This window comes from Cyclobacterium sp. 10D3-21 (assembly GCF_055809755.1).
This window is the reverse complement of the sequence record NZ_CM147924.1, coordinates 5,536,458-5,651,800: the sequence shown is the minus strand read 5'-3', so window position 1 is coordinate 5,651,800 and position 115,343 is coordinate 5,536,458. Positions and strand designations below refer to the sequence as shown.

At 38.8% G+C, this 115,343-nt stretch carries 93 protein-coding genes and 1 tRNA gene (1 of these 94 only partly in view); 72 read left to right on the top strand and 22 right to left on the bottom strand.

Annotation, left to right across the window (positions count from 1 at the left end; all coding sequences use genetic code 11):
- Positions 1–48: 48 nt before the first annotated feature.
- Positions 49–420: a hypothetical protein gene (locus AC0L7T_RS21820; RefSeq protein ID WP_473338409.1), complete on the bottom strand. Its 372-nt coding sequence runs from the start codon at positions 418–420 to the stop codon at positions 49–51.
- Positions 421–600: 180 nt separating this feature from the next.
- Here AC0L7T_RS21820 and AC0L7T_RS21815 point away from each other — a divergent pair, with 180 nt between their 5' ends.
- The 6 genes from AC0L7T_RS21815 (at position 601) to AC0L7T_RS21790 (ending at position 7,461) form a co-directional block, all read left to right on the top strand.
- Entirely contained in the window at positions 601–831 is a 231-nt protein-coding gene (locus AC0L7T_RS21815; protein WP_473338408.1) for a helix-turn-helix domain-containing protein, read from the top strand.
- Between the two features lie 70 nt (positions 832–901).
- Positions 902–2,881: a tetratricopeptide repeat protein gene (locus AC0L7T_RS21810; RefSeq protein ID WP_473338407.1), complete on the top strand. Its 1,980-nt coding sequence runs from the start codon at positions 902–904 to the stop codon at positions 2,879–2,881.
- Between the two features lie 4 nt (positions 2,882–2,885).
- Positions 2,886–3,215 (top strand): nucleotide pyrophosphohydrolase, encoded by a 330-nt coding sequence (locus AC0L7T_RS21805; protein WP_473338405.1) that lies wholly within the window; start codon positions 2,886–2,888, stop codon positions 3,213–3,215.
- On the top strand, positions 3,212–5,419 hold the full coding sequence (locus AC0L7T_RS21800; protein ID WP_473338404.1) for a DNA/RNA helicase domain-containing protein: 2,208 nt from the start codon (positions 3,212–3,214) through the stop codon (positions 5,417–5,419). The genes AC0L7T_RS21805 and AC0L7T_RS21800 overlap by 4 nt, the downstream gene beginning before the upstream one ends.
- A gap of 421 nt (positions 5,420–5,840) precedes the next feature.
- Positions 5,841–6,497: a hypothetical protein gene (locus AC0L7T_RS21795; protein WP_473338403.1), complete on the top strand. Its 657-nt coding sequence runs from the start codon at positions 5,841–5,843 to the stop codon at positions 6,495–6,497.
- A 643-nt stretch (positions 6,498–7,140) separates the two neighbouring features.
- Positions 7,141–7,461, top strand: coding sequence for a JAB domain-containing protein (locus tag AC0L7T_RS21790; protein ID WP_473343394.1), 321 nt, complete (start codon positions 7,141–7,143; stop codon positions 7,459–7,461).
- A gap of 38 nt (positions 7,462–7,499) precedes the next feature.
- Here the strand turns inward: AC0L7T_RS21790 and AC0L7T_RS21785 are convergent, their stop codons facing one another.
- From AC0L7T_RS21785 to AC0L7T_RS21770, 4 genes are read right to left on the bottom strand one after another with little or no spacing between them, the layout of a single operon-like run.
- Positions 7,500–7,664: a hypothetical protein gene (locus tag AC0L7T_RS21785; RefSeq protein ID WP_473338402.1), complete on the bottom strand. Its 165-nt coding sequence runs from the start codon at positions 7,662–7,664 to the stop codon at positions 7,500–7,502.
- Positions 7,665–7,667: 3 nt separating this feature from the next.
- Positions 7,668–8,198, bottom strand: a complete 531-nt coding sequence (locus AC0L7T_RS21780; RefSeq protein WP_473338401.1) for a hypothetical protein — start codon at positions 8,196–8,198, stop codon at positions 7,668–7,670.
- Positions 8,185–8,919, bottom strand: a complete 735-nt coding sequence (locus AC0L7T_RS21775; RefSeq protein WP_473338399.1) for an ImmA/IrrE family metallo-endopeptidase — start codon at positions 8,917–8,919, stop codon at positions 8,185–8,187. Before AC0L7T_RS21775 ends, AC0L7T_RS21780 begins: the two co-directional genes overlap by 14 nt.
- Positions 8,900–9,256, bottom strand: coding sequence for a helix-turn-helix domain-containing protein (locus tag AC0L7T_RS21770; RefSeq protein WP_473338397.1), 357 nt, complete (start codon positions 9,254–9,256; stop codon positions 8,900–8,902). Before AC0L7T_RS21770 ends, AC0L7T_RS21775 begins: the two co-directional genes overlap by 20 nt.
- Before the next feature lie 1,231 nt (positions 9,257–10,487).
- On the opposite strand from AC0L7T_RS21770, the gene AC0L7T_RS21765 reads away from it, so the two are divergent.
- Both AC0L7T_RS21765 and AC0L7T_RS21760 read left to right on the top strand, forming a co-directional pair.
- Positions 10,488–10,745 carry a hypothetical protein gene (locus AC0L7T_RS21765; RefSeq protein WP_473338396.1) on the top strand — a complete coding sequence of 86 codons (258 nt, stop codon included), beginning with the start codon at positions 10,488–10,490 and terminating at the stop codon, positions 10,743–10,745.
- A gap of 236 nt (positions 10,746–10,981) precedes the next feature.
- Positions 10,982–11,221 carry a hypothetical protein gene (locus tag AC0L7T_RS21760; RefSeq protein WP_473338394.1) on the top strand — a complete coding sequence of 80 codons (240 nt, stop codon included), beginning with the start codon at positions 10,982–10,984 and terminating at the stop codon, positions 11,219–11,221.
- Positions 11,222–11,308: 87 nt separating this feature from the next.
- Here the strand turns inward: AC0L7T_RS21760 and AC0L7T_RS21755 are convergent, their stop codons facing one another.
- A complete protein-coding gene (locus AC0L7T_RS21755; RefSeq protein ID WP_473338392.1) occupies positions 11,309–11,539 on the bottom strand; it encodes a hypothetical protein in 231 nt (76 codons plus the stop codon).
- Positions 11,540–12,623: 1,084 nt separating this feature from the next.
- On the opposite strand from AC0L7T_RS21755, the gene avs1a reads away from it, so the two are divergent.
- From avs1a to AC0L7T_RS21735, 4 genes are read left to right on the top strand one after another with little or no spacing between them, the layout of a single operon-like run.
- Entirely contained in the window at positions 12,624–13,802 is a 1,179-nt protein-coding gene (gene avs1a, locus AC0L7T_RS21750) for an AVAST type 1 anti-phage system MBL fold metallo-hydrolase Avs1a (protein WP_473338390.1), read from the top strand.
- A complete protein-coding gene (locus tag AC0L7T_RS21745) occupies positions 13,799–19,060 on the top strand; it encodes a S1 family peptidase (RefSeq protein ID WP_473338387.1) in 5,262 nt (1,753 codons plus the stop codon). The genes avs1a and AC0L7T_RS21745 overlap by 4 nt, the downstream gene beginning before the upstream one ends.
- Positions 19,061–19,062: 2 nt before the next feature.
- A complete protein-coding gene (gene avs1c, locus AC0L7T_RS21740) occupies positions 19,063–19,338 on the top strand; it encodes an AVAST type 1 anti-phage system protein Avs1c (protein ID WP_473338385.1) in 276 nt (91 codons plus the stop codon).
- Entirely contained in the window at positions 19,316–19,549 is a 234-nt protein-coding gene (locus AC0L7T_RS21735) for a hypothetical protein (protein WP_473338383.1), read from the top strand. The genes avs1c and AC0L7T_RS21735 overlap by 23 nt, the downstream gene beginning before the upstream one ends.
- Before the next feature lie 838 nt (positions 19,550–20,387).
- Here AC0L7T_RS21735 and AC0L7T_RS21730 read toward each other — a convergent pair.
- The 4 genes from AC0L7T_RS21730 to mltG all read right to left on the bottom strand — a co-directional run bounded on the left by AC0L7T_RS21730 (position 20,388) and on the right by mltG (position 23,057).
- A tRNA-Ser gene (locus AC0L7T_RS21730) sits at positions 20,388–20,472 on the bottom strand.
- A gap of 165 nt (positions 20,473–20,637) precedes the next feature.
- Positions 20,638–21,594, bottom strand: a complete 957-nt coding sequence (locus tag AC0L7T_RS21725) for a YihY/virulence factor BrkB family protein (RefSeq protein ID WP_473338381.1) — start codon at positions 21,592–21,594, stop codon at positions 20,638–20,640.
- Positions 21,591–22,007 carry an acyl-CoA thioesterase gene (locus AC0L7T_RS21720; protein WP_473338379.1) on the bottom strand — a complete coding sequence of 139 codons (417 nt, stop codon included), beginning with the start codon at positions 22,005–22,007 and terminating at the stop codon, positions 21,591–21,593. The genes AC0L7T_RS21725 and AC0L7T_RS21720 overlap by 4 nt, the downstream gene beginning before the upstream one ends.
- The gene (gene mltG / locus AC0L7T_RS21715) at positions 22,008–23,057 is read right to left on the bottom strand and encodes an endolytic transglycosylase MltG (RefSeq protein ID WP_473338377.1); all 1,050 of its coding nucleotides are present in this window, start codon (positions 23,055–23,057) and stop codon (positions 22,008–22,010) included.
- Between the two features lie 219 nt (positions 23,058–23,276).
- Between mltG and AC0L7T_RS21710 the strand changes: the two genes are divergently transcribed.
- From AC0L7T_RS21710 to AC0L7T_RS21685, 6 genes are all read left to right on the top strand, one after another.
- The gene (locus AC0L7T_RS21710) at positions 23,277–23,906 is read left to right on the top strand and encodes an L-threonylcarbamoyladenylate synthase (protein ID WP_473338376.1); all 630 of its coding nucleotides are present in this window, start codon (positions 23,277–23,279) and stop codon (positions 23,904–23,906) included.
- 63 nt (positions 23,907–23,969) lie between these two features.
- Complete coding sequence (locus AC0L7T_RS21705; protein WP_473338373.1) at positions 23,970–24,599, top strand: WbqC family protein; 630 nt, start codon at positions 23,970–23,972, stop codon at positions 24,597–24,599.
- A gap of 91 nt (positions 24,600–24,690) precedes the next feature.
- Positions 24,691–27,216 (top strand): ATP-dependent Clp protease ATP-binding subunit, encoded by a 2,526-nt coding sequence (locus tag AC0L7T_RS21700; protein ID WP_473338372.1) that lies wholly within the window; start codon positions 24,691–24,693, stop codon positions 27,214–27,216.
- 230 nt (positions 27,217–27,446) lie between these two features.
- On the top strand, positions 27,447–28,376 hold the full coding sequence (locus tag AC0L7T_RS21695; protein WP_473338370.1) for a hypothetical protein: 930 nt from the start codon (positions 27,447–27,449) through the stop codon (positions 28,374–28,376).
- A 241-nt stretch (positions 28,377–28,617) separates the two neighbouring features.
- Entirely contained in the window at positions 28,618–29,964 is a 1,347-nt protein-coding gene (locus tag AC0L7T_RS21690; protein ID WP_473338369.1) for a DegT/DnrJ/EryC1/StrS family aminotransferase, read from the top strand.
- A gap of 24 nt (positions 29,965–29,988) precedes the next feature.
- A complete protein-coding gene (locus AC0L7T_RS21685) occupies positions 29,989–31,275 on the top strand; it encodes an NHL repeat-containing protein (RefSeq protein WP_473338367.1) in 1,287 nt (428 codons plus the stop codon).
- Between the two features lie 116 nt (positions 31,276–31,391).
- Here the strand turns inward: AC0L7T_RS21685 and AC0L7T_RS21680 are convergent, their stop codons facing one another.
- The gene (locus AC0L7T_RS21680; RefSeq protein ID WP_473338366.1) at positions 31,392–33,674 is read right to left on the bottom strand and encodes a GH92 family glycosyl hydrolase; all 2,283 of its coding nucleotides are present in this window, start codon (positions 33,672–33,674) and stop codon (positions 31,392–31,394) included.
- Positions 33,675–33,678: 4 nt separating this feature from the next.
- Positions 33,679–34,701 carry a UDP-glucose 4-epimerase GalE gene (gene galE / locus AC0L7T_RS21675; protein WP_473338365.1) on the bottom strand — a complete coding sequence of 341 codons (1,023 nt, stop codon included), beginning with the start codon at positions 34,699–34,701 and terminating at the stop codon, positions 33,679–33,681.
- Between the two features lie 366 nt (positions 34,702–35,067).
- Here galE and rpsU point away from each other — a divergent pair, with 366 nt between their 5' ends.
- The 3 genes from rpsU to AC0L7T_RS21660 are packed head-to-tail and all read left to right on the top strand — an operon-like array spanning position 35,068 to position 36,539.
- On the top strand, positions 35,068–35,262 hold the full coding sequence (gene rpsU, locus AC0L7T_RS21670; RefSeq protein ID WP_040416628.1) for a 30S ribosomal protein S21: 195 nt from the start codon (positions 35,068–35,070) through the stop codon (positions 35,260–35,262).
- A gap of 55 nt (positions 35,263–35,317) precedes the next feature.
- The gene (locus tag AC0L7T_RS21665; protein ID WP_473338364.1) at positions 35,318–36,202 is read left to right on the top strand and encodes a tyrosine-type recombinase/integrase; all 885 of its coding nucleotides are present in this window, start codon (positions 35,318–35,320) and stop codon (positions 36,200–36,202) included.
- 31 nt (positions 36,203–36,233) lie between these two features.
- Positions 36,234–36,539 carry an HPF/RaiA family ribosome-associated protein gene (locus tag AC0L7T_RS21660; protein ID WP_020892964.1) on the top strand — a complete coding sequence of 102 codons (306 nt, stop codon included), beginning with the start codon at positions 36,234–36,236 and terminating at the stop codon, positions 36,537–36,539.
- Positions 36,540–36,593: 54 nt separating this feature from the next.
- Here AC0L7T_RS21660 and AC0L7T_RS21655 read toward each other — a convergent pair whose 3' ends face one another.
- Both AC0L7T_RS21655 and AC0L7T_RS21650 read right to left on the bottom strand, forming a co-directional pair.
- Positions 36,594–38,246 (bottom strand): ArnT family glycosyltransferase, encoded by a 1,653-nt coding sequence (locus tag AC0L7T_RS21655; protein ID WP_473338362.1) that lies wholly within the window; start codon positions 38,244–38,246, stop codon positions 36,594–36,596.
- A 386-nt stretch (positions 38,247–38,632) separates the two neighbouring features.
- Positions 38,633–39,727 carry a Gfo/Idh/MocA family protein gene (locus AC0L7T_RS21650; RefSeq protein ID WP_473338360.1) on the bottom strand — a complete coding sequence of 365 codons (1,095 nt, stop codon included), beginning with the start codon at positions 39,725–39,727 and terminating at the stop codon, positions 38,633–38,635.
- Between the two features lie 375 nt (positions 39,728–40,102).
- Here AC0L7T_RS21650 and AC0L7T_RS21645 point away from each other — a divergent pair, with 375 nt between their 5' ends.
- The 3 genes from AC0L7T_RS21645 to AC0L7T_RS21635 all read left to right on the top strand — a co-directional run bounded on the left by AC0L7T_RS21645 (position 40,103) and on the right by AC0L7T_RS21635 (position 43,745).
- A complete protein-coding gene (locus tag AC0L7T_RS21645; protein WP_473338359.1) occupies positions 40,103–41,056 on the top strand; it encodes a glycosyltransferase family 2 protein in 954 nt (317 codons plus the stop codon).
- Positions 41,037–41,885 carry a lysylphosphatidylglycerol synthase transmembrane domain-containing protein gene (locus AC0L7T_RS21640; RefSeq protein WP_473343393.1) on the top strand — a complete coding sequence of 283 codons (849 nt, stop codon included), beginning with the start codon at positions 41,037–41,039 and terminating at the stop codon, positions 41,883–41,885. Before AC0L7T_RS21645 ends, AC0L7T_RS21640 begins: the two co-directional genes overlap by 20 nt.
- 324 nt (positions 41,886–42,209) lie before the next feature.
- Positions 42,210–43,745, top strand: coding sequence for a hypothetical protein (locus AC0L7T_RS21635; protein ID WP_473338357.1), 1,536 nt, complete (start codon positions 42,210–42,212; stop codon positions 43,743–43,745).
- Between the two features lie 474 nt (positions 43,746–44,219).
- Here AC0L7T_RS21635 and tsf read toward each other — a convergent pair whose 3' ends face one another.
- The 5 genes from tsf to AC0L7T_RS21610 all read right to left on the bottom strand — a co-directional run bounded on the left by tsf (position 44,220) and on the right by AC0L7T_RS21610 (position 47,531).
- A complete protein-coding gene (tsf, locus tag AC0L7T_RS21630; RefSeq protein WP_473338356.1) occupies positions 44,220–45,047 on the bottom strand; it encodes a translation elongation factor Ts in 828 nt (275 codons plus the stop codon).
- 109 nt (positions 45,048–45,156) lie between these two features.
- Positions 45,157–45,918: a 30S ribosomal protein S2 gene (gene rpsB, locus AC0L7T_RS21625; RefSeq protein WP_473338355.1), complete on the bottom strand. Its 762-nt coding sequence runs from the start codon at positions 45,916–45,918 to the stop codon at positions 45,157–45,159.
- Between the two features lie 45 nt (positions 45,919–45,963).
- Positions 45,964–46,350, bottom strand: coding sequence for a 30S ribosomal protein S9 (rpsI, locus tag AC0L7T_RS21620; protein WP_473338353.1), 387 nt, complete (start codon positions 46,348–46,350; stop codon positions 45,964–45,966).
- A gap of 12 nt (positions 46,351–46,362) precedes the next feature.
- A complete protein-coding gene (gene rplM / locus AC0L7T_RS21615; RefSeq protein ID WP_020892974.1) occupies positions 46,363–46,806 on the bottom strand; it encodes a 50S ribosomal protein L13 in 444 nt (147 codons plus the stop codon).
- 326 nt (positions 46,807–47,132) lie between these two features.
- Entirely contained in the window at positions 47,133–47,531 is a 399-nt protein-coding gene (locus tag AC0L7T_RS21610) for a GreA/GreB family elongation factor (RefSeq protein WP_473338352.1), read from the bottom strand.
- A 1,062-nt stretch (positions 47,532–48,593) separates the two neighbouring features.
- Here AC0L7T_RS21610 and AC0L7T_RS21605 point away from each other — a divergent pair.
- The 3 genes from AC0L7T_RS21605 to AC0L7T_RS21595 all read left to right on the top strand — a co-directional run bounded on the left by AC0L7T_RS21605 (position 48,594) and on the right by AC0L7T_RS21595 (position 52,568).
- Entirely contained in the window at positions 48,594–49,886 is a 1,293-nt protein-coding gene (locus AC0L7T_RS21605) for a dienelactone hydrolase family protein (protein ID WP_473338350.1), read from the top strand.
- A gap of 66 nt (positions 49,887–49,952) precedes the next feature.
- Positions 49,953–51,194 carry an Nramp family divalent metal transporter gene (locus AC0L7T_RS21600; protein ID WP_473338349.1) on the top strand — a complete coding sequence of 414 codons (1,242 nt, stop codon included), beginning with the start codon at positions 49,953–49,955 and terminating at the stop codon, positions 51,192–51,194.
- A gap of 147 nt (positions 51,195–51,341) precedes the next feature.
- Positions 51,342–52,568 (top strand): amidohydrolase family protein, encoded by a 1,227-nt coding sequence (locus AC0L7T_RS21595; RefSeq protein WP_473338347.1) that lies wholly within the window; start codon positions 51,342–51,344, stop codon positions 52,566–52,568.
- A 547-nt stretch (positions 52,569–53,115) separates the two neighbouring features.
- Here AC0L7T_RS21595 and AC0L7T_RS21590 read toward each other — a convergent pair.
- Positions 53,116–53,793, bottom strand: coding sequence for a hypothetical protein (locus tag AC0L7T_RS21590; protein ID WP_473338345.1), 678 nt, complete (start codon positions 53,791–53,793; stop codon positions 53,116–53,118).
- A 601-nt stretch (positions 53,794–54,394) separates the two neighbouring features.
- Here AC0L7T_RS21590 and AC0L7T_RS21585 point away from each other — a divergent pair.
- The 7 genes from AC0L7T_RS21585 (at position 54,395) to AC0L7T_RS21555 (ending at position 66,919) form a co-directional block, all read left to right on the top strand.
- Positions 54,395–57,436, top strand: a complete 3,042-nt coding sequence (locus AC0L7T_RS21585; RefSeq protein ID WP_473338343.1) for a SusC/RagA family TonB-linked outer membrane protein — start codon at positions 54,395–54,397, stop codon at positions 57,434–57,436.
- A 30-nt stretch (positions 57,437–57,466) separates the two neighbouring features.
- Positions 57,467–59,158, top strand: a complete 1,692-nt coding sequence (locus AC0L7T_RS21580; RefSeq protein WP_473338341.1) for a RagB/SusD family nutrient uptake outer membrane protein — start codon at positions 57,467–57,469, stop codon at positions 59,156–59,158.
- A 92-nt stretch (positions 59,159–59,250) separates the two neighbouring features.
- Positions 59,251–60,681 carry a Gfo/Idh/MocA family oxidoreductase gene (locus tag AC0L7T_RS21575; protein ID WP_473338339.1) on the top strand — a complete coding sequence of 477 codons (1,431 nt, stop codon included), beginning with the start codon at positions 59,251–59,253 and terminating at the stop codon, positions 60,679–60,681.
- A gap of 39 nt (positions 60,682–60,720) precedes the next feature.
- On the top strand, positions 60,721–62,793 hold the full coding sequence (locus AC0L7T_RS21570; RefSeq protein ID WP_473338337.1) for an alpha/beta hydrolase family protein: 2,073 nt from the start codon (positions 60,721–60,723) through the stop codon (positions 62,791–62,793).
- A 39-nt stretch (positions 62,794–62,832) separates the two neighbouring features.
- The gene (locus tag AC0L7T_RS21565) at positions 62,833–64,176 is read left to right on the top strand and encodes a Gfo/Idh/MocA family protein (RefSeq protein WP_473338335.1); all 1,344 of its coding nucleotides are present in this window, start codon (positions 62,833–62,835) and stop codon (positions 64,174–64,176) included.
- Between the two features lie 72 nt (positions 64,177–64,248).
- A complete protein-coding gene (locus AC0L7T_RS21560) occupies positions 64,249–65,589 on the top strand; it encodes a dipeptidase (RefSeq protein ID WP_473338333.1) in 1,341 nt (446 codons plus the stop codon).
- 583 nt (positions 65,590–66,172) lie between these two features.
- Positions 66,173–66,919, top strand: coding sequence for a glucosamine-6-phosphate deaminase (locus AC0L7T_RS21555; RefSeq protein ID WP_473338331.1), 747 nt, complete (start codon positions 66,173–66,175; stop codon positions 66,917–66,919).
- Positions 66,920–67,067: 148 nt separating this feature from the next.
- On the opposite strand, the gene AC0L7T_RS21550 is transcribed toward AC0L7T_RS21555, so the two are convergent.
- Complete coding sequence (locus AC0L7T_RS21550; protein ID WP_473338329.1) at positions 67,068–68,084, bottom strand: LacI family DNA-binding transcriptional regulator; 1,017 nt, start codon at positions 68,082–68,084, stop codon at positions 67,068–67,070.
- A gap of 995 nt (positions 68,085–69,079) precedes the next feature.
- On the opposite strand from AC0L7T_RS21550, the gene AC0L7T_RS21545 reads away from it, so the two are divergent.
- From AC0L7T_RS21545 to AC0L7T_RS21445, 21 genes are all read left to right on the top strand, one after another.
- Positions 69,080–69,775 (top strand): RNA polymerase sigma factor, encoded by a 696-nt coding sequence (locus tag AC0L7T_RS21545; protein ID WP_473338327.1) that lies wholly within the window; start codon positions 69,080–69,082, stop codon positions 69,773–69,775.
- Between the two features lie 143 nt (positions 69,776–69,918).
- Positions 69,919–70,953: a FecR family protein gene (locus tag AC0L7T_RS21540; RefSeq protein WP_473338325.1), complete on the top strand. Its 1,035-nt coding sequence runs from the start codon at positions 69,919–69,921 to the stop codon at positions 70,951–70,953.
- 276 nt (positions 70,954–71,229) lie between these two features.
- Positions 71,230–74,664, top strand: coding sequence for a SusC/RagA family TonB-linked outer membrane protein (locus AC0L7T_RS21535; RefSeq protein ID WP_473338323.1), 3,435 nt, complete (start codon positions 71,230–71,232; stop codon positions 74,662–74,664).
- 50 nt (positions 74,665–74,714) lie between these two features.
- Positions 74,715–76,292, top strand: coding sequence for a SusD/RagB family nutrient-binding outer membrane lipoprotein (locus AC0L7T_RS21530; protein ID WP_473338321.1), 1,578 nt, complete (start codon positions 74,715–74,717; stop codon positions 76,290–76,292).
- 159 nt (positions 76,293–76,451) lie between these two features.
- Positions 76,452–78,287 carry a CocE/NonD family hydrolase gene (locus tag AC0L7T_RS21525; protein ID WP_473338320.1) on the top strand — a complete coding sequence of 612 codons (1,836 nt, stop codon included), beginning with the start codon at positions 76,452–76,454 and terminating at the stop codon, positions 78,285–78,287.
- A 257-nt stretch (positions 78,288–78,544) separates the two neighbouring features.
- Entirely contained in the window at positions 78,545–79,096 is a 552-nt protein-coding gene (locus AC0L7T_RS21520; protein ID WP_473338318.1) for a RidA family protein, read from the top strand.
- A 157-nt stretch (positions 79,097–79,253) separates the two neighbouring features.
- Positions 79,254–80,291 (top strand): bile acid:sodium symporter family protein, encoded by a 1,038-nt coding sequence (locus AC0L7T_RS21515; RefSeq protein ID WP_473338316.1) that lies wholly within the window; start codon positions 79,254–79,256, stop codon positions 80,289–80,291.
- A gap of 99 nt (positions 80,292–80,390) precedes the next feature.
- On the top strand, positions 80,391–82,184 hold the full coding sequence (ggt, locus tag AC0L7T_RS21510; RefSeq protein WP_473338314.1) for a gamma-glutamyltransferase: 1,794 nt from the start codon (positions 80,391–80,393) through the stop codon (positions 82,182–82,184).
- A 108-nt stretch (positions 82,185–82,292) separates the two neighbouring features.
- On the top strand, positions 82,293–83,654 hold the full coding sequence (locus AC0L7T_RS21505) for a hypothetical protein (protein ID WP_473338312.1): 1,362 nt from the start codon (positions 82,293–82,295) through the stop codon (positions 83,652–83,654).
- A 710-nt stretch (positions 83,655–84,364) separates the two neighbouring features.
- The gene (locus AC0L7T_RS21500; protein ID WP_473338310.1) at positions 84,365–86,062 is read left to right on the top strand and encodes a sulfatase family protein; all 1,698 of its coding nucleotides are present in this window, start codon (positions 84,365–84,367) and stop codon (positions 86,060–86,062) included.
- Positions 86,063–86,531: 469 nt separating this feature from the next.
- On the top strand, positions 86,532–87,047 hold the full coding sequence (gene parS, locus AC0L7T_RS21495; RefSeq protein WP_473338308.1) for a type II RES/Xre toxin-antitoxin system antitoxin: 516 nt from the start codon (positions 86,532–86,534) through the stop codon (positions 87,045–87,047).
- Positions 87,047–87,505 carry an RES family NAD+ phosphorylase gene (locus tag AC0L7T_RS21490; RefSeq protein WP_473338307.1) on the top strand — a complete coding sequence of 153 codons (459 nt, stop codon included), beginning with the start codon at positions 87,047–87,049 and terminating at the stop codon, positions 87,503–87,505. Before parS ends, AC0L7T_RS21490 begins: the two co-directional genes overlap by 1 nt.
- Before the next feature lie 206 nt (positions 87,506–87,711).
- The gene (locus AC0L7T_RS21485) at positions 87,712–88,092 is read left to right on the top strand and encodes a PH domain-containing protein (RefSeq protein WP_473338305.1); all 381 of its coding nucleotides are present in this window, start codon (positions 87,712–87,714) and stop codon (positions 88,090–88,092) included.
- A gap of 87 nt (positions 88,093–88,179) precedes the next feature.
- The gene (locus AC0L7T_RS21480; RefSeq protein WP_473338303.1) at positions 88,180–89,631 is read left to right on the top strand and encodes a sulfatase; all 1,452 of its coding nucleotides are present in this window, start codon (positions 88,180–88,182) and stop codon (positions 89,629–89,631) included.
- A gap of 759 nt (positions 89,632–90,390) precedes the next feature.
- On the top strand, positions 90,391–92,475 hold the full coding sequence (locus AC0L7T_RS21475) for an alpha/beta hydrolase-fold protein (protein ID WP_473338302.1): 2,085 nt from the start codon (positions 90,391–90,393) through the stop codon (positions 92,473–92,475).
- Between the two features lie 327 nt (positions 92,476–92,802).
- Entirely contained in the window at positions 92,803–96,237 is a 3,435-nt protein-coding gene (locus AC0L7T_RS21470) for a hypothetical protein (protein ID WP_473338301.1), read from the top strand.
- Between the two features lie 11 nt (positions 96,238–96,248).
- The gene (locus AC0L7T_RS21465; protein ID WP_473338299.1) at positions 96,249–96,707 is read left to right on the top strand and encodes a hypothetical protein; all 459 of its coding nucleotides are present in this window, start codon (positions 96,249–96,251) and stop codon (positions 96,705–96,707) included.
- Entirely contained in the window at positions 96,704–101,272 is a 4,569-nt protein-coding gene (locus tag AC0L7T_RS21460) for a DUF6443 domain-containing protein (RefSeq protein WP_473338298.1), read from the top strand. The genes AC0L7T_RS21465 and AC0L7T_RS21460 overlap by 4 nt, the downstream gene beginning before the upstream one ends.
- Positions 101,238–101,645, top strand: a complete 408-nt coding sequence (locus tag AC0L7T_RS21455) for a hypothetical protein (RefSeq protein WP_473338296.1) — start codon at positions 101,238–101,240, stop codon at positions 101,643–101,645. Before AC0L7T_RS21460 ends, AC0L7T_RS21455 begins: the two co-directional genes overlap by 35 nt.
- A 107-nt stretch (positions 101,646–101,752) precedes the next feature.
- Entirely contained in the window at positions 101,753–102,004 is a 252-nt protein-coding gene (locus AC0L7T_RS21450; RefSeq protein WP_473338294.1) for a hypothetical protein, read from the top strand.
- A 141-nt stretch (positions 102,005–102,145) separates the two neighbouring features.
- Positions 102,146–103,033, top strand: coding sequence for an IS1595 family transposase (locus tag AC0L7T_RS21445; protein ID WP_473338292.1), 888 nt, complete (start codon positions 102,146–102,148; stop codon positions 103,031–103,033).
- 113 nt (positions 103,034–103,146) lie between these two features.
- Here the strand turns inward: AC0L7T_RS21445 and AC0L7T_RS21440 are convergent, their stop codons facing one another.
- Entirely contained in the window at positions 103,147–103,341 is a 195-nt protein-coding gene (locus tag AC0L7T_RS21440; protein WP_473338290.1) for a hypothetical protein, read from the bottom strand.
- A gap of 755 nt (positions 103,342–104,096) precedes the next feature.
- Here AC0L7T_RS21440 and AC0L7T_RS21435 point away from each other — a divergent pair.
- The 17 genes from AC0L7T_RS21435 to AC0L7T_RS21355 form a co-directional block, all read left to right on the top strand.
- Positions 104,097–104,663: a hypothetical protein gene (locus tag AC0L7T_RS21435; RefSeq protein WP_473338288.1), complete on the top strand. Its 567-nt coding sequence runs from the start codon at positions 104,097–104,099 to the stop codon at positions 104,661–104,663.
- Positions 104,664–104,972: 309 nt separating this feature from the next.
- Positions 104,973–105,245, top strand: a complete 273-nt coding sequence (locus AC0L7T_RS21430; protein WP_473338277.1) for a hypothetical protein — start codon at positions 104,973–104,975, stop codon at positions 105,243–105,245.
- 11 nt (positions 105,246–105,256) lie between these two features.
- Entirely contained in the window at positions 105,257–105,490 is a 234-nt protein-coding gene (locus AC0L7T_RS21425; protein ID WP_473338287.1) for a hypothetical protein, read from the top strand.
- A gap of 139 nt (positions 105,491–105,629) precedes the next feature.
- Complete coding sequence (locus AC0L7T_RS21420) at positions 105,630–106,001, top strand: PH domain-containing protein (RefSeq protein WP_473343392.1); 372 nt, start codon at positions 105,630–105,632, stop codon at positions 105,999–106,001.
- A gap of 321 nt (positions 106,002–106,322) precedes the next feature.
- Entirely contained in the window at positions 106,323–106,709 is a 387-nt protein-coding gene (locus AC0L7T_RS21415) for an RHS repeat domain-containing protein (RefSeq protein ID WP_473338285.1), read from the top strand.
- A gap of 121 nt (positions 106,710–106,830) precedes the next feature.
- Positions 106,831–107,097 carry a hypothetical protein gene (locus tag AC0L7T_RS21410; RefSeq protein ID WP_473338284.1) on the top strand — a complete coding sequence of 89 codons (267 nt, stop codon included), beginning with the start codon at positions 106,831–106,833 and terminating at the stop codon, positions 107,095–107,097.
- Positions 107,069–107,812, top strand: a complete 744-nt coding sequence (locus AC0L7T_RS21405) for a toxin-antitoxin system YwqK family antitoxin (RefSeq protein WP_473338283.1) — start codon at positions 107,069–107,071, stop codon at positions 107,810–107,812. Before AC0L7T_RS21410 ends, AC0L7T_RS21405 begins: the two co-directional genes overlap by 29 nt.
- 189 nt (positions 107,813–108,001) lie before the next feature.
- The gene (locus AC0L7T_RS21400; protein WP_473338281.1) at positions 108,002–108,280 is read left to right on the top strand and encodes a hypothetical protein; all 279 of its coding nucleotides are present in this window, start codon (positions 108,002–108,004) and stop codon (positions 108,278–108,280) included.
- Between the two features lie 74 nt (positions 108,281–108,354).
- Positions 108,355–108,717, top strand: coding sequence for a hypothetical protein (locus AC0L7T_RS21395; protein WP_473338280.1), 363 nt, complete (start codon positions 108,355–108,357; stop codon positions 108,715–108,717).
- Positions 108,718–109,884: 1,167 nt separating this feature from the next.
- Positions 109,885–110,451, top strand: a complete 567-nt coding sequence (locus AC0L7T_RS21390; RefSeq protein WP_473338279.1) for a hypothetical protein — start codon at positions 109,885–109,887, stop codon at positions 110,449–110,451.
- A gap of 310 nt (positions 110,452–110,761) precedes the next feature.
- A complete protein-coding gene (locus AC0L7T_RS21385; protein ID WP_473338277.1) occupies positions 110,762–111,034 on the top strand; it encodes a hypothetical protein in 273 nt (90 codons plus the stop codon).
- Between the two features lie 11 nt (positions 111,035–111,045).
- Positions 111,046–111,279 (top strand): hypothetical protein, encoded by a 234-nt coding sequence (locus AC0L7T_RS21380; RefSeq protein ID WP_473338276.1) that lies wholly within the window; start codon positions 111,046–111,048, stop codon positions 111,277–111,279.
- Positions 111,280–111,284: 5 nt separating this feature from the next.
- A complete protein-coding gene (locus AC0L7T_RS21375) occupies positions 111,285–111,791 on the top strand; it encodes a PH domain-containing protein (protein ID WP_473338274.1) in 507 nt (168 codons plus the stop codon).
- A gap of 252 nt (positions 111,792–112,043) precedes the next feature.
- Positions 112,044–112,919 (top strand): RHS repeat domain-containing protein, encoded by an 876-nt coding sequence (locus tag AC0L7T_RS21370; RefSeq protein WP_473338272.1) that lies wholly within the window; start codon positions 112,044–112,046, stop codon positions 112,917–112,919.
- Positions 112,909–113,319, top strand: coding sequence for a hypothetical protein (locus AC0L7T_RS21365; protein WP_473338271.1), 411 nt, complete (start codon positions 112,909–112,911; stop codon positions 113,317–113,319). Before AC0L7T_RS21370 ends, AC0L7T_RS21365 begins: the two co-directional genes overlap by 11 nt.
- Before the next feature lie 387 nt (positions 113,320–113,706).
- Complete coding sequence (locus AC0L7T_RS21360; protein ID WP_473338269.1) at positions 113,707–114,633, top strand: hypothetical protein; 927 nt, start codon at positions 113,707–113,709, stop codon at positions 114,631–114,633.
- A gap of 503 nt (positions 114,634–115,136) precedes the next feature.
- Positions 115,137–115,343, top strand: the beginning of a protein-coding gene (locus tag AC0L7T_RS21355; protein ID WP_473338268.1) for a hypothetical protein. It continues 246 nt past the right edge of the window; the window shows 207 of its 453 coding nt (coding positions 1–207); the start codon lies at positions 115,137–115,139; its stop codon lies beyond the right edge, outside the window.

Here is a 115,343-nt window from a genome sequence, read left to right as displayed (position 1 = left end):
TATCGTTGCTGATTCCCCATTTACTTTTTCTTTAAACCTAACATAAAATCAATTGTGCATAAGCAGTCTTCCGAACACCACCAATAGGATAGGAGTACAGCTTAATGCAATGGCTATCGAAAACTTTGTATTGAAATAGTGGTAAAGGGATATCAGGACAAATGCGGTGACCGCATGTAAGAAACCTATTAGAAATGCCAAAACTTTATCCTGATGAAGGTAGAAAACGATTTGTTGGGGCAAGGAAAAGGACAAAAGACCGATAATATATCCCCATGTAAAGGATTTGGTCTTTTGTGGTACCACGGATCCACCACAAAGCGGACATTCAAAGACATGATTATTTTTTGCTTTTAGGATCACCCGAAAAGGCATTTTTTTTTCACAATGGGGGCAGGTAAATGATTCTTTTTTCTCCATAACGCTCAAATAGTACCGAATTAAAAGACTAGGATACGGATGTGTATTGCTATTAAATACAATTGTTTCAATTTTCTAAACAAAAGTATAGAAATAGCACCTATTTTCAAAACAGTTATTTAAAGTTTAGCAACAAAAGTATCGACTGTCTAAATTAGTGTATAAATAAACGATACTTTTATGACAGATTTGGGCTTGTATTTGGCCAAAAGGACCGTAAACAAAGCAGAAGTTTCCAGGCGCACAGGTATAAGTAAATCCCGCTTAACTCAGCTAACTTCCAATGACTCCGCCAAACTCCGGGCAGATGAACTTTACCTAATAGCTCTGGCTATCAATGCAGATCCGGGGGATATGTTTAAAGAGTTGTTTGGGGGGATGGGGTTGAAGGGGAAAAAGGAAGGGAAATAACTAAGTTTAGTATTCAATATTTCTTACTTTCACCAATCTAAAAGCTATAAAATCATTCTAAAACGCCATCATGTTGATAACGTTCAATAAATCAAATTTTTTCGACAAACTCTTTCCTGCGATAGATTCAACCAATAACGATGCTGTTAAGCAAAAACTAGCAGAATTTTACCATCCAATAAAAGTAAAAATTCAAGTAGAAGAGGATAAAATAATTGTTGAATTTCAAGATGCATTGAAGGAAAATAAATCCAATGATTTTTATAGGGCAACAGACCTTTGTGTCAAGAAAAGGTATCAGGAAGCCATTCTAATCTTCCTTCACCTTATTGAAGAGAATCCTACAGACTCTGAATACCATAGGAATTTGGCACAGGCATACGAGGAAACTGGTGATTATGAAACAGCCATCAACCATTTAATAGATGCCCTCAAATGGAATCCTTCCAACCTTTGGGCGTTGATTCTGATGGGTAACATTTACATCCGGTATTACAATGATGTAAATACTGCCATGACCTACTTTGACCAAGTGATGGAAAGTGATCCAAATAATTACCTAGTCCTGAATAATATTGGAGGGACATTTCTTCAATTGGGGAAACTGACTTTAGCGGAAAGGTTTCTATCCAAGGCTTATAAAGCCAATCCAAAATTTTCACATGTGACTTTGGGTTTGGGATTGGTTAATTTTCAAAAGAGGGAATTCAGAAACGCCTTTGACTTTGCTATCGATACGTTTAAAAATGAAGAAAACGTAGAAGGACCTGTCTATCAAAAAGCCTTACAACTCGCCTTGGAATCCTCTCAAGCTCTAGTCAAAAAACAGGTAGGGAAAGAAACCCTTGTTGATTATATTCAAGAGATTGAAAACTTAACTGGCAAAGTGGTGCGAATTGAGGAAGATTCATCCATCTCAACAGCTGCTAAGGTAGAGTTTGCGGAAAATTATGGTAGGGATTTCCACTTTGTAAAAACCAACCCCAAATACCCGAATACAGACCATTTAATTGCTCATGAGCTGACTCACCTCAAATTGGCAGAGGAAGCCCGTAAGAGTGGAGTAAACAAATTATTCCTTAGTAAGGATAATAAGTTGGAAGAGTTCAAAAGGACCATTACCGGAACCCTGAAAAAATTGAAGAAAAGAAGGATTCCCCAATCCAGCATTGACAATTATTCAAACAGTTTGTTTCATGGAATCCTAGGTCAAGTATACAATACGCCAATTGACCTTTTCATTGAAGATTATCTTTTTAACCAGTACCCTGAACTGAGATATATTCAATTCATTTCTTTATACCAACTCAACCAAGAGAGCCATAAAGCGGTCAATGACTCAAAAATCACAGACTTATCTCCACCGGATATCCTGACAAAAAGTAGAATTTATAATGTGGTTTCCGCCAGACACTTTGAATCTCTTTTTGGGATCAATATGGAGAAGACGTATACCATACAACCTATCGAAAAAGAACAGATTGATGTTTTCTGGGAGGAGTTCAATGAATACAGGAAAGACAAAGAACCTGGAGAAGAATATGAATTAGTTCAACACTGGGGAGCAGATTTGGAACTGGATCCTTACTTTGAATTGGTAGATGAAAACGCATATAGGTCCAACAATAGATCATCAACTAAATCTCCTATAGATGTTTTAGAACAGATTGAATACGATCCTTTCCAACAAGAAGGACTGGAAAGTGAAGAGCAGGAAGAACTTGAAAAATTCAAGCAGCAACACTCCGGTAAAGATATCAATATGGCGGTAGCCATGTACATGGTCGGTGGCCTTAAATATTTCAAAAACATGGCGCAGGATAAGGTCAAGGATATTGCCTTTGAAATAGCCATGTTGGGCAGAAGCGGAATCAACCCTGAGAAAAAAGGATACAGACTCAACAAAATTCCAAATACAACTTTCTCAGGGTATAAACTCTTGGCCTATTATTATGTCAGTTGGGCGATTGGTATGCCTGAGATGTTGAAGGAGCTTCAGATGCCTTTTGATAAAGAATATGAGTTAGCTAAACAAATGACGAAATTATAAGCGCATGAGTGATATTAAAAAAATAACCGAGAAATTAATTGCCTTTAGAGATGAAAGAGACTGGGCTCAATTTCATAATCCAAAAGATTTGGCTGTCGCATTAAACATTGAGGCAGCCGAACTACTTGAAGCATTTCTTTGGAAAAATGCAGAGGATGCCAATACCGAGAAAGTAAAGGAAGAATTGGCGGATGTCTTTGCTTATGCTTTGTTATTAGCCGATAAATACAAGTTTGATGTTGTCGATATAGTTACAGCGAAAATTAAGGAAAACGGAAAAAAATATCCTGTCAATAAAGCAAAGGGTACTGCAAAGAAATATAATGAGTTATGAATTCTATAACGGACATTGTTATTGATTTAAACAAATACCCTTTTTCAAAAAATGCACTTTCCGAAATAGCAAAGAATAAATGGGTTAAAAGTCAATGGCCGTTGGTGTATCTCATAAAAAACGACATAAGGAAATTGGCATATGTTGGTGAGACCACCAATGCGTTTAATAGAATAAAAAACCACTTTGCTAACGAAGATCGTCTGGTCCTAAATACCATCACATTGATTGGTTCTGATCGTTTTAACAAGTCTGCAACGTTAGACATTGAGTCCCAACTTATCCAATATTTGTCTGCCGAAAACACATATAAACTCCAAAATGGAAATGGAGGACTAACCCATCACAATTACTACGAAAAGCCTTTTTACCGCGACATCTTTAAGGAAATTTGGGCAAGATTGAAGAGTGAAAAGTTAGTCAGCAAATCGATTGAAGAAATCGAAAATTCTGATTTATTCAAATACTCGCCATACAAAGCCCTATCCGAGGACCAAAGAGCCTCAGTTATGGAGATTATTTATACTTTAAATACTCGACAGCATCCAAGCATTTTTGTAGAAGGTAGTGCAGGTACTGGGAAAACCATTCTTGCAACATACTTGATGAAACTTTTGCATTCACCGCTTCCAGCTGCCGATGAAATTGAGGATTTAGAGGGATATCGCTTAGAAGAATATCGATTGCTTGAAACATTTCACCAAAATTTTAGAGATGCCAAAATTGGTTTGGTCGTGCCTATGACTTCACTGCGTAAAAGTCTAAAAACTGTTTTCGGTGCAATTGGTGGGCTTAAAACAAATATGGTTATAGGTCCATCGGATGCTGTTAAAAGAGAATATGATATTCTCATTGTTGATGAAGCTCATCGTTTGGCTCAGCGTAAGAATATTCCCAATTATGGGTCATTTGATGCCACAAACCGCTCATTAGGTTTAGGAAATGAGGGCACACAACTCGATTGGATAATGCGAAGTAGTAAGCACCAGATATTTTTTTATGATGAAGCACAATCAATTAAGCCTTCCGATATCCCTAAGGACAAGTTTCAAGAGGTGAAACGTCAGTCAGCAAAACCAATCAAGCTCACATCTCAAATGCGCGTTTCTGCAGGAAATGACTATATCAACTTTGTTGACCGTTTGTTGAAGTGTCAGCCTCTTGATGATTTGACAATACCTGAGAATTATGACTTCCGTTTGTTTACTTCCTTCCAAGATTTCCACAAAGAGATAATTGTCAAAGAAAAGGAATTGGGGTTGAGTCGACTCATTGCTGGTTATTCTTGGCCTTGGATTTCCAAAAGTGACAAAAGTTTGTACGATATTGAAATAGAGGGGACGAAATTGCAATGGAACAATGTGCATATAGATTGGATAAACTCCGCTGATCCGAAAGTTGAAGTTGGCTGCATCCATACAACCCAAGGATATGATTTAAATTACGCGGGAATTATATTTGGTAAAGAGATAACATACAACAGGCATTTAAATCGGATAGAATTAATTCGAGAAAATTACCATGATAGGAATGGCAGTGCAGGGATAAATGATGATGAGCGTTTAAAAGAATATGTAGTCAATATCTATAAAACCATTATGTATCGTGGTATTAAAGGAACCTTGGTTTATGCTTGTGATCCGGAATTACGAGCCTATTTAGGGTCTCATATTAATAAAGAAACCGGTGAAAATACCCTAGTATTTGAGGAAAAAGCACCAATATTAAGAGTTCTTGATTTTGATAAAGTAGAGCCTTACAAAAATGCTATTCCCTTAGTTGATATACAAGCAGCAGCAGGAGGTTTTAGCGAGAATCAACAGCACTCGGAATTAACATGGGTTGAAGTGCCTGATGGAATTAGAGTCGGTGAAGGATATTTTATCTGCAAAGTTGTTGGTGAGTCTATGAATAAACGCATTCCCAACGGTTCATTGTGTTTGTTCAAGGTTTATACAGGCGGTTCACGAAATGGCAAAATTGTTTTAGTTGAATCGACTAGTATCCAAGACGCAGATTTTGGGTCTGGCTATACCATAAAAGAATACCAAAGCGTAAAAAATGTTTCGGTTAATGAATGGAGCCATAATTCTATTATATTAAAACCGCTATCAACACATGACGAATACTCAAATATTGTTCTAACAAAAGATGAATTAATTGATTTTAGAGTCGTAGGAGTATTTGACAGAGTAATTGAATAGCTATGCAACAGACAGATACATTGCCAAGCTTCTCATGCTAACCACACGAGCCAAAGCTTGTCAAAGAGTGTGTCTTTTTCAACTTAAGGATAACAGAAAAGAGAGTACGATTGCAAAATAGCAGATGTTGGCGGCTATAAGACTGCTGAACACCGCTTACACCACCGTATGTAAAGTTTTCGTATAAGTCGGTTGACAGGCATTGTGCTTTAATGAATTGGGATTCCAAAACTAAAAAGAGAGAACCCAAACCAGTCAGTTTTGACTACGGAATTAGGTAGTCTTCTTTCTATTTTAGCTATTCTAAAATTAATCGACAACACAGCTGGGTATCGTCTTTTGGAACGGACAATTTTTTGACCTAAATTCACAATTCAAAGAACACACTAGTTATTCAATTTTTTGAAATGATTTAGTACTAATGATTACTTTAATTTCCACAGGACATTATGAAAGAGGGTTATGCAGTTCTCAAGAACTGTTAAAATTGATTGAAGCCATTAATCCTGATGTGATATTTGAAGAAGTGCCTCGAAATAAGTTTGATCTTATATATAGTGGATTGCTTTCTGACTCCCTGGAGACACGAACTGTCAAAACCTATTTGAAGAATTCACAAATCACCCATTTCCCTGTCGATCTTGAATTAGATAAATTGAAGGAAGAAATGATTCGAATAAGTGCATCAAGAATGTTGTCTTATTTTAAAACGTTTTACGAAGATTATCGACTTAAATCTGATGAACATGAACGCTTATCAGCTGAATTAGGGTTTCCCTATCTGAATAGTAATAAGTGTAGCGAAATTTTGAACGAAAAAGGGCAGTTAGAGTATAAAATTGTAAATGAGGCGAATGATTTTCAATTAACGCAGGACTACGACGCTTGGCAGGTTTTTCTTGATTCACGGAGAAACACAATGGTTGAGGGTGTATTGCTACATTACAAACAGTTAAAATTTCGAAATGGATTGATTCTGGTTGGTGCGGAGCATAGATCTTCTTTGAAAGAGAAATTGGCACAGGAAGGGCAGGGTTTGGATAAAGGCTTAATTTGGAATTTCAATTATTTTGAATGATTTAAAAACTACATACAGTGAATATTTGGGCATCAGCCATCGGCTCACAATCTCTCCGCACGGGTGGTAGGCTTTTGAAAAGCAGTCCTCTTCAAGCCTAAATGCATTTAGAATGTAGTTTTATCACCTTTTTAAGAAAAAGTTTTACCACGGATTAAAGCTCTCTTCTTTCTCGCAAAGAGAGCTTTTTTTGCTGTAGTGGATACCTAAATTCCGCTGATATCTCTATTTGTAGGCATAAATATCAGACTTAAATATTAAGCCTACCCACAATCATTGACTAAACTAATGTCTAACCAAAGGCATGGGCTTTTCATTCATTTAGCCCTCCAGCTCCAGGAGATTTAAGGTCGGTAAGCACATTATGAAACGTTTTAATCTATTATCTGAACCCACAGAGATGCTTTATAACCAGGGGAAATCTGCCATGACAGACTACCGTGTCATGGCAGCGATAGCCAATATCTAAGTAAACAAAGCTCGGTACATTCTTGCCCAAGCAAATAATAAACTACCTGAATTGGCCAAGTGGGACATTGAAAGATGGCTGAAAATAGAAGGAATTGGATATGCCTAGGCTACGGCTATGGTAACTTCATTTGAATTGGGTAGAAGAAGGATTTATGAATAACCGGATAAAAAAATCAAAATCAATTGTTCTCAGAATGTTTACAATTGTATAAAACCTTTCCTTTTTGACGAGGCGGTTAAACACTTTTACTTCGTATTACTAAATCGAAACAATCAGGTACTCAAACTCTATAAAATCAGTTCAGGAAGTAACAACACTTTCTTGGCGTATCCCAAACTAATTTTCGAAAAAGCACACGACCAACAGATCTCTGGATTAATCCTTGTACACAATCACCCTTCTGAAAACCTTAGACCTTTCGAAGCAGAAAAAAGGTTAACTATTAGGGTAAAACTTCCTTCTAATTGTCTGGACTTAGGCATAAATCCTTAATTATTGTAAGGTGCAAAATAGGAATTTTATGGGCACTATTATATCATCTTAAAGAACACTAAAGCCACCACTATCGGGTTTTTATTATTCTCTAAAAATTGTCCTAAAGCCCATTTTTCGCAACCGGTAAATTTTTCATTTGTTAGGATTATAATTTGACCAATTTTTGGATGTTCGGATTTTATTTCTCTCCAGTTTGGCATAATTTAAAAGTTAATCTCTCTACACGTAAACTCTTTCCAGCTTTTTACAGGCAACTTACTTCCAGAATCAAGCACTTTTTTGATAAAATCATCTGTGTTTTTTTCTGAGATAAGACTGCACTTAACTGCCTTGCATAAAAAATCCATCGTAGTGAGATAGCTGATTTGATGCATTCTGCAGTAACTGGCGATGTCTTTAAGATTACTACTAGCTAAGATATTTTGGGAATACCGGACGACTGCTAAGCAAGCTGCTTCTCCATCTCCTTTAAACATGAGCTTTTTGATATGAAGGTATTCTTTCTTGACTTCAGTGTTTTCTTCGGGAAAGGTAATTTTCTCCATCAATTTGAAATTGAGCAGATTATCTACCTCAGCTTTTCTCCCAGGCATCCTAGAAATTTCTGCATAGACTTTGTCCAAAATCTTTATGGGATAGGGGAAAATTTTGGGGAGTAAAGTGATAAGTCCCCCTGTGATAAAATGGGAGATAACATCTGCATCAATTAGGATGATTTTGTCATTCTTTTTCATCGACGTTGTTTCCTAAAATAGAAAAATCAAGACCTATATCCTCCAAAAGACCATAATAATGGGATTCTGAAATTTGATCATGTTCAAACAATTTTCTCGCTAAATCCCCATAATCACCTAGAACTTCATGCTGCTTATCTTTTTCATATAGTTTTAGTGAGTACCCGTGATTCATGGCGCTGTTTCTTACAGATATGCAATATTCCTCTGCTTGAGTTTTGTCTATCAGCTTCAGTTCTGTCAACCTATTTATTAGGGCTCGCCTAGAACAAGAAAAATAATGTTCAATTTTCAGAACTGTAGCGAGGGTGACTTTTGACTTTGATAATTCTGAATCAGGAATTAGAGAGAGAATTCCTTCTTCGGGGATAAGGAATTTAGATGCGAAAATATCAGCGTTATACTCCTCTTTGCCTCTTTTTTTAAATTTTCCAACTTGGCATACTTGCGAAATGAAATCCTTTTGGAAAAAGAGGTGGTAAAGTTCATGGCAAATGGTAAAGTGCTGATGGCCAAGAGTTCGGTTTGTATTAACAAGCATAAAGCGGTTGCTTTCCCTGACCTTAATTGCCATTCCTGATATATCCATTTCTAGAGGTCTAAAAACTGCTAGAACCCCTAGTTTATGAAGGAGGCTTTTGAGATGGATGCTTTCTTGATTACTGTAACCATTTTCAGCTCGAAATTGAGAGGCATATTTTTCAAGAACTAATGGGCTCATCGGTAAAAAACGTTTTCATTCGTAAATAATTCATTACAATTTTCTTGAATTGGGCTATTTGAGCTAAATCGGCAGGTTTCAAACTTTCCGCCCTAAAGGCAAGAGCTAGGTTGACGCTTGCCAAATCAAAACTCTCTTCATAGAAATCATACTCATCTACTCCATACAAATTAGAGATTTTAGACATGAGTTGGGAGGGCATGCTACGAGTTCCGTTTTCGTAGTAGCTTATTTCCTCGCGATTTATATTAAGGTATTCTGCTACCTGATCTTGAGTGAACCCTAATTTCTTACGAAGTGCTTGTAGGTTTTTACCTATGATTTGATCCTGCTTCATATTTTGGTTTTTCTAAAAAGGCTTGTTACAAAGTTACGCTTTATTTTCCATATTTAAAATTTTGTAACAAATCTCGAGTTCGAATTTCCTTTGGTATTAATAATAATTGCCCACAATAGAGGATGATTTGTATATGTTTTTTGATATTTAACATGTTGGTAAATAGTGTGTTAAATTTTTTTTTGAGGATATTTCTAAAGTTAGTAAGCTTGATGAATGAATTTTCATTGAAGGCTTGACTAACAAAATTGATAACCCTGTCAACAAATCATACCTAGGCAGGTAGAAATTGTCGGATATTTCTATGATTGGGATATTGACCGATTTGTTTTAAGTGAGACCGGATTAATTTTATTCACCAATTGTTGTGGAAGTTGGTGAATAGGAGTTAAGAATATTTTAGAACTTTCCAGACAAGGAGGTGGGTTAAAATCACAAAGAATGCTGACGATGTGTTGAAAAGATGCCAGACTTGAATAAAATCGTAGGGATAAAGCTTACTTTTCAAAATCTTGTAGATCAAACAACTTTAAGATCTAGAAGAGATAGGGTAGCAGCTAAAAACCTAGGGATAAATGAAAGCTTGTCAGAGGTGCCGTGGTCAAAATGTTTAAGCTTAAAGAAGATCAGTCTATTAAAGTGCAGGAAATGAGTTTGGGGCTTCCCTCTACGGGTCGGGCTACCACTTCGTTTCCATTCCAATCTTTTTTCGCCGCACTTCCCTCCCGAAAAAAGGATTTCCATTGCTATCCCTAAGCCAGTATCCATTTAGGAGAATGTAAAAACCCCTTTGCTCTTTTCAGCTTGGTCCTTTCAAAACCCACTATTTAATCAACTAATCTTCATTAGGCAGTTTAGGCCTTGCTAATTGTCACTTCTTCTTCAACAACTTTAAGTAAACATACTATTTTTCCTTCACCATACAACCCATGGTTTACTCTCAGTTTTCATCCCTCTAATACCCCGTACTAGTTTGACCCTTACCGCAATCCCTTTTATATTTCAGTTCTCCCAATGCCAAGTCCAATCCTGTTCCCGGTTGTGAATTATGGTCCATGCAAAGATGGGGGCAGCGGTATACCCGCCAAGGGTACGCTTAGCCCGATCAAAAAAACAGGGCTTTCCAGAGGAAGCCTTCCGCGATTTTTTTGCACGTCTCTTGGCTTGGGTATCCCTGGCTGCCCCATTCTCTTAGGCATAATCAAATTTAAAACCTTAAACAGTAAAAGTCATGTCACAATTTGAAAAAACTTACATCGGAAAAGGAAAACAAGTTAAAGATCTAGACATTATTAGGGTATCCATCTCTAAAGAGACACTGGAAGAAATCCTGAAAGACCAGATGGTCGACTACGATGGCAAAGAATATTTGGTATTTGAAGTCGCCTCTCTTAAAGAACCGGATCAATATGGCAAAACCCACACGGCTTATATCAGTAAAAAAATAGCTGGACCAAAAACTGGGAAGACCAGAAAGATCAAAGCTTAGAAAAGAGCCCTATTGGGCTTTTTTCTTGTTTTATTTTCAAGATGGATAATAAGAATTGGGCTGTGAACCATAGGATTATTTATGCTTTTAAGGTCATAATTTAACACGGCACACTAAAAACAACTTTCCTAAAGAAATTTGCTTTTGAAAAAAAGATTTGAAATATTTTAAAATCGAGACAGGTGTATCAAGTATTTGCTTAAATTATTTACACAAAAATGTTAATTAAATAGACAATGAAAGATATATCGGTGATAGTATTACAATTGAAGAACAGGCAAACTCAAATTGACCGAAAGATCAATCAATTGATAGATCAAAATTTAGATCCTTTTCCCTTTGAAAGGTTGGATAAAGGAAAGAAACTTATCGAATTGATTCAAAAAGCCCTACAATCCATAGAGGCAGAGAAATTGATTGAAGCCGGTATGCATATTAAAGAGTTGGAAATCGAGGGTTTGAAAATAGAACTTTGATTTTCTGAAAGGGTTTTAAGTCCCCGGAAAAATTTCTTGAAATGATAACCCTATTTAAAAGTTCAATTGGCCCAATCAAATGGGAGATCACTGACCTCTTTGTTCCAATTTCCGCAGCAATTCTTCAATTTTTCGCTCCTGCGCTCTGATCTTTCTATCAGTAGCCGTTTCTTTTGGTTTGGAGAGAGAATAAATAAACCAACCCCACACAGCAAAGGCTACAAATAGTCCAGGCCATTGGTTGTCGCTCCCTAAAGCACCAAACATGGCGATCATGCAAATAAAGGAAACCAGAAAAAGTTTGATCAGAAATTTCAAAGCCTATTAAAGTTTAAAATTAAACCTTAAGTTACTTATTTTCAGGATGAAATGAAAAGAATTTTTTAAAGATTTTAGTATAATTTACTTAATATCAGTGGTTTGAATACCTTTTGCTTTATTGGGAATAAAAGCATGAATTTCTAATTGGAATTAATTGATGTAGATGCAAATACCTATCTGCAGGGGAGGGTAGGAGATGATTTTCTAGGTAAAATCATTAGAGCCATGATTTACTTGGATTCAAAAACAATAATTTAATTTGTTCTGATAACCCCCCACATTTTTTATGCTTTCTACATGATTTATAATATACTCTGGGCCATTAGGAAGAGGTTTACAAACAGAAAGGCTTCCTTTGATGCTATTCTTTCTTATGATGCTGTTTTTCCCTGGGCCTAAATGCCGGCAATGTCATTCCTAGAAGTGACCCAATTGACTGAAGTCCTTTTTACCAACGGAGGCTTTATCATCATCACGGTGTTGTTATTAGAAACATAATTGAAGAAAGCAGAAAGGATCTGGAGACGCTTGAACTGATCCAAACGAAAACTGAAAACGAGATTTTTACCCTTAGATGTTCCGAATTCGGTTTAACCCAATGGGAAATTGAAATCTGTGAATTGGTAAGGAAGGGGGCACTTGATCCCTAATTTATGTACGTGTACAGGTATGTCCAAAATCTTTATTATGTCGCTGTTACTTGTTTCTTAACAGCCTATGGTTGGTGCTAAAAAACTTTTTTAATATTTGTATTGTGCACAAATTATGGTGTTATTTCATCTGTCCTAGTAAAGGTATTAGATCTTCCTTGCGGTTTACCAGCCTACTAGGCTCGAATTATTGACTAGAAGATTATGACTTTCCAAGCCTGACCGCCATATCTTGAGGCAAAATATTCGTTTTTGACTTACAGGAACAATATATGGACTATCTTGAGAACTCAAAATTTCGCTCCGTTATGATTTAATACGGTTTCCGGCTTTAATTATTCTGAATCTGTTGACAAAAGATTGGCAGTGATAAATGAGATTTAATTATAAATTTGATAGAACTATCTAAACCGATCAATATACCCGCTGATATGATAGAAATATTTCCCGCAATTAATGGCGATTGCTTCTTAGTTCATGCCGAAGAAGGACTGATTTTGATTGATTGTGGTTATGTGTCAACTTACAGAGACCACCTAAAACCCGTACTGGAGAAACTTCATGGACAGGGTAAATCAATTAAAAGATTTATTATTACTCATATTGACGAAGACCATATACAGGGAGCTATAAGATTCCTGACAGATAATGGTAAAGCCGCAGGTCCTCAGATTATTAAGATTGAGCAAATCTGGCACAATAGCTATCGGCACCTCCATTCTGAACGGGTGGAAGAAAAGATAACAAGCAATGGAGAATCTATCTTGAAGTCTTCTTTCAAAACAATTGAAGAGCAAAGCGAGAAACAAGTTAGTGCCAGACAAGGAAGTTCGCTGGCTGCTTTGATTTTGAAAAATGGCTATGATTGGAATGTTGATTTCGGCGGTGCTGCATTTTCTGCTGATCATTTTCCGAAGGTCCAGCTTAGTGACAAAATCAACTTTGAATTTTTATCTCCCAACGATTCTTCGTTGGCCAAGTTGGAAAAGTATTGGAGGAAAGAGTTGTATAGGCTTGGTTTCCGAGAGAAGATAACCACCCAGGAGATATTTGATGATGCGTTTGAGTTTTTGCTTATGGACGACAAAATTGAACCGGATGAATCATCTTCAGAAACAGTATCTTCTTCAGACTTCGACGTAGAAAAACTTCAGAAAGAGAAATGCACTTTGGATAAATCCCCAAAAAATGGTAGTTCTCTTGCATTCATATTGAACGCCGATGGTAAACGAATGCTTTTTTTAGGTGACGCGATACCGAGCATTGTCAACGATCAATTGGCTAAAAAATTTGCTTCTGAATCAAAGCCTGTTCTTTTTGACATGATCAAACTTTCTCATCATGGATCTTATGCCAGTAACAGTCCCGATCTATTCGAATTAGCAGATGCTGAGAATTATATCATTTCCACCAAAGGGGAATCAAAACCGCATCCAAGTAAGCCAACTCTCGCTTGGGTTATCGGCAGGCCAACAGCAAATACCCGAAAAATCTATTTCAATTATAAAAATATTAGATATGACTTCTTAAATGATCAAAGCCTAAAAACAAAATACAAGTATGAAGTAATACTTGCTGACCAAGCTAATAACCGTCAAATTACAATATGATGCTTTTACACCCTGAACAACTTGTAGATAGTGTAAGTCGTATCTCATGCGGTGATGAGCACGGCACAGGATTTTTTATTTCGCCTACCCATCTTCTGACCGCGAGGCACGTGATTGTTGATCATGTCACAGATACTTGTGAAATAATCATTCAGATATCTAACGCAGATCGAAGTGGGATGCTTAAATTGAAGGGAAAGTTGATTGACGACGATGTGAAGCTGGATGTAGCAATAATCGAACTTATTGGAGAACGACCAATCCCGACCTATATTCCAGTAGCACTTGACTACATTCGTTATAACGAAGAATGGAATACGTTTGGGTATCCTTTTGTCAAACTTGCCGAGGGGCTGACTTTAAATGGTACCATCCTGTCATTGATTCGTAATCTCCCGTATGATATCAGTCTTATATCTGATGATGTTGATGCCAAATTAAGCTATAGTGGTTTGTCTGGCTCACCTTTGATAATGTTCGGGAAAGTGTCCGGCATTATTACCTGGAGCACCATCAGGGGTTTAGGAGCTATTAGTATTAAAAAGATAGTAGGCTTTTTAAGAAAAAATGAGATCGAAATTGAAAGCTCAATCGATGCGTCATGGTCGAATGACTTTTTCGCTGAAATTGATCGTGCTGTTTCAAATGATAAGGTCGTTGAAAAGGTAAAGGAAGTGTTAAATATTGCCGGGCAATATTACTTGCTGCATGGCTCACCTGGTTCTGGAAAAAGCATGATTGCCTCGACTATTAAATTCGATGATGCAAAAAGAAAGGTGATCGGTCGCTATATGATCAGAACGCCGGGAGATCCAACTCCCATTTATGTAAAGGCTTCACGTGAACACTTTATGCAATGGATGGAAGACTTGGTTAGTAAAACATTGACAGGCGAACCTGCTGCCAAGGAAAATCTTACTTGGAATGATCGGGTAAGCCGTTTCTCAGCATGGTTTGGACAGCTCAATAACTATTTTTCTGCAAAAGATGAAACCGCTGTCATCATTGTAGATGGGCTTGATGAAATTTTAGTCAACGGTAATCCGACATCTGAATTCCTAGCTGTACTTCCAGAGGATTTACCCTCGCATCTTATGGTATTGCTGTCCTGTACGAGCTCAGAAATTCTGCCCGCTAATATTATGAGTAAGTTGAAAGAAGAGCAAAAAATCCATGTCACACCACTATCGCAGACAGCAGCATTGGCATTTGTTCACAAGGAAAACCAGAGATTAGAGTTGGGACTGACGATTACACAGAAAACTTTGGTGGCGCAAAAGTCTGAGGGACACCCGCTTTATCTACGTTATCTTATTGAAACTTTAAAAATTGAATTGCCGAGTGATAAAGACAATTGGATTGCACTGCTGCCCAAGATTGACGGCGATATAAAAAACTACTATGAACTGCTATGGTCATCTCAAATCATGCCTGATGAAGACAAATATTGGCTGACGCTTATCGGCTCACAGTTGAGGGAGCCTGCGACCACGGAGGAATTTACGGGGATGTTACCTGCTTCAGTTCGTCAGCAATTCCATATTAAATTTAAAGCAATCAGGCATCTTTTTAAAGCCGATCTCAAGCTAAGTATCTACCACAACTCTTTTGAAAACTTTATTGCGCAAAAAGCTCAGGCAGATCTTAAATTGGCTAATCAACACATATCAGATTTTAATCTCTCTGCAAGCCAATCTGTGTATGCTTTAAAAAACCTGTTGCATCATTTACTTTTATCTGCTGATCCTTTACCAGCTATTACCTACTGCAATCAAAAGTGGGCTGATGATTGCGCATGGGTGCATATGGAGCCCGATAGTATTATTGAAGACATCAGGTGCGTTGAATCGCTCTGCATAGACGAGGGTGCTGCCGCCGAACTTATTCGAGTTAAATTATTGCTGCAACGACTAAGGTTCCGTTATAACAAAGTTTTGGCGAAGCATGCTTTCGAGATTACGGATACCTTGATCCAAATGGGTAATTCTGGTAACGCCTTAAAATATATCCTAAGAGGCGATTTGCTATTGGTGTCACTCGATGATTCGATTTATTTTTTACAGAAACTTTATGAAACTGGGGCCTATAAAGAGGCGGCACTACTATATGAAGCTATCGATATTCGATTCAATGCAATGCTGGAAAAAGCGAATAAAGGCGAAGGCATGAACTTAAAGGGGTTTGTATATAATCTCCAGGCAATAACTTTAAGCATCAGCGCGAATCCGTTTGATGAGGTTATGCAAAAGTTCATGAGAGGGATGCAATTGCTAAAGAATTTGGAAGATCATGCCAAGACGCCTAAAGAACAAAAGCAGTACATTCATCAAATCCGCGAGTACATTTCCTCATGGAACATGGCCTATTTTATTTATCGATTTGGTAAATATCCCGGTATTGAAAAGATGGCAGAGATATCAGTTGAGATTTATAGTAATAGCTCTGCGCAACACCTTGCTCAAGCAGCTATCACTTGTCACCATTTCAAAGAAATCGGATTTCAGGGTGAACAAGATAACGATGGTTATAATCGCCTGATAGCTGATATCGAAAAATTAATCACTGAGTATGGCTACCGTGAGCAGGATATTGAGCTTTTGATTAAGACCCTTATTGAAGAAAGTAAAAATCCGACAATAATAGAGGGCTTAATTACCAAGCAACTGGCTAATAAAGTCGATTTTAATTTTAGAAAAGCGAATGGTGTTGATGCCGATACGGATGCTTTTGTAGCATTATTCAACGAAAACATATACTCCGGGTACATCGATACGGTTCAGGCATTTCCTGCAATCGCCAATAAAACTGCAAAGGCGTGGGAAAATTTCTTTAAGTCGGCCTTTGAGCTAGTCGGTTTTATTACAGGAAAAATATATCGACTGAAAGCAGAAGGTCGCATGGAAGAGATTGCCCCTTTAGAAGCCAAAAGCAGGGCTTTGATTGTTAAACTTAACTTTTCTTTGTCTGAGCGTGTTCAGTTTGATCGATCTTATTTGTTGATCGAAGAGATCATGCCACTTCTATATCATCGACTCACTGGGCTGTATTTGGAATTTAAAACACCAGCGCTAAATTGGTTCATAGAACACATTATTAATCCGGCCAACAATCAATTAGGGCAATACACCGAAGGTTATCGGAGAACTTTATCGCAAATGGCGAGGCTATTGGCTGAGAATCCGGCTCAAAAACTGTTTACTTTTAAAGTGACAAAAGTATTGGAGCAGCATGTTTATTTAGCTGTACAAAACCGTTGGCAACGAACACCTGAACTCATTCGAGTCATCGACTTATATGCTAAGATTGGTTCCAAATCTAAAGCAAAACACGTATATCAACAGATGTTGGATACATCAATGGGGCCGAGCTGGTATAAAGAGGATCAGTTTGTTCTCATTAATTCTGTCCTAAGAAAAATGAACACCCCCACTGCAAAAGAGCACTTTGTTAATTTCGCAGCGGGTCTGGAATTTGCTTCGGGTGAGATGACATTTCAACGTTATGTACAATCTGAGATGCATGGTTTTATCGGGACTCTGGTAAAATCAGGGCACCTTTCTAAAGCTGTTGACTATTTTAAATTTCAATTGCTACCGCCACCAAATGTTATTTTGGCGAATGCAGAAGCAAGTATAATTGATGCACCTGCAAAGGGTGATGGGTATGTACTGGGTGCTAGGGCAGTTATCGAGGAGAGTGCAATGTTGCAACTTTTGGAGGCTGTTGACCCTGCCCCACATGTGACGATTGCACTAAGCGAAGTGTTTTTAACTGGTACCGATACGGAAAGATATATGGATGGATTTGTCGACATTCAATATGCAGCATATCTAAAAGCCAAATCAATATCTAACGCAGATTCTGAGCAAATTTTGCAGCGAATAGCTAATATTACCTTATCATCGCGCCTGGCGGATGACAAGTCAAAATATGTGTATCAACTAGCTAAAGCCTTTGATGCCGATTTTGAGGAGCTATCGAAAGTTCTTATTTCGGCTGGTGTTAACCCCGCTGAAATTCCTGAAACGAAAAAGGATGAACCTGAAAAAAAGGAGCGTGAGTATTCTGAAGAGGAGGACTCTAAAATGGCGGAGTACGGGTTACCATTGCTCGGAGTTGGTAAGATGAGTAATTTTCCAAAGATTACGGTTGCGATTCAAGCAGCACAAAATGAATTCGACATAGAAAACAATGACGGCGGTAGGCAAATATTAATTGATTGTTTAAAGCTGCTAACTGAAGGCCAGGCTGATATCTGGCAGGGTAAGCACCTGACTTCAGAATTAGGTGTATTATTTGACAGCTTAAAAAATCATAGCTCCGCTGTAGAGCTTATTCATGATTTAAAAGACCTCATCCTGGATCATCTGACAGATGATTGGCGGGTAGCAAACTTTCTTATGGGTTTGCTGAGTGCTAAAATTTCTGACGATGAGAAAGAAAAAGTCATTTTGATTGTAAAGGAACATATTGAGATTCTAATTCGCTCCAATGGCATTCACACCGATAAGTACAAATGGCTAACAACACGAAATGAACCCGCAGAGAGTAAAGATTCCCAACTGGTAAACTTTCTGATTTGGCTGCTCAATCATCCTTATGATTCAATTCAATCGACGGTTCTTGAAAGTCTTGAGTGGTTAGCACTTGTTCGATCTGAGATTGTTATTCCCGCTTTAGTAGAATATTCATTAAGAACAGATGTTGAAAAGGCGAGGGAACTAAGTACATATTTGTTAAAGATTATCGCGGCTTCCCGGCCGGCATCTGTGTGGGCTGCAATAAAAGAACATCCGAACCAAGATCAAATTCTTGCGATTGATCAAATGATGGCAAGAATTTATTGGAAAGACATATTAACGTCATGTAGTTCACTGGATGCAAATGCAAGGGCATTACACCAACGTCTGATTTCGGATTTTCCTGACGATAATGTTACGGGATCAGATGTTTATCTTGAGGATCATTCGCTAATACCTATTGAAGACCTGCTTGACGACCTGAACAGTATGGGAATACTAAATCGTGCCTTTTGCGAAGGCATAATGAGAAATATAAGCGAATTGTCAAAGCCTCACAGTATCATCGACCAGCTTCGTGTAGAAAGATATATTCGAAGAAGTTTTTATGAAGAGGATATCGAGATAGGCCACTATACCTACCTGCTACGGTCGGCAGTTAATAAATTACTTTTGGGACGTGTAGGAAAATCACAAATTGATGAGGTGAGTACAATTCTGGAATTACCTAATTTATGAGTATGGAAAGAATGAAAAGCATTCCTCGAACCAGGAAAGAATTTGAAAGTAATATGTACGTCCTTGTAGAAACAATAAGAAACAGGCAACACTTTTTTACCGAGAGCTCTGGACAGGGTGAGAGCTTATTAAAAGTAAGAGAGCTGCCCAATAAAAGGATTAACTTTCTTACAGTAAACGAAATGGCCAGGTTGCAGGCCAATCATATTGCCAGTATGATGGATATGGATTTTGAAAATTTAATACCAAAGGAAGATGAGCATCAAGACCCCAAATGATAGAGAGGAATTTGAACACAATATTCATCTCATGGAACAACGTGCATTGAGAATAATGAATTCTAATAGTGAGGGCGCAATTCAAAATTTTGCTTGGGCAACTTGGCCACACTTGAAAAAAGTTAAGCGTTTGCCAAATGGCAGAATAAACTTTTTGACTATTAATGAAATGATTAGGCTACAGGCGAATATGGAAAATAGCGAGATTTAACATAGATAGGTGAGTCTAAAAATGGTTCTCCATACTATGAAAATTATTTTTCATACTCGTGTGATAATTTACTAGTAAATCACTGGCCCTCAAGACGGGCTTAGCTGATGGATATTATGGTGATGCTGACTCCTCAATCCGGACTGATGTCTCCATCATAAAAACAGAATTGCTAAAGGTACTGGCGTCATTAGCGGCTGAACAGGGCAGGGTCAACAACAACATCAACCAATTGGCCAAGCATGCCAGCCACAATTCCATGGAAGGTGTAATTAACCTAAAGATATTCCTGCAGTTCAATGTGCTTTGAATACCAGGATAAAATGAACAAGACCTTTAAAAAGATCTACAAAACCATAAGCTTATGACGGTAAAAATCCTTTCATCTACCAGCTACTTCAAAAATAGCTCTTTTAGAAAGTGTTTTTCAAATAATTGTATTGGTATTCTTCGTAAAGGATTTGGCGCAATCCTTGAAAAATGTGCTGGAACTTTTAGTTAAATCCAGATGTCAGTAATCTTTTGGTCGTTTATTGAACTCTAATTAAACCACCTCAATCAAGAACACAAGACTTAAGCAATACTATTCCCTACATTTTATTACTGTGTGGGCATAATATAAGGGCGCAACTCAATTTTACCATTTAAGTACTGAAAACCTTGCTAGTGAAAAAGAAACGTCCTCTATATTATTAGAGCATGTCTAGCGATTTTGGCGCTATGCAATTAAAAGATGCAATCTTAAATAAAAATTATCTTTTTAGCCCCACAAATAGCCCCCTATTTAAAAATAAAAACCCTAACTCATTATATTTCAAATGGTTAGGGTTTTGTTCAGCAGAGGAGGAGGGATTCGAACCCCCGGTACCTCGCGGTACAACGGTTTTCAAGACCGCCGCATTCGACCACTCTGCCACTCCTCTAGTTGGGTCTGATGCTTTAAGAAAACTTGCTAATTCAATGAATTTTTGCAAGCCTTTAATTCTTTATTTGTTGACCACTTCTCTTTTGATGTGAATCGGAAGGCAAAGGTAGTCTTAATTCTAATGAATGCAAATCCAAAAGGGTGAAAATTTTTGTGCAAAGTGCTAATTTTTTGAAAGTGAAGGACTTGTTTTTTTAGGATGCTTTTTGTTCAGCGCTTTTTGTAGGCTAACATTGATTTCATAACCTATCAAAACGATAATTGAAGTGATCCAAAGCCATAACATCAATGCCAACATCGTGCCTATAGAACCATACAATTTATTGTAACTGGCAAAATTGGTCAGGTAGTAGGAGAAAATGAAAAATCCCAGCGTAATCAATAAACCTGATACCACAGATCCAGTAGAAAAAAACTTCCACTTTTTACTTACCGCAGGAGCAAATCTAAAGATATAAGCAGTGGTAATGGTAAAGAGCATCAGCAAAACAAAAAACCTGAAAAAAGCCAGAAGATAGTAACTGATATTGTTGGAGATAAACTCAAACTCTGAAATTTTGTAAAGCAATTCGCTTCCTAGAACCATGACAAGTACGGCTCCGCAGACACTGAGGATCAAAACCATGACAATGCTCACTGATATCAGGCGCGTTTGAAAAAAGCCTCTGTTTTCTCTTGTGCGATAAACGGCATTAAAGGCATTCATCATTGAGATAACGCCATTGGTGGACAGGTACAAGGCAAAGACGAAGCCCAGAGAGAGCATGCCCTGCCTTGGCTTGCTTATGATGTCCAGTATGGTAGGAGCAGCCTCGTTGTAAATGCTTTCGGGCAATATGTCACTTACAAAAATAAGTATGTTCGCAGTAGTAACATCATGTAAAAAAAACTGAATAAAGGGAATCATATTCAGTAGAAAGAGCAACATGGGAAACAGTGCAACAGTGAAACTGAATGCCATAGCACTTGCTCTTTCAAAGACATCATCCTTCTGAATATGGTGTAGAAAAATTTTCCCTACATCATATAAATTTTGCTCAGGATTGCCAAAGTGAATAGGTTTAAGAAGTTGCGCCTTATTCCTTAACCTTTCTAAAAGTATGTTGAGTCTAGTTTTCACTCTACTGTTTGGAAATAGGGTTGCAATAGCTCCATAAATCTTGAAGGAGGCCGGCAGGGTCTGTGCGTGGTCGTTTTTAGAAAGGTTAGCAAAGTCTCACCTTGGTGGATCAACACCTGGCTCTCATTGAATATCTCATAATGAAAGCGTATCCTCACACCCGGCATTTCCTTTATGCTGGTTATTATGGTCAAATGTTCATCGTACCTACCAGGCAAAAGAAACTTGCTGTGGTTTTCTAACACAGGCATCATTACGCCACTTTCTTCCATTTCACGATAGGAGTAGCCAACACTACGAAGGGCTTCAACCCTTCCTACTTCGTAATAGGTCGCATAGTTTCCATAATAAACATAACCCATTTGGTCAGTTTCCGCATACCTTACTCTAATCTGATGTTCTTTTGTAAACATTTATTTGAAAATTTTTGCTGCGTTTAAAGCGTTTTGGTAACGTCTGGCATTGACCATATGGGCCCTAAGATTGGTGGCAAAGGAATGATAGCCTGAAAAATCCTCCTTTGCACAGAAATACAAATAATTGTGCGTTTGGTAATTCAAAACGGCGTTCAATGAACTTATTTCCGGAAGGGTGATTGGGCCCGGAGGCAAACCTGCATATTTGTAGGTGTTGTAGGGGCTTTCTATTTCTTTGTGTACGTTAAGTACTCTTTTGATGGTGAAGTCCTTTAAAGCAAATAACAGGGTTGGATCAGCTTGCAAAGGGATGCCTCTCTTTAATCTATTTATATAAACTCCGGCAACTATAGGACGTTCGTCTGCTTTATTGGTTTCTGATTGGACGATGGACGCCAGGGTTGCCACTTCAAGTGGGGTCATCTCAATGGCTTTTGCTTTGGCCAGTCGTTCGTCTGTCCAATACCTTTCATATTCTTTGTACATGCGTTCAAACAACTCAGGCGGGCTTATGGTCCAGTATACCTCATAGGTATTGGGGAGAAACATGGCCATTATGGTTTGGCTGTCAAAACCGTATTTCGCTATAAGGGAATCATCCTCAATCAAGGCCAGAAATGAAGCTTTATCCATTTCCAGGTTGCTGGTGATTTTTTCTGCCAATTCTTCCTTTAGCCTGATATTGTTAAAGGTGATGTTGACAGGGGTTTGTCTGCCTGAGCGCAATAAAACGACCAATTGCCTGTTGGTAAGTTTAGGTTGGATGATGTAATGGCCTGGTTTTACCCCACCATCAGAGTAGTTCATCACTTTGGCGACGAAACTGAAGGTAACCACCTCGTTGATGAGGTCTTGGTCAAGCAATTTGTCACGCACTTGAGAGAAAGTGCTGCCTTTAGGTATGTTCAATACGACTGGCTCTTCACTGTAGATCAGTATATTGGGAGAGAAGAAAGCCTGATAAAAATAAAAACTAAGAGAAGTCAGCAGCACCGAGAAAGCTACGACCCCTACCAAAATGTATTTCTTTTTTTTGTCTGTAAGCATTGTGATTATTGACTATCGGACCATAATAGGCCATAAAGTGACCTGGTTTGAGGTTTATTTAAAGGTACAAATATACTATTAAATCAGCCACTTGTTTTTTATGGAAAATAAAATAAGCTTAAAAATGATACTTGGCTTTTATTTTGCATTATAATTACCTTAATTTAACCGTAATTATAAACAGTGTGTTGGCCTGTCCAAAGCTAAATTGAAGTAAATATGGCGGCTATATTCATAAAGTTGTATCCTGAAAACCCTGATCCTAGAAAAATTAGTCAGGTAATAGAAGTCCTGCGCAAAGGTGGCGTAATCATATACCCTACAGATACTGTGTATGGTATGGGCTGTGATATATTTAACCAAAAGGCCATAGAAAGAATAGGTTTGATCAAGGGAGTTAAACCCCAGAAGGAACATTTCTCGTTTATATGTTATGACCTCAGTAATATTTCTGAGTATACCAGGTCCTTGAGTACACCAGTATTTAAATTGATGAAAAAGGCCCTTCCCGGACCTTTTACCTTTATTTTAGCTGCCAATAATAAGGTGCCTAAATTACTCAATAGTAAGAAAAAAACAGTAGGGATAAGAGTGCCTGATCACAGTATCCCAAGGTTACTTGTAAAAGAACTTGGTCAGCCCATTCTTACGACTTCTATCCGGGATGAGGATGATGTAATTGAGTACAGTACAGATCCTGAACTTATTTATGAGAAATACAAAGACCTCGTAGATGTAGTCATAGATGGCGGTTATGGAAAAAATGTAGCCTCTACCGTTATCGATTGTTCAGGTGATCAAATTGAAGTTTTAAGGGAAGGATTAGGAGAGATTTCTGAAATAATCTGATAATTTCCCTGTTTCCTTTGTCTGTCGCATTTCTTGGCACTAACTTTCGAAAAACAAAGAAAGATGACCAAGGAAAGTAAGGTATTGACAACCGATTTGCTGTATTTGCCACCTTTGGCATACTTTGTCGCAGTAAATGGTGCCGATAAAATCCAAATATATGCCGACGCTAAACTTAGCCGGCATTCCTATGTAAATAAGACTGAAGTGCTTCTGGCAAACAAAAGGGAAACCTTAATTGTGCCTGTGCATGGATTGAGGAAAAACCATGCAATCAAAGAGGTGAAAATAGATTATCATCAAAAATGGTTGAATGTTCACCTTAGAGGAATAAAGAGTGCTTATGGGAAATCCCCATTTTTTGAGTATTTTTATGATGACTTAGAGCAAATCTATTTGCGCAGGCCTCAGTTTTTAATCGATTTAAATTTGGATTTACTGACACTTTGTCTTAAATTTTTACGATGGGATGTCAGTTTGGTAGTAAAGGAAAGGGAAGAGGATGGAGACCAAAATAGTGACTTAAGAGGTTTTTTTCAGCCTAAGTCATTGATAAGCAGTAATATGGTTTATAAACCGTATCCTTACATGCAAATTTTTGGCCCAGACTTTGTTTCTAACTTGTCTATCGTGGATTTGTTGTTTTGTGAAGGTCCAGCAGCTAATGAAGTTTTGAACCTTTCCCGAAAGTAATTGAACAATTAGTGAAAAAGTTGTGTTTAAAAACAAATTCATTTGTATTAAATTGAGATTTGAAATATCACCATAAGAAAGGATAAATATAATGGAAGCAAAATTTTCAAACAGAGTAAAAGAGGTGATCTCTCTTAGCCGCGAAGAAGCTTTGCGCTTGGGTCATGATTACATCGGTACAGAACACCTCTTGTTAGGAATGATTCGTGAGGGTGAAGGTGTTGCTGTTTCCATTCTAAAGAAGTTGGGTGTTCCTTTGGACGAGTTAAGAAATGCGGTAGAACGAGCGGTTAAAGGTACAGCCAATCATAATGTTAAAAATCTTGCCAATATTCCCTTGACCAGGCAATCAGAAAAAGTGCTAAAAATCACTTATTTGGAAGCGAAAATTTTCAAAAGCCAACTTATAGGAACAGAGCATTTATTGCTATCAATTTTGAGGGATGAGGACAATATAGCGACTCAAATTCTTCAGAAATTTGACGCAACTTACGATACCGTTAAGGAAATGTTGGAATTTCAAACGGACCAAACACCAAGGTCAGGTACTGAGGCAGATGATCCCGACGAAGAAGGATCAAAATTATTTGGTGCATCAGGTAGCTCTTCAGGAAGCGCCAAAGGAACCACAGAAAAATCCCGAACACCAGTTTTGGATAATTTTGGCAGGGACCTTACCCGTATGGCTGAAGAGGATAAGCTTGACCCAATCATAGGTAGAGAAAAGGAAATAGAAAGGGTGGCTCAAATTCTTTCCAGAAGAAAGAAAAACAATCCCATTCTAATAGGAGAACCAGGTGTAGGTAAAACAGCTATTGCTGAAGGTTTAGCTCTTCGAATTATCCAGAAGAAAGTTTCTCGGGTATTGTTCAATAAAAGAGTTGTAACACTTGATCTTGCCTCTCTGGTTGCAGGTACCAAATACAGGGGACAATTTGAGGAACGAATGAAAGCCGTGATGAACGAGCTTGAAAAATCCCCAAGTGTCATCTTGTTTATTGATGAGTTGCATACTATCGTAGGAGCTGGTGGAGCAAGTGGTTCATTGGATGCATCTAACATGTTCAAGCCTGCGCTTGCAAGAGGGGAGATTCAATGTATTGGTGCTACCACCTTAGATGAATACAGACAATATATTGAAAAAGATGGCGCTTTGGCCAGAAGGTTCCAGATGGTAATGGTAGATGCTACCTCTACTGAAGAAACCATTCAGATTCTTGAGAATATCAAGGACAAATACGAAGACCATCACAATGTTACGTATACACCAGAGGCCATAAATGCTTGCGTTCATCTTTCGGATAGGTACATTTCTGATCGTTTTCTTCCAGATAAAGCCATCGATATTTTAGATGAAGCAGGAGCCAGGGTGCACATTAAGAACATCCACGTTCCTGAAAACATTCTACAACTCGAAGACGAGGTAGAGAAAATCAAGGTCGAGAAAAATAGGGTAGTCAAAAGCCAAAAATACGAAGAAGCTGCCCAGCTTAGAGACAAAGAGAAAAAACTTCTTGAGCAATTGGAAAATGCAAAAGCCAAGTGGGAAGAAGAAAGTAAGACCAAGCGCTATGCTGTTGAGGAAGACAATGTAGCGGAGGTTATTGCGATGATGACAGGTATTCCTGCCAGAAGAATCGCCCAGAATGAAGGAGCCAAGCTGCTGAATATGGGAGAAGAGCTGAAAGGAAAAGTGGTTGGTCAGGATGAAGCAATCAAAAAGCTTACCAAGGCCATTCAAAGGACAAGGGTAGGATTGAAAGATCCTAAAAAGCCTATTGGTTCATTTGTTTTCCTTGGGCCTACAGGAGTTGGGAAAACAGAACTTGCCAAAATGTTGGCTACCTACCTGTTCGACAAGGACGATGCGCTAGTAAGAATTGACATGTCTGAATACATGGAGAAATTTAGTGTTTCTCGTTTGGTAGGAGCGCCTCCAGGCTATGTAGGATATGAAGAAGGTGGACAATTGACAGAAAAAGTCAGGAGAAAGCCTTATTCCGTTGTATTATTAGATGAAATCGAAAAAGCACATCCAGATGTATTCAATATCCTTTTGCAGGTGCTTGATGATGGTGTGTTAACTGATGGTCTAGGAAGAAGGGTGGATTTTAGAAATACCATTATCATCATGACATCTAATATAGGTGTACGAGACCTTAAAGATTTCGGTGCTGGAATAGGTTTCGCTTCCAAAGCTAAGGAAGAGAACATGGACGAAGTAATGAAGTCTACCATTCAAAATGCCCTTAAAAAAGCATTTAGCCCTGAGTTTTTAAACAGGTTGGATGATGTGGTTATTTTCAATTCTTTGAATAAGGAGCATATCCATAAAATCATAGACATCAGTTTAACGAAGTTGTTTGCCAGAATTACTGATTTGGGTTATTCCATTGAACTTTCTGAGAAAGCAAAAGATTTCTTATCTGAAAAAGGCTATGACAGGCAGTATGGAGCAAGGCCTTTGAACAGAGCAATTCAGAAATATCTTGAAGATGCTTTGGCAGAGGAAATCCTTAAAGGCGAATTGTCTGAAGGGGATGTTATTCTTGCAGATTATTCTGGAGAAGGAGACGAGTTGGAGATAAAGGTGAATAAAAAAGAGAAAGCTGATTAAGGTCAGTTTTGAAATAGAATAATTAATTAAAGGACAGTGATACTCACTGTCCTTTTTTACGTTTATGGTTTTGGGAATAAATATGCCAGTTGGCTGAACCTGAACCTTTTTATTGAGGCTGGGGTTACCATTTATTACTGTCTCTGTTCAATCGGTAGTCATCACAAATGCCGTAAACAGAATGAAAATGACAAAATCGGTTTGTGTAATGTGTATAAAAAAATGCCAGCATGAGTTTTTTTATTGAAATGCTTTTAAAGCTGTTTTTTCTATTGTCTATCATACCCTTTTTGGTTTCTGAAAAGCTTCAGAAAAAATATGATATGAAAATCAATTCCCAGATAGAATACACACTATTCACGGGGCCTAAAAAAATAGCGTTGATTGGTGAAAAATTTATTGAAGAAACCAGTGGAATGGCTGTTTCCAGAAAGAATTCCTCATGGATTTATGTTCACAATGATAGTGGTGGAGCACCTGAGATTTATATCCTGGATACCTTGGGTGCATTTTTGGGGACCCTAAGGTTGGAGGGCGTGGAGAATCGAGATTGGGAAGATTTGGCAATGGGTCCCGGGCCTATCGAGGACCAAAGCTATTTGTATATTGGAGATATCGGTGACAATTTCAGTAATGCTGAGGAGTTGATCATTTATAGAATTCCTGAACCCGATAGTCTCGAAAATACAATGACTGCAACCCCTGAGGTTATTAAACTTACCTATCCGGATGGGCCTAAAGATGCAGAGACTTTATTGGTAGACCCCATCAGTGGTGATCTTTTTGTGTTGACTAAAAGAGAAGCCAAAAATACGCTTTACAAAGCCTCAAAAGATTTATTGACAGATGGAAGCAATATTACTTTGGAAAAAGTAATGCAATTGCCCATAACACTTTCTGTGGGTGGGGATATAGCTGCCGATGGCTCTCAGGTCCTGATAAAAAATTATTGGGTGATTTACTATTGGTCGAGAATTGAAGGGGAATCACTGGAAGAGACCTTGTCCCGGAAAGCTGTTTTACTTCCCTATGAGCCAGAGCCACAAGGAGAAGCAATTGCCTTTGAGCCTCAAGGAAATTCTTATTTCACCTTAAGCGAGAAAAAATTACGCATTAAGCCTGTTTTGTACCGCTATGACAGAGCTACAAGCGAAAACTGATAAGAGATTTAATTTTTGTTTCTATTACCCCCCTTATTTTTAAACTCAGGTGTCCCTACTAATTTAAAAAACTGGGGACTAATTTTTTAATATCAGGGATTTGTTCAGGTTGTCTTTGATTTAAACTGTTCAGGAAGCTTTGAAGAAGATAGGATTACCATGTTTTTTTCTAACCTTTACCAATTCCGATCAGGTTTTCTCCATGATTTTGTATAATTTTCACTTATAAAGCCATCTAGTAATGAAATATACAAGAAGAGATTTTGTGAAAACCAATGCCATTATAGGTACAGGAGCAGTAATGGGATTTAATTTTCTGTCTCCTGAAGTAAAACCAGCACTTATGGGAGGTAATCCTGTTAGAACTTCTTCCTGGCCTACATGGCCTCGGTGGAACCCGGAAACTGATGAATCCAGGGTGTTGGAAGTCTTGAGGAGCGGAGTTTGGTCCAGGTCTGAAGTAGTGAAAGAGTTTGAAAATAAATGGGCAAATACCATAGGATCTAAAAGGTGTCTTACCGTCGTTAACGGTACCAATGCATTAATTGCCGCATTAGTACAGGCAGATATTGGTGGAGGGGATGAAGTTTTGGTTTCCTCCTATACCTTTATTGCCAGTGTTGCAGCCATTTTACAGACGGGAGCGATGCCGGTATTTGTGGATGCTGATCCGGAAACTTTTCAGATTGATCCAGAAGAAATAAAAAAGAAAATAACCAGTAGAACCAGAGCCATCCTGCCAGTTCATATTTTGGGTTTACCCGCAGATATGGAAAGCATTATGGTGATAGCCAAAGCAAATGACCTTGTGGTTATCGAGGATGCTTGCCAGGGTTGGTTGGCAGAGATAAACAATAAGAAAGTAGGGACATTTGGACTTGCGGGTTGCTTTAGTTTTCAAAACTCCAAAAACCTGCCAATGGGTGAAGGGGGAGCCATCGTCAGTGATGATGATGATTTTATGGACAAGTGCTATTCCTACCACAATTATGGTTATGCCTATGGTTCATTGGTTGGTGCGGTCAATCAAGGAGCTGTTATGGCTGGAACAAAGATTCGACTTACAGAATACCAGGCAGCCATAGGTTTAAGTCAATTGGAACGGCTCGATGCGGAAACGCAATTGCGAGAAACCAATGCAGCTTACCTCAAACAGAAATTAGAAGGAATTCCTGGGCTTAGCACTTATGTCTTGTACCCGAATGTTACTCGGGCCGTCTTTCATCTTTTCCCGTTTAGATTTCATAGTGATGGTTTTAAGGGCTTATCCAGGGAAGTTTTCCTCAAAGCTTTGCGCGCTGAAGGAATACCTTGTTCCAGTGGATACATACCACTAAATGATAAATTGTACCTGAAAGATGCTTTTACCTCTAAAAATTACAAGAGGATGTACCAGCCCGATGAATTGGATTTTGATACATTTGTAGCCAATAATCAGTTTCCTGTAACAGATAAATTATGCAATGAAGAGGCTATTTGGCTCTCTCAGAGCATGCTTTTAGGGAACCAGTCAGATATGGATGATATCGCAAATGCCATTTATAAAATCCATGAAAATGCAGAAGAATTACTTAACTATAAAGGATAATTTAAACCGACTAAAAAATTGAAATTGGAAAATAAAAACAAAGGGCTACTGGCCCAGCCTTATTATTCAGGCTTCGAAATAGCCCATGATACCTACCAGGCATTAAGCAGTGCCTCTGATGGGAAAATTTATTACGTTTTGTCTTCTGAGTCGCTTACAAAGGCTGGTCAACTTTATAGTATTGATCCGGAGACCGAAAAAATTGAATGGTTGGCAGATCTTTCAGAGGCCTGTGGTGAAATAGATAGCAATACCATTCCACAAGGAAAAAGCCATGTTCCCTTTTTTGAAAAGGATGGCAAATTGTATTTCGGGACCCACATTGGGGTATATGAAATGATCGATGACATGGAGAGACTTCCTGTCAACCCTATGGAAGGTGTGGAAAATTACCTAGGAGGTCATTTTCTGAGCTGGGACATAAAAAATAAGGTGATGGACGATCTTGCTATCGTACCTGATGGTGAAGGAGTACTGACCATGACCATGGATACCCAACGAAATCAAATTTATGCCCTCACCTGGCCTAGTGGTAATTTCTTGCACCTGGATTTGAATACCAGTGAATTAAAGGACTTTGGTCCTATCTCTGAAAAGGGTGAAGCAGGAGTAGTTGGTGAAGACTATAGGGTCTTGTGCAGGTCATTATTGGTTAGCCCTGAAAACGGCAATGTTTACTACACGACTTCTGATGGGAATATCTTTTGTTACAGCCCGGATAACGGAGAAGGGCCTGCTAAATTACAAGACGTTAACATGAGAAGGGATTTTTTCGGAGACTATGATCCCAAAGTGCCTGGGAATATGGGCTATAACTGGAGAAGAATTTTCTGGCATGCTGAAGACAATGTGGCTTATGGTATTCATGGGAACTCCAATTACCTTTTTAAATTTGATCCGAAAAATGCGAAAATTGAGCTTCTAGAAAGGTTGTCATCGCTTCCTTCCAAACGAAGTGGCATGTATGACCAATTCAGCTATGGCTACTTGGGCTTTGATTTAGGGCCAGACAAAGAGACTTTGTTTTACCTTACAGGCGGGCCTGTGTCTGATAGGCCTCCAGTAGATGGAACCAAAAAAATCGCCAAAGGAGCTGCCAAAAATCTAGAGAATTTACATTTGGTAACCTATCACTTGCCTACTGGAACTTATACCGACCATGGTCCGGCATTTTATGCCGATGGCAGTATTCCGACCTATGTGAATGCCATTGCCATAGACAAAGATGCAAATGTCTTTACCATGGCAAGGATGCAAAAACCTTGGGGAGAAATTCAGGATTTGGTGAAAATTCACTATCCTAAAAAATGAATCCGAATTAGGCAATAGCACTTCTTTCCCTTGGAAACCACATGAGTGGAGAGTCAGTAAAGCGCAATTGCATTATCCGGTAATAAAAAAAGGGGGCTAAATTTAGCCCCCTTTTTTTATTTGGATTTTGAACTCATTTGAAGCCTCAAAATACCTCCTTTGGTCAAGTCCCCATGGCGAATGCCAATGCCTTTTATAGGTTTTCCATTAAAGCTTTTTCGGGAGATGTAATAGTTTTCAGGGCCATTGTTCTGGGCCTGAATAGTTATAGATTTACCAGTATAGTAATCTGGATGGAGGTGTATTATGGCTTTATTGAAAATTGGACTACCTAATTCGTAGATTGGATTTTCTTCCGTTCCAGCATTCATCTGGAACAGCCCTAGTTTCATTAACACAGCCAATGAGCCCATAAGCCCTTGGTCCTCATCGCCATTAAATCCGCTTTCTGGAGATAAACCTGAAAAAGCTGCAGCCAATACTTTTCTAGACCAATATTGGGTAAGGTCAGGGCGGTCTAGATAATTGAAGATGAAAGCCGTTTGCATGGAAGGTTGATTGCCATAATTAATAGGAATCCTTCTGTACTCAGGATGTGTTTCAAGTGAATGAGAGGTACCGGAAGTAAATCCAAGTTTCTCCGCTTCTTCAAATTGTTTGTTCAAACGTTCAGCCGCTTTTTCTTTACCACCCATAAGTGTGGCCAAGCCTGCAATGTCATGTGGTACAAACCAAGTGAATTGAGCGCCATTGGCTTCGACATAGCCTTTGGCGTAGTCATAAGGATCAAATGGACTGAACCATTCCCCATTTACATCCTTAGGCCTTATCCAGCCAGTTTGTTGGTCGTAGAGATTTTTGTAATTATTTGAACGGGCTAAAAAATTGGTAGCATCTTCCTTTTTGCCCAAGGCAAGCGCAAGTTGTGCCAGTGTCCAATCCTGATAGCTATACTCCAAAGTTTGTCCAGCCCCTTGCTCATGCCCACCAAAGCGACCTCTGGGATTGGGATAGGGAACATATCCCATACTAATATAGTCTTCTACATTGCCGCCCAGAGCGGTTTTGTGCTCATAGCCTGATCTGCTCATCATTCCTCCGGAAAGGTGGTTTTTCCGAAGGCCTTCATAGGCCAGCGCTATATCAAAGCCACGGATTCCTTTTTGATACAATCCAACAAAAAACGGCGTACTGGATGCTCCGGTCATCACATAGGTGTAATTTCCTCCAGAAGGACCTCGAGGGACCAAACCACCATCTTTGTAATACTGAAGCAAACTATTGGCAAATTCTTCTGCGATCTCAGGATAAACCAAGCCCCACAATACACTTATGGTCCACTGTGCACCCCAAAAGGAATCTGAATTGTATTGTTTGAAAAGGGGCTTTCCCTGATCGTCAAGTGGCAATTGACCAATCTTGAAGGTGTCGCCGGTATTGTCAGGATAAGCACCATTTACATCGCTTATGGTCCTTCTTCCCTGAAGTGATTTCCATAAATCGGTATAAAATCGCCTTTGCTGGGTTTCGGTATTTCCTTCTACTTCTATTCTGCCAAGAAGTTCATTCCAAACATCTTCTGTCTCCTTTACCACTTTATCAAAGTCCCAGTGAGGAAGCTCTTCCGCCATATTTAGCGCAGCATTTTCAGGCTTTGTATAAGAAAGCGCCACCTTCATGTGCAGGGGCGTTCCTTTGCTTTCAGCAAAAGCCACTATCTGATGGGGTGATTGATTGCTGTCAATCAATTTTTCAATGGGTTGATCAAACTCAACCCTGAAATGTACTGTCAAAGTATTGGGTCTTCTTGAGGTAGGCGAATTGGTGATTTGTCCTTCCAGAATATAGGGAGAAACTTGTTTCAAACTACCGTCTTGCATTTTACTTGGACCCAAAACTCCACCAAGGTGGAAAAGGACTGCCTGTTTCTTTCCAGCCGGGAAGTTGTACTTGTGCAATCCTACACGGTGAGTGGCGGTTAATTCTGCAGTTATACCATATCGATCTAAAAACACCTTATGATAGCCAGGTTTAATTGATTCTTTATCCCTGTCATAAGTGGAGTAATAATCCTCCAATAAATCTTCAGGATCACTGGTATAACTAACAGGCATTACCGAAACTCCAGACATTTGCCAGGCATGGATATGACTGAAGCCTTTTACGGTGTCTTCATTGTATCGATAGCCGCTATTCCAGGCACCTTCTATGACATGGTCAGGGCTTAGGTTGACCATGCCGAAGGGGCGCGTCGCAGCACTAAAATAAAACCACCTCGAGTTTGCAGCATCCAGAAGCGGATAGACTTGGTCTACAGGTTTCGGATCCGGTTTTGCTTGAAACCCCATGGCTGGGAGTACCAACAGAAATGCAAATAGTCTGAATATAAATTTTACCATAGTATTAGCTTTTGTTTTCGGAAAGGGCCAATTGCCAGTTCCAACTATCTCTTAATGCTTCCTCTAAATTGAAGCGGGCTTTCCAATTCAATTCTTGGTTGATTTTTGAGGTGTCTGCCCAGACTTTTACAACATCACCAGGTCTTCTAGGCCCTACTTTATAATTTAGTGCTTTGCCACTTACTTTTTCAAAAGCTTTTATTACATCCATTACAGTATTGCCATTGCCAGTACCAACATTAAAAATGTCATAAAATGGCGCCTCTTTTCCTTTCAGATGTGAGATAGCCTTTACATGGGCTTCGGCCAAGTCCATTACATGGATGTAATCCCGAACACAGGTGCCATCAGGGGTGTCATAATCATCACCAAAAACAGTTAATTCTTTTCTTATTCCCACACCTGTTTGGGTCACAAAAGGAACGAGGTTGGAAGGTACACCCAAGGGTAACTCACCGATTAGTGAGGAGGTATGTGCACCAATTGGATTGAAGTAACGGAGGGCTATTGCAGATAAAGCCACCTTACTGTTTACTTGATCCACCAAGATGTCTTCGCAAATCTTTTTTGTATTCCCGTACGGGCTTTCCGCTTTTTTTCTAGGGGTAGATTCCTTCACAGGAAGTTTATCTGGTTGACCATACACTGTACATGAAGAAGAGAAAACCAAATTCTCCACATTGTGTTTGTTCATAGTGGCCAAAAGCACCAATAGCGAACTGATATTATTGGTGTAATATTTTAAAGGAAGCATTGAGCTCTCACCAACAGCCTTAAAAGCTGCAAAATGAATGACCCCGGAAAGCTTGTTTTCCGTGAAAATACGGTCCATTAATTCAGCATCATTACAATCACCTTCATAACAAGGGATGTCTTGACCAGTAATTTTCTTAAGACCTAACAGAGCGCTTTTTTCGGAATTTGAAAAATCATCGATGATGATGGGCTGGTAGCCGGCTTCCAAAAGAGCCACCGCCGTATGGGAACCAATATATCCGGCCCCACCAGTTATTAAAATTTTTTCCATTGTCAAATATAAAATTTTATCCTATCCTTAGAAAGAAATAAAACTTAATATGTACTTGAATTTTCAAACTTAGAATCAGAGTTGTTTCTATTTGGGGTGCTTGCTAAAAGGAAAACTGCATGTGAATCAGGGTGCATGGTTTTTGGCTTAAGGCAAAAGGAGTTTTAAACTTAGATTAGGTAGTAGTGTGTGCTGGTGATTCTGTGGAAGAAATCCCAGTACCAAATAGATGGCCTATTTCAGGTTAAACCACAAATACAATTGGTTATTTAGCTTCTGTGTTAGATCAGTTCAATAGGAATGGTGTTTATTTTGGGGTTATCAATAAGATTCTTTACCTTTGCGCACTGAAAGGAGGTGTATATTATGATCGTAGTTAACGTAAAAGAGAACGAATCTATCGAGAAAGCGTTAAAGCGTTTCAAGAAGAAGTTTGATAAAACAGGAGTCATTCGTGAATTGAGAAGCAGACAGGCTTTCGAAAAACCTTCTATTTCTAGAAGAACCGAAGTGATTAAAGCAGCTTACAAGCAACGCATGCAAGAAGCGGAAGGTAAATAAGAAATCCTTTCATTTTCGAAAAAAATTAAGCATATTGATGTTCTAAAACATCGATATGCTTTTTTCATTTATTAGCTACCTTGAACATGAGAAAAGGGTAAGTCCACACACGGTCTTGGCTTATAAAAAAGACCTTGACCAGTTTATCCTTTTTATAAATACTGCCTTTGGCATGGTTAATCCTGAGGAGGCGGGCCATGCAGAGATAAGGGCATGGATGGTCGATCTTATTGAAGAGGGGCTAGAGGTGACCACGGTCAATAGAAAAATGGCCACATTGCGGTCTTTCTATAAATTTTTATTACGCTCCCAAATCATCAGTAAAGACCCAACTTTTAAAATAAGGTCATTAAAAAAAGGGCGAAACCTGCCCGCATTCATTCAGGAAAAAGAAATTTATACCTTACTAGAATCGACAAATTTTGATGCTGATTTTGAAGGACAGCGAGACCGAATGGTCATGCAAACGCTTTATCTCACAGGGATTAGATTGTCCGAATTGATTGGATTAAAGTGGTCTGCGGTGGACCTTAGTCAGTTACAGATAAAAGTACTGGGTAAAGGTAAAAAATACAGAATAATCCCTATTTCAAGTGAACTAAGAGTAGCCATACTTCACTACAAAAAAGTTTTTGAAGAATGTTTTTCTATTCAAAACGAAAATGATTTTTTCATCGTTAGATTAAATAGAGAGGTAGCTTATCCCATGATGATTTATCGAATTGTTAAGAAATATTTAAATCTTTTTGTCCGAAACACCCAAAGCAATCCTCACCTTATGAGACATACCTTTGCAACCCATCTTCTAAATAAAGGAGCAGACTTAAACGCTGTCAAAGATCTTCTGGGGCATGCGAGCCTTGCCGCGACTCAGGTATATACTCATAATTCTATTGAGAAACTTAAGGCTGTGTATGAACAGGCACATCCGAAAGCTTAAATTGAAGTTTAACTTTTAAACGTTTATTATTATGAAATTACAAATGCATTCAATTCATTTCGTAGCCGATCAGAAATTGATCAATTTTATTCAAAAAAAGTCGGATAAACTTGATACTTATTATGATCAAATCATTGACGGGGAGGTTTTTATGAGGTTGGATAAAAATGATAAAAGTGAAAATAAAATCGTGGAAATCAAACTGAATGTACCGGGTAAACAATTTTTTGCAAAAAGTCAAAATGATTCTTTTGAAGCAGCAGCTGATGACTCAATAGAGGCGCTTCGAAGGCAAATCAAAAAGCACAAAGAAAAATTAGTTTTGGCTAAGCAATAGTCTTGGGCAATTACAAAAGAAAAAAGGCTTGCCATTTGGTAAGCCTTTTTTTGCTTATTCAAGAGACCGGTCAATCCAGTAGTACTTTTTCCCCCATTTCATTTTTTCTTCAGAAGTATTCCCGTTTATTATGGCCATTATCATTTCATTGATAAACTTAGGGTCCCAATTTAAACTGACGACTTCCGTAATTGGGAGTATTTCCTCAAGATTCTTTTTGTTGGGTTCATCGCATATGATATACGAATAACTATCAGGTATTTCGCCTAAAGAGGCAAATGTTTTCATAGGGTATTCTGGCCCCAGCCCTATTCTTATTTTGCTGGCATAATGAAGGTTTCCTAGAAAAGCAATTTTGCTGTTTTCTGGTATATTATGACCCGAAATGTACGCTTGCACCTGCCTTCCCTGATTGGGGATAGACAAAGGATGGGTAACCAGCGCAATGGAGAAAAACAATAAGAGAATAGAAAGGCCCATTACCTGCAACTGATAGGCTGGCTGGCTGATTTTTTTCCAAAGCAACACGCTTAAACCAAATCCAATGATCCATTGGCCAAATATCCAAATAGGACTTCCTAATCCTACATGAGCAAATAGGGCGACGGACAATACCAGCCAATTGATCCCTATAAATATTTTGGTCCAGACTTTCATTGCCTTGGATGGGATAACATAGGTTTTCAATAATACTCCAGCCAGGAAAATGGAAGCAATAGGTGTAACAGGAAGCAGGTAGCGCTCATAAAATGTGGATACCATTGCCGTCATACCTATGATGGAAAGCACCCAGACCATTGCAAATCCCATGAAAGCCTTGTTTTGACTAAAAACAGTTTTTATTCCTGGTAACAGCTTCTTTATCTTTAAACTGACCCAAGGGACAAAGAGACCGACCATTAAGAGCACAGCAAAAACAAAATGTTTAGCAATCATCAATAGCCTGTTCCCTACACGCATGCCCACCTGATCTTCTATAAACGAATCCAAATACACAGGGCCAAATTTTAAATACATGGCCATAAACCAGAACAAGCCAATAAACAAGGCAATAATTATTGCAGGCAAATACAAAAGTTTGATAAGTTTAATGCGCTTCCAAGGATTAAAGAGCATATACGCTATGGCCACAAGACCCAAGGCTGCTGCAGGAAGTCCTTTCGATTCGAAGGCAAAAGCCAATCCCAAATAAAAAAACCAAAGGTATTTCTTGGGACTGTTATTTCCATACTTTAATAAACCTGTCACGCCTACCGCTGCCAAAGTCATAAAAAATGCCAGCAAAATATCTGGGATAGAGCGGGTGCTGCTAAATATGACAATGGGATGCGTGGCAATAATCCATGCAGACCATACAGGGAGTTTTTTACTTCGCCCTACCATTTTTGCTATATGATAGACCATTGGAATTATTCCTGCACCAAAGAGTAGGAATAAAATTCGGGAAGAGTAGGCGGCCACACCAAGCGTTTTGAAACCTGCAAGTACGAACCAATAGGTCAATATGGGTTTTTTGAATCGCAATTCACCACTCCCTAGATAGGTGGTCAGGTAATCACCATTCTGCATCATTCGGATTGCTGCATCAGTATAATACATCTCGTCCGGGTAGTGGAGGTGAAAATCAAGCGCGAATGGTCCTATCAGAACCAAAAAGGCGACCATAGGAAAGCCGTAAGAGTTAATCCACCCTGGTGTTTTGTTCATTGTTGAAAAGAATTAGGGGTAAAATTAAAAAAATAAAAGGCTTGAGCGGTGTTTTCTTTCTAAAAGAACTTTGAATATATTTTTAAACCGGATGAAATGATGCAGGAAATTTATTTTTGACAACCAAATTTATCCTGCTTTAATTATTACCATCTGTTTGCACTCGTGGATTTCAATATTTAAGTGCTTGTTTTTTTAACCTCGATTAAGGACTTAGGCGTTTATACTATTTATACGCTCATAATCCTCCCTGCCTCAAATAACCTGAGACACAGGCTTTTTAGGGAGGTTATTTCATTAAAATACCACCAAAGGACAATGAGAATGAATTGTTTCCCTTTGGTGGTTTACGATTTGGAAAGATTTAAGACGTTTTGTTAATCTCGTTAAATCTTTACGCTTTCACCTTTTTCGGCAGATTTGAGAATGGCTTCTACTATTCTTATGTCGCGAAGCCCTTCTTCTCCAGGTACCAAAGGTGCTTTGTTTCCTATGATGGCAAGTGCATCGTCATCCATTTGATTGGCTTGTTGCCAAGGTACTTCGTAAGAGTGGTTGATCAGTCCTAATGGGCTTTCTCCTTTGGCTCCCCCATAGCTTGAAAAAGGTTTCAAGGCGATATCGCCTTTTTCACATTCCACTGTTAGGTAATTAGTTCCTTCAGCAAATGAGGTTCTGATGTCTGCAAATACGCCTCCTGGGAATTCCAATTTTGCCGTCACTTCATCGGCCAGACCATCTTTATAGATTTCTGGACGAGTAGAAATTGCTTTGGCCGAGTGTACGGCTATGGGCTCCATATTTGTTCCCAATCTTGCCCCTTGAATGGCATAAACACCCATGTCATAAATGACACCGCCACCCATCTCTTTTTTCTGTTTCCAATGATCGGTTCTGTTTTCCCTGTAGCCTGCTTCGCAGTTTACATATTTCACCTTACCCAACTTATTGTTTTGGATGATCGACCGGTATTCTTTTGTGTTTGGTTCATGCTGTAATCTGTAGCCAATGGTAAGTTGCACATTGTTCTTTTTACAGGCTTTGATCATGTTCTTGCATTCTTTGCTGGTAACTGCCATCGGTTTCTCACACCAAACATGTTTGGCGGCATTGCTGGCCCGTACCACATATTCCTCATGCATTGATGGAGGCAATACCACATAAACGACATCAATGTCAGGATTGTCTGCTATTGAATCAAAATTTTCGTAATTGTAGATATTCTTTTCAGGAATTTGGTATTTTTCTTTCCAGGCGACTGCTTTAGCAGGAGTGCCTGTAACGATGCCTGCAAGGTAGCAATGTTCTGTCTGCTGTAAAGCCGGAGCCAGTAAATCCGTGCTGTAATAGCCTAGGCCGACAAGCGCGACCCCGATTTTTCGTTTCTTTTTTGCTGCCAATAATTCATAAGGACTGACCAGGGCCAGACTACTGCCTAAGGCAATTGATTTAAGCGCATTTCTTCTGGATTGGGTATTCATTGGATTAGGTTTATGTTTTGATAAAATGCTACAAAAGGTATTTCTGTTTTATTCTTTAAATAGTACTTGGTAGCAGAAATTGAGATTAAATATTTTGTTCCCTCAATTTCACTATCCTCCGATGGTTGCTTTAAGTGTAAATGAAAACCTGGTTATATATGAATGAAATAATTTTAGCAGGAAAGGTTTATATTTGGACCAGGTTTTTACTGCTCTTTTATTGCCCATTTGGGATTAAATATAAGCAAAATTGCTATCTGGTCAAATAGACTGAAGCGTAGTGTTTTCCAAAATGCTGTTCTTTTAAGAGTAGGTTTTAGCCCATCAATTTGCCACAGCTTTTAAAAAGCTTTAATTTCGTCCAAATTTTGAATCATGGCCCAACCAGAAATTTCCGTTGTCATTACCATTTTTAATGAAGAAGGTAATATTGAACCTTTGCTTGAAGCAGTGTACAGTGCCTTGTCGGCAATAGATTATGAGCTGCTATTGGTGGACGACGGTTCAACCGATCGCTCGGTGGAAAAAATGAAGCTTTTAGCAAATGAAAGAACCCGGGTTTTGGTGTTTAATAAAAATTACGGTCAAACAACAGCATTGGCAGGAGGGATCGACCATTCCAATGGAAAGTATATTGTGACCATGGATGGTGACCTTCAAAATGACCCCAGTGATATCCCCATGCTTCTGGAAATGGTAAGAAATGAGGATTGGGATGTGGTGGCTGGACGAAGGGCCAATAGACAAGATGGCTTTGTCCTTCGGAAATTACCCAGTAAAATGGCCAATTGGCTGATTAGAACTACTACCAAGGTGTATATGTCAGATTATGGTTGTAGTTTGAGGATATATAAAGCACATATCGCCCAGAATATGGGGTTGTATGGAGAACTACATCGGTTTATTCCTGTTTTAGCAATGCAGGAAGGTGCTAGGATGACAGAGGTAGATGTAAAACATCATCCAAGGATACATGGAGAGTCCAAATATGGTCTAAGCAGGACTTTTAAAGTGATTGCTGACCTGATTTTAATGCTCTTCTTTCAGAAGTATTTTCAGCGACCCATTCATATTTTTGGAACTTTGGGGCTCTTCGCCTTTTCAGGAGGGATCCTAATCAATATTTACCTGCTTATTCTGAAAATCATGGGAGAGGATATTTGGGGCCGTCCCATACTTTTAGTAGGGTTTATATTGCTACTTGGAGGGGTACAGCTAATCACTACTGGAATTGTGGCCGAAATAATCGTAAGAACTTATTACGAATCGCAGGATAAAAAGACTTATACAGTGAAAGCAATTGTTCAAGGTGGTAAAAAAGAGGCTTAAACTTTTTCTGAAAATTCTTCTTACTGGAGCAGCACTGTACCTGGTTTTTAATAAAATAGATACCAAAACCACCTGGGAAGTGATTCAAACGGCCAATCCCGGTTGGCTTTTTCTGGCATGGGTGTTCTTCGTGATCTCTAAATTTTTTAGTGCCATAAGGTTAAATATATATTTTAAGGATATAGGCTTACATCTTCCTGAAATAAAAAATTTAAAATTGTATGCAATAGGAATGTTTTACAATTTATTTCTTCCCGGTGGAATAGGGGGAGATGGCTATAAAGTTTACTTGCTCAATAAAATTCATAAAATCCCTATCAAACAATTGCTCAGCGCCGTATTGCTTGATAGGGGCAATGGACTGGCTGTTTTGCTTTGGCTGATGTTTTGCCTGATGCTGGTATTGAACCTGCCATGGGACTTCCCAGTGTCTATGTTTTGGTTAGGTATCTTAGGAATAGCGACCATTCCCCTCGGCTTTTACCTGGTGATGCTGCTATTTTTCAAGCAATTTATGGGTACCATCCCTTCAAGTACAGGCTTCTCTTTTCTAAACCAAGGTCTTCAATTGTTTAGTGCCTATTTTATTTTGGTGAGCTTAGGCGTTCAACAGCAGGTTATTCCCTATCTTTTTGTATTTCTCGTGTCTAGCACCGTCTCGGTGTTGCCGCTGACGATTGGTGGAGTAGGGGCTAGAGAATTGGTTTTTGTCCTTGCCCATGAGTACGTTGGTATTGATCAGAACGTGGCTGTAGCCTTTAGCCTTTTGTTTTTCCTAATTTCAATGCTTACCTCTCTTTCTGGTATTTTTGTCAAATACAAAGAGTAAACTCTTGCCTATATAAAATTCTATCCCTCAAATTCTTCCTCCATTCCTGGTAATCGTACGCAAGATATTCGCTACAATTGCTGTCTTAATTTGCTTTGAAAATTCTTGCTTTACACGATGGGGCAATGATTTTTTTAACCTTTGCTTAGAGAGAATTGGCCAAACCGATCTTGTTATTCTTGCCTGATAATTTCCTGTTCTTTGCTTACTTATAATTCAATAAGGAAATTTCAAGAAATAAAATTATAGATTTAAGTATATAAGGATACGAATATTTAAAATTTATATTTGGGTATATTTCCTGATCGGCCAAATAACTAAAACATGGAGAAATTAAGAATGGGTTTAGCACATTCAGAAGTGAAACGAATCTTTCTGAAGCAATTACTTTTTTCATTACTATTTACACTTATGCTTAGCTCACCAGCCTTGGCTCAAATAAAAGCGGGAGTGGCCAAAGTGGACATTACTGACAAAGAGTCAGGAAAGGTAAACGATCCTCTTTTTGTCAAAGCCATGGTCTTGGATGATGGAACCACTAAGATGGTTATTATTACCCTTGATGTTGTGGCCTTGGAAGGGATAGGCCCCATTAGCGAAGGATACATGGAGACCGTCCGTACGAAAATCCAAAATGAACTGGGCATCCCTCCCTCCAATGTGCTGATCAATGCCAGCCATTGCCATGGAATCGTTCGAAAGGATGTGGACCAACTGACAATAGATGCTGTCCTTGCTGCAAGTAAAAATATGGCAAAGGTTAAAATTGGGACAGGAACTGGCTTTGAAAATAGGGTCATGGAAAATAGGAGGGTGTATTTGAAAAATGGGGATCAGGCAGACATGCGAAGGGCCTATCCATTTCCTCCAGATGAAGAGATTGCCAAAATTGGGCCCATTGATCCCGAAATTGGAATTCTAAGGTTGGATAAATTTAATGGCGAAAACTTAGCGGTGATCTATAATTTCGCTGTTCACCCCATTCAAGGCGTGCCTAACGGGGGCAATACAGCGGACATGATTGGTTTTGCATCTAAGGTAATAGAGGATCAGATGGAGGGAACCATGGCGTTTTTCTTGCAAGGATGTGGAGGAGACATCAACCCTGTCTCCTATAAAGGGGTAGAGACGCCTCCGAATGCAGAACCATTGGGAAACATGCTAGGTCTCAGTGTACTTAATGCCCTAAAAGGCATCACCAGTAAAAAAGTTGATAAAATCCATCTCATCAATGAAACCATGGAGCTCCCCATGGCTGATTTCCAAAGTCGTATCAAGGCGTTGGAGGAAAAACAAATGAAATTGGTCAACGCTCTTCGTGGCACCAATGTCAATTTGAAAACTTATTTAGGCTTGTTAAATGAACACAATTATTCAGTGTCTAACCCTTCAGCCTATGCTTACAGGTACATGCATGAAGAGATGATAGAGGCCTGTGGATTGCGTACTTGGGATGAGGTCAATAAAAATGACATGGCAAATTATCAAAATAATATTTACACCATGGAGGAACTAGTGCGCGTAAATACCAACCTGGCATTGGTAAAAATGCACAATGAATTGGCCCAGGGAGAACCTATGATCTCAGTTGAGATTTTAGCAGTGAACATTGGTGATTTTTATCTGGTTACCTTTCCCGGAGAATTGACTGTTGAAATAGGCTTAAATATAAAGGAGCGATCCAAATACGCTTCCACATTTGTTGCGGGTTATACCAATGGGTACATCTATTATGCGCCAACCGCTGAACAGCTTCGAAACAAAGGAGCTGCGCAAGAAGACAGCGATACGTTTCTGGCACCTGAATGGCAAGCCCTTTTCGAAAAGAAAGTAGAGGAAATGTTACAGCAATTTAATTAAAACCTGACTATTGGAAGTACTTCTGTCTTTCTAAGGTGTTTTACCATGTTCATTTTTTCCAGCCTTTAAACCGTATTCGAGGCATGTGAAATGTAACGTTTGGTGGTTAACTTGAGAGATTTTGTCAACATTGTTGCATAAAAAATGGCAACAATACCGCCAAAATCATTTAATGTGCATTCACTGAACCACGGGCTACACCCGTGACTGTGTTATTGCGCCCTTTCTGGGCTTGTTAAATAGAAACAATGACTTCAATTCTACTATGATTACCTTTTAATAAGTTAGATGGAGTTATTCAATAGGGATTCCTGACTTTTCTTAGCCTGTCCAGATTTTTCTTCAGGGGAAATGATTTAATCACGTAAGAGAAGGTCTAATGCATGTTTCGGATTTTAATAACCCAGTTCTAAAAGCAAAAAAGCCTGACCCAAAATAGGGGCAGGCTTTTCAAAGTTTTGGTTTCTGTTAGGATTAACCTATAGAAACTCTTTTGAAACTTGTTACGGTCAATCCTTTGCTTACGCTGTCAAGGTATTGAGCGATTGTTTTACTTGTGTCTTTTACAAATGCCTGGCTAAGCAAAGTGTTCTCTTTGTAGAACTTGTTTAGTTTCCCCAAGGCGATTTTTTCCAACATAGCTTCAGGCTTTCCGTCTTGTCTTGCCTGATCTTTTCCAACTTCTATTTCTCTTTCTACCACAGATGAATCAACGCCATCTTTGTCTAGTGCTACAGGATTCATAGCGGCAATTTGCATGGCCACATCTTTTCCGGCATCAGAAGCATCGGCACCAGCAGTGTTAAGTGCTACCAATACGCCTAATTTACCATTAGAATGTATATAAGGCTCTACAATTTCGCCTGTTACTTTTTCGAAGTGAGACACTTCAATTTTTTCACCGATTTTACCGGTCATTTCAGTGATTTTTTCACCGATTGTAATGCCTTCAAATGGCAGTGCCATAACAGCATCGATGCTGTCAGCATTTGCTTTTACGGCTTCAGTAAGTATTGCGTTTGCAAATGTGGAAAATTCCTCATTTTTGGCAACAAAGTCAGTTTCACAGGTAAGTGACATCAAAATACCAGTTTTTCCGTCTTCACTTAGGCTAGTAACGACTACACCTTCTTTTGTTTCACGGTCTGCTCTGGAAGCTGAAACTTTTTGTCCTTTTTTCCTTAGGATATCAATAGCTTTTTCAAAATCTCCTTCAGCTTCGGTAAGGGCTTTTTTACAATCCATCATACCGGCTCCGGTTTTTTGTCTCAATTTATTTACCTCTTGTGCAGTAATAGCCATTGGTTTATATTTTTTTGTTTAATTAAATATAGGTGATGACAATAAAACAAAAATTGAACAGCAGGCTATTGCCAGTGTCCAATTTTTGTAAATAAAATGTCAAAGTGGATTATTCTTTTGTTTCAGCGTCTGCTGCTTTTTTTGCTTCTTCCTCTTCAGAAAGTTTAGCATCGTCCTTGTCTTTCTTACGTTCAGACAAACCTTCTTCAATAGCAGCACCGAAAGCTTTTACTAATAGTGAAATGGATTTAAAAGCATCATCATTTGCAGGTATTGGGAAATCCACCAAATTAGGGTTGGAGTTCGTATCTACCAATGCAAATACAGGAATACCAAGCTTTTTAGCTTCTGCCAGAGCAATGTGCTCACGTTTAATATCTACAATAAAGAGTGCTGCAGGAAGTCGCGTTAGGTCAGAAATACCGCCCAATACATTTTCCAGTTTTTCTCTTTGACGGCTGATCATCAGCCTTTCTTTTTTCGCTAGGTTGGTGTAAGCGTCGTCTTTTGACATTTTGTCTATAGTCGACATCTTCTTCAAAGATTTACGGATGGTAGCAAAATTTGTCATCATACCACCAAGCCATCTTTCAGTAATGAATGGCATCTTAAGCCTTCTGGCTTCTTCTGCTACCAAATCTTTGGCTTGTTTCTTTGTCGCTACAAACATAACTTTTTTGCCTGAGCGTACGATCTGCTTGATTGCGTTGGATGCTTCATCAAGGCAAACGAGCGTTTTGTTTAGATCTATAATATGGATCCCATTCTTCTCCATGAAGATATAGGGTGCCATTTTAGGATCCCACTTTCTTGTTAAGTGTCCGAAGTGAACACCAGCATCCAGTAAGTCTTTATATTCGATATTGGCCATTTATAAATATGTTGTTTTATAGTATTTAGGAAATAATATTCCCAATTATCTTTTAGAGAACTGGAATCTTCTCCTTGCTTTTCTACGTCCAGGTTTTTTACGTTCTACCATTCTAGAATCACGTGTCAAGAATCCTTCTTTCTTCAACGGACCTCTATGGTCTTCATTGATTTCACAAAGAGCTCTTGATATCGCCATTCTAATGGCTTCTGCCTGACCACTTATTCCACCACCATCAACATTAATATTAATGTCAAAGGCACCGTCTTCGTTGACCAATACCAAAGGTTGCTTCACCACAATCTGGTGTAGCTCAAAAGGGAAATACTTATCAAGTGCCCTTTTGTTTACCACGATAGTACCGTTTCCGGGTTTAACGTAAATCCTGGCTACGGATTCTTTTCTTCTTCCAATTTTGTTAATTACTTCCATTGACGGGTAGCATTAAAGTTTTACTTCTTTAGGTTTCTGTGCGCTGTGTGGATGTTCTGATCCAGCATATACGTACAGGTTTGTGTACATTTTTCTGCCAAGTCTGTTTTTTGGAAGCATTCCTTTTACTGCTTTCTCTACCAGAGTTCGAGGAGATTTTTCCAAAAGGATCTTAGGAGTAGCTACACGTTGCCCTCCGGGAAATCCCGTGTGACGAACATATACCTTCTCAGTCCACTTCCTTCCGGTAAGTCTAACTTTCTCGGCATTGATAACAATAACATTGTCTCCGCAATCTACGTGAGGGGTAAAGTTTGGCTTGTGCTTCCCTCTCAACATTTTTGCCACTTCACTTGAAAATCTACCTAGTATCTGGGATTGGGCATCCACTACTACCCACTCCTTGTCCACCGTGGCGTCATTCGCTGATATGGTCTTATAGCTTAAAGTATTCACTGTGTAAATGTTTAATAATTAGCTTGTTAAATACATTTCACCCTCAAAAAGGGACACAAAGATAGAAGTTAATTCCTTCAATTGCAATAGAAACCAAAGTTTACTGCCTTATTTTCACAAGAATAGCTGTTTACTTGTGGCCAATTGTAGCCTTTAATTCCCCCGTCTGGGAGTGAAACCCTTAAAAGCCCTTCCGAAAAATTTAGAATGACTATACGAATGTAGTCAATCCTATGGTTTCTAATAGCTTTCAAGTTAAAATAGCAGAATTGAAATAAAATTGAAGGGCTCTTCTCTTTATGATTTACTCGGTTGACATTAATAATTTATTTGACTACAGCTTCTTTTTTGACCTGATTTTCAACTTTCAAAATCTTTAATTTTCTTAGCCCGCCGGGTAGAACCCAATCTATAGAAGCACCTTCTTTGAAACCAATCAAGGCAACCGATAGCGGGGAGAATAGAGAGATCTTATTTTGGGCCAGGTCAGCATTTTTAGGGATAACCATCGTCATTTTAATGGTTTGAGCTGGTTTTCCTACCTCTACTTCGAAATAGGAGTTCAATTGAATTATACCCTTTGGTATTTTATTGTCGGGCACTTTTTTGGCCAACTCTAGTTCATTCATCAATTGCCCTACCTCCTTTGTTTTTTGAGCAGGTGTAAGATTGTTAATGATGTTCTTAATTGTATTGTAATCGGATTCTTTAACTATAGGTTTCATAGTTTTTTATATTTTATACTAGCATGAGACCCAATAGGAAATTACTCATATAGGACTCTTTGTTTTTGATAATAAATAGGAATAGTTGATTGCCTAAATAACTAAGGTAATTCCCCCTACCTTAAATCTAATAGGGTAGAGGGCAATTTGATAAAGGCTTTATTGTGAGTGAGTACAATCCAATTCGCCTTCACTACCACTTGAAGGGCATCGTTTGAACAGGCGATATGGTTGTATGGATGAATCATGAGATTATTTGTAATCAAGATATAAAAAAATATTGAAATTGTCTAATAAATTGTTTTTGTAAATATAATTAAATTTCCTCTAATGACCACACTCAGTTGATAATACGAATGTGAATGAGCTAAGGTTTTTTTAATTAAATTATTGTCTGAAAAACAAGCGTTTAATTTTAGAGTCATGTTTCTTGTATTGAATAATTTATATTCCCTGTAACACTGATCTCATTCTACATAATCCAATTTTGTAAATTCCCAGATTTATGAATTAATCCTATTTTCAAAGGTGAATATTCCTATGTATTGGTTTGTTAGTAGTAATACCATTTTTTATTAGAAAATTCGAGAACGTTTCCGTGATTATTTTCTTATAGTTCCTTTTATTTAAAATTTAGATTGGATATATAGTCTTTTGTTTAACCCTGATTATTAAATAGGCTTTTCTGGCCTTTCCCAGGAAGGGGGGTAATCATAAAAAAATCAGCCTATTTGGAGACTGAGATTAAGTGTTAAGACTGGATTATGCCTACCAATAATCTGAGATAACTTTTGGTATATCTTCGTTACAAAAAAAACTTACGTAGCTACGGCTACGGGCTTGTTTTGTGCCTTGATTTAATCCAATATATACTGCCACTTGATCTGTCATAAATTACGTGTTTGTAGCATGTGACGAGTTTGTTTCATTGCCCTTTTGACTTACTGTTTTGGAGGTGATTTTCTGACCAAAAAGCATCATTTGTTACAGAAAGTTTGAAGAGCGTTCAAAAATTTTTAATTAAAAATAACATTGCCTGTTTCAGGTTTAAATACGGAATAAATGAAAAACACCAGAAGGGTATTTTTAAAGTTATCAGGAATCCTTGGCCTAGGTTTAATGAATCGTGTCAAAACATTCGCCCATACTGAAAGTAGCTTAGGTTTGGGAAAGCTGAGTGCAAAAAACAATTTCCAGGTTTCTGGTTTAGAAGAAACAGGAAAGAGCATTATTGGTGATTATGGCAAATGGGCAAATAGTTTATTGGAAGGAAAATTGCCAAGTCATTCCTATAGAAGGGACAATTGGAAAGGTATTGAAGACTGGAGAAATAAAGCTTTAAAAGTCGCAAAAGAGAAAATAGCTGCCCCGGATCTTGGTGGAACACCGGAGGTTACCGTAGACAAGAAATACGTTTATGATGGGCTTTTAATAGAGGAAATAAGTTGGGTACTTCCAACAGGAGGTAGGTCCGAAGGAATTGTGCTGAAGCCTGCCAAGGCCAAGGGAAAGTTACCCGGTATCATTGCCTTTCATGACCATGGCGGCTGGAAATATTTTGGCAAAAGAAAAATCACGCGAACGAGTGATGAAAGGCATCCCATGATGGTGGATCACCAAAGGATGTATTATGAAGAGTTGGCTTGGGCCAATGAGGTTGCCAAAAGAGGCTATGTAGTCCTTGTTCCCGACGCTTTTACCTTTGCCAGCAGGAGGGTATTGCTTAAAGATGTTCCGGAAAACCTAAGGCAAGGATTGAATGATGACAATCCTGATTTGCCAGAGAATGCCAAAGCTTACAACAATTGGGCAAAAGGGCAGGAAGATACTATGGCCAAATCCCTGTTCAGTGCTGGGACAAGTTGGCCTGGGGTATTCCTTGCTGAGGACCAGAAAGCATTGGATATTTTATGTAATAGAGAGGATGTACAGACGGATAATATTGGCTGTGGTGGACTTTCAGGAGGAGGGATGCGAACAGTTTTTGCGGGAGGTCTTGATCCCCGGATAAAATGTGCTGTATGTGTAGGATTCATGACCACATGGAAAGATTTAGTCCTTCACAAATCTTTTACACATACATGGATGACATTTGCTCCTGGCTTGCCTCCTGCACTTGATTTCCCTGAAATTCTAGGTTTGAGGGTTCCTTTACCTACCATGGTGCTCAATTCCATAGAAGATGGATTGTACTCACTCGATGAAATGCATGAAGCAGATAAAATACTTTCAGCCGTTTTTGACAAAGCTGGAGCTACGGATAAATACAATTGCACTTTTTACCCTGGAGGACATCAATTCAATAAAAAAATGCAGGGAGATGCATTTGATTGGTTTGACAAGTGGCTGAAGTAGCAATGCTTTTATTATCTTAAGGTTTTTAAAAATAAATTAACAAATCAACCTACTTTATTTTCATTTATGAAAGACAACGTTTTCTTTAAGAAGATTATTTTTGCCATCAGCTTAATAGGCCCCGGGTTATTCCTGATAGGTTATAATATTGGAACAGGCAGTATTACCACTATGGCCAAGGTAGGTGCCGAATACGGTATGATGCTGACCTGGGCATTGGTGCTATCTTGCATATTTACTTATGTGTTGATGGTCGCTTACGGAAAAACGACGCTGGTTACCGGAAATACAGCATTGTTTAATATCAAACACAAGTTGAAATACGGTACCGCGCTGGCTATTTATATCATCATTGCCCTGGTTGTGGGTGAGATAATGGCTTTGATGGGGATTTTTGGAATCATTGCTGATCTAATTCAGGAAGGATCAAGGTTACTATTTGGAGGGGAAGGTTTTAGTACATTTTGGATCACCTCAGTATTGGTGGTGGCCTTGTATTTGCTTTTCTGGTTTGGTAATTACCTTATTTTTGAGAAGGTCCTGGTCTTTTTTGTGGCCTTGATGGTGATCTCATTTGTGGTGGTTTTCATTATGTTAAAACCTGATTTTTCAACCATTGTCTCAGGTATGGCTCCTTCCATTCCCAATGAACCAGGGGTATTGCGGCTCATTGCAGCCATAGCAGGTACTACTTGTTCCGCAGCCGTATTTATTATCAGGAGTACGGTAGTAGCCGAAAAGGGATGGGGGATAAAAGACCTCAAAAACGAAAAAAAGGATTCTATGGTGTCTGCAACAATGATGTTTGCGCTTAGTGTGATCATTATGGCTGTAGCTGCCGGAACCTTGCATGTTATGGGGCTGAAGCTGGAAAATACCGTAGAAATGATCAAATTATTTGAACCAATTGGTGGTGAATTAGCGGCCTTTATTTTGATTCTTGGCATTGTTGGTGCGGGTATATCAACGGTTTTCCCCATTATATTGATTGCACCATGGTTAATAAGTGATTTTACAGGGAAGCCTAGAAACATCAAATCTCCCATGTACAGGTGGTTGGCATTTATTGGTATTTTGTTTGGTTTTGGCATGCAGTTTCTGGACGCCAGACCGCCAATGATCATGGTTTTTTCCCAAGCATTTCAGGCTTTCATTCTCCCAGCAGTAGCTATTCCTGTTTTTCTATTGATCAATAATAAGACAGTGATGAAAACGCATGTCGCTGGCTTGAAAGAAAACATTGGATTGGTAGCGGTTATTCTATTTAGTTTGCTGACCGCCTATTTTGCTGTAGCTGAATTTATTTAAAACTCACATTGACCAGTCCATTTATAGGATTGCCTTTGGTAAAGTTTTTACTCAAAATTAAAGTTTTCTATTTCCTTTTTACCCTTATTTTAATTAAATAGAGGGTAAGCCCAAGGCAATAAGATGTATTCTAAATGATTTATAAAAATGAAAAATAACAGAAGAGGTTTTTTAAAAAAGGCAAGTTTACTAGGTCTTGGGGCATCCGGGATGAGTTATGTTCAGGGTTGTGGGCCAAAGAAGCAAGAAATTATTGAAACACCTCTTTCTAAAGAATGGACCTCTGATCCGGAATGGTTAAAAGTGAAATATGGCGCATGGAGTGGGCCAGGAGTACCTGTAGGGCCAGGTCCAATGGATGGGGTTTTGGTCAAGGATTATGCCCCTAAATCCACCATAATCGCTGAAGAAACATTTATTCCCAAAGCCAAATTCTCTGTCATTGATGCACATGTGCATCATTATACAGAAATAGAAGCAGGTGGAAATCCTAAACAGGCGATAAAAGATTGGGTGAAGACAATGGATGAAGTAGGGGTAGAAAAATCAGTTGTGCTTACTGTGGCTACTGGAAAGGAATTTGACAAGATGGTTGATTATTATTTGACCGATTACGCAGATAGGTTTCAGCTTTTTTGTGGGATTGAGGTCGAAGGTATTGACAAGCCTGATTATCCTGAAAGAGCAGTAAAAGAATTGGAAAGATGTTATAACTTAGGGGCCAGGGGAGTTGGAGAAGTGACAGACAAAGGTTTTGGCATTTCCCGAGACCAATCCCTGACGCCCGATGAAAGAATGCACATTGATGACGATAGATTGGATCCTTTCTGGTCCAAGTGTGGAGAGTTGAATATTCCTGTTAATGTCCATCAGTCCGATCACCCTTCTGCATGGACTCCACCTGATGTATACCAGGAAAGGACACCTATATTTCAGCAGTTCAATAAATATGACACAGACGGCCTGACTTACGATCAGCTGGTGACTTATTTACCTAAATTACTGGTGAAGCATCCTGGAACAACCTTTATCGCATGTCACATGGCCAATTTAGGCAATGACTTAAAGCGACTAGGAGCGATGCTAGATGATTTCGATAATCTTTATCTGGATATCTCCGCTCGAGATTATGAAATAGGAAGGCAACCAAGAGCATCAGCAAAATTTCTAACCAAATACAGTGACAGGATATTGTTTGGAACAGACATGGGATTGGATAAACAGATGTACCAAGCCTGGTGGCGCTTGTTAGAAAGTGGGGACGAACACATGCCCGGTAGAGTTTGGTGGAGGTACTATGGGCTAGAGCTTCCAGACGATGTGTTGGAAAAACTGTACAGAACCAATGCTGAGAAGGTGCTTAACTGGACGTGAATACCATAATTGTTTTGGGTAATTCAGTCTTACCTAAAATAGCCTTAATATGAAGGAAAAAAGCTGCGATAACCAAATTATTTATAATCTGGTTATCGCAGCTTTTTTTTATGGATGAATAGGTGTTGTTTAACTCGAAATATGCAATAGACAATCTATTACGTGCTGAAATCGCTTCAAAATACCCAATCGTTGCTGTTTTCAATTCTACCTGACGGTAGACAGATTCACCATAGCGGTGCTATTCTAAAATCTCCAAACAGTCTGATTTTTTTGCGATTGCAACACTCATCATGAATCCTATTACATAATCCGGGTTTAATCGAGATTCAAAGTGATTTGATCCGTTTTTTGTAAGTCTATTTGAGACTTAGAAGAACATTCATTAAAACGAATCCAAAGGAAATGAAAAATGTATCTGGCCTAAGTTTAGCGGAGCGTAACTTAGGCCCAAAATGCCGAAAGTTTTCAACTTTCTTTAAACAGACCAAAGGTGACTTCGATTCCGCTGGTTTCGACAGGCTCAGCCACTGGTGTCATAATACAATTACTTGTTACAAATATTTAACTCAGCCGCATTGATTTGAAAGAATTGAATTATTTCATTTTGCTTATTGGTTAATACGGACCAATAAAAATTCTTGTCTGTAAAAATCGATTTTCTTATCTGCAGTTGTTTGGCAAATATGGCAACCCCTGTTTTTAGATTGACCTCTGGGATCAGAATGTTTTGTTTTTCCGGGTCGAGTGGAACACCCTTGTAGCGTGTTTCATCTCCATAACTGAGTTGCAATAAGCCTTCGCTATACACATTCAGTGGCGGTGGTTCCTGATAGCGGGTATTCGAGTTGAAATTTGATTCATACTTGATCATTGATGCAATAAGCAAAGTCCACAAGGCGATTTTTTCATTCTCTGAAGCATTGTAGTAGGAGGGGCAAAGCCTTACTAAATCCTGCTTGTAAATCGAGTCATTGCCTATAAAGATACCTTTGTAGCGAACAATTTCATTAGAAATGAATTTGTTCCATTCATATTTCCATGGATAGCTTCCTGTTGTGTTTTCCACTTTCGAAAACACAATCGTATCGATTGCTGGGTTGAGATATGCTGGAACAGTTATTGAAATAGCTGGTTCTTTACGATTTTCAATATTTCTGCTGGTAAAGTTGAAAAAAGCAGCTACAAATAGGCTCAAAGTAATGATGGTAACCAGTTGCTTCATGTTGAAAAATTTCAATTCAAATGGGAAAAGCTCTTGAACCACTATTTAAGCAATTATTACCAAAACTCCGAGAATAAATATCAGCGATATTCCCATCTGGTTCTGGACTGGTCTTCATCTGGTCTAAGTTTAGCAAAGCGTAACTTAGACCCAAAATGCCGAAAGTTTTCAACTTTTGTGAAATAGGAATTAAGTTCAAGTTGCCTCAATCTCTTAATTAGATGGAAAGCTCCTCGAGTTGACTGAGACTCCGTTGGCTTCGACAGGCTCAGCCACCAATATAGCATAACCCAATTTCACAAACTAAGGCTAGGAGACTACATAGAAAATGTCCTTATCCTTTTTTATCTCTCAGTTAGAAACCCGTCTTTTAAACGAAATCATTTACCCAATGCTTGTTGATTTGCGTAACAAGCACTTGCTTTTCAGGCATTCCAATTTTACACATTAGTTGTATTTCTTTTTTGATAAGAGGATCATTTGGATTTTCGATAACGTTATCGCTATTAAATTTAACTATTTCAATTTATGTAGTTGGTTTATTGGTTAAATTGAACTTAAAGTTTATGTAAAATAAGGTTTAACTCAATCCTACCGCTCTATGAAAAAAGCTACTAGATATTTAATCATCCTCTTAGTTCTGCTGGGAGGGATGAATTTCGGAAATGCCTTTGCCCAAGGGGCCAGGGTCTTAAACGGTACGGTGTCCGGTCAAAATGGCCAGTCTATCCCGGGTGCCACCATTCTGGTGAAGGGTACTACAAATGGTACTGTCACGGACACGGATGGAAAATATAGCCTCAGTGTAGGCACAGGTGCGCAGGTGTTAATAGTTTCCTTTGTGGGGATGTTGACCAGCGAAGTAACCATTGGAAACAGAAGTCAGATAAACATTACTTTGGAAGAAGAAACGGCAGACCTGGATGAGTTTGTTGTCATTGGGTATGGCACCCAAAAGAAAGCCACACTCACAGGCTCTGTTACAAGTGTGGAAAGTGAGCAGGTAATCAGTAACCCTTCGGTAAATTTAACCAACTCCTTGTCCGGGCTTTTGCCTGGGCTGGTTGCTTTAAACCGTTCTGGAGAACCAGGTGCTGACAATTCTTCGATATTGATTCGAGGAAGCAATACCACAGGAGACAACAGTCCCTTTGTAGTAGTAGATGGGGTTCAAAACCCTCCCGGTTGGCAAAGAATCAATCCGAATGACATAGAGTCTATCTCTGTTTTAAAGGATGCTTCGGCAGCTATATATGGTGCCAGAGCGGCAAATGGTGTTATCCTCATTACCACCAAAAGAGGTAAAGCGGGTAAACCCACTTTGAGTTACACCTTTAACCAAGGAATAAGCCAACCCACACGACTTCCTGAATTGGCGGGGTCTCCACTTTTTGCAGGTTATGTCAACGAGATGATGGTTAAAGATGGGCAGGACCCCAGGTATTCAGATGCGGAGATTGAATTGTTCCGAAATGGTACCGATCCCAATTATCCCAATACCAATTGGTACGATGAGGTCCTTAAGGATTACTCGCTTCAAAGCATGCACAATTTAAGCTTAAGAGGCGGTTCAGAATCGGTACGTTATTCAATGTCAGGTTCTTATTCCCACCAAAACAGTATATTTAAAGAAGGTGTTCATGATTTCAAAGGCTATACGATCAGGTCAAACATTGATGCGGATGTAAACGAGTACATCACCGTAAACCTTGATTTAAACTTAGGCTTGGATGATCGCTCCCAACCAGGAACAGAAAATCCATGGGGCTGGTTAAACGCCATTCCAATGATGCCTGTTTATTATCAAAATGGTTACCCATCGGCTGGTATTGAACAAGGCTTAAACCCAGCTGTTATGACCACTTCAGCCTCCGGAGATCACAATACCAAAACCAAAAGAGCCATTTCTAAAGTAGGATTCAACATCAAGGCTCCTTGGGTAGAAGGCTTGGGCATGGATGGTTATTTTGTCTATAGCAATGAAGACATAATGGACAAAAATTGGAGAACTCCATGGACCGTTTATAACTATGACAAGGTCAATGATAGCTACATTCCTCTTCGAGGTGGAAGAATCACTGCGCCAGAATTAACACAGTCTACGAATAGTGCTAGTAGTACTTTTGTGAATTTAAGATTGAAGTACGAAAGGCAATTAGGAGACCATTATATCAACACCTTTATTGGTGCTGAACAAACCAAAGGGGGGAACGGTTATTATGAGGCTTTTAGGAGAAATTATCTTTCGCCTACCTTATCAGAACTATTTGCAGGAGACCCTGCTACCCAGCAAAATGATGGCGTATCTTCAGAATCCTCCAGACAGAGTATCTTAGGTAGGGTTAGTTATAACTACCTGGAAAAATACATTATCGATTTTAATGCCAGGTACGACGGCTCTTACGTATTCCCAGCAGGAAAGCGATTTGGTTTTTTCCCGGGTGTATCTGCCGCCTGGGTATTGTCTGAGGAATTCTTAAAAGATAGGTCTGGCATCAATGATTTGAAATTACGTGCCTCAGTGGGTAAAATGGGGAATGATAGAATTAGTCCTTTCCAATTTATGCCTGCTTATAGTCTAGGTTTGAATGGGTATCATTTTGGATTACCTACCAACTCTCAATTAGGAGTGGTTCCAGGTGTTACGCCAAATCCAAATGTAACCTGGGAAGTAGCCACTACTTACAATATTGGATTGGATGGTATGTTTTGGAATGGAGGGCTTAGCTTTACTTTAGAAGCTTTTAAACAAAGGCGTACCAATATTTTGACAAAGAGAGACCTAGAGGTTCCTTTTTATACTGGCTTACAATTACCTGATGAGAACATAGGCATCGTTGAAAACAAAGGTCTTGAGTTGGCTTTGAGTCATCGTGGCAAGGCTTCTTCTCCTGGAGGGTTTACCTATACTGTAGGTGGAAATATTGCTTTTAACAAGAACAAAATAATTGATATTTCCGAAGCGCAAGATGTACCTGACTACCAAAAAGCGGAAGGAAGCATATTGGGCGCAGACCTCTATTATGAGGCATTGGGTATTTTCAGAACGCAGGAAGATGTGGACTCCAATCCAGTTTACCCAGGAACACTGGTAGGACACCTCCAGTACAGAGATGTAAATGAAGATGGAATTATCAGTTCTCAGGACATGGTAAGAATGGGTAAATCCAATATTCCGCAAATCACTTTTGGTATTAACGGAACTTTAAATTATGGACGGTTTTCTTTGTTTGCCAATTTTGCTGGTCAGGGTGGAGCCTGGCAATATTATCACCAAAATGCGAGAATAGCTGTGAATGGTTTGGCTGAATTGATTGAAAACAGGTATACCGCTGGCAGCATGGATTCAAAATACCCTATTCTACCGGATTTAGAAACCAGAACGCAACCGAGTGGTCTCCAGAGTACATTCTGGTTACAAAATGCAAGTTTTTTAAGGTTCAAAACGCTTCAGGTAGGCTACAATCTTCCGGAGACAATCCTTAAGAAACTAGGAGTGTCTACAGCGAGGGTTTATCTAAATGGCAATAACCTTTTGACCATTTCAGAAATCAAATGGTTTGATCCTGAAGGAGACAATGAAAGAGGTTCATTCTACCCTCAAAGTCGAATTTTTAATTTGGGCGTTGACTTGTCCTTTTAATTAATTGGTGAAAATTTAATATTCCATATTATGAAAACGATCTATAAATACTTGTATATAAATAAAATAGTAGGAATTTTTTCCCTGCTATTGGTTGTGGTTTCACTGAATACAGCATGCGATGACGAGGTTTTGAATGTGACACCAGCAGACAGGTTTACTGACGAAGCGGTGTGGGCAGATCAATCCCTGATTGAGGCATTTATTGGAAATGCTTACCGTACCATTCCAAGTGGATTGCGCTATAGTTTGTATGGACTTTCTGTTGTTACGGATGAAATCAATGCAAGAAGTAATTCCTGGGCCTGGAGTGTGTGGGAAGGAAACCTCACTCCCGATGACCTGCGAGAAGTGGATTACTGGACTGGATCCAATGACCGAAATATAAATTATTGGCAGCCAATCAATCGTGCCAATATATTCTTCGAGAACATTGATAGGGAGCGAGCGGTGCCGATAGATGAAGCAACCAAAAACAGGATGATAGGTGAAATGAAGGCCATCAGAGCCTATAGTTATTTTAAATTGGCAAGCTTATTTGGTGGGGTTCCTTTGTTTACCAAAACCTTTACCTTAGAGGATGATTTTAAAGTAGAGCGAAATACTTACCAGGAAGTGATGGATTTTGTGTTTGCAGAATTAGACGAAGCCATCAATTTACTTCCTCCAACTTATGACAATGCCAACCAGGGAAGGGTTACCAAAGGAGCCGCAATGGCAATCAAATCGCGTGCAGCATTGTACTATGCCAGTGAGTTGAATAATCCAACAATGGATCCTACCAAATGGCAAGAAGCTTCCGATGCAGCCAAAGCAATTATTGACATGGGGCAATATTCCCTCTTTGACGATTATAGAACCATGTTTTTGGAAGAAAACATTTACAATCCTGAAATGATTTGGCAACGTCCTTACAACCAATTTGTCAGTAGTGAAAGGGTGTATGTTGAGCTAAGCCTTTATCCAAATGGTTACAACGGTTTTGGACAAGTACACCCACTTCATAATTTGGTAGATGATTTTGAAACCGTTAATGGGCTTCAACCTGAAGATGATCCTGAGTACAACCCAGGTGATCCATATGCCAATAGGGATCCAAGGTTCTATGCCACTATCCTACATGATGGAGCGCCTTTTCAAGGAAGAGAAGTAGAAACCTTTTTTCCAGGAGGTCTGGATTCAAATGAAGGCCCTGTTTCGGCATGGAATGCTACACAAACAGGCTATTATCAGTTGAAATTTGCGAACGAAAGGATTGTTAATCCTAGTGGCAATAATATGTCTCAAACACCATGGGCATTTGCCAGGTATGCGGAAATCTTGTTGAATTATGCAGAAGCCAATTATTTTCTGGGTAATGAAGACATCACCAGAGAGTACCTGAATAGGGTAAGGAAAAGGCCTAGCGTCGACATGCCTGATATTACAGAAAGTGGAGAAGCACTTTTTGAAAGAATTGTAAATGAGAGACGCATTGAGTTGGTCTTTGAAGAACATCGCTGGTTTGATATTCGCCGTTGGAAAATACTTCCAGAGGTGGCTGACAAAGACCGCACGCGAATGATCATCAGAAAACAAGCCGATGGGACAAAAGAGTATGAAGTTGCATTTTGGAAAACAGGGAATTTCAATCCTGCCAATTATTTACTTCCTATTCCCCAGTCAGAAATCAACAAGAATAGTTTGCTTGAACAAAATCCTGGCTATAATGTAGCCCCCTAAACGTGTTAATTTTAAAAAAAAATGATGTACGTGTTTATTTTTAGGGTACGTACATCATTTTTTCATATATTGAGTTTTAAATATTTCGTCGTATGAAAAATAATCGTAGAGATTTTCTAAAGTTATCCGGGATTTCAGGTTTAGGAATGGCTGGCTCAACCTTATTTCCAGGGGCATCTTTTGGTGCTGATGAGACTTTGGGTTACGAAAAAATAAAAATGCTGGCGGATAAAAAGCACAAACAGGTTTTTAATATGTCTGGATATGCTGCGCCAAAAATCGATACGGTAAGAGTAGGAGTTGTAGGATTAGGAAGCAGGGGATCGGCTGCTGTACGCAGGTTAAGCAAAATTGAGGGGGTAGACATAAAGGCCCTATGTGATTTAAGACCTGAAAAAGCCCTGCAAGCCAGAGAAAAACTAGCCAAAACCTCCCATAATCCTGAATTGTATTCTGGAGATGCTCAAATGTGGAAAAAACTGGTAGAGCGAAAGGATCTTGATTTAATTTACGTCACCACTCCATGGGAGCTTCACACGCCAATAGCTCTTCATGCGATGGAAAGTGATAAACATGCAGCAGTGGAAGTTCCAGCGGCAATTTCCATGGAGGAATGCTGGGCGTTGGTAGAGACCTCAGAGAGAACAAAAAAGCATTGTATGATGCTTGAAAACACCTGTTATGATTTCTTCGAATTGATGACGCTGAATATGGTGCGTCAAGGATTTTTTGGTGACATTATTCATTGTGAAGGGGCTTATATTCATGATTTTATTCCTAGCATTTTCAGCAAAGAAAAATGGAATATGTGGCGTTTTCGTCACAACGCCAGCAGAAATGGAAACCTATACCCCACACATGGATTGGGGCCTATTTGCCAAGCCATGAATGTCAATAGAGGAGATCAAATTGATTTTCTTGTTTCAGTTTCAAGTAAGGATTTTGTCCTGGGGGACATGACTGAAAAACTGGCCAAAGAAGATGATGTTTACAAAGAATTTGTGGGAAAACCATTCAGGGGGAACATGAATGTGACCACAATGAAAACTAAGAATGGAAGCACCATTATGCTTCAGCATGATGTCTCTTCACCCAGGGTTTATTCAAGGATCCACCTTGTAAGTGGCACCAAAGGGGTTGCGATGAAATACCCCTTGCCGGGTCGTATTGCCACGAGTCATGAAGGCTGGCTTCCTGAAGAAGAGATGAAAGCCCTGGAGCAAAAATACCAACCAGAAATTGTAAAGAGAATTGGCGAATTGGCCAAACAAGTAGGTGGGCATGGCGGGATGGATTTCTTGATGGATTGGCGATTAATTGACTGCTTAAGAAATGGCTTGCCATTGGAGCAGGACGTATATGATGCGGCCCTTTGGAGCTCCGTATTCCCATTAAGTGAATGGTCCGTTGCAAATAGATCAAGTGCCATTGATGTACCTGATTTCACAGGAGGGTCATGGCAAGACAATGCCCCCGTGGACATTAATTTAACACATGGTGGAAACACAGGTATTAATTTATAATTTAAAAACACAGCAGATGACATGTAATTTGAACAGGCAATGAAAAATTTTCTACTAGTAATTCTTTTTATTGTAGTACAGTTTTTAAGCCCTAATCCCGCAATAGCTAAAGAAGGAAGGATTTTAAATACCAATCCTCAGGATAGTTTGCCCTCCGTTTTAGCTACTGGGGGAGCTGATATTTTAGGGGGCAGAATGAAGCAACAGGCCCAAATAAAATATGCGACACACCTTTTACCAGAAAACTTGCAGGATTGGGAAAAGAGAAAAACTGAAATAACCCGAGACGTAATTCTCAATAGCGGTATTAAAGTGGATCATGATCTTGCCTTGGATATGAAGGTAACGGGTACTGTCCAAATGGATGGTTATTCAATTAAAAACATTTATTTTCAAACACAACCTGGTGTTTATGCAACGGCAAACCTATTTATCCCTGAGGGGGATGGGCCTTTTCCCGCAGTAGTCAACATGCATGGGCATTGGAGTGAAGGCAAAGCAGCAGAAATCATCCAATCAGTTGGGCATAGCCTGGCGAAAAATGGGTATGTATGCCTGAGTATGGATGCTTTTGGTTCTGGAGAACGATCAACCAAACACATGGATTTTGAATACCATGGGTCTAATTTGGGGGCTTCACTGATGAATGTGGGTGAAACCCTTCTGGGTGTTCAGGTAATAGACAATATGCGAGCAGTTGATTTATTGAGCACCTTACCTTATGTGGATGCAGCAAACATTGGCGCTACAGGAGCGAGCGGTGGAGGCAATCAGACCATGTGGTTTTCAGCCGTGGACGATAGGGTAAAAGCAGCCATGCCTGTAGTGAGTGTCGGTACTTTTGAATCCGCAGTGATGGGCTCCAATTGTGTGTGTGAATTGATGCCTAATGGGCTCTCTTTTACTGAAACTTCTGGGATATTAGCACTCTATGCTCCCCGAGCTTTGAAGATGTGCAACCACAATAAGGACAGCAATGCTACTTTTTTTCCGGCTGAAATGTTGAGAAGTTACCACAATGCCAAACCGATTTTCCAACAATACGGAGTAGAAGAAAACATCGATTTCGAGTTATTTGACCTTGTTCATGGCTACTGGCCAGAAGATAGGGAAGCCATGTTGGGTTGGTTTGATCTTCACTTGAAAGGAATTGGAGATGGCAGTTCCCGAGAGGAAATCCCTTTTGAAGTGCTTCCTGTCGAAAAGCTTATGGTATTTCCAAAGGGCCAGCGTGATCCGAAAGTTATTGGCGTTGCTGAATATTGCCGGAGGAAAGGGCAGGAGCTGAGAGAAGAGTATTTGAGTCAGACATCCTTTGACAATCAAAAAGCGATTGAAGATTTAGAAGAGCTTCTTGAAATCAAAAGTTTTCCTGAGATTAATCAAGTGAACACCTTTTCGCCCGTAGATGATTGGGAAAGAGTAGCCTTAGAGACATCTGAAAACCTGCTAACTCCGCTTCTCATCAGAAAACCTACCAATGCAGCTTTAGGGTATGTCCTTCTCGCAACAGCAAATGGGAAACATGATATTCCTCAAGCTCGAATTGATGATTTAATAAATAAGGGACATGGAGTGGTTATAGTAGAGTTAAGTGGCACTGGAGAAGCTGCTTCTTCGGAGGATCAATTGGTTGCTTATCTAACCCCTTTTCATACTTTGGCCAGAGCAAGGTTATGGCTCGGAGAAACCATGCTTGGTCAGTGGGTTGGTGAATTGGACATGGTGGCTGGCTTTATTAAAGAAAATTATGCACCAAAAGTTTTGGCTTTTGACGGAGACAAAGAGGCTGGTTTAGCGGGGTTGTATTTAGCAGCACTTGATGAGGATGCCTTTAGTTCGCTCACTTTAAGAAATGCTCCGGTAAGTTATCTTTTTGATAATCGCGAAGGGGTTGATTATTTTAGTTTGGCCATTTATCTTCCAAAATTCCTTCAATGGGGAGATGTATCTCTGGCTGCGGGATTGTCTGGCAGAGAAATCACTTTTGATAATCCGGTAACCATGTCTGGGGAATCCATTTTGCCCGCCAAAGAAAAAGAATTGCAACGTGAATTTGCTAGCATTAGGTCTTATCTGAAAGGAAAAGGAAGCGTTAAATTTCAATTTTAATACCCACCAAAAAATATAGAAGCTTAATAAAATTAAATTATGGGAACGATAAACAGGAGAAAATTTATCCAAAATACAGGGCTGCTAGCAGCAACTGGCCTTTTGGCACCTTCAATTAGTTATGGTTTTAAGCGGCAAAAAAGCCGTGTGGTGTTGGTAGGAACTGGCGGCAGAGGTATAGGTATGTGGGGTGCACCCGTTCAGGAAGAATACAATGATATTTTGGAATTCGTAGGGCTATGTGATGTTAATCCAGGAAGGGTGGCCTATGCCAAAGAGAAAATGAAAGTCAATTGTCCCGTTTACACGGATTTTGACAAGATGATGAAGGAAACGAAACCCGATACCTTGATTGTGACTACCACAGATGCAACGCATCATGAGTACATTATCAAAGGTTTAGAAGCTGGTTTGAGAGTAATCTCCGAAAAGCCAATGACAACTGATGAGTTCAAATGTCAGGAAATCTTTGATGCCGAAAAAAGGACGGGAAATAAGGTCATCGTTACATTTAACATGCGCTACTCGGCTTATGTGCAACAAATTTGGGAATTGCTGAGGAACAATGAAATAGGTGATATCAAATCAGTAGACCTGAACTGGTACTTGGATACCAGTCATGGAGCAAGTTATTTCAGACGTTGGCATGGTGAAAAAGAGCATGGAGGTACCTTACTTGTCCATAAAGCCACCCATCATTTTGATGCCTTGAATTATTGGATGGATTCTGAGCCTGAGGAAGTATTCGCCTACGGTTCATTGGATTATTACGGACAGAAAAACAGTAAAATACATAGCACGAATTGCAGGCCTTGTCCCCATAAGTCCAATTGTAATTTTTATTGGGACATCACTGAAAGTCAAAGTGCAATGGACCTTTATGTAGCCAATGAAAAATACGATGGCTACCTACGTGACGGATGTATTTACCGTAAAGAAGTGGATATTTATGATACTATGGCTGTGCAGTACAAGTATGCGAATGGTGTGAAAGTAAGTTATTCTTTGACTGCTAGCTCACCTTACGAAGGATACAGATTGGCCATTAATGGTACTAAAGGTAGATTGGATGCATGGATAAAATCCTCGATGCCTACAGGTGTGCCTCCTTATCAGGAAATTACGATTAGGAATCTTTTTGGTAACGTGAAAAACATTAAAGTGATACCAGAGTCTGGAGGACACGGTGGATCAGATCCAAGGTTAAAAGACAAGATATTCAGGTACCCTGATACCCCAGATCTTTACAAACAATCAGCAGGTTCAAGAGATGGGGCCATGTCAGCTTTGATAGGAATTGCTGCACGTAACAGTATTGAAACCGGGAAAATAGTCAAAATTTCAGACCTTACTTCTCTTGTTCCAGTGGCAAAAAAGGCTTGATTTAGAACAATAAATTTTCGGTGAATGTAACTCTCACCTTTTAATTATCGATTTAAGCCTAATTGTAATCACATGAATCATCAAAGAAGGAAATTCCTGAAAGTTTCAGGAATGGCGGTAACCAGTTTAGGGATATTGGAAGGGTTTGCTGCCGGACAACCGGGTAACTATGCCGCTACGCCTATGCAGGACCCTACCCGTTTTCAAATAACAAATGGGATGAAAGAAGCTTATCAGGTAGCACTGAAGGCTTTAAATCCCACCAAAAGTCAATTGGAGCGTGGGCTTGAACTGCATCGCAATTCTGTAGTAGTAGATTGTTATGGGTTCATGCCCCGGGCAGCGGTAGATGGGGAAAGAATGAAAGCAGCGGTGGAGGATAGTGCTTCGCCTCTGGAGCTTCAGGACATGCAGGAAGACATGACCATGACAGGATTTGTAGAAATTCAGCGTGAAACAGAAGAGTTTATCAATGCATGGAAGGCTTCAGGGGTTACCTGTGTCATTCAAAATTCAGGAGAGGAAGGAAGTGCCATAGAAAGGCTACTCAAACGATTGTCCAGGTTTACCTATGCTACAGACTGGATGAAAGATACTTTAGTGAAAGCGGTTACTCCGGATGATATTTTGCTAGCCAAACAGCAAAATAAACATTCCCTCTATTTTACAGGAAATGGTGTTCCTCTTCCTCAGGACTGGATTTCTGTGGAGGATGAACTCCGTTATATCAGGGTGTTTTTTCAACTAGGTATTCGCATGATGCACCTCACCTACAACCGACGCAATATGATTGGCGATGGCTGTGGTGAACAGAATGATGCTGGCTTGAGTGATTTTGGAAGAACAGTAGTAGAGGAGATGAATCGGGTAGGGGTGATTGTAGACATTGCTCACTCGGGGTGGCAAACCAGCCTGGACGCTGCCAAGCATTCCACAAAGCCAATGGTGGCCAGTCACAGTACGGTGAATTCATTGTATGAACATTACCGTGCCAAGCCAGACAATGTGATTAAAGCCATAGCCGACACAGATGGATACATGGGAATATGTTGTATTCCTTGGTTTTTAGGTGGCTCAGGGGATATTACAGCCATGATGAGACACATTGATTATATGGTCAAAAAATTTGGAAGCGATCGGGTAGCAATTGGAACAGACGTAGCGCATAATTCTCAGTACGCTGCTGAAGAAAACAAGAAAGTACCTGCTTATAGGAAACGACGAAACCGATGGGAAGCACTGTGGCCAGATCCAAAAGAGGCATTTACGACAACCAGAGAAATGACCCAAAGTATGGCCTGGACCAATTGGCCTTTGTTTACTGTAGGTATGGTTCAGATGGGCTACAGTGATGAAGATATCCAGAAAATATTGAGTGGGAATGTACTACGCGTAGCAAGGGCTGTTTTATAATGTACAATGGACCTATTATTCTAATGATTTTGTATAGTCCCTTTAGGGTTTTAATTCGCGGTTCATGTGAAAAGTAAAAAAAACAATTTGCAAGAAGAGACGAAAATCCATGTGTTTTTAACAGGCTCTATCCATAGACTATCCTTTTAACCCGCAATATGCAATAGACCTTCTATTACTTGCTGAAATCTCCAAACAATCTGATTTTCTTGCGATTTCAACACTTCCCTTAAACACGGGACAGGCTTTACCCCTGACTATTGTCAGGGCGGAGAAATCCTATTACATAATCCGGGTTGAACCTTTGGGCTCATTGGATGTTCTTAAACTCATTTTAAGTAGAATTGAGTTCTGTTCGGCATGTAAGCATTTAATCGCTTTTAAAATTAAGGGAGCTGATTAAAGGTTGCATGAATCAGCTCTTGTGGATTGGTTACTTTTCCATTTTAATCTTAAAGTTCGGTAAAGTACCTAATTAGCAGGGTACGGTACCGGATACAAACTCACTTTACAAACCATTGCTAATGCATTAATTTTCTAGCAATTATTTATATGTCTTTTATTTAACCTTAATATCAATATTATGAAAATATTTCAATCAACCAATCCAAAGGGGCTTGGTAAATCAGCAGGAGAGGCGGCAGCACCCCTTATCCGTGAGGCCATTAATAGCAAAGGGAAAGCCAATTTGATTTTAGCAACGGGCACCAGCCAATTCGAGACTATTTCCCAGCTGTTAAACGAAGCTATCGATTGGAGTAAAGTGACTGTTTTTCATTTGGATGAATACATTGGAATACCAATTTCTCATCCTGCAAGTTTCCGAAAATACCTTAAGGAAAGGTTTGTGGATAAAGTAGAAAATCTGGGCGCAATACATTATATCAATGGAGAAAATGATCCGGAAAAAGAATGTGAAAGGCTAAAGGCCTTGATTTCAGGTCAGGACATTGATGTGGCTTTCGTAGGGATTGGCGAAAATGGTCACCTTGCCTTCAATGATCCGCCTGCCGATTTTGATACCAAAGAACCTTACTTGGTTGTGGACTTGGATGTGCCATGTAGAGAACAACAAATGAATGAAGGTTGGTTTGCAAGCCTTGAGGACGTCCCCCGCCAGGCCATCAGTATGTCTATCCAACAAATCATGAAGTCAGCGCATATCATATGTTCTGTTCCTGATGAACGAAAAGCCAATGCCGTAAAGAATTGCCTTGAAGGTGAAGTGAGCAACATGAATCCTTCGAGTATATTGCAAGAGCACCCCTCATGTAGTATTTACCTGGATGATGCATCTGCTTCTTTGTTGACCAAAGCATTAGAGAAATAAACCACTAAACCGAAAGCCCGTGTTCCAAGATTGTTTTGCTGTCTTGGGATGCGGCTTTTATATTTTAGGAGACCTAAAACGCTGTGACCGTCTACCTTCCTATCCCCTTGGTTTTCCCAAAAGAATATCATAGAAGAGTGCCCTGTTGCTAAACTCCGGTGGATCGCCTAGTGGATTCTCGAATGATTAATTCGCCGGGAAGAATCTCTTCCGTAGAGGGCAAGTTTGCTTTTTGAATGTGCTTCAGCAATAACTCACAGGCGATTCGTCCGATATCGAAAGCTGACTCCGAGACGGTGGTAAGCGTGGGAGTAATAAGGGTGCAAATAGGATCATTTGTAAAGCCCACCACCCCAAAATCCCTACCTATCTGAATGTTCAGTTTTTTAAGTTGAACCATAGCACCAATGGCCTTCCTGTCATTTACAGCAAATATGGCATCGGGTTTATTGGTTCTCCCCATTAGTAATTGAAGGTCATCTGATCCGCATTCCTGAGAAAACCCATTGTGGATGATCCATTCTTTTTTTACAGGAATTCGGTGGTGTTCCAATGCGTTTAGGTATCCATTGAGTCGGTTTTGGGTAAACATCTGGTCTTTTGGTCCGGTGATGTGTGCGATTTTCATAAAGCCTTGCGAGATAAGATGAGCCGTGGCCTCAAAAGCCCCATTATAATCATCCTGCACCACTTTGGAGGCATCTAAATTATTGGTTCTGTCAAAAAATACTACCGGTATTCCTTTGTCTATAACTTCATGAATATGGTCATAATTGCTTGCACAAGTAGAAATGAGAATTCCGTCAAGTCCAGAGAGGGTAAGATTGCTCATGATCAGGCTTTCTCTTTCCTCTGAGTCATTGGTTAGATAAAGAATAATATTGTAATTGAATTCATAGGCGATTTTCTGGATCCCTGTAATGACTGTTGAGAAATAATAATTGGTGATAAAGGGTAAAATTATGCCAATATTGTTTGTTTTGCCCTGAGAAAGTCCCCGTGCGTTAAAATTAGGTTTGTATTTAAGTTCTTTCGCTTTTTCAAGCACAAGAAGTTTTGTTTCTGGACTCACATCAAATGTGTCGCGCAAAGCCCTTGAAACAGTCGAGACTGATATATTCAATTCCCTGGCAATATCTTTTATGGTTATAGTCTGACGTAACATTTAATTTTTTATAAAACTGTCCCATAATATGCTGTTTTTTTAATAAATATGAAATATTAAATGTACAGAACGGTAGAATTTATTCAAGTGGAAGGTCAGATTTGGCCGAGAATTTAATTAAACCTTTAAAGGGAACATTGGGAATTATTCATGAATAAATGAATTCTAAAACCCACCGATGGTATTAAATATTTTTAGGAAAATGCTGTTCTTAAGGCTTATTACCTATTTCAAGTTAACTTGAATGGCCTGTTTTTATATCCTGATACCGTAGATAGTTTGGATTGCAATGAAGTGAAGTTGTTATACGCACGCGTTTGACAGGCGTGATTTATTTCTGGAAATAGTAATATCATTGGGATAAAGTATCAAAAACTATTGTATTTTATATTTACAATTAACCGCCCAGCACCTTAATCCGTTATATTATCCTTAGAATACAAAAATATCAGTCACAAAATTTTTATTTAACAGAATAAGGCACTAAATTTTAATATGCTTGTTAGTTGGGGCCAAATCAAGGTTGAAATTACTGCCCGATACCCTAGCGCTTTAGCTGAATAATGTCTTTGATTACCTTGAATTTATTGCTAGGAAAATTGGAGGAGAGTAGTTGTTGGAGTGGTGTTACTTCGTTAAATTTAAGATGTGTATAGAATGTTGATTTATAGGTGTTTACGACTATGGATCAATCATTAATTTTCTTTCATGGTTCAATTTGCAATGCCCAAACCTAATTGATCTAAAAATCATAAAACGCAACCAATGCATTCGTCTTGTAATGGGTGATATATTACAATAAAAATTAGGGCCATCGTAAACAGAGAAAGATCACTGCTTTTGCGAACCTGTCTATTGGTCAGGTAGCGTTTGAAAGAGCAAGGATTGACTGGTAATGAAGTGGTTTTAGTATTTAAAAGAATGGCTAGTGCATAATTCGATTTAAAACTATAAATATCATTCTTTTTCTGAAAAGGGATTGAGTAATAAATAACATGGGGCTAACCAGTGAAAAAAAAAGAGACCTGCAATTTACACTTACGCGAGAAGGAAAGACTTCGAAAGTAGGAAAAAATACTTTGAAGAATAAACAAAACGGCAATGATGACACACTGCTTTGGAGTCAATTCAAGGCTGGAAATGAGGTGGCTTTTTCAGCAATTTATAAGCGCTATATTGATGCTTTATTTAACTATGGAGAAATTATTACTTCTGATAGGGAGTTGATTGAAGACAGTATTCATGATCTTTTTGTGGAGCTGTGGAAAAAGAGAGAGGCTATTGCACAAGCTGAATCGGTTAAATATTATTTGTACAAAAGTCTTAAAAGAAAAATAATTAAAAATCTTGAGAAAAAGAGAAAACTACCTCTTAAGGAAGCATTCGAAGATCATGATTTTGAAATTGTATTGTCCCATGAATTTGGATTAATAGCGAGAGAAGTTTCTGCAATACAAAAAGAAAGTATCCTTAAAGCCCTAAATCAGCTTTCCCGAAGACAAAAAGAAGTGATTGTGCTAAGATTTTATGACGGGATGGCATTTAGTGAAATCGCAAAATTACTTGACATAAGTCAAAAGTCTACCTATACCCTTGTCTATAGAGCCCTTGCAGCCATGAAAGGGAGTCTAGATAATATACTACTGATGTTAGTTACCATGCAAGTATATTGTATAGGTGGTAAACTTTAGTTGGTAGTTTTTTAGGCTGATATAAATTTTTTTCAAAATTTTCTGAATTTTTTGAGGTAATTCTCACCTTACCTTCCCCTTAGTATATATACACCGGAAAAATGAAGGTGTTTTCCCATCCTTTATTCCATAAATCAATATAAATGAAATCGGATATTCATTCTGTTTATAATTTATTATCAAACATTTCTTTCCTCAATTGGATAAAGAACCCTACTGAAGAAACTGACAGGTTTTGGGAAGAATGGCAAGAGGGAAATCCAAAAAGAAAGGAACAGGTAGATCAAGCAAGGGCAATAGCCTCTTCCATAGATTTCAAAAAAACCCCTAGCGAAGATATCCGGAAGGAATTGATTTTTAAGCGAATTCAAGATTCGATAAATGAAGATAAGGAAGAGCCAGCTTCCAATGGGTTTCGGTTAAATAACACCCATCAAAAACCGAATTCATCAGGAATATGGATGAGGTGGGCAGCTGTATTTATTGGATTAATGGTGATGAGTGGCATTTATTATTTCGCTTTTAATAACAATGCCATTACGCATACTACTGCCTATGGAGAAACCAGGAATATCATCCTTCCAGATGGTTCTGAGGTAAAACTTAATGGAAATTCTTCTCTAAGTCATTCTAAGGCTTGGAAAACTGGGGAGGTCCGGGATGTATGGTTGGAAGGAGAAGCTTACTTTACAGTAAAACACCTGGGGGACCATCAGAAATTTATTGTTCATGCTACTTCTGATTTTAATGTAGAAGTTTTAGGGACCGAATTTAACGTTCTTAACCGTGAGGGTAGAACCAAGGTGGTGCTTTCATCAGGGAAAGTGATGCTAAATTTGCAAAATGCTACCAAAGCAGAACACTTGCAAATGGCACCTGGAGAAATGGCAGAGTACATCCATAATGACCAGGTATTGACGAAAAAGGAAGTGGATCCATTGGTGTATACTTCCTGGAGAAACAATCGCTTAATCTTTGATGATACTTCGCTTTTGGAAATCAAGTCCATATTGGAGTCCACATATGGGCTGGTAGTAAAAGTAGAGGATCAAAGTTTATTGGAAAAAAGGGTGTATGGTTCTGCACCTAGTAATGATATCAACTTATTACTTAAAGGACTTGAAAGAAGCTTGGGGAATCAAATTTTGATTGAAGGCAAAGTTGTAACTATTAAATAGAATATAAATAGAATAGAAAGCGTGACCAGTGAACTATTGAAACGCCAGATCTGAATAGAAATGAGACTGGTTTGTCTAAATAAAAATAAATTAATCTAACCACTAAACACGAAAAACCACGTGACCTCTTCTACCTACATCAATGGCATTATTGCAAAAAGTGCGGGTAGAATTGTAAAGTAGCTTTAACCAAAAAAGATCATTATCAGGTGATTAAGAAGACTGATAACTTGAATATGGTCTATGTATATAACTAACAACCAAACAATTGCGAATATGAAAAAACTTAACAAAATTAAATTTTCATTACTCCTCTTCATGATTGGGATAATGAATATTCAAGCCCAGGAACTTGCCCTGGGAGATGACCCGCAAGTCGGATACGTCAAGAAGAAAGTCGAAATTAATAATTTAAAGACTTTGATAAAAACACTGGAACCAATGTATGAGGTTTCGATAGTTTGCAATAGTGATTTGGTCCATACAAAAATAGCTTATGAAGTTTCTGATAAGTCGAAATCTGTAGAAGAGCACCTCACCAAATTGACGTCAAAAAGTAATCTAAGCTATCATAAGTTAGACAAAGGTTTCTATGTGATCACTGATAAGGAAGAAAAAAGAGCAACCAATAGCGATGCTATTCCTGTATCTGTTCCATTCTCCAAATCACATCAATCTGCAAAGAAAGAGGCTTCACAAGTGGCTAAAATAGAAGAGGAGAAAATCACTGGAACGGTGTCCTCAGAAAATGGAGAAACACTACCAGGAGTAAATGTTCTGCTTAAGGGAACCAATATTGGAACTGTCACCGATATGGATGGTAAATACACAATCACTGCTCCAAATAGTACTGGAACACTGGTCTTCTCATTTATTGGTTTTTCATCTCAAGAAATACCAATTGGTGGGCGGAGTATAATAAATGTTACTATGGTGGACGAATCTCAGGCCCTTGGAGAGGTAGTGGTTACTGCTTTTGGATTAGAAAGAAGGAAAGAATCGCTAGTTTATTCAGTTACTGAAGTAAAAGGCGAAGAGTTCACCAAATCGAGAGAAACGAATTTAGCAAACTCTTTGACAGGTAAAATTGCCGGTGTAAATGCTACAAGTATGGCAAGTGGGCCTGGAAGTTCAAGCAGGGTTGTAATAAGAGGAAATGGCTCTCTAAATGGAAATAACCAACCGCTATACGTCATCAATGGTATGCCAATTTCCAACAGACCTTCAACGGTAAAGGATCAGGCAAATGGTGCCACTACCGATTTGGGTGATGGTATTTCTAGCATCAATCCAGATGATATTGAATCTATAAGTGTACTTAAAGGTGGTGCAGCAGCAGCATTGTATGGAAGTCAGGCGGCAAATGGCGTAATCCTGATTACAACCAAAAAAGGTTCAAGGCAAAAGAAAGGTATCGGTATAGAGCTTAATTCCAATTTCACACTTGGTACCATAAATATTTTCCCAGAGTATCAATACGAGTACGGTCAGGGCAGTCAGGGAGTCCGTCCTCAAAGTCAGGGTGAAGCGATTAGTACAGGGCGTTTGTCTTATGGTGAACCTATGGATGGTCAACCTTCTATACAGTTTGACGGTGTAGAACGTCCTTATTCAGGCGTTTCAATCAAAGACAACATCAAAGCCTTTTACAGAAATAGTACCAACATTGTCAATACGGTATCCTTTTCAGGTGGCAATGAGTCTGTCCTTTATAGGGTATCTGCTTCAGATTTGCAGTCTGGTGCCATTGTAGATGGATCTACCTATGACAGACAAACAGCAAATGTGAACTTGAAGGCTTTCATGAGTGATAAGTTGAGTTTTGATACACAAATTCAATACAACTATGAAGTAGGTAACAATCGTCCAGGTGTTGGCTACGTTGGAACGAACTCTGCATGGGGAGTTTATTTGCTTGCCAATACAGTAGACATTACCGACCTGGCTCCGGGGTATAATCCTGAAACGGGACAGGAAATAGAATGGCAACATGTTAATCAGGCTACAAATCCTTATTTTGCCAGAGACAGAATGGGTAACGAGGATGTGAAAGACAGGGTAATCGCTCAAGGAAGTTTAACCTATGATTTGCTGCCTAATTTGTTTATCAAGGCAGATTTTATGCGTGATTTCAGTAGCTGGAGAGAAGAAGATTACTATCCTATAGGCACCGCATTTAGGCCTTTGGGGACTTATCGTTCTCAGCAGGAACTTAGGACACGATCCAATGGACGTCTTATTGCCAGTTACAATACCACCTTTGGTAATGGCATTAACTTATCAGCAATGGTAGGAGGGAATTTGGAGAGAGATATTCTGGATGTCTCCAACCTCATAGGATCAGAATACATTATACCAGACTGGATCAGCCCTGTTAACTTAAATATCCTGGCTCCATCTAAAGGTTTTTATAGGACAGGTACTAATTCAGTTTTCAGTTCTCTGGATTTTAACCTTAAGGAAACCTATTACTTAAGCATCACAGGTAGACAGGATCAGTTTTCTACCTTGAATCCTGGTAATAATAAAATATTTTATCCATCTATTGGTGGTAGTGTGATCTTATCCAATGCTTTTGATCTTCCTAATGCGATTAGCTTCGCCAAATTGAGAGGTTCCTGGGCTCAGGTAGGTTCTGCCACTGTAGACGCTTATGCGATTAACCAGTTGTATGGCTTCCGTCTTGGAGGACATTTAGGAGTGCCAGTTCAAACATCCAGTTCGGCTATTTCAAATCCTGAATTGAGACCTTTGACTTCTACCACTTCTGAAATTGGTTTTGACGCACAGTTCTTTGACAACCGATTTGGTATAGACTTCACTCTTTACAGCAAAATCAATCAGGATGACATCGTTTCTACTGCTATAGCTCCTTCCTCAGGAGCAACCTCTACATTATTGAATGTAGGAGAAATAAGTAATAAAGGTATAGAGCTACTTTTAACAGGTAATCCTATAAGGACGTCAGTTTTCTCCTGGAATGTAAGTTATAATCTTGCCTATAATAAAAATAGAGTACTTACCCTAGCTCCAGGTCAGGCGACAGGGAATAGTAGTTTGCTAGGCAAAGACTCCAGTACACGTTTCGGTAGAAGCTACGAGTATACTGAAGATGGGATTAGGGTGTATAACAGTTTAAGTGGTTATGCAATGCTAGGACCAACGATGCCACTTGGTATTGGGGTTCCTCCTTATACAATGGGATTTGAAAACACCTTTACTTACAAGAACTTTTCCCTTAATGCACTTATTGATGCTAAATTTGGTAATCAATTCTTCTCCCAAGCCAAGCAATACATGTGGAGATTTGGTTTGCTAAAGGAAACTTTACCAGGCAGAGACAATGGTTTAACAGTTGAAGGAGTGGACGAAAATGGAGATACGTTTACCAAAAACTGGCCTTCTAGCTTTATGTCTACTTATTATAACAATGATGGACAATATGCTACAAACTTCATGATCGATGGTAGTTTTGTAAAACTAAGAAGTGTCGTGCTTAATTATAACATACCAGTAGAAAAGTTGAATTTCGTTAATTTAACAACAGCACAAATATCATTGGTAGCAAGGAACCTTGCCATTCTATACAGAAACTCAGATCATTTTGATCCGGAACAAGGATCAGATCCTAACAGTAACTCACAGAATTTCTCAGGAGTAATGCTTCCTAGGACTAGAGAGATAGGTTTTAATTTAAGGATAGGTTTTTAATGAAGGGCTTTCTGCATTTCACCAATTTATTTCTTAACCAATATGATATTATGAAAAAGTATTCAAATATATATATAATAGGCCTTGCCATGGCATTGGTGGGCTTGACCTCCTGTAATGATTTTACAGATAGTCTAAGTGACTTGAATAAAAACCCCAATGCATATGAAGAGGTTATACCAGAATTTCTCTTCTCCAATTCCATGCTGGATGGTGTGTCATTCAATTTTACCAATGGGGCTGATGGGCAACATTTTATCTTTGCTCAGGCAATGCAGCATTTTTCTACCCACTCAGAAGTTAGAGGAACGGGAGATAAATATTTCAATGAAAGTGCTGCAAGAAGCCATTGGGCGGTGTACAATACAGCCCTAGCCGACAATGAGCGAGTGATCAATGCGGTAAAAGAGGATCCCAATTCAATCAATATGCTTTCCGCTGCAAGAATTTGGAAAGTCTATATGTTTCATATCGTTACAGATGTTCATGGAGATGTGCCTTATTTCGAGGCCTTGAAAAGTTCAGAAGGATTGTTACAGCCAAAGTATGACACTCAGGAAGTTATTTATGAAGACATGCTAAAAGAATTGGAGCAGGCAGCTGCTGCATTCAACCCTTCTCTCCCTACTTTTGGTCCTTCTGATTTGTTTTATGGAGGAGATACAGAAAAGTGGAAAAAGTTAGCCAATTCGCTTATGCTCCGTTTGAGCATGCGTTTGACTGAAGTTCGTCCCGATCTGGCAGAAGCCTGGGCTAAAAAAGCAATTGCTGGTGGCGTGATCCTAAATGATGAAGACATAGCAAAAGTCAATTACCTGGATGGACAAATTGCAGAAAGTAGAAATCCTAAAGCTGCTAACCTATTGGTGCAAGATTACCAGAATCCTCAGGCAGGTGTCAGTAATACTCAGGGCGGTAAATTTGCAGAGACCTTTATCGAACATTTAAAAGCAACGGGAGACCCTAGATTGAATGTTATTTCAGTGGTTTGGGTAGATAATCCTGATGGCGATGGCTATGTGTACGACACAGCCACAAGTATTCAGAGAGGAATGAAAAGTGGTGCTTTATTTGGTGAGCCTGATGATTTTAACACCTATTCTGAGCCACATCCAAATACGGTTTTGAATTATGCCAGTCCCGTATTGACGATGACTAATGCAGAAACCAATCTTTTGCTTGCTGAAGCCGGTATCAGAGGTTGGTATACAGGAAGTGCTAAAGCAGCCTATGAAGATGCCGTTAGAGCAGGAATGAGACATTGGGCGCTTTTTGGTGATGAAGGTATCATTTCCTCTGAGAAAATTGAGGCTTATATTGCAAGGAATCCATTTATGGAAGACGGTACGTTCGAGGAGAAACTTGAGCAAATTAGTACCCAAAAGTGGGTGTCTCTATTTCTGGACAATTATGAGATATTTGCCAACTGGAGAAGAACAGATTATCCTACTTTGATTCCTACCAATTACCCTGGTAATATTACAGGAGGAACCATCCCTAGAAGGCTTATTATTCCTGATTCTGAATTAAACCTTAATGAAGCTAATTTTATGGAAGCCTATAACCGACAGGGAGTGGGTAACTTATTAACAAGTTCCGTTTGGTGGGATCCTAAATTCCCAAGATAGATAGTCTTGTTTGTAATAGTATTATATATATCCTGGGTTCGATTCTTCTTTAGTCGAGCCCAGGCTTATATTTTAACCCGAATACTTGAAATAGCCGGCCCTATTTTAGATTCGGCATTCTGGGTTAAATAGTAATAAAAAAATCCGATCAAATCAAGCATGAAGAAAACTGAACTAACAATTGGTATGAATATTTTTATTGGTAAGCTTTTGGGGAAATCGCAGTGGCTTATGATCTTCTTGTGGATAGTATCCATAGGAATGGTAAAAGGAAATCCTGAACCTGATCCAATACTCAACGAGATTAGGATTGAAAGACACCAACCAGTAAAAATGAGGGATGGTGTAATTCTATATGCCGATATTTACAGACCGGTAAAAGACGGAAAATATCCTGTAATATTGACAAGAACTCCCTATGGAGTACAGCGAGAAGGTGTGCATCATGAGCGCATGATCAAATTTGCCCAAAGAGGGTATGTAGGTATTGTACAGGATGTGCGTGGAAGATATGAAAGTGAAGGCAAATGGGACCCGTTTAGAGATGAGGCAAATGACGGTTTTGACACCATAGAGTGGGCAGCAAAATTGGAATGCTCCAATGGAAAGGTCGCCACTCAGGGTGGTAGCTATTTGGGACATAATCAATGGGCAGCAGCCAGTCAAACGCCTCCAAGTTTGGAAGCCATCTTCCCTTCTGTAGCCTCAACAAATGTGTATGCCAATTGGATTACCATGGGAGGTGCCTTTAGATTAAGCTTTAACTATGGTTGGGGAGTGGTAAGAATGCCAAATAAGATCATGCTTCCTCAAAATTGGCACACAGCGGCTTATACTCCTGAGGAGTTAAAATATGAGAACATCCTGTATCATTTGCCTTTAATTGATGGTGATTTGGTTAGTGCAGGTAAAGCCGTTCCTTTTTACAGGGATTGGGTAACCCACGAGTCTTATGACGAATACTGGAAATCAGTAAGTGATGAGGAGCGATTTAGTAAAATCACCGTTCCTGCTTACAATACCGGAGGATGGTTTGATATCTTCGTGATGGGTACCATCAACGGCTATGTGGGGATGAAAAATCATGGAGGAACTCCTGAAGCAAGGAAGGGCACTAAATTACTTATTGGCCCCTGGGGGCATGGCCCGTCTACGGCATTTGGAGACATGAAATTTACGGAGGATGCTTATGTTGACCTTTTTGAGAGGGAATTAAGGTATTATGACTTTTACCTGAAGGGAATTCAAAATGGACTTGACAAAGAAAAGCCCGTTCAAATTTATTATATGGGGGAAAACAAGTGGCGTCATGAAGACAACTGGCCTATCCCTGGAACAGAATACAAGGAATTGTACCTTGGAGGAGATGCACCTGCTAATTCTGGTAGAGGTGGAGGAAAGTTGAGCTTTGAAAAACCAGAAAAAGCAGTGACTGACACCTATACTTATGACCCGCAAGTTCCGGTACCTACTTATGGAGGAAACAACTGCTGTGGCACACCTACCCAATCAGGACCGAAGGACCAACGAATTCTCGAGAGAAGAAACGATTTATTGGTTTATACTTCGGAGTTTTTAACAGCACCTGTAAGCATTGCAGGACCTGTTTCTATGAAGCTATTTGCAGCTACTGATGGTCTTGATACCGATTGGATGATAAAGTTGGTAGATGTTTATCCTGATGGCAGTGCTTATCCAATATCCGAAGGAATTTTGAGAGCAAAGTTCAGAAATGGAACAGATAAAATCGAGCTATTGAAACCCAATAAAGTTTACGAATATGAAATAACCCTAACCGGAACGGCCAATGTATTCCTTCCTGGTCACCGAATAAGAGTGGACATTACTTCAAGTAATTTTCCGCAATTTGATCGGAACCCAAATACCGGGGCTCCACTAGGAAGTAGTGCAGAAACCAGAGTGGCACAGCAAACCATACACCATGGAGGGCCAAAACCCAGCCATATACTATTGCCAATTGTACCTGGTTTCTAATGATTTTAAATAGAAAATAACAATCACTAATAACCACTAATTCACTAATCCATTCTCTGAAGTCAATTCGGGGAATGGATTATTTCACTAAAACACAATTATAAGTTTAAAGGGTCTCTAAATGCGTTAACTTATGTGAGAATTGCACCATTCATCAAAAATGCCCAATCAAAATTAGCGATATGTACCCAAATTAAATTTAGATTCGCATATTTGAAGGTCTTTTATTACCCACATGTTTTAAATTTACTCCTGTTATGACTATTAAAATTCATCAAATACTGTTACTGACAATTTTTCTTCTGGTAGGTCAGTTAGAATTCGCTTTTGCACAAAATTCAGGTAACGATCCCGAAGCAAAATTAAAGGAAATGGGAATTACTTTAAAGGTTCCTGGTGAGCCAACAGCCAATTTTGTACTGGCAGTTCAGGTAGGCAACCTGGTATTTCTTTCAGGCCATGGCCCTATGCAGGAAAATGGGGAATACATGAAAGGTAAAGTGGGGTCAGAGCTAACTGTAGAAGAGGGGGCAGCGGCTGCCAGGTTGACAGGTATTTCTCTTTTGACATCCCTTAAACACACTATAGGTTCCCTAAATCGTGTAAAAAGAATCGTAAAAGTGCTTGGAATGGTGAATTGTGTGCCTACTTTTGAGCAGCAGCCAATAGTTATGCATGGATTCTCTGATTTTATGGTAGAAGTATTCGGTGAGAGTGGTAAACATGCGCGTTCCGCTGTAGGTATGGGTTCATTGCCTTTTGGCATCCCTGTGGAAATTGAAATGATAGTAGAATTGAAAGAAGAATAAAAAATAAGATTTAATATATCACCTAACATTTATAATACCATCTGCTTTGAAAATACATGGGATTTATAAAATAATAATAGCATGCGCCATTTTGCTTTTTATTGCAGTGTTGGTGTTGCTATTTACTCAGAATACAAGCTATTTAGGTCCGATTCTGATGGCGTTTTTTTTATTGACAGCCATTGGGGTTAGGGCATTTCAAGCAACAAAAGGACTTTCGTTTACTTTAACAATACTTGCAGTCGTTGCTACGGCATTGTATTTCCCAGATTATTTTCTTGAATACAATGGCTATGAATTGGCGGGATTAATCACACCCTTGATTCAGATAATCATGTTTGGAATGGGGACTTCCATGGGGATAAAGGATTTTATCGCCTTAGGAAAATCGCCGAAATCAGTGTTTGTAGGCGTGACTGCCCAGTTTTTATTGATGCCATTGATAGCCTTTGGGCTGGCTTCAATAAGTGGTTTTTCCCCAGAAATTTCTGCCGGCCTTATTTTATTGGGATGTGCACCTGTATCCGTGGCTTCCCCAGTTTTTGCTTATTTGGCTAAGGCAAACGTAGCCCTTTGCATCACCATCGTATCTGTAACCACCCTTTTAGCTCCCTTGTTTATCCCAATATTAATGAAATTTTATGCAGGCGGATTTATTCCTATTGATGTTTTGGGTATGATGTGGAGTATCGTTAAAATGGTTCTTTTTCCTATCGGTGCAGGCTTGATTTTCAATAAATTTCTGCACGGAAAGGCCAAGTGGTTGGATGCTTCCATGCCAATTGTCTCTATGGTAGGCATTGCTTTAATAGTGGCCATTATTATGGCTGCCGGAAGAGAAAGCTTACTAAATATGGGCATGATGTTGGTCTTGATGGTTTTGGTATTAAATATAGCAGGGTATTTTTCCGCCTATTGGATGGCAAGGTTTTTCAAACTGGAAGAGCAACACTGCAGAACCATCTCCATCACAACAGGTATGCAAAACGCAGGACTTGTATCAGGAATTGCCAAAGAAATGGGCAAAATTGCTACTGTGGGTTTGGCTTCCGCTGTTTGTGGTCCATTGATGGGGTTCACCTCTTCAGTTTTGGCCTCTTATTGGAATGGGAAAAAGCCATTGGCATCAACTTCGGAAATCCTATCGGATTCTATTCAAGACAATGCTAATGTTGATAAAAATGTGTCAAAATAATAATAATAGGGCATAATATTATAAATTAAGCTTTGGTTGTCAGTTATCTATTGTTTGACTGGAACATTCAGAGCCAATAAAAAAGTAAATGAATAAAGTATGAAAACCAACTATAAAAAACTCTTCGCTTTTAAATGCGCATTGATAGGAGTGATGATGATCACCACTATCGCAAACACCTTTGCTCAGGTAGCCAAAGACAACCTTCGCCCGGCTGCAGTCGGTAAACTAGGGATGGTCGCTTCAGCAAACCCTTTGGCCAGTCTTGCAGGACAAAAAATGTTGGCCAATGGAGGTAATGCCATTGATGCAATAGTGGCTGCGGCTGCTTCATTGAATGCTGTAGAGCCTTATATGTCTGGAACAGCTGGTGTAGGCTACATGCTCTTTTATTCCGCCAAAGATGACAAGGTTAGATCCCTTGTATTTGGTGGATGGGTGCCAAAGTCATTTAAAACCCAATCTTTAAAGGGTGAAGCAAAAGCTGCAGATGGTGCAGGCCATGGTGCCATTGAAACAGTGGGGCCTAGAATTGTAGCCATTCCTGGAAACCTTGCTGGTTGGAACAGGGCATTGGAGGATTATGGGACCATGTCTCTCAAAGAAGTATTTGCGCCTACCATTGAGTATTTAGAAAATGGAATACCCATCACTGAGTTTGATGAGGCCATGTGGAAAGGTACGGTAGAAAGGGTAAAACCTCACAAGGAATCAGTGGCCATCCTTTTTAAGGACGGAGAAAATCCTTACGAAATTGGTGATATTTTTACCAATAAACCTTTGGCAAGAACCATGAATCGGATTGCTGATGAGGGAATAGAAGTATTTTACCAGGGAGACATAGCACAGCAAATAGCCACAGCGTTTAAAAAAGACGGCGGTTTTATTACGGTAGAAGATTTGGCCATGGTGCCAGGCCGTGTGCAATGGACAGAACCTATTTCAATTGACTACAGAGGATATAAAGTGTACAATAACCCTCCTCCGGGAATGGGCATTCAGCAGTTACAGACACTGAAAATCATGGAAGGCTTTGACTTAAAAGCCATGGGCCACAATAGCACGGAATACCTCGCCCATTTAATGGAAGCCATTTATTTGAGTAGAATAGATACCGACAAATATATCGGTGATCCAGATTATGTAGATGTACCAGTAGACATGTTGCTTTCTGACAGTTACCTTGATGAACAACGCAAGAGGGTTGTTGAAAGGGTGAAAAACCGTAAAATAGCCCATAAAAGTGATTTCACTGAGTCTGAGCTTGAGTTGTTGGGGAGCTTGAAAGACAAGATGGATCCAAAATACCAGTATGCGACTACCAGTCTTTCAGCGATGGATCAGTGGGGAAATGCTGTAGTGATTATTCAAACGCATGGAGGAGGTTTTGGTTCAGGTTATATTGCTGGCAAAACCGGATTGATATTCAATAGTGCCATAGACTGGATGGAAAAAACACCTGGTTTGGCCAATAGTGTTGAGCCATGGAAAGCCGTAGGTTGGTGTGTTGGTGGTATGATGCAATTTCACAAAGATGGCAAGCCTGAAATGGTTGTAGGCTCTCCAGGAAGTTTTGGGATTTTGCAATCCGTTCCTCAGGTGGCCATGAATTATGTTGATTTTGGCATGAACATTCAGGATGCCATTAGCGCGCCTAGGTTTCGATGGAAAGACGAATTGGGATCTGTTCCAGCAAAAGAAATTATAATAGAAACGCGAGTAGACAATGAGGTACTCAAAAGTTTAAGACAGATGGGCTACCTTTTGGATACCAGTCTTGGAGATTGGTCCATGACAGTAGGAGGAGCACAAGGTGTTTCCGTTGACAAAAAAACTGGCTGGATCATGGGTGGCGCCGACCCAAGAAGAAACGGTTATGCAGTAGGCTGGTAAAATACGGGCTGTAATGGGCTTGATTTTCCAGTGCCTGTATTTTGGAGAATGAAGCCAAATGCATAAACGATAAGAAATCTTAAAAATTAACCACTATTGGCTAGAAAAATGAACAACGAAAAAGAAAACCCACGAAGAAGTTTTATAAAAAAGTCAGCTTTGGCGGCCACCGCTATCAATTTATCAGGCTTGTTCTGGGAGTCTGAAGCAAAAGCCATGGCAAAGGTCATTGAGCTCAGCAGTGATAAACCTGCCACTGCTCAAAAGACTGTTGCACTAATTGCAAATACTTACAGAAACAGTGCACATGCGGATGTTATTGCCACCAAGCTTTTTGTAGGCATTCCTACTGATGATGGCATGGTAGCTCCTCAAGTAAAGATTGTATCGGTTTGGATTGACCAGATTGGAGACAATGATACAGGGGTACGGATTGCAGGTATGAACGGTGCAAAAATGTACGATACCATTGCAGGTGCACTGACTCTTGGAGGAGACAAGCTGGCTGTAGATGCCGTGATTTATGTGGGAGAGCATGGTGATTATGACAAGAGTCGCTATGGTATAAAAATGTACCCGAGAATGAATTACCTGGAGCAGATTTTTAGGGTATTTGATGCTTCTAATAAATCTGTCCCTTTGTTTTCCGACAAGCATTTGTCTTACAGTTGGTTGGATAGTAAATGGGTATATGACAGATCTAAAGAACTGAATGTGCCCATGATGGCAGGGTCATCTCTGCCTTTTTGCTGGAGAGACCAGCCATTGGAACATCCATTGGGAGTAAAAATATCTGAAGCAGTCGGGATAGGATACGCATCTCTGGATGCTTATGGTTTCCATGTGGCAGAGATTCTGCAATGCATGGTGGAAAGAAGAGAAGGAGGGGAAACTGGTGTCTCTAGTGTGCTAGGGCTTAGCGGAGCCGATGTGTGGAAAGCCATGGATGATGGTCGCATCAACCTGGAATTGGTGGAAGCTGCTTGCAGTAAAATTCAAGGTAGAAAAGAAGGGAATATGCGTGATTTGGTAAAAGATCCAAATGCCATTATCGTTGAATATACAGATGGCACCAAAGGAGCGATTGTGATGCTCACAGGTTATGTCAATCAGGGTTGGGCTTATGCTGCCAACACTGCCCAAGGCCAGGTAGCAACGGAATTTGTGCTGGACCATAGCATGAGTTATTCTCATTTCAGTTACCTGACACTCAATATCCAGAAGTTCATTGTTACAGGCAAGCCAACAGCCCCAGTGGAGCGGACCTTGCTTACCAGTGGTATTTCAGACATGGGTATCCGGTCTCTTGTAGATGGTAAAAAAATAGAAACCCCATTCTTAAATATTAAGTATTCCGCAGCCGGATTTGAACCTATCCGGCCTACGGCCCCACGTCCTGAAGGACAGAGCGTAGGTCCATGGCCTCCTAAAGGCTATGAGTTTATTATTCCTGAAAGGTTTAAAAAATAAAATCGGAGCAGCCTAAAGGCTTTTTCAAAAGAATGCAAGCGTCATCTACGAGGAATTTTATTCCCCTGTAGATGACGCTTTTTAATTTTATTCGTTCAGTATTTGAAAGGTAGAATTAATCTGAACACCTGCTGATCCGGATAAATCAAAATCCCTCATTAAAGGCGGAATTGCTAATTTGGGAATTTAATATTGATTCGGTAAGATTGAAATAAGCCAACCAAATGCAAAATCAGGTTCGAACTCGTTAATCCTGCAATTACGAACTCCCCCTTTCTCAAAGGGGGACCAAGGGGGATTTTTGACGCAAACATTCTAAAACATCAACTTGAGATAGGAGGACTTTCCCGTAATAATACCTCCCGCCTGTCGGGACAAGCACTGCGCCCTTTGGCAAGAACCAAGGGGGATTTTGTGCTTTCTGGACTGAGAAGTTCGTAGCTGATTTTGAATTTTTTCAGCCAGTTTCAATGCCACTAAATCAGCATTAATTTCCAATTTCTGCAATTCCCCTTTGCCTCCTTTTGAAGGGGGATTTTGGTACGGTTAGATTTAGCGGATGCGGCCTACCTACTAATTGTCTCAGCCTTACGGAAATCAATAAAATGGACTACTCAAAATGACATAATCTGGCTTAATTTGAGAAAACATTTTTAATTATTACACCAAAGCCCTAATTTTCCTGCTTATAACAATAAATCATATACTTAATGGAAAAATATACGTCTATAATAGCAGGCTTGCTTTTGTTTCTCGGCCTTACAGGCTGTGGTCAAACGTCTGAAGAGCAAAGCACCTCTGACCGACCAAACATCGTATTTATCATGTCAGATGATCATGCCTACCAGGCCATTTCTGCCTATGACAATACGCTGCTCGAAACGCCTAATATCGATAGAATTGCGAAAATGGGGATGCTTTTCACCAATGCCTCAGTGACAAACTCCATTTGCGCCCCTTCCAGAGCCACGATTTTAACAGGAAAGCACAGCCATATCAATGGGAAGGTAGACAACCATTTTCCTTTTGATACCACCAATGTGACTTTCCCGCAGATTTTTCAGGAGGCCGGTTACCAGACGGCCATGTTTGGCAAGTTGCATTTTGGAAATAGCCCAAAAGGTTTTGATCAGTTCAAAATCCTACCCGGGCAGGGAAAATATTACAATCCGAATTTTATCACCAGGAATGAAGGTAATATTCGAGTTGAAGGCTATGTCACAGACATTATCACAGACATGACACTCAACTGGTTGGAGAATGAACGGAAAAAAGAAGATCCTTTCCTACTTTTCTACCTGCACAAAGCGCCTCACAGAGAATGGCTTCCTGCAGGCAGACATGTAGAAGAGTTTACCAATAGGTCTTTTCCGGAGCCTCCAACGCTGTTTGATGATTATTCAGGAAGAGGTCGTGCGGCCCATGAAGCTGAAATGAATTTGCTTACGGACATGCACTGGGGAGGAGATTCCAAAATTCCACCTGCAGTAATGGATGAATTGGGCATAGCACCCAATTCCAGCTGGGACAAAGCGGCCTTTGATGGAGAAGTTGGACGGATGAATCCTGAGCAGCGTGCTGTCTGGGATGCTTCTTACAATCCTATGATCGAAGATTTTAAAAAGGCCTATCCGAACATGACGGATACCGACAAGATGAAATGGAGGTACCAGCGTTACATGCAGGATTATCTGGGGACTATCAAAGCGGTGGATGAAAATGTAGGTAGAGTGTTGGATTATTTGGAAGCCAATGGCTTGATGGAAAACACCATTATCGTTTATACGTCTGATCAGGGTTTTTACCTTGGAGAGCATGGCTGGTTTGATAAACGCTTTGTATATGACGAATCTTTCAAAACACCATTGTTGGTAGCTTGGCCCGGAAAAGTAGCTCCAGGTTCTACAACCAATGAAATGGTTCAAAATCTGGATTTTGCCCAGACTTTTCTGGCAGCAGCAGGTATAGAAGCTCCTGCGGACATGCAGGGTGAAAGCCTCTTACCACTATTGACAGGAGAAGGAGAATGGACACGTGATGCAGTGTATTATCACTATTACGAATACCCTTCTGTACATATGGTGAAGCGTCACTATGCCATTGTCACCAAAGAATACAAACTGGTACATTACTATTTTGATGCGGATGAATGGGAGCTGATCGATAGAATCAATGATCCAATGGAACTGAAAAATGTCTATGATGATCCTGCCTACGCAGAAATTCAAGCAGAATTGCATGAGAAATTGGACGGCTTGAGAGAAAAATATGGTGACAACTCAGAGATCTCCCAAAAATACCTGGAGGAGTATTTGGATTTCCTTCAGAAAAACGATTCCTATGCAGGAGGAAAAAACACCGAGTTATTGGATAAAATATTTGACGGACGAGAGCTTTCAAATGAATAAAAACCAGGAACCAATTGGTTTCCATTTACAATGCTTTTATCCCTCCGCCACCGCGGAGGGATTTTTTTTTAATCTATTCTAGATATCAATTTGTTGTAACCGTTAATTCTAGCGTAACGAAATCCCCGTTCTCAAGGGGGATTTGTGGCAAAAGGGAATTAAAAGCGCAATTGATGTGGTTGAAATGGTCTGAAAAAATTCAAAATCAGGTACGCACTCGTGAGTCCTGAAAAAACAAAATCCCCCTTTCTCTTAAAGGGGGCAAGGGGGATTTTTGACGCAAACATTCTAAAATATCAGCTTGAACTAGCATAAATTCTCGTAAAAAAATCCGAAGGCCATCAGGCAGTCTTACAAAGTTAAGTGCTAATGCAGGTGACTACTTACAGCCGGGCCCCATAGAAAAATACGCCGTCAAGTTTTGAAGTTGTAGACAATTGTCTTATATTGAAGTACAAATGTCTGTGTTATGATTGCTCAAGAACAAAAAAAACATGCTGCCGATTTAATCGCTATAAATAAGGCGATTAAGGTTTATGTTAAGGAAATAGGGGATTCTTCTACATTCGAAATTCAATCCAAAGACTTTACCTATACTGACTTTTTTAAGAATAAGATGCTTATTATCAAAGCTATTAGGGAAGGATTTCCTTACAATTTATTCCGTGTAATCAAAGAAGTAACCCCTTTCTCGGAAGATGACTGGGCGGAATACTTAAACTTGTCAAAGAAAACTTTACAAAGGCATCAAAATGAAGCCAATTATGTATTTAAACCAATACATACAGAAAAAATAATAGAGTTGGCCGAAGTGACAAATTTTGGCAATGAAGTGTTTGATTCCCCTGAACAATTTTACCTATGGCTTAACACGCCTTCATATGCCTTAGGTAGTTTAAAACCTGCTGATTTATTGAAAGATTCTTATGGCAAAGAATTGGTAATGGCTGAATTGAATAGAATAGACCAAGGGATTTTTGCTTAATGATCGTTTATAGATTATCAAAGAAGAAATACTCAAATTCGTTAAGCGGAAAAGGAGCAGCTAAATCTGGAAACAGATGGAATTCAAAGGGTACAGAAATAATCTATTCAGCAGGAAGTAGGGCCTTGGCAATGGCTGAAGTGGTAGTACATTTGACTTTAGCGACATTACCCAGCGATTATGTAATGGTTGAGATTGATATTCCAGATGATGTCCAAATTAAAGTATTGGAACAAAAAGATATTCCTGAATACTGGAACAATCATCCACCAAATACAAGTACTCAGAAAATTGGAGATGAATTTATTGACGCAGTAGATTTTTGCGTTTTGAAGGTGCCTTCAGCCGTTGTAGCTGGAGATTTTAATTATTTAATAAACCCTTATCACAAGCATTTTAAGAAAATAACAATAGCTGCTGTTAGGGATTTTTTGTTTGACAAAAGGATATTTAAATAAATCAACCACATACCGCGGCTGTTTAAAAGCAATAAAAGGATGTTATTTTTGGTAATACTAACAAAAAGTAACTTGTTCTGCGAATACAGCTACTAAACCTAAAACCGTTCAGAGATAATCCTTTCGATAAAACCTTATTCTCCACAATATTTAGTAAATTTAATCCGCTAAATACAAGCAAACCAAACACTCAATTAACCAATTGTATGGGAATATTCAATGCATTAATAGGCAATGCTGGGGTCGTAGATAAAGAAACCCTACTAAAAGATTTCGGCAAAATTCTAATCGCCGAAGAACAAATTGAAACCGGCTTTAAACTGATTCGGGACACCTTTATTTTTACCAGCAAAAGATTGATCCTGGTAGACAAACAAGGTATTACCGGAAGAAAATCAGAGTACCTTTCCTTGCCCTACAAGAGCATTTCAAGATTTAGCATAGAGACAGCAGGTACCTTAGATTTGGATGCGGAACTAAAGATCTGGATTTCCAGCGACCACCAACCTGCCGTCAGTAAGAAATTCAATAAGTCTGTGGATGTATATGAAGTACAAAAACTGTTGGCAAGCTTTGTATTGGGCTAAGTCAATTGCTTTTGATTAAATAAGTGTCCTCCCTTTTCTTAGTTTATATATCCTTTTCCCAAAACACCGATCCTTTAAATCTAACCCATGAATAACCTTTTAAAACCCATTCTGTCCCTGTACCTACTGATTTTTTCCTTTTCTCTTTCGGCCCAGGATCGACCCAATATTGTATTGATCATGGCGGATGATTTAGGAGGCAGGGACTTGCCCGCCTATGGCAATCGATTCAATGAAACGCCCAATATAGACAAATTGGCCAGCCAGGGAATGTTGTATACCAATGCCTATGCGGCACCCGTTTGTTCGCCTACCCGGGCCAGTATACAAGCAGGCCAATACCCAGCAAGAGTGGGCATTTTCGACTTTATCCCCGGCCATTGGCGCCCCAATGAGGAAGTAACCGTTCCCCACCATCAGGTGCAACACCTTCCCAATAAGATTTCAACCATTGGCAATGCCATGCAGGCTGCAGGTTACAAAACCGGTTATTTTGGGAAATGGCACCTGGGAAACAACCCCGAACACCTGCCCAATAACAGGGGATATGATGAGGCGTATATGTATGCGGGTGGTGGTTTTTACCATCCAAAGTTTGTTCCCGAATACCAACCCAGAGAAAATGAACGACTGAGCCAAACCTTAACCCGTATGGGAGTTGACTTTATTAAGGAAAACAAAGCCGAGCCATTTTTCCTGTTTGTCTCTCATTACGATGTGCATGTACAGTTGGATGCAGACAGAGACCTGATCAATAAATACCTTAACAAACCCAAAGATCCGGACTATCCTAGCAATGCGGTGTATGCCGCCATGATTTCCCATATAGATGAAAGTGTTGGAGACATCATGGCCGCCATCGAAGAAAAGGGCTTGGCGGACAATACCGTATTTATCTTTTATTCAGACAATGGGGGAGTGGACAACCGATTTGACAACATCCCTTTATTGGGTGGAGATAGCAAGGATGTCTATCCTGAAGGACATCCCCTGCGTTATATCGCCACCTCCAACACCCCCTTTCGGGCAGGAAAAGGAACGCTATATGAAGGAGGAATTCGGGTGCCTTTGATTGTTCGCTGGCCAGAGAAGGTGAAAGCAGCCACTACTACGGAGGCCATTGTTTCCAGTGTTGACTTTTACCCTACCTTTTTGGAATTGGGCAAAGGAAAACGCCCACAAAACCAGGTGCTCGACGGACATTCCATGCTGGCATCCTTAACAGGCAAGGCAGTTGATCCGGAAAGGGAAGTGTTTACCCATTATCCGGTTTACCACCATGAGGTACCCATGTCAGCATTGAGAAAAGGAGATTGGAAAATAATTGAAAACCTGGTTTCTGGAGAATTTGACCTTTACAACCTGAAGTATGACACCAATGAAATGACAGACCTGAAATTCAGTTATGCTGATAAGCTGGCGGAAATGAAGCAAGCCTTAAAGAAATGGCAAGTAGCGACCAATGCCCAAAACCCCGTACCCAATCCTGATTTTGACCCGGCCAAAAGATACGAATGGGGTACCAATCCATTCAGGTAAGCGTAAGTAGCTTAGGCCTTTAATGGATGATTTTAGTTTAATACATTGGCAACAATTAAGCGAGCAGGAGTACCACTTAGTTCCTACTTTTGCCAGCCCTGGAAGGGCGAAATACATTAGCTAGGGGTGTGAGCCCTTGGTAAATCAATAGGGATGACCTGATTTTGGCGGTATTGTTGCCTTTTTTTCGCAACAATGCTCACAAAATCAAAACGATACTGCTATATTAGGTAGTGGGATAAACGTCTTTCGATTTTGGTTTGGGTTATTGTAATGAGTCAATATCGAGAAAGTAATGTTCACGATTTTATCAAGATTGTGAAGTCCATTTTACAGCACCCGAAGAAGCCTGAAGGGCTTCAATAATATTAACCCTGTGGTGTCAACCCACGGAAAACGGAATAAAACACCAATCGATTTTGGCGGTATTGTTGCCTTTTTTCCGCAACAATGCTGACAAAATCACAACGATACTGCTATATTAGGTAGTGGGATAAACGTCTTTCGATTTTGGTTTGGATTATTGTAATGAATCAATATCAAGAGAGTAATGTTCACGATTTTATCAAGATTGTGAAGTCCATTTTACAGCACCCGAAGAAGCCTGAAGGGCTTCAATAATATTAACCGTATGGTGTCAACCCACGGAAAACGGAATAAAACACCAATCGATTTTGGCGATATTGTTGCCTTTTTTTCTGCAACAATGCTGACAAAATCAAACCTAATCGAGGTTCAAACACAAATAAAAACACCACTATGCCTTTCACCCACCTACTATCTTACAAAGGATTCACAATACTCCTTGTCTTGCTAAGCCTTTTGGCCTGCGAAACCCCAAAAACCGATCCCTATCAGGACGTTTCCTTTTACAGTGATGCTTTCGCTACCGAGCGAAATTACAGGATTTACCTGCCGGGAGATTATGTAGATCAGCCGGGGAAAAAATACCCGGTAGTATATTATTTTCATGGCTATGGGGGCAGGTACAAATGGGATACTTACAATCTGGAAGACGATGTGCACTATCCGGAAAACGGCCGATTGGAACCTCCTTTTGTGATGGAATGGAAAAAATATGCCAGGGAAAATAACCTGATCATCGTCACCTGGGATGGCTATGAACCCAATCTTTCCCCAGGTAAAAAGGAGCGGGAAGGCATACCCTATGGCAATGCCCTGCCTTATGATTATGTACGTGCCCATGAAACCGAGCGGGAGCACTGGGGCTGGGATTTTAGCGCCCATTTCAGGGAGCTGGTAAAGCATGTAGACCAAAATTTCCGAAGCATTCCTGACCGCAGCAAAAGAGCCATCACAGGCCTGAGCATGGGCGGCTTGACCTCCTACTATGTGGCCGGACAAAACAAAGACCTGGTGGCCTCCGTCAGTGCTTTCGATCCTGCCGCTAACCTCCCTTACTATGGCCCTAAAGGCCGACAGGTGGTTTTCCCCGTCCTGGAAATGCACCGCTCCCTAAAGGGTTTGGACGTGCGCTTGACCAAGACCGATGGGGACTGGCTCAAGTACAACAACTGGCACATGACCCAGCTTTTTGGAAGTGCGGACCTTAGCCATTTTGAAACCCATACGGCAGATTATCCCGATCACTGGACAGCAGCTACCGAACAGCAACTTGATTTTCACCGCAATGAATTTGCCAAGACCCCCGCGCTGCCTGCAAAATGGAACCATGTCAATCCTGGTTTTGACAATTTCGAAGTGTTCGGAAATACTTTTAAGATCAAGCGAGAAATTCCGGCACTAAGCCTGATAGAAAATGCATCAGCGAATAAAATGAAGCTGCTGTCCCGAACATTTATTCCCGATGGACCCATCATCCAGGAAGAAACCATAGCTGTCAGTACGGCAGGAAGCTATGCGCCTGGGGAAGCCTATCTTCTGCGATCGTTCAATCTTTCTACGCATGCTTTTGAAGCAGACAGCCTTGTAGCGGCAGACAAAGAAGGAAAGCTGGACTTTGCATTGTCCGGTGGAGGCCATTGGCTGGGAATCAACAGGGAAGCTGAGCCAAAAGCCCAACTAGGGATGGTATTTCCCAACAACCAGGAGCATTTTTACTTTGAGGAGGGAAAAACAGAAAGCCTGAATTTCTCCTTGGTCAATATAGGAAATGCCCCCGCACAAGAAATAGAGATCATCCCGCTAAGCCAGCATCCGGATTTAAAAATAAGCCCTGAAAAAATCACCATCTCAGCGCTGGAAGCCAAAGCAGCGATCGATAGCGAGCAGGCCTTTCAATTTACCTTTGGGCGCTATTCCGATTCCAGCTTTGTGGCCGGAGTGGATTTTGTGATCAGGGCAGACCAGCAAGTGGCCGATACCCTTAGGATCATGGCTTTTGCTGCCCCCAAAGCCATCTACAGCCCCAAAGAAGACCTGATCCTTCTCGATGGAAGAACCGTGCTCGAGGTACCGATATACCAACAGGGGATGGATAGCATTGTTTTTGAGGCTTTGTCAGGCGGAGAAGGCAATGGCAATGGCATCTGGGAAGCGGGAGAAGAAGTACTGCTCTACCTGCGCCTGCCGCAGGGCCTGGCCCCCAAAGACACCAATACCTTTCACCCCACTTACCTGCTCAACCATCCAGCACAGCCTTATACAAGTGTAAACAGCATGCATTACCTGGAGCGACTCAATCAGGCCAGCTGCACAAGTGAAACCACCCCAATCACCCTTTCCCCGGACAGCCCCAAAAACCAGGAACTGGACCTCTGGCTAAGGGCAGAAAGCCTTTACAATGACAAAAATGACAGTACCTCCAATGCCACCATCTATGCCAATCAATTTCATTTTAGAAGGGTGAAGGTGGGGAGGTAATGATGATTCAAACTATGTTTTTCAAATTTATTGCTTATACCTAATGCAAAAAAAATACACAATGTAAAAATTTTATTTTTTAGATAGTAAAGGGTTAATTAAGTAATAGGGATTTTGTAACGAAGCATAAAGATTTTTTATAATTTTATTTCTGTTAATGATATCGGTTATTTTATAGTTGTTTTTTATACTGTTAATTGTAAGCTAATGGGTTAATTTGTTCAATAATTAACTGTATAAGTTGTTTTTTTTATTTTGATTTATTATTTTAATTCCTAATTAATATTTCAGCCTAATTTTTTTCAATTGTTTTATTGTTTGAGGAATATGGAAAGAGATAAAATAATTAATTTTTCTTTAAGGTTTTTGTTGATTTTTATTTGCTGTACAATAGTAAAATACAATACCTTTTCTCAGGATCAACATGTTACTTTTCCATCACCGAATGCTTATTCATTAGTAAAATATACTCCTTCTACGCTTAATCATTATACTGGCATTCCTGATATAGGAATTCCTTTGTATACTGTTGATTCAAAGGATCTTCACGCCAATTTTGATATGTCTTATTTTGCAGGAGGAATAAAAGTAAATGAATTTCCCAGTTGGGTAGGCTCCGGTTGGTCATTAAATGTTGGAGGTGTTATAACAAGAGCAATTGGAGGAGTGAATGATGATGAAACATCTATTGGCTTTTACTACACCGGACATTTGTTAAAAGACAATTGGCCTTATCCATCTGGTACTTATTTAGAAAATCAGCGGGTAGGATTGGTAGATGGAATGCCTGATATGTTTTATTATAATTTTAATGGGAAATCAGGAAAATTCTTTTTTGATAATGATGGAGGGATAAGAACACTGCCTTATACTAATATTAAAATTGAATTGATGGATAAAGGATCTATCTTCAAAAACTTCGGATCTGTTATGTTCCGTTTTAGTGGTTTTAAAAAGTGGAAAATTACAGATGAAAATGGGGTGATATATTATTTTGAAGAATTAGAATTATCAAAATCAGAATCGGCAACTTTTACAACAGATGGTGGTTCTGGGGATATAAAAGATATAGTCACAAGCTGGTACCTTACAAAAATTGTGTCTCCTAATTTAAAAAATGAGATTCTTTTTGAGTATGATTATTCAAACTTTGATACTTCAACATCCCTATTTGAATATCATTCCATAGCCATAGGTTATTTTACACATCATGGAAGTAATATTTTTCTTGGTAATGGGAGTTTGACAAATATGGGTGGCTTTCCTGAGAATAGAGGTCAAACGATAAGTAGAAATTACAGGCATAATTTAAAAAGAATACTATTTGAGAATGGGAGAGTTGAGTTTTTTACTTCAGTTCGAAATGATTTGCCCCACCCTGCCATGCAGCATTCATTTTCTTCTTTCAAATTAGATTCTATACTTCTAAAGAACAATCAAAATGAGATTAAAAGAAGATTTGCTCTTGAATATATTGACAATCCTAGTCAAAGGTTAACATTAAAAAAAATAATTACCGACAAAGATCAAGTTTATTCTTTTGAATATTACAACATGCACCTGCTTCCTGGGTATAGCAGTAGAGATACAGACCATTGGGGGTATTATAATGGGGCTAGAAATATTAGCACCGGTTTAATTCCAACTTTTTCATTTTCTTCACAAACTTTTCAAGACAAGACTTATCCTGGAATTAATAAAGATCCTGATATTGACAAAATGAAATATGGGGTTTTAAATAAAATAACTTGGCCCACAGGGGGGAGCAGGCAGTTTTTTTATGAACCCAATGATTATAGTTTTATTAACAATAATCCACTGTCAGAAAATGGATGGTCCGCTTGGAGTTATATTGATTCATCAATAGCGTCTTCAGTAACTTTAAATCCTTTAGCACAAGTTCAGCTTTGGTATGAATGCAGTACAGATGGGATAGCTTATGGCAACAATATTGAACCTTGTCTCTCGGTGCTTACTCCTTGGAACTTTAATTTTACAGGAACCTTTGATCTAACCAAATATATTCCTCAATATACCGGTGATATAGATGTTAGAGTCAAGTTAAAATATAGGTTATTAGAAAAAGGTTCAATAACTAAAAAAATTGGAGGTGGAATACGTGTTGCTGAAATTCACGAAATTGACCAATTTAATCTACCCATCGTAAAGAAATTTGAATACACGCAAGAAGGTAATAATGAGCTTTCATCAGGTGTTGCCGGAAGTGATTTTAAATACCATGCTCCGTTTAAATCAGGGATTCAAAATTCTGGTATTTTTTCTACAGGAGTTAAAGTCTTTTCTCACTCTGCTTTTCCCATATCCATGACACAAAGTCGACCGGTAGGTTATCAAAGGGTTGTTGAAAAGCTCGATGGTAAAGGTGAAACAATTTACAAATTTTCTTCTTTTTATGATTATCCGGATAAAATTGGTTTACAAAATAATCCCTACGAGATGCCTCTTGTGATTAAAAAGAGTTATGATTATAAAAGAGGTAAATTAATATCAAAGACTCATGAAGATGATCTTGGAAATATGGTTGAAAGTAAAAGGGTACTGGGCTATAAAACCCTAAGCGCAGGATCACCAGTAAAAGTGTGGCAATCTTTCCCTTTTATAAAATTTATCTTACAATTTCATAATGATGGGGGATTGCCTCCATTCCTGCCTGTAACGCTAAGAGAAACAACAGCATTTTCTATAGAATCTGAGTCTTTCAAACCGGCCTATGAGATGGATAAATTATATTCGGGTGAAGCTGAATTAGCGGTTGAACAGTCTTTTCAATACAATGCATTTCATCAACTTCAAAGACGAACGGTAATGAAATCAAATTGGGGGTTTGAAAGTGAAGAGTATAAGTACCCTTTGGAATATGAAAAACCCTCCCAAGAGATTAATGCATTGTTAAGCAAAAATATGATTGGTGATCCAATAGAATCAATTAAATCTGTGAAAAATGGGGTAATTAGTGGGCAGGCAAGAAAATGGAAAATTAAATCAGAAGAGGTTTTATTGGATGAAATTCTACATCTAGAAACAAATGCTCCAATAAAAAATTTCCCCCACTCAGTGGACGGAATTTCATTTCATGAGTCTTTTGTAAAAAAGACCAAACTAGGCTACGATCATGCATTTAATATTAACCAGGTAGAAGAGTTAGGTCAAAATAATAGGGCAATTCTATGGGATTCTACTGATAAATTACCGGTATGTGAGGTGCTTAACTCCCGTCCTGATCAAATTTCTTACACATCATTTGAAACGCAAGAGAAAGGAGGGTGGACCTATATGGGTAATTCCGTTACTTCTATAGGCTCCAGAACAGGTGGTAGGTATTATGATTTGGGAACAGGAAGTATCTCAAAATCGGGAATAGAGGCTAGTGCAAGTGAAAAATTCTTGCTTACATTTTGGGTTAAAAGGGCCAATGGTTCAGCAAATTGGGATTTTTTGGGGCAGACAGAGAAATTAGACCAAGAATGGAAGTTAATCCAAAGGATAGTTACGGAAAATAGAATTACCATTGAAGGAATCGGTTTGCATTTGGATGAATTACGGTTACATCCAATAGATGCCGGAATGACGACTTATACATACGATCCTTTGGTTGGAGTGACATCCAAAACAGATGCTAGAAATTATACCATGTATTATGAATACGACTACATGGGGCGGTTGAAAGCAATTAGAGATGATAATGGGCAGTTAAAGGAACTTTACGAGTACAACTATCAAACAAGTGGTTTAAACCCTTAAAGTGAGGAGCGATGGAAAAATTATTCTTATTTATTCTAGTAGTTTTTCATATCGCGGTAAGTCCTGTAGCTGCCCAAAAGATAGAAACAATTGATGCCCAAAACCTAATTGGATATTGGCAAACGGATTCAGTAAATCAGCTGTCAGCAATAAATTACGGTATATCGGCAAAAGGTTCAATGACCAAAACGGCTGAATCTGAAGCAATGAAACAAGCCATTAAGTCCAGGTCATTTATTTTTTCAGAGGACGGAATCTTTACAGCCCAATGGGTATTGGGTAAAAGACAGATTATCGTTAACGGTAAATGGGAAATTGAAGGTACATCGCAGTTAGCTATTGAGATCAATGGAATAAAGACCAGTTATTCCGTTCTAGTTAACGGAAAAGATGGGATTTTATTGATACCAATGAAGGCGCGTCGTGGACAAATCCATGAGTTGTATTTTACTAAGAAGGATGCAAAATGAAGCCTTACCTCTTTTCACTTTTTATCTGTGTTTATGGGCAATATTTGTTTGGCCAAGAGGTTACTCAGGTTCAGATAATAGGCCCTACTACTGTTAGTATAGGAGAAACAGCCTTATTTGAAGTTAATTTTTGGAATGGGACTACTATGGTATACCCAAACAACGGGATTGGAAGTATGTGGTCTGTTCCCCAGGCAACGATCAACTATGAGACCTATAATTCCATAAGCCTGACTTTTAACTCAGCCGGTTCTTTTAACTTGACCTATCAATTCATGACCTTTGATGGGAACTTCAATGACAACCTAGAAATACGAGTACCAAGCTTAAATCCCTGTAAGGAAATAGAGGCTTCAGCAGTAAATGTCTCACGCTTTGAGAGTGGCTCAGTAGAGCTCACAGCATTTCCTGCTCCTGCAGGTTTTGAATACCGTTGGTTTGATTCCAACCAAAGCACTCAACTTGGAACATCCCAAAGTTTCACCACACCTATTATCTCCGCAACGACTACTTACTACTTGGCATATGTTTATACCTCTTCCGGCTGTATGACACCTAAAGTGCCGGTAAAGGCGATAGTTGCAAATCATAATTATGTGAAGAAATTTACAGCGAAAAATGCCGGGTTGGATGAAATGACTATTGTTTCGGCCAACTCAAGCCAATCTCAGAAGCAATTCGTTTATCATGATGGACTGGGTCGTACAATGCAGACTGTTGGAAAAGAAAGCACGGTTTCAGGCAAGGATTTGATTGTAACTATAGCGTATGATGAATATGGTATACAGACAAAGGAAATGCTACCATTCTCTATTGCCAACGACCGAAAACCCGGAGATTTTCGCCTTTCCGCTATTAATGAACAGGAGGCATATTATACCTCATTATATGGAAAAAATCCCTCAGCCTATGTGGAAAAAGATTTTGAAGCCTCCCCATTAAACAGAGTTAATAAACAAGCAGCACAAGGTAATGCCTGGCAAATGGGGTCCGGTAAAGAGTTGAAATTTTTCAGAAGACCCAATACTGCCGAAGACGCTGTTCGAATCTTTACTGTAAATCAGAGTGGGCTTCCCGAAAGTAATTCAGCGTTTCGTGCCAATGATCTGTGGGTAGAGATCACTGTAGATGAAGACGACAATAGTACCCTCTCCTACACGGATAAATTAGATAGAGTAGTGTTAAAAAAAGTACAGGATACCGCTGCACCAACAGAGGATGGACATAAAGGTTGGCTTTGCACCTATTACGTGTATGATGACTTTTCACGATTAAGAGTGGTAATCCCTCCCCGAGCCACCCAAATCCTTGGTGATGCTAGCTGGAGTAGTGATGTTAGTAGCAATACAAGCTTGGCTAAGGAACAATATTTTCGTTATACCTATGATGAAAGGGGGAGAATGGTGGAAAAATATATACCCGGAAAAGGATTGGAATCCATGGTATATGACAATCAAGACCGGTTGGTAGGTATTCAGGATGCAAATATGGCGAATGAAAGCCCAAAACAGTGGCTCTTTACAAAGTATGATGGACTTGGAAGACTAGTTATGACTGGAATGACCAGCTCCAGTGATGACCGAGTTAGTATTCAAAATAGCCTAAATGAGATGGCTTCAAATGAAGCATCAGTAAATGGCAATACCGCCAATATAAAAACAGGTTCTAGGATTACTTCCAAAAAATATAATGGGTATCAGGAATATGTAGCTACTAATTCCATACATCTGCAAGCTGGATTTAACATGAAGGCGACTGATAACCAAAGTTTCACCGCAAGGATTGGAACAGAAAGTTCTGGCACGGTGGGGGCTTGGCCGACAGATGATAGCAATATTTTGACAGTTAACTATTACGATTCCTATGAATTCCTTAGCGAATTCCCCTATGTAAACCCTGGTTCACCATTTACTTCCCATCCAACTACTCGAATTCATGGTTTGCAAACGGGGAAAAAAGTGAAAAACCTGAAAACAGGAGAATTTTATACCACCGCTATATATTACAATGAAGAAGCCCGTGTGATCCAAACAATCTCACAAAATCAGCTTGGAGGCACAGTTGTGAATTCCACTGCCTATAATTTTTCGGGTCAACCTACTCATACATTGGTTTCTAACACTAAATCTGAAATCCCCGATATTCTCCGAACTTTTACCTACAATGTCACCGGTCAAATTGCGTCGATAACGCATAAAATTGACTCCGATCCTGCTGTTACCTTGGCTTCAAATTCTTATAATGACCTCGGGCAGCTTGTTTCTAAATCATTTTCAGGCCAACCAGCTATTAGTCAAACCTATGACTATAATATAAGAGGATGGCTAAATAGACAGGGTAGCAATGAAATGGGGATATTCAAACAAAAACTTCATTACAATACAGGTAGCGAGGAGAGTTATTATAATGGCAATATAGCTGGCATCGAATGGATTGGACAGGACGGGAAACCCCGAAGCTACGCTTACCAATATGACAATGCCAACCGTCTTTTAGCTGCGAGGTTTAAAGCAATAGGGGAAACCAATAGGTATTCACTTGAAGGAATCCGATATGATGCCAATGGTAATATTCTTAAGATGGATAGGTATAACCAAAAATCAAAGGATAACTATGGGAAGGTAGATATTTTGACTTACGGCTATGAAACAAACGAAGATTTTGGAGGAATTTATTCCAATAAACTGCTAAAGGTAAGCGATGGAATGCTATCCAATTCCTATACAGCAAAAGATTTTAAACCCAATACAGAAAATTCAGAAGATTACAGCTATGATGCAAATGGTAACCAAACCACCAATCCCGACAAGAGGATTTCCAAGATCAGTTACAACCACCTGAATTTGCCCGAAGAGATCACTTTCTCTGCTGGCGGAAAGATAAACTTTGCCTATGATGCAGAAGGGAACAAACTCAGTCAGACGGTAAAGGAAGGAAATGGAAAACCCTCCCAAATCCGAGACTATATTGGAGAGTTGGTGTTTCTAAACGGAAACTTGGACTACATGCTTCATGAAGAAGGAAGGGTAGCTTATGAATCCGGTGTATATCAATATGAGTATTTTGTAAAAGATCATCTAGGCAACGTACGCCAGGTGCTTAGACAGCCTAAAACCGAGACAAAGTTGGCCACTATGGAAAGTCAACATGTCGTTAAAGAGCAAGAAAATTTCTCGGGGCTAAGTGCTTCCAGGCAAACTGATGTGGAACAGAATGTAACCCCAGGAGGAGATAAAGTGGCTTGGTTAAATGCAGAAAGAGGTAGAATATTGGGTCCTTCAAATACTCAAAATGTTTTTGCCGGAGACAACCTTCATTTGCGAGTCTTTGGCAAGTACCAGGAAGACAAAATACAAAATACCAATGCAGCGGGCTTTCTTAGCAGTGGAGGGAAAAATAAAATCCTTAATGATCTTAGTGAGTTGTCTAAAAGTATCCAGCAAGCAGGAACAACCAACCCCATAACATTATTAAATATGATCGGGATAGTGGCAGCAGACCTACAGCAAAAGGAAAGTCCGGAAGCTTACCTGCTCTATGCACTTTACGACAGCGACAATAGCCGCTATGAAGTAGGGAAACAGCCCTTGAGTAGAAAAGCCGCCAATCAGCATGAGATTTTAGAAGAAAAATTGTATATTTCACAAGAGGGTTACATGGAAACCGTCCTGGTCAATGAAACTGCTGAAGACGTTTGGTTTGATGATTTTAGTGTCTCAAGAACCCCATCCTTAGTGATTCAAGAAACGCATTATGATCCTTGGGGGCTTGAGCTGACTGGGCTGGGGTATCAGTATGCGGGCTTCAAGGCAAACAAGTACTTGTACAATGGTAAAGAACTGATAGAAGAAAACGATCTTCAGTATTATGATTATGGGGCGAGGATGTATGATCCGGTGTTAGGAAGGTGGGGAGTTGTCGATCCGTTGGCGGATAAGATGACAAGACATTCTCCTTACAACTATGCGTTCGATAACCCTATAAGGTTTATTGATCCTGATGGGATGATGCCATGTGAAAATTGTGACCCAACTAAGTATTTTAAGAGAGAAGTAGAAAGTGAATTCGCTTTTGTAAGAGATGGGATTGAAAATAGTTTTAAAGCTTTTGACAAAACCATAAAAAATATTGAAAGATCCTTAACTGATTTATTAGTATCAGTAGACAATAAACTTAGCAACGGTGGATCAGGAAATACCCATTCCTCAAATCTATATAGTGGCGATGATTCAAAGGTTCGAAAAGGAAAGGTTGAGAATGATATAAATGTTGATTCTTTTATTCTTCCTTATTTGAGAGTTGACCCTTCTAAGAATGCGAACGAGGATTTTGTACAGGGAGTTGAAATTGGGGTAGCAGTGTTTGACTTTGGGAATAAAGAATCAAATGAAAATCCGGAAATAGATTCAATTTTTATAAGTGGTTCCGGCAGAAACCATTCGGACGGGACGGTCACGGTTGATGTACTTGTAAATGGAGATTCAGTAAAGTATAGAACAAAAAATGTTCAAGATTCTAAAAGATTAAGAGATGATCCTAATAAAAAATGGACAAAACGAAAATAATTATACCCGATTGTTGCCAATTATTTTCATTGTAAGTTTAGCCTTGTCTTGTGAAAGCCGTGAAAGGCTGTTAATTACGAGCGAAAAACCTTACCAAGTTTTGTTAAATAATTCCATATATACAGAGTTTCAATGGTATGAGAATGGAGTCGTCAAATCAATAATTTCAAAAAATAAAATGGGTGTAAAGGATGGGGTGCAACTTAGGTATTACCAAAATGGGCTTTTAAAGGAGAAATATTATTGTAATAATGGAAAGATTTCAGGCGAATTTTGGAAATATAATGTCTCCGGGGGAAGGTTTATTATTCCAATTATGATGAAGGTATTCAAACAGGAAATACGTATGAATTTCATACTGACCAATCTTTAAAAGCTCATTTTTTATTTGAAGAGGGGAATGCCATTTATTTAGGCTATTATGAAAATGGGGAAAAGCAATTAAACTCTCCAATACCTGTTTTTCAAGAAGAAAGAATTATGTATGATAGTGTTTACGAAGCTAAAATTACCTTCCCGTTTCCTTTTAAAGGAAATATAGAAATTTATTTTCAGGATAGTCTTAATTTTAAAAAGGCATATACGGATAAATATAACCTTAGTTTAACAATAACTAACTTTAAAAAGAGTTGGGAGGGGTTTGATATGTTGCTGGAGTATGATCCGGTTGTAGGAGATAGTTTAATGTGGACAGAGCAAGTGTATAATCATACAATTAAAATAAAGGAATAAGTCTGACTTTTATTGTCAATTGATCATGTTTAATTTTTCTCTATTGTCTACCATTACCCAGGATTAAATTATATTAATTATTGAATAAGGCGTTTGTTAAATGATAAAAATAGGGCTATATTTCCTTTAAACACTGATTTTATGGAAAAAAGATATAAGAGTCTATCAATATTTGAATTTCAGAAGCGGTTCCCTGATGACAGGTCATGTTATGGATATTTGGCAGATATGAAGTGGAAGGATGGATATGTTTGTAAAAAGTGTAACCATAACCACTATTGCAAGGGGATTAATGAGTTTGATAGGCAATGTACAAAATGTGGCCGGCTAGAGTCTCCAAAGGCTGGTACCCTTTTTCATAAATGTAAGTTCTCACTTCTTAAAGCATTCTATATCGTTTATTATGTTTCTACAGACAAGAATGGTGTCAATAGCGGTGAATTAAGCCGTAGGCTTGAGCTTAGGCAAAAGACCTGCTGGTTCTTTAAGCAGAAAGTGATGAAGGCGATGGAAAGCAGCCAGAACTTCCCGATGATGGGGAAAGTAGAAGTAGACGAATCATACGTAGGCGGTCAGGACGACAAAGCATTGGGAAGAAACGAGGGGAAAAAGAAAATCATGGTGGTGGGCATAGAAAGGGGATTAGGCGGTGTTTCTCGTTGGTACGGAAAAGTTATAGAAACCGCCTCAAAGGTCAATCTTGGAGGATTTATGAAAGATTACATCGATAAGGACGCCGAAGTTAAGACTGACTGCTGGAGTGGCTACAAGGGTATGGAGGAACATTTCCCGAAACTTGTACGTGAAAAATCTGGAAAAAAAGGCGAAAATTTTAAACAGATGCATCGGGTGATAATGATGTTCAAGGCCTGGCTGAGGGGAACTCATCATTCTGTTAGGAACCTTCAACCTTATATCAATGAGTATACCTACAGATACAATAGGCACAAAATGAAAGAAGGGATTTTTGAAAACCTAATGCAAAGGATGGTGGCAAAGCCACCTTATCCATACAAATCCTTTATTTGATAAGTGCCTTATTCAATTATTTTTAATGATGAAATGAAAGTAAGACAGATTATCACTCCCTAAGTTTTAGGTTTAAAAGAAATCAGAAGCCCCTTAGTTAGGGCTTTTTTCATTTACGATGAGTATGCCTTGCGTGTTTTAGCATCTCGTAGGATAGCATCCAGACTAAACAGTACGCACCTTCTTTCTTCTTCATCCAGATGATTGACATCTTTTCGTCTCTGTAGCATGGTAGGATCTTTAAAAGTATCCCCTTCCTCAACTTCACCAAGCAAATAGCCTACGATAGTATCCAGTAAAGAAGCCATTTTTTTAGCGACCCTCTCTGGGTGCAGTATTTACTACACCCTTTTATTCCTAACCTCCTTGAAAATAGTAATCCTATTTAAGCCATTTACAATGCCATACTAAAACACTTCTTAATAAATGAAAGTTTAAAATTCTGAGCACTGTAAGCCTAAGGCTCCAAAGTAGCATCCAATCTGGTTCAAGCTTTGTGGTTTAAATGGTCAGTATTCATTTGTAATTCCTGTGGCGATAAACTATTTTTATTTGTGGGAGAGGTTTATTAATCATTGGCCTTAGAATAGAAGCTGAATCTGAGGGAGAACCAAGTGAAAAAATTGACGCCAATTATCAAGAAGCAGATCTCAGTAATCATGAAATCACCAAAGATATGGCAGGCAGGGTCTTAGGATTAGCAGCCTAAGCAATAAGAGACAAAGTGAAATTATCTATTACCTTCCCTATGAACAGTGAACGACAAGGTTTTTTCAAAAAATATGGATTGAATACTGATCTAAAAAGCAAGGAACTATTGAAATCAGTTGGGACATGGTCTCATAAAACATTACTACATGGTGTATCTAAAGAGCAAAACGTCCTGAAGGAAAAATTCAAGAAATAATTGGCAAAATTCCTCAAGACGGTGGACACGAATAGAAGGATACCTTTGAAAGTCAAACACCTTATTGTAAAAACACATACAATATGTTTAGAGGTGTAAATAAGAGTATGAAGCTTTGCGTATTCGATGATTTTATCTTGCGTAAAATAATAGTTCATGGCTATAACTAATCAAATTTTCCTATTTGTCATAATCCTTGTTTGTGGTTGTGTTTCAGAAAACAATGAAGAGAATACGGAGGTAAGGGTGTATAAAGTTGATGAATTAATTTCAGTTCATATTAGATATGATAACCTAGTTATGGATCCAACTCAAATGTATGGGGTGGCAAAAATGATATATGAAATTGATTCTATATTAGCGATAAATGATCAACAAATAGTATCTATGGATGGATATACGGTATCAATTAATGGATATGACAAATGGCGTAAAGCTAGGCTTGCCAAATATATTGTCCAAATACCTGTTAAGTATGGTGAGATAACATTGTACGGAATTTATGTTGAAGATATTGGTTCAGTTTATTTTCGATGGTTAGATGGTAGCAAATCATTTGTACTTGAAGAGAAACTAATTTTAGGGCAAAAATACCGTTATGAGGAACTAATAAATTATTTAAATACCACTATTTTGCTAATACCTCCTAACCCCAGTGATACTATCCAAGAGAACTTGGAAATTGAGGGAGATATAGAGATCGATACTTCGATGGTGAAATAATAAGTGCCCTTTTACATTGGAAAGGTGCTGATAGAAGATAACGCTCTTCAGTTTTATGATTATTGGGCGAGGATGTATAGCCTGTCCCGTATATCGGGAATTTAATGCTGAGAAGGTGGGGAGTTGTGGACCCCTTGGCAGAGATTTATCAAGCCTTCAGTCCATATAACTACACATTGAATAATCCTATTAAGTTTGTTGATCCTAATGGAACGCGGGTTGAAGATGCTGATAGTTTTTCAACTAATGATCCAGAAGAGATCAGGGAGTTTTTTAACTCAAACTTAAAAAAAAATCAATAGATAATTGTTGTCAGGAAGAAAAAAACGGATCAAAGGTGAACTTAGAAAAGAAGAATCTTCTGAATGGTTCAAGTGGATAGTAGTTGAACTTGCACTTGTTGAGGAAGGAACTAATTATGTCAAAAATTCTCAAACAATAGTTGTACCGGTTTACGATAAATCAGGAAAAGCTATTGCGGGCTGGAATGTAATTTCCAAACAAACAGGTCAGGTGTTAAAACACATAAAGGAAGGAGCATCTAGTTTAGGGATGCATCTGGAGCAATGGTCGTTATGTTAAATACTGTGGATTTGGCAAATGATGATATATCTTTATCTTATTATAGTTATCAACTAACTGGAACTGTTATAGCTACAGCTGCTGCTTTTTATCTAAGTGCAGGTGTTGGAGCATTAGTAGGGGCGGCATTTATCCTAGGAGAATATGCATACGAAGGATGGATGGAAAATATACAGCCAGAAATAAATAAGGGGTATTATGATACAAGGAGAGCTATTAATAAGGGATGGGTGCCATTTAGATGATTGTAATGAGGAAATTTAGTGTAAAATTTATTGATCATTTTAGGCACTTAGGGCTTTATTTCTTCATTGTGATTTGTATTCCTTTAATGGTCTACTGTTTGTTTTTGTTTAAAAAAGGTTATTTTAATTTAAGGGAGGCATTTTTGATTGGGGGATTTTTTTTATCATTTACTCAATACCAATACTATTACTCCATTTAAATTATTATTTTAAAAATCATGGTGATATTTTTAATTATGATGCCTATTCTGGTAAAGTGATTTTCGAAAAAAAAGGAAAAAAAATAAAATTTGAAAAAAAAGATATTTTTAAAATCACAGTTTTTAAATCGTGGCCTTTGTCAAGAAATGATCTTCCAGTATTCCCTTGGGATTATTACAATTATGCAGTTATTGAATTAAAAAATGGCCAAATAATAAAAATTTCAAGTTTATTAGTTAACGAATTAGATAAAATCATGAAATTTGATAATACTGAAATCAAAAAATCATTTTACACTTGGATAGATTGACGATGATAAATGGTATAAAAGCTTCCACCTAGGCTCAACTATAAGATTAAGGTTCGGGAATAGTTGTTAGGTTGTTAAGTAGTTTTCTATTCCACTATTGTTTCACAAAAGATTTACCGGAGTCAATCAACATGAGATTTTAGAAGAAAAATTGTATATTTTGTATGACGGATACATGGAAAACGTCCTAGTCAATGATACTGCTGAGGATGTTTGGTCCGATGATTTCAGTTTCTTAAGAACCCCTCTATAGTGATTTAAGAGACACATGGAGCCTGTCCTGAGGAACTCAGGAATCCTTGGGGGCTTGAGCTGACAGGGTTGGGATATCAGTATAATGGTGTCAAGGAGAATAAGTACTTGTACAATGGGAAGGAGCTGATAGAAGATAACGATCTTCAGTATTATGATTACGGGGCAAGGATGTATGATCCGGTGTTAGGTAGGTGGGGAGTTGTGGATCCGTTGGCGGACAAGATGACAAGACATTCTCCGTACAATTATGCATTTGATAATCCTATAAGGTTTATTGATCCTGATGGGATGATGCCATGTGAAAATTGTGACCCATCTAAGTATTTTAAGAGAGAAGTAGAAAGTGAATTTGCATTTGTAAAAGATGGGATCGAAAATAGTTTTAAAGCTTTTGAAAAAACCATAAAAAATATTGAGAGATCTTTAACTGATTTATTGGTATCCAGACAATAAACTTAGCAATGGTGGATCGGGTAATACCCATTCTTCAAATCTATTTAGTGGCGATGATTCAAAGGTTCGGAAAGGAGAGGTAGAGAATAATATAAACATTGATTCGTTTATTCTTCCTTATTTGAGAGTTGATCCTTCTAAGACTGCGAACGAGGATTTTGTACAGGGAGTTGAAATTGGGGTAGCAGTGTTTGACTTTGGTACTAAATTATTGGAGGAAAACACAAATACGGACACAATTTTCATTAGTGGGACTGGTAAAAATCATTCAGATGGGACGGTATCAGTTAAAATGAATGTTGCTGGAGATACATTAGATTATAGAACTAAAAATGAAGAAGAATCAATAAATTTAAGAGATGATAAAAATAAAAAATGGAGCGAGTAAATTATGTTTTAGTTTATTGATTCTGTTCACATTTAGCTGTGAGGATAAAAGTGATTTAGTTTCTATAGAAGGTAATATTGTATCCATTTTAAAAAATGATTCTTTAAATGTGATCATTGAACTTCATGATAATGGAAATGTTAAAAAGATGATTACCAAACGTGAAGATAGTGTTGTGGTAACCAGTTACTTTGAAAATGGATTTATTAATGAATTTATCCCTACAATTGCAGGGAAGAAGCATGGGGAGTACTTGCTTTACGATGAATCAGGAAGAATAAAAAAGAAGGTGAAGTATAAAGAAGGAAGTAGGCACGGGGATACCTTTGAGTTTTTTTATGATACCTACTCTTTATCTCAAAGATTATATGAAAATGATGATGCGATATATTCTAGCGTTTATATGGAAGGCGATAAAATATTTAATTCACCTATTCCTGTGTTTGAGAATGAGATTTTTGATTCAAGTTCATATGAAACACTGATTACCTTTCCTTTTAAATTTAAGGGGGAAGTTAAAATTTACTTTAGAGATTCTATTGATTTTGATAAAAAATACCTTGATAAATACAATATGAGGTTAAAAATTAATAATTTTAAAGATGATTGGGCAAAATATGAAATAAGATTGGTTTATGAGCCTTCTGAGGATGATACTTTAATAGAAACTGATTTTGTGTACAATAGGAGTATCGATTTTGGTAGGGTTAAATAAAGATGTTAACATTCAGGTGTTATTTATAACCTAATTTTTTCATTAGTCAACTGAGTCAGCTTATTTTACTTCATTTTTTATTATAGTGAGAAGTGACATTTCTTAATTGGTTAATCCTTTTAAGGAATTAACATATTCCTTCTTTATATTTAGAAGTGTAATGAAAGAGATAATCGTTGAAAAATATATATGAAAAGTATCTATAATAAATCAGTTTTTAGTTTTGTTGTTTGTTCTCTTATTGTTGAGTGCTATAATAATTCCTTTAATATTGAAGTTGGGTCACCGGTAGAAATAAATAGTAAGTTTGGAAAAATAAAGCTTGTCTTAAAAGATAATGATATTACTATCGATAAAATTAAATACTTTGATAAGGGGAATAAGTTGTTTTTAAGTCAGGAGTTTGATGATCAGGGTTTAATTATTTCAAAATTAGATGATCATGAAAAGATTCAACTTCTTATTTAGTATATACTTCATTTTTATCTGGAATTATAAGTGAAAATGTAAATGACACATTAATTAAGGAGACGTATCATAATTTGGTAACGACAAGAGAATTTAAATCTAATAATGATGTTTTGTATTTAGATATGTTTGAATATGGTAAAAAGAGGTATAATGCCTTAAATATGAAATTGATAGATTCTGAATGGTTAGGTGAAAATAGGGTGAGGTTATTATTGAAGAATTATTTTCCATATAATGGTGAATTTGAGTTTTACTATTTAAATTATAGAGATAAAATAAAATCTAATAAGTTGGAGGAGAATTATTATATGGTTGAATTTCAGAAAAGTTTGGGGAAAGTTAGTAGTATTCAATTTGATGTAGAAATTATTCCATCTGATAAAGATTCTTTGATAAATTCGGTTTTTACACAAGAAATATTTCTTAAATATTAAAATCAATATGTTATTGTATACAGTTTAATATTAATCAATTGTTTCATTTATAAATTTAACAATATCTATTTATTTGGGAGTAATAGTTGTTCACGTATATTTACAATAACTTTTATCCTCCCTTCATAAAAGGCTTTTATTAGTTACTCTACTACACGCTTTTATTCAAAACCTCCTTGAAAATCGTAATCCTATTTTTGCCATTTACAATGGCATACTAAAGCATAACTTAAAAAGCATAACTTAATAAACGAAAGTTTGCTATTTTGACCATTGTAAGGCTATGGCTTTAAAATGGCATTGAAACTGTTTCAAGGTTTGTTCTTTAAATGTTCAGTATTTATTTGTAATACCTATGGGGATAAACTAATTTTTGTTCCAGGTGAGGGAAATTAAATTAGAGTTCAAGTAACCCTCTGTTTCCCCTCTCTGGGTGTAGTATTCACTACACCCTAGTATTTCTTACCTCCTTTAAAGTCATGAACTTTTTATTACCGTTTGTATTGGCATCCCAAGATACTTCTTAGAAAACAAAAGTTTAAATTTGTGACCATTATAAGGCTAATGTTCGAAAATGGAATATAAAGTGATCCATGCTTTGTCCTTTAAACAATCAGTAACCACTTGTAATATCTGTGGAGATAAACTATTTTTATTTGTGGGAAAGGTTTATTTATCATTGGCCTTAGAATAGAAGCTGAATCTGAATGAGAACCAAGCGATAAAACTGGTGCCAATTTTCAAGAAGCAGATCTCAGTAATCATGAAATCACCAAAAATATGGGAGCCAGGGTTTTAGGGTTAGCAGCGTAAGCAATAAGAGACAAAGGGAAATTATCTGTTACCTTCCCTATCAATAGTGAACGACAAGGTTTTTTCAAAAAATATGGATTGAATACTGATCTAAAAAGCAAGGAACTATTGAAATCAGTTGCGACATGGTCTCATAAAACATTACTACATGGTGTATCTAAAGAGCAAAACGTCCTGAAGGAAAAATTCAAGAAATAATTGGCAAAATTCCTCAAGACGGTGGACACGAATAGAAGGAAACCTTTGAAAGTCAAACACCTTATTATAAAAACACATACAATATGTTTAGAGGTGTAAATAAGAGTATGAAGCTTTGCGTATTCGATGATTTTATCTTGCGTAAAATAATAGTTCATGGCTATAACTAATCAAATTTTCCTATTTGTCATAATCCTTGTTTGTGGTTGTGTTTCAGAAAACAATGAAGAGAATACGGAGGTAAGGGTGTATAAAGTTGATGAATTAATTTCAGTTCATATTAGATATGATACCCTAGTTATGGATCCAACTCAAATGTATGGGGTGACAAAAATGATATATGAAATTGATTCTATATTAGCGATAAATGATCAACAAATAGTATCTATGGATGGATATACGGTATCAATTAATGGATATGACAAATGGCGTAAAGCTAGGCTTGCCAAATATATTGTCCAAATACCTGTTAAGTATGGTGAGATAACATTGTACGGAATTTATGTTGAAGATATTGGTTCAGTTTATTTTCGATGGTTAGATGGTAGCAAATCATTTGTACTTGAAGAGAAACTAATTTTAGGGCAAAAATACCGTTATGAGGAACTAATAAATTATTTAAATACCACTATTTTGCTAATACCTCCTAACCCCAGTGATACTATCCAAGAGAACTTGGAAATTGAGGGAGATATAGAGATCGATACTTCGATGGTGAAATAATAAGTGCCCTTTTACATTGGAAAGGTGCTGATAGAAGATAACGCTCTTCAGTTTTATGATTATTGGGCGAGGATGTATAGCCTGTCCCGTATATCGGGAATTTAATGCTGAGAAGGTGGGGAGTTGTGGATCCGTTGACAGAGATTTATCAAGCCTTCAGTCCATATAACTACACATTGAATAATCCTATTAAGTTTGTTGATCCTAATGGAACGCGGGTTGAAGATGCTGATAGTTTTTCAACTAATGATCCAGAAGAGATCAGGGAGTTTTTTAACTCAAACTTAAAAAAAAAATCAATAGATAATTGTTGTCAGGAAGAAAAAAACGGATCAAAGGTGAACTTAGAAAAGAAGAATCTTCTGAATGGTTCAAGTGGATAGTAGTTGAACTTGCACTTGTTGAGGAAGGAACTAATTATGTCAAAAATTCTCAAACAATAGTTGTACCGGTTTACGATAAATCAGGAAAAGCTATTGCGGGCTGGAATGTAATTTCCAAACAAACAGGTCAGGTGTTAAAACACATAAAGGAAGGAGCATCTAGTTTAGGGATGCATCTGGAGCAGTGGTCGTTATGTTAAATACTGTGGATTTGGCAAATGATGATATATCTTTATCTTATTATAGTTATCAACTAACTGGAACTGTTATAGCTACAGCTGCTTCTTTTTATCTAAGTGCAGGTGTTGGAGCATTAGTAGGGGCGGCATTTATCCTAGGAGAATATGCATACGAAGGATGGATGGAAAATATACAGCCAGAAATAAATAAGGGGTATTATGATACAAGGAGAGCTATTAATAAGGGATGGGTGCCATTTAGATGATTGTAATGAGGAAATTTAGTGTAAAATTTATTGATCATTTTAGGCACTTAGGGCTTTATTTCTTCATTGTGATTTGTATTCCTTTAATGGTCTACTGTTTGTTTTTGTTTAAAAAAGGTTATTTTAATTTAAGGGAGGCATTTTTGATTGGGGGATTTTTTTTTATCATTTACTCAATACCAATACTATTACTCCATTTAAATTATTATTTTAAAAATCATGGTGATATTTTTAATTATGATGCCTATTCTGGTAAAGTGATTTTCGAAAAAAAAGGAAAAAAAATAAAATTTGAAAAAAAAGATATTTTTAAAATCACAGTTTTTAAATCGTGGCCTTTGTCAAGAAATGATCTTCCAGTATTCCCTTGGGATTATTACAATTATGCAGTTATTGAATTAAAAAATGGCCAAATAATAAAAATTTCAAGTTTATTAGTTAACGAATTAGATAAAATCATGAAATTTGATAATACTGAAATCAAAAAATCATTTTACACTTGGATAGATTGACGATGATAAATGGTATAAAAGCTTCCACCTAGGATCAACTATAAGATTAAGGTTCGGGAATAGTTGTTAGGTTGTTAAGTAGTTTTCTATTCCACTATTGTTTCACAAAAGATTTACCGGAGTCAATCAACATGAGATTTTAGAAGAAAAATTGTATATTTCGTATGACGGATACATGGAAAACGTCCTAGTCAATGATACTTCTGAGGATGTTTGGTCCGATGATTTCAGTTTCTTAAGAACCCCTCTATATTGATTCAAGAGCCACATGGAGCCTGTCCTGAGGAACTCAGGAATCCTTGGGGGCTTGAGCTGACTGGGTTGGGATATCAGTATGCTGGCATCAAGGCAAATAAGTACTTGTACAATGGGAAAGAGCTGATCGAAGATAACGATCTTCAGTATTATGATTTCGGGGCAAGGATGTATGATCCTGTTTTGGGAAGGTGGGGAGTGGTGGATCCGCTAGCAGACAAGATGACAAGACATTCTCCTTACAATTATGCATTTGATAACCCTATAAGGTTTATTGATCCTGATGGGAGGGCACCCAAGAACTGCTGTCCACCATCTTCTGGCTCAGTTTTTTATTCAGAGGTAGAGAAAAATTTCGGATTCATTAAATCGGGTATTGAAAATCTATTTGGCGGAAGCAAAAATACTGGGTCAAGAAGCAAAGTGAATAGTCAGCCTTCTGGAGTAGTTTTGGTGGGTGCTGATGTAGGTCATGATGATATAGGTACCATAGGGGATAAAATTTCAGGTGAGGTAAATACTGATGGTTTGGGGAGCTTTGGATCAGGTTTACCTTCCGGAGGAGTAATGGAAAAAATTGCAGATATGATGGGAAGTGTATTTGGGCTTGTTTCTGAGTTTTTTAGCAGTGATTCAAGTAAACCGACTGAAAATACTAATATATCAGAAGCAGTTAATCCTACTTCTGAAGCTGAGCCGAATAGCCGCAGTGGTTCACAGGGAACCGCTAATCCTGATGGCAAGAAGAACACAAATGCAGATACAGTTAGAGGAACATTTGTCGATCGGCAAGGCAATATTGGAAAGTACAGGATTATATTGCAAGGAAAAGATACCTTAGACCAAAAATATTATGTACCCGATGGTTATTAGACTGATTAAATTGTTAATGCTACTTAGTTTTTTTTCTTGTGGTAACTCGGGAAAAAGCTTTGAATTAGAAGTTTCAGTAAAAGATACTGTCCGGGTTGATGAAAAAGTCTTGGCAAAGATTTACTCAAACAATAGTGATTGGGAGATCATTAAAGCATATTTCGACTGTGAAGAAAATCCATTATCTGACAAAATAAATGTTTTGAATGAAACAATTGAAGGTTGTGTTAAAGAGCTCTTTGTTAGGAATGATACAATAGTTATTCAATTTGTTCCAGCAAAGTTAGGTCCAGCTGAATTTGGGAATATAAAGGTTCTTATGAAAAAGAGAGCAGAAGAATACAAGGTTTTGGAGTCTGGTTTTAATTATGTTGTGGTAAAAGGACAGACTAATAATTAAAAAACAAATAATCTAGTGATACAAAAATTTTGATTACCTAAAATGATTGTTAATTTTAAAAGCCCGGTTCGTCCGGGCTTTATTTATTTAGCGAAAGCTTTTTCCCTCTCTGGGTGTAGTATTTACTACACCCTTTTATTCCTAACCTCCTTGAAAATAGTAATCCTATTTAAGCCATTTACAATGGCATACTAAAGCAGATCTTAGTAAATGAAAGATAAAGTTCTGACGACTATAAGGCCAAGGCTTGAAAATGGAATCCAAACTGTTTTATGGTTTGTTCTTTAAACGTTCAGTATTCATTTGTAATTCCTGCGGAGATAAACTACTTTTAGTTGTGGGAGAATTCTGCCGAATTAGCGAATCGGGAATACTCCCCTGGCCGCTATGGTTCCCGGCTTAAGCCCTTATCATTTTGGCTATAACAATCCGGTCCGATACAATGACCCGCTGGGACTGATGGGGCAGGATGCAGGGATATGGGGTACGGGAGATACTTACGCCTCAAATAACTCCCAGAATCCGTTTGATTTTATGCCCAAATTTACCCGAACCAATCCGGGATCGGGGAATCATTGGTCGGATGGATGGGAAAATAGTGACTGGAATGGATGGACTGGAAGTGATGCCTATAGAGTGGAAAAAGCTTATGCGGAGAGCAGTGGTGGCTATGGTTTTGGAGGATCTTTTAAAGATGGAAGCGGTAATCAGGTCAAGGTTGTAAACGGGCAGCTTCAAGTGTGGTATCCTATGGGAGGTGATTTAGCCTATAGTGAAGTAGGAGATGGTTATGTTAATAAGTACTATTATGGTGCCTGGGGTGATCCGATTGGGGGGAAAGGTAACGCCATTTACTCAACTTTAAACCTTTCGGGCGGAGTATTATCAGGGCCTGCTGGAATTATGTCGCTTCGAGCTTGGGGGCATGACATGCTTCTGAAGGAGAGCCAGTGGCTTGGTAATAACGGAAGATTATATTCAACAAAGTTTTATGGGAGCAATAAGTGGCTTTCGGGTACCCAAAAGGCCTTCAGGGCAGCTGGATCAGCTGCCAAAGCTTGGGGAAATATCCTTGGAGGTTTAGGAGCTATGGTAAGTGTAGGTTCAGCTTATAATGCATTTTTAAATGACAGAGATTACACATCCATTTGGGTTGACCTTACTATTACAGGAGGATTATTTATTGGAGGTTTAGAGGCGGGAATAACAGGGGCACCGGTGGTTGCTACATTTGGGATAGTTTATGGAGTCTATCGCCTGACAGCTGGATCAAACGGTGATGCTTTAATTGATCAATATTTTGGATATCGATGAAAAAGAACCTTTATACATATTTATACTGGTGTTTTTATAGCATGGTTAGGAAAAGAACAGGTGACACAAGTCACCAAAGGGCGGCTGTATTGCTATCAATTTCTGAATGTTTGTTGATAATAATAATTTTTTCATGGTTAGCTATATTGTTTTATGATTCAGGACATAGTTTTTCCTTAAGTTCAATAGATTTTAGGTATGTATTTGGTGTAATGGGACTGATTGTCATAGGCTGTAACTATTTAATATTTCTTAAAGATAGAAGATACGTTAGAATACATAGTCTATATAAAGAAAAATATTCTGAACGAAAAGCTAAAGCAATCGCAATCTCTATTCTTTTCATAACCTTTTTTGGCATGATTATGTCTGGCATTTTTCTAAGTAAAACTATTAATGGTTGGTAATCAAATCATATACTTGTTCAACCGTGATGTTAAACAAACCAGCTTTATGAAACGGCATTCAGGACTTATGATCCGTACTTGGGCAGGTTCAATCATATGGATCCCCTTGCCACTATGATTCCTAGCTTATGCCCTTATCATTTTGGATTTAACAATCCGGTTTGGTACAATGATCCCCTGGGACTGATGGGGCAGGATGCAGGGATATGGGGTACGGGAGATACCTACGCCTCAAACAATTCCCAGAATCCGTTTGACTTTATGCCCAAATTCACCCAAACCAATCCGGGTTCGGGAAATCAT

Bases quoted from the DNA above. Each gene is read 5' to 3' on its own strand.
- AC0L7T_RS21820 (WP_473338409.1), bottom strand. From the start codon at position 420: ATGGAGAAAAAAGAATCATTTACCTGCCCCCATTGTGAAAAAAAAATG.
- AC0L7T_RS21815 (WP_473338408.1), top strand. From the start codon at position 601: ATGACAGATTTGGGCTTGTATTTGGCCAAAAGGACCGTAAACAAAGCA.
- AC0L7T_RS21810 (WP_473338407.1), top strand. From the start codon at position 902: ATGTTGATAACGTTCAATAAATCAAATTTTTTCGACAAACTCTTTCCT.
- AC0L7T_RS21805 (WP_473338405.1), top strand. From the start codon at position 2,886: ATGAGTGATATTAAAAAAATAACCGAGAAATTAATTGCCTTTAGAGAT.
- AC0L7T_RS21800 (WP_473338404.1), top strand. From the start codon at position 3,212: ATGAATTCTATAACGGACATTGTTATTGATTTAAACAAATACCCTTTT.
- AC0L7T_RS21795 (WP_473338403.1), top strand. From the start codon at position 5,841: ATGATTACTTTAATTTCCACAGGACATTATGAAAGAGGGTTATGCAGT.
- AC0L7T_RS21785 (WP_473338402.1), bottom strand. From the start codon at position 7,664: ATGCCAAACTGGAGAGAAATAAAATCCGAACATCCAAAAATTGGTCAA.
- AC0L7T_RS21780 (WP_473338401.1), bottom strand. From the start codon at position 8,198: ATGAAAAAGAATGACAAAATCATCCTAATTGATGCAGATGTTATCTCC.
- AC0L7T_RS21775 (WP_473338399.1), bottom strand. From the start codon at position 8,919: ATGAGCCCATTAGTTCTTGAAAAATATGCCTCTCAATTTCGAGCTGAA.
- AC0L7T_RS21770 (WP_473338397.1), bottom strand. From the start codon at position 9,256: ATGAAGCAGGATCAAATCATAGGTAAAAACCTACAAGCACTTCGTAAG.
- AC0L7T_RS21765 (WP_473338396.1), top strand. From the start codon at position 10,488: ATGTCACAATTTGAAAAAACTTACATCGGAAAAGGAAAACAAGTTAAA.
- AC0L7T_RS21760 (WP_473338394.1), top strand. From the start codon at position 10,982: ATGAAAGATATATCGGTGATAGTATTACAATTGAAGAACAGGCAAACT.
- avs1a (WP_473338390.1), top strand. From the start codon at position 12,624: ATGATAGAAATATTTCCCGCAATTAATGGCGATTGCTTCTTAGTTCAT.
- AC0L7T_RS21745 (WP_473338387.1), top strand. From the start codon at position 13,799: ATGATGCTTTTACACCCTGAACAACTTGTAGATAGTGTAAGTCGTATC.
- avs1c (WP_473338385.1), top strand. From the start codon at position 19,063: ATGGAAAGAATGAAAAGCATTCCTCGAACCAGGAAAGAATTTGAAAGT.
- AC0L7T_RS21735 (WP_473338383.1), top strand. From the start codon at position 19,316: ATGAGCATCAAGACCCCAAATGATAGAGAGGAATTTGAACACAATATT.
- AC0L7T_RS21720 (WP_473338379.1), bottom strand. From the start codon at position 22,007: ATGTTTACAAAAGAACATCAGATTAGAGTAAGGTATGCGGAAACTGAC.
- mltG (WP_473338377.1), bottom strand. From the start codon at position 23,057: ATGCTTACAGACAAAAAAAAGAAATACATTTTGGTAGGGGTCGTAGCT.
- AC0L7T_RS21710 (WP_473338376.1), top strand. From the start codon at position 23,277: ATGGCGGCTATATTCATAAAGTTGTATCCTGAAAACCCTGATCCTAGA.
- AC0L7T_RS21705 (WP_473338373.1), top strand. From the start codon at position 23,970: ATGACCAAGGAAAGTAAGGTATTGACAACCGATTTGCTGTATTTGCCA.
- AC0L7T_RS21700 (WP_473338372.1), top strand. From the start codon at position 24,691: ATGGAAGCAAAATTTTCAAACAGAGTAAAAGAGGTGATCTCTCTTAGC.
- AC0L7T_RS21695 (WP_473338370.1), top strand. From the start codon at position 27,447: ATGAGTTTTTTTATTGAAATGCTTTTAAAGCTGTTTTTTCTATTGTCT.
- AC0L7T_RS21690 (WP_473338369.1), top strand. From the start codon at position 28,618: ATGAAATATACAAGAAGAGATTTTGTGAAAACCAATGCCATTATAGGT.
- AC0L7T_RS21680 (WP_473338366.1), bottom strand. From the start codon at position 33,674: ATGGTAAAATTTATATTCAGACTATTTGCATTTCTGTTGGTACTCCCA.
- galE (WP_473338365.1), bottom strand. From the start codon at position 34,701: ATGGAAAAAATTTTAATAACTGGTGGGGCCGGATATATTGGTTCCCAT.
- rpsU (WP_040416628.1), top strand. From the start codon at position 35,068: ATGATCGTAGTTAACGTAAAAGAGAACGAATCTATCGAGAAAGCGTTA.
- AC0L7T_RS21665 (WP_473338364.1), top strand. From the start codon at position 35,318: ATGCTTTTTTCATTTATTAGCTACCTTGAACATGAGAAAAGGGTAAGT.
- AC0L7T_RS21660 (WP_020892964.1), top strand. From the start codon at position 36,234: ATGAAATTACAAATGCATTCAATTCATTTCGTAGCCGATCAGAAATTG.
- AC0L7T_RS21655 (WP_473338362.1), bottom strand. From the start codon at position 38,246: ATGAACAAAACACCAGGGTGGATTAACTCTTACGGCTTTCCTATGGTC.
- AC0L7T_RS21650 (WP_473338360.1), bottom strand. From the start codon at position 39,727: ATGAATACCCAATCCAGAAGAAATGCGCTTAAATCAATTGCCTTAGGC.
- AC0L7T_RS21645 (WP_473338359.1), top strand. From the start codon at position 40,103: ATGGCCCAACCAGAAATTTCCGTTGTCATTACCATTTTTAATGAAGAA.
- AC0L7T_RS21635 (WP_473338357.1), top strand. From the start codon at position 42,210: ATGGAGAAATTAAGAATGGGTTTAGCACATTCAGAAGTGAAACGAATC.
- tsf (WP_473338356.1), bottom strand. From the start codon at position 45,047: ATGGCTATTACTGCACAAGAGGTAAATAAATTGAGACAAAAAACCGGA.
- rpsB (WP_473338355.1), bottom strand. From the start codon at position 45,918: ATGGCCAATATCGAATATAAAGACTTACTGGATGCTGGTGTTCACTTC.
- rpsI (WP_473338353.1), bottom strand. From the start codon at position 46,350: ATGGAAGTAATTAACAAAATTGGAAGAAGAAAAGAATCCGTAGCCAGG.
- AC0L7T_RS21610 (WP_473338352.1), bottom strand. From the start codon at position 47,531: ATGAAACCTATAGTTAAAGAATCCGATTACAATACAATTAAGAACATC.
- AC0L7T_RS21605 (WP_473338350.1), top strand. From the start codon at position 48,594: ATGAAAAACACCAGAAGGGTATTTTTAAAGTTATCAGGAATCCTTGGC.
- AC0L7T_RS21600 (WP_473338349.1), top strand. From the start codon at position 49,953: ATGAAAGACAACGTTTTCTTTAAGAAGATTATTTTTGCCATCAGCTTA.
- AC0L7T_RS21595 (WP_473338347.1), top strand. From the start codon at position 51,342: ATGAAAAATAACAGAAGAGGTTTTTTAAAAAAGGCAAGTTTACTAGGT.
- AC0L7T_RS21590 (WP_473338345.1), bottom strand. From the start codon at position 53,793: ATGAAGCAACTGGTTACCATCATTACTTTGAGCCTATTTGTAGCTGCT.
- AC0L7T_RS21585 (WP_473338343.1), top strand. From the start codon at position 54,395: ATGAAAAAAGCTACTAGATATTTAATCATCCTCTTAGTTCTGCTGGGA.
- AC0L7T_RS21580 (WP_473338341.1), top strand. From the start codon at position 57,467: ATGAAAACGATCTATAAATACTTGTATATAAATAAAATAGTAGGAATT.
- AC0L7T_RS21575 (WP_473338339.1), top strand. From the start codon at position 59,251: ATGAAAAATAATCGTAGAGATTTTCTAAAGTTATCCGGGATTTCAGGT.
- AC0L7T_RS21570 (WP_473338337.1), top strand. From the start codon at position 60,721: ATGAAAAATTTTCTACTAGTAATTCTTTTTATTGTAGTACAGTTTTTA.
- AC0L7T_RS21565 (WP_473338335.1), top strand. From the start codon at position 62,833: ATGGGAACGATAAACAGGAGAAAATTTATCCAAAATACAGGGCTGCTA.
- AC0L7T_RS21560 (WP_473338333.1), top strand. From the start codon at position 64,249: ATGAATCATCAAAGAAGGAAATTCCTGAAAGTTTCAGGAATGGCGGTA.
- AC0L7T_RS21555 (WP_473338331.1), top strand. From the start codon at position 66,173: ATGAAAATATTTCAATCAACCAATCCAAAGGGGCTTGGTAAATCAGCA.
- AC0L7T_RS21550 (WP_473338329.1), bottom strand. From the start codon at position 68,084: ATGTTACGTCAGACTATAACCATAAAAGATATTGCCAGGGAATTGAAT.
- AC0L7T_RS21545 (WP_473338327.1), top strand. From the start codon at position 69,080: ATGGGGCTAACCAGTGAAAAAAAAAGAGACCTGCAATTTACACTTACG.
- AC0L7T_RS21540 (WP_473338325.1), top strand. From the start codon at position 69,919: ATGAAATCGGATATTCATTCTGTTTATAATTTATTATCAAACATTTCT.
- AC0L7T_RS21535 (WP_473338323.1), top strand. From the start codon at position 71,230: ATGAAAAAACTTAACAAAATTAAATTTTCATTACTCCTCTTCATGATT.
- AC0L7T_RS21530 (WP_473338321.1), top strand. From the start codon at position 74,715: ATGAAAAAGTATTCAAATATATATATAATAGGCCTTGCCATGGCATTG.
- AC0L7T_RS21525 (WP_473338320.1), top strand. From the start codon at position 76,452: ATGAAGAAAACTGAACTAACAATTGGTATGAATATTTTTATTGGTAAG.
- AC0L7T_RS21520 (WP_473338318.1), top strand. From the start codon at position 78,545: ATGACTATTAAAATTCATCAAATACTGTTACTGACAATTTTTCTTCTG.
- AC0L7T_RS21515 (WP_473338316.1), top strand. From the start codon at position 79,254: ATGGCGTTTTTTTTATTGACAGCCATTGGGGTTAGGGCATTTCAAGCA.
- ggt (WP_473338314.1), top strand. From the start codon at position 80,391: ATGAAAACCAACTATAAAAAACTCTTCGCTTTTAAATGCGCATTGATA.
- AC0L7T_RS21505 (WP_473338312.1), top strand. From the start codon at position 82,293: ATGAACAACGAAAAAGAAAACCCACGAAGAAGTTTTATAAAAAAGTCA.
- AC0L7T_RS21500 (WP_473338310.1), top strand. From the start codon at position 84,365: ATGGAAAAATATACGTCTATAATAGCAGGCTTGCTTTTGTTTCTCGGC.
- parS (WP_473338308.1), top strand. From the start codon at position 86,532: ATGATTGCTCAAGAACAAAAAAAACATGCTGCCGATTTAATCGCTATA.
- AC0L7T_RS21490 (WP_473338307.1), top strand. From the start codon at position 87,047: ATGATCGTTTATAGATTATCAAAGAAGAAATACTCAAATTCGTTAAGC.
- AC0L7T_RS21485 (WP_473338305.1), top strand. From the start codon at position 87,712: ATGGGAATATTCAATGCATTAATAGGCAATGCTGGGGTCGTAGATAAA.
- AC0L7T_RS21480 (WP_473338303.1), top strand. From the start codon at position 88,180: ATGAATAACCTTTTAAAACCCATTCTGTCCCTGTACCTACTGATTTTT.
- AC0L7T_RS21475 (WP_473338302.1), top strand. From the start codon at position 90,391: ATGCCTTTCACCCACCTACTATCTTACAAAGGATTCACAATACTCCTT.
- AC0L7T_RS21470 (WP_473338301.1), top strand. From the start codon at position 92,803: ATGGAAAGAGATAAAATAATTAATTTTTCTTTAAGGTTTTTGTTGATT.
- AC0L7T_RS21465 (WP_473338299.1), top strand. From the start codon at position 96,249: ATGGAAAAATTATTCTTATTTATTCTAGTAGTTTTTCATATCGCGGTA.
- AC0L7T_RS21460 (WP_473338298.1), top strand. From the start codon at position 96,704: ATGAAGCCTTACCTCTTTTCACTTTTTATCTGTGTTTATGGGCAATAT.
- AC0L7T_RS21455 (WP_473338296.1), top strand. From the start codon at position 101,238: ATGATCCTAATAAAAAATGGACAAAACGAAAATAATTATACCCGATTG.
- AC0L7T_RS21450 (WP_473338294.1), top strand. From the start codon at position 101,753: ATGTATGATAGTGTTTACGAAGCTAAAATTACCTTCCCGTTTCCTTTT.
- AC0L7T_RS21445 (WP_473338292.1), top strand. From the start codon at position 102,146: ATGGAAAAAAGATATAAGAGTCTATCAATATTTGAATTTCAGAAGCGG.
- AC0L7T_RS21440 (WP_473338290.1), bottom strand. From the start codon at position 103,341: ATGGCTTCTTTACTGGATACTATCGTAGGCTATTTGCTTGGTGAAGTT.
- AC0L7T_RS21435 (WP_473338288.1), top strand. From the start codon at position 104,097: ATGGCTATAACTAATCAAATTTTCCTATTTGTCATAATCCTTGTTTGT.
- AC0L7T_RS21405 (WP_473338283.1), top strand. From the start codon at position 107,069: ATGATAAAAATAAAAAATGGAGCGAGTAAATTATGTTTTAGTTTATTG.
- AC0L7T_RS21400 (WP_473338281.1), top strand. From the start codon at position 108,002: ATGAAAAGTATCTATAATAAATCAGTTTTTAGTTTTGTTGTTTGTTCT.
- AC0L7T_RS21390 (WP_473338279.1), top strand. From the start codon at position 109,885: ATGGCTATAACTAATCAAATTTTCCTATTTGTCATAATCCTTGTTTGT.
- AC0L7T_RS21375 (WP_473338274.1), top strand. From the start codon at position 111,285: ATGAGGAAATTTAGTGTAAAATTTATTGATCATTTTAGGCACTTAGGG.
- AC0L7T_RS21365 (WP_473338271.1), top strand. From the start codon at position 112,909: ATGGTTATTAGACTGATTAAATTGTTAATGCTACTTAGTTTTTTTTCT.
- AC0L7T_RS21360 (WP_473338269.1), top strand. From the start codon at position 113,707: ATGGTTCCCGGCTTAAGCCCTTATCATTTTGGCTATAACAATCCGGTC.